The 115,343-nt window shown below is 71.7% G+C and carries 91 protein-coding genes and 2 pseudogenes (2 of these 93 running past the window's edge); 43 read left to right on the forward strand and 50 right to left on the reverse strand.

Translation table 11 applies throughout. The features are described 5' to 3' along the window. The 3 genes from AB5J54_RS05225 to AB5J54_RS05235 form a co-directional block, all read right to left on the reverse strand. Positions 1–740, reverse strand: partial view of a carbohydrate ABC transporter permease gene (locus tag AB5J54_RS05225; protein ID WP_369142707.1) — the 5' portion only. It extends 178 nt beyond the left edge of the window; 740 of the gene's 918 nt are visible here — the first part of the coding sequence; it begins with the start codon at positions 738–740; its stop codon lies beyond the left edge, outside the window. 30 nt (positions 741–770) lie between these two features. Beyond that, entirely contained in the window at positions 771–2,033 is a 1,263-nt protein-coding gene (locus tag AB5J54_RS05230; RefSeq protein ID WP_369142708.1) for an extracellular solute-binding protein, read from the reverse strand. 384 nt (positions 2,034–2,417) lie between these two features. After that, positions 2,418–3,218, reverse strand: coding sequence for a DeoR/GlpR family DNA-binding transcription regulator (locus AB5J54_RS05235; RefSeq protein WP_369142709.1), 801 nt, complete (start codon positions 3,216–3,218; stop codon positions 2,418–2,420). 344 nt (positions 3,219–3,562) lie between these two features. Between AB5J54_RS05235 and AB5J54_RS05240 the strand changes: the two genes are divergently transcribed. From AB5J54_RS05240 to AB5J54_RS05255, 4 genes are all read left to right on the forward strand, one after another. Then, entirely contained in the window at positions 3,563–4,498 is a 936-nt protein-coding gene (locus tag AB5J54_RS05240) for an ROK family protein (protein WP_369142710.1), read from the forward strand. Next, the gene (locus AB5J54_RS05245) at positions 4,495–5,427 is read left to right on the forward strand and encodes a 1-phosphofructokinase family hexose kinase (RefSeq protein ID WP_369142711.1); all 933 of its coding nucleotides are present in this window, start codon (positions 4,495–4,497) and stop codon (positions 5,425–5,427) included. The genes AB5J54_RS05240 and AB5J54_RS05245 overlap by 4 nt, the downstream gene beginning before the upstream one ends. A gap of 116 nt (positions 5,428–5,543) precedes the next feature. Then, positions 5,544–6,494 (forward strand): SIS domain-containing protein, encoded by a 951-nt coding sequence (locus AB5J54_RS05250; protein WP_369142712.1) that lies wholly within the window; start codon positions 5,544–5,546, stop codon positions 6,492–6,494. Positions 6,495–6,586: 92 nt separating this feature from the next. Then, positions 6,587–7,423, forward strand: a complete 837-nt coding sequence (locus AB5J54_RS05255; protein ID WP_369142713.1) for a ketose-bisphosphate aldolase — start codon at positions 6,587–6,589, stop codon at positions 7,421–7,423. Positions 7,424–7,499: 76 nt separating this feature from the next. Here the strand turns inward: AB5J54_RS05255 and AB5J54_RS05260 are convergent, their stop codons facing one another. The 3 genes from AB5J54_RS05260 to AB5J54_RS05270 all read right to left on the reverse strand — a co-directional run bounded on the left by AB5J54_RS05260 (position 7,500) and on the right by AB5J54_RS05270 (position 13,170). Next, positions 7,500–9,647: a family 20 glycosylhydrolase gene (locus tag AB5J54_RS05260; RefSeq protein WP_369142714.1), complete on the reverse strand. Its 2,148-nt coding sequence runs from the start codon at positions 9,645–9,647 to the stop codon at positions 7,500–7,502. 297 nt (positions 9,648–9,944) lie between these two features. Next, positions 9,945–11,456: an alkaline phosphatase family protein gene (locus AB5J54_RS05265; protein WP_369142715.1), complete on the reverse strand. Its 1,512-nt coding sequence runs from the start codon at positions 11,454–11,456 to the stop codon at positions 9,945–9,947. Positions 11,457–11,718: 262 nt separating this feature from the next. Beyond that, a complete protein-coding gene (locus AB5J54_RS05270) occupies positions 11,719–13,170 on the reverse strand; it encodes an RICIN domain-containing protein (protein WP_369142716.1) in 1,452 nt (483 codons plus the stop codon). Between the two features lie 604 nt (positions 13,171–13,774). Between AB5J54_RS05270 and AB5J54_RS05275 the strand changes: the two genes are divergently transcribed. Further along, entirely contained in the window at positions 13,775–14,776 is a 1,002-nt protein-coding gene (locus AB5J54_RS05275) for a LacI family DNA-binding transcriptional regulator (protein ID WP_369142717.1), read from the forward strand. A gap of 227 nt (positions 14,777–15,003) precedes the next feature. Continuing rightward, entirely contained in the window at positions 15,004–16,068 is a 1,065-nt protein-coding gene (locus AB5J54_RS05280) for a Gfo/Idh/MocA family protein (protein WP_369142718.1), read from the forward strand. Between the two features lie 51 nt (positions 16,069–16,119). Here AB5J54_RS05280 and AB5J54_RS05285 read toward each other — a convergent pair whose 3' ends face one another. The 5 genes from AB5J54_RS05285 to AB5J54_RS05305 all read right to left on the reverse strand — a co-directional run bounded on the left by AB5J54_RS05285 (position 16,120) and on the right by AB5J54_RS05305 (position 25,970). Then, positions 16,120–17,214 carry an ABC transporter substrate-binding protein gene (locus AB5J54_RS05285; RefSeq protein ID WP_369142719.1) on the reverse strand — a complete coding sequence of 365 codons (1,095 nt, stop codon included), beginning with the start codon at positions 17,212–17,214 and terminating at the stop codon, positions 16,120–16,122. A gap of 167 nt (positions 17,215–17,381) precedes the next feature. After that, entirely contained in the window at positions 17,382–20,126 is a 2,745-nt protein-coding gene (locus AB5J54_RS05290) for a SpoIIE family protein phosphatase (RefSeq protein WP_369142720.1), read from the reverse strand. 218 nt (positions 20,127–20,344) lie between these two features. After that, positions 20,345–22,765 (reverse strand): RICIN domain-containing protein, encoded by a 2,421-nt coding sequence (locus AB5J54_RS05295; RefSeq protein WP_369142721.1) that lies wholly within the window; start codon positions 22,763–22,765, stop codon positions 20,345–20,347. A gap of 135 nt (positions 22,766–22,900) precedes the next feature. Next, a complete protein-coding gene (locus AB5J54_RS05300; RefSeq protein WP_369142722.1) occupies positions 22,901–24,343 on the reverse strand; it encodes an RICIN domain-containing protein in 1,443 nt (480 codons plus the stop codon). 628 nt (positions 24,344–24,971) lie between these two features. Then, positions 24,972–25,970 (reverse strand): LacI family DNA-binding transcriptional regulator, encoded by a 999-nt coding sequence (locus AB5J54_RS05305; RefSeq protein WP_369149226.1) that lies wholly within the window; start codon positions 25,968–25,970, stop codon positions 24,972–24,974. A 276-nt stretch (positions 25,971–26,246) separates the two neighbouring features. Here AB5J54_RS05305 and AB5J54_RS05310 point away from each other — a divergent pair, with 276 nt between their 5' ends. The 4 genes from AB5J54_RS05310 (at position 26,247) to AB5J54_RS05325 (ending at position 31,463) form a co-directional block, all read left to right on the forward strand. After that, a complete protein-coding gene (locus AB5J54_RS05310; RefSeq protein ID WP_369142723.1) occupies positions 26,247–27,173 on the forward strand; it encodes a carbohydrate ABC transporter permease in 927 nt (308 codons plus the stop codon). Between the two features lie 4 nt (positions 27,174–27,177). Further along, positions 27,178–28,158: a carbohydrate ABC transporter permease gene (locus AB5J54_RS05315; protein ID WP_369142724.1), complete on the forward strand. Its 981-nt coding sequence runs from the start codon at positions 27,178–27,180 to the stop codon at positions 28,156–28,158. Between the two features lie 70 nt (positions 28,159–28,228). Continuing rightward, complete coding sequence (locus tag AB5J54_RS05320; protein WP_369142725.1) at positions 28,229–29,569, forward strand: sugar ABC transporter substrate-binding protein; 1,341 nt, start codon at positions 28,229–28,231, stop codon at positions 29,567–29,569. A gap of 142 nt (positions 29,570–29,711) precedes the next feature. Continuing rightward, the gene (locus AB5J54_RS05325) at positions 29,712–31,463 is read left to right on the forward strand and encodes a beta-galactosidase family protein (RefSeq protein WP_369142726.1); all 1,752 of its coding nucleotides are present in this window, start codon (positions 29,712–29,714) and stop codon (positions 31,461–31,463) included. 461 nt (positions 31,464–31,924) lie between these two features. Here AB5J54_RS05325 and AB5J54_RS05330 read toward each other — a convergent pair whose 3' ends face one another. From AB5J54_RS05330 to AB5J54_RS05340, 3 genes are all read right to left on the reverse strand, one after another. Next, a complete protein-coding gene (locus AB5J54_RS05330; RefSeq protein WP_369142727.1) occupies positions 31,925–32,953 on the reverse strand; it encodes an ABC transporter permease in 1,029 nt (342 codons plus the stop codon). Then, the gene (locus tag AB5J54_RS05335; protein WP_369142728.1) at positions 32,950–34,554 is read right to left on the reverse strand and encodes a sugar ABC transporter ATP-binding protein; all 1,605 of its coding nucleotides are present in this window, start codon (positions 34,552–34,554) and stop codon (positions 32,950–32,952) included. Before AB5J54_RS05335 ends, AB5J54_RS05330 begins: the two co-directional genes overlap by 4 nt. 137 nt (positions 34,555–34,691) lie before the next feature. Next, positions 34,692–35,744: a substrate-binding domain-containing protein gene (locus AB5J54_RS05340; RefSeq protein ID WP_369142729.1), complete on the reverse strand. Its 1,053-nt coding sequence runs from the start codon at positions 35,742–35,744 to the stop codon at positions 34,692–34,694. A 681-nt stretch (positions 35,745–36,425) separates the two neighbouring features. Here AB5J54_RS05340 and AB5J54_RS05345 point away from each other — a divergent pair. The 3 genes and pseudogenes from AB5J54_RS05345 to AB5J54_RS05355 all read left to right on the forward strand — a co-directional run bounded on the left by AB5J54_RS05345 (position 36,426) and on the right by AB5J54_RS05355 (position 39,223). Beyond that, a complete protein-coding gene (locus AB5J54_RS05345; protein WP_369142730.1) occupies positions 36,426–37,349 on the forward strand; it encodes an SMP-30/gluconolactonase/LRE family protein in 924 nt (307 codons plus the stop codon). Between the two features lie 417 nt (positions 37,350–37,766). Beyond that, the gene (locus tag AB5J54_RS05350; protein WP_369142731.1) at positions 37,767–38,132 is read left to right on the forward strand and encodes a S24 family peptidase; all 366 of its coding nucleotides are present in this window, start codon (positions 37,767–37,769) and stop codon (positions 38,130–38,132) included. Between the two features lie 40 nt (positions 38,133–38,172). After that, positions 38,173–39,223 (forward strand): annotated as a pseudogene (locus AB5J54_RS05355) (IS630 family transposase). Between the two features lie 201 nt (positions 39,224–39,424). Here the strand turns inward: AB5J54_RS05355 and AB5J54_RS05360 are convergent. Then, the gene (locus tag AB5J54_RS05360; RefSeq protein ID WP_369149227.1) at positions 39,425–40,003 is read right to left on the reverse strand and encodes a tyrosine-type recombinase/integrase; all 579 of its coding nucleotides are present in this window, start codon (positions 40,001–40,003) and stop codon (positions 39,425–39,427) included. A 42-nt stretch (positions 40,004–40,045) separates the two neighbouring features. On the opposite strand from AB5J54_RS05360, the pseudogene AB5J54_RS05365 reads away from it, so the two are divergent. The 3 genes and pseudogenes from AB5J54_RS05365 to AB5J54_RS05375 form a co-directional block, all read left to right on the forward strand. Then, positions 40,046–40,165 (forward strand): annotated as a pseudogene (locus AB5J54_RS05365) (thymidine kinase); the annotation flags it as partial. 192 nt (positions 40,166–40,357) lie between these two features. Further along, positions 40,358–40,558 carry a hypothetical protein gene (locus AB5J54_RS05370; protein ID WP_369142732.1) on the forward strand — a complete coding sequence of 67 codons (201 nt, stop codon included), beginning with the start codon at positions 40,358–40,360 and terminating at the stop codon, positions 40,556–40,558. A gap of 110 nt (positions 40,559–40,668) precedes the next feature. After that, the gene (locus tag AB5J54_RS05375; RefSeq protein ID WP_369142733.1) at positions 40,669–41,457 is read left to right on the forward strand and encodes a TrmB family transcriptional regulator; all 789 of its coding nucleotides are present in this window, start codon (positions 40,669–40,671) and stop codon (positions 41,455–41,457) included. Positions 41,458–41,496: 39 nt separating this feature from the next. Here AB5J54_RS05375 and AB5J54_RS05380 read toward each other — a convergent pair whose 3' ends face one another. Continuing rightward, positions 41,497–42,483, reverse strand: a complete 987-nt coding sequence (locus AB5J54_RS05380; protein WP_369142734.1) for a helix-turn-helix transcriptional regulator — start codon at positions 42,481–42,483, stop codon at positions 41,497–41,499. A 359-nt stretch (positions 42,484–42,842) separates the two neighbouring features. On the opposite strand from AB5J54_RS05380, the gene AB5J54_RS05385 reads away from it, so the two are divergent. Together AB5J54_RS05385 and AB5J54_RS05390 are read left to right on the forward strand one after the other, a co-directional pair. Beyond that, positions 42,843–43,628 (forward strand): BTAD domain-containing putative transcriptional regulator, encoded by a 786-nt coding sequence (locus AB5J54_RS05385; RefSeq protein ID WP_369142735.1) that lies wholly within the window; start codon positions 42,843–42,845, stop codon positions 43,626–43,628. 56 nt (positions 43,629–43,684) lie between these two features. After that, positions 43,685–44,170, forward strand: coding sequence for a hypothetical protein (locus AB5J54_RS05390; protein WP_369142736.1), 486 nt, complete (start codon positions 43,685–43,687; stop codon positions 44,168–44,170). A 28-nt stretch (positions 44,171–44,198) separates the two neighbouring features. On the opposite strand, the gene AB5J54_RS05395 is transcribed toward AB5J54_RS05390, so the two are convergent. From AB5J54_RS05395 to AB5J54_RS05435, 9 genes are all read right to left on the reverse strand, one after another. Next, positions 44,199–45,155 (reverse strand): LLM class flavin-dependent oxidoreductase, encoded by a 957-nt coding sequence (locus tag AB5J54_RS05395; RefSeq protein ID WP_369142737.1) that lies wholly within the window; start codon positions 45,153–45,155, stop codon positions 44,199–44,201. A 47-nt stretch (positions 45,156–45,202) separates the two neighbouring features. Continuing rightward, positions 45,203–48,040 (reverse strand): type 2 lanthipeptide synthetase LanM, encoded by a 2,838-nt coding sequence (gene lanM / locus AB5J54_RS05400; RefSeq protein ID WP_369142738.1) that lies wholly within the window; start codon positions 48,038–48,040, stop codon positions 45,203–45,205. Beyond that, on the reverse strand, positions 48,037–50,202 hold the full coding sequence (locus AB5J54_RS05405) for a peptidase domain-containing ABC transporter (RefSeq protein ID WP_369142739.1): 2,166 nt from the start codon (positions 50,200–50,202) through the stop codon (positions 48,037–48,039). The genes lanM and AB5J54_RS05405 overlap by 4 nt, the downstream gene beginning before the upstream one ends. 233 nt (positions 50,203–50,435) lie before the next feature. Next, positions 50,436–50,597 carry a class II lanthipeptide, LchA2/BrtA2 family gene (locus AB5J54_RS05410; protein ID WP_369142740.1) on the reverse strand — a complete coding sequence of 54 codons (162 nt, stop codon included), beginning with the start codon at positions 50,595–50,597 and terminating at the stop codon, positions 50,436–50,438. A 227-nt stretch (positions 50,598–50,824) separates the two neighbouring features. After that, positions 50,825–51,562, reverse strand: a complete 738-nt coding sequence (locus tag AB5J54_RS05415) for an ABC transporter permease subunit (protein WP_369142741.1) — start codon at positions 51,560–51,562, stop codon at positions 50,825–50,827. Then, positions 51,562–52,476 carry an ABC transporter ATP-binding protein gene (locus tag AB5J54_RS05420; RefSeq protein WP_369142742.1) on the reverse strand — a complete coding sequence of 305 codons (915 nt, stop codon included), beginning with the start codon at positions 52,474–52,476 and terminating at the stop codon, positions 51,562–51,564. Before AB5J54_RS05420 ends, AB5J54_RS05415 begins: the two co-directional genes overlap by 1 nt. 55 nt (positions 52,477–52,531) lie before the next feature. After that, positions 52,532–54,673 (reverse strand): peptidase domain-containing ABC transporter, encoded by a 2,142-nt coding sequence (locus AB5J54_RS05425; RefSeq protein WP_369142743.1) that lies wholly within the window; start codon positions 54,671–54,673, stop codon positions 52,532–52,534. Continuing rightward, positions 54,673–57,612 (reverse strand): type 2 lanthipeptide synthetase LanM family protein, encoded by a 2,940-nt coding sequence (locus tag AB5J54_RS05430; RefSeq protein WP_369142744.1) that lies wholly within the window; start codon positions 57,610–57,612, stop codon positions 54,673–54,675. The genes AB5J54_RS05425 and AB5J54_RS05430 overlap by 1 nt, the downstream gene beginning before the upstream one ends. A 102-nt stretch (positions 57,613–57,714) precedes the next feature. Then, on the reverse strand, positions 57,715–57,885 hold the full coding sequence (locus tag AB5J54_RS05435; protein WP_369142745.1) for a plantaricin C family lantibiotic: 171 nt from the start codon (positions 57,883–57,885) through the stop codon (positions 57,715–57,717). Positions 57,886–58,584: 699 nt separating this feature from the next. Between AB5J54_RS05435 and AB5J54_RS05440 the strand changes: the two genes are divergently transcribed. Both AB5J54_RS05440 and AB5J54_RS05445 read left to right on the forward strand, forming a co-directional pair. Further along, positions 58,585–59,007 (forward strand): transposase, encoded by a 423-nt coding sequence (locus AB5J54_RS05440; protein ID WP_369142746.1) that lies wholly within the window; start codon positions 58,585–58,587, stop codon positions 59,005–59,007. Positions 59,008–59,070: 63 nt separating this feature from the next. Continuing rightward, positions 59,071–60,441: an MFS transporter gene (locus tag AB5J54_RS05445; RefSeq protein WP_369142747.1), complete on the forward strand. Its 1,371-nt coding sequence runs from the start codon at positions 59,071–59,073 to the stop codon at positions 60,439–60,441. A gap of 66 nt (positions 60,442–60,507) precedes the next feature. On the opposite strand, the gene AB5J54_RS05450 is transcribed toward AB5J54_RS05445, so the two are convergent. The 7 genes from AB5J54_RS05450 to AB5J54_RS05480 form a co-directional block, all read right to left on the reverse strand. Further along, a complete protein-coding gene (locus tag AB5J54_RS05450) occupies positions 60,508–60,723 on the reverse strand; it encodes a hypothetical protein (RefSeq protein WP_369142748.1) in 216 nt (71 codons plus the stop codon). Positions 60,724–60,987: 264 nt separating this feature from the next. Beyond that, positions 60,988–62,880: a helix-turn-helix domain-containing protein gene (locus tag AB5J54_RS05455; protein ID WP_369142749.1), complete on the reverse strand. Its 1,893-nt coding sequence runs from the start codon at positions 62,878–62,880 to the stop codon at positions 60,988–60,990. Positions 62,881–62,948: 68 nt separating this feature from the next. Beyond that, positions 62,949–63,788 carry a 3-hydroxybutyrate dehydrogenase gene (locus AB5J54_RS05460; RefSeq protein WP_369142750.1) on the reverse strand — a complete coding sequence of 280 codons (840 nt, stop codon included), beginning with the start codon at positions 63,786–63,788 and terminating at the stop codon, positions 62,949–62,951. A gap of 55 nt (positions 63,789–63,843) precedes the next feature. Continuing rightward, positions 63,844–64,326 (reverse strand): NUDIX domain-containing protein, encoded by a 483-nt coding sequence (locus AB5J54_RS05465; RefSeq protein WP_369142751.1) that lies wholly within the window; start codon positions 64,324–64,326, stop codon positions 63,844–63,846. 58 nt (positions 64,327–64,384) lie between these two features. Next, a complete protein-coding gene (gene lnt / locus AB5J54_RS05470; protein WP_369142752.1) occupies positions 64,385–65,983 on the reverse strand; it encodes an apolipoprotein N-acyltransferase in 1,599 nt (532 codons plus the stop codon). A gap of 100 nt (positions 65,984–66,083) precedes the next feature. Then, a complete protein-coding gene (locus tag AB5J54_RS05475) occupies positions 66,084–66,656 on the reverse strand; it encodes a hypothetical protein (protein WP_369142753.1) in 573 nt (190 codons plus the stop codon). Positions 66,657–66,775: 119 nt separating this feature from the next. Beyond that, a complete protein-coding gene (locus AB5J54_RS05480) occupies positions 66,776–67,570 on the reverse strand; it encodes a glutamate racemase (RefSeq protein WP_369142754.1) in 795 nt (264 codons plus the stop codon). A 58-nt stretch (positions 67,571–67,628) separates the two neighbouring features. Between AB5J54_RS05480 and AB5J54_RS05485 the strand changes: the two genes are divergently transcribed. Continuing rightward, the gene (locus tag AB5J54_RS05485) at positions 67,629–68,807 is read left to right on the forward strand and encodes a glycosyltransferase (RefSeq protein WP_369142755.1); all 1,179 of its coding nucleotides are present in this window, start codon (positions 67,629–67,631) and stop codon (positions 68,805–68,807) included. 31 nt (positions 68,808–68,838) lie between these two features. Here the strand turns inward: AB5J54_RS05485 and AB5J54_RS05490 are convergent, their stop codons facing one another. Beyond that, a complete protein-coding gene (locus AB5J54_RS05490) occupies positions 68,839–70,278 on the reverse strand; it encodes an amino acid permease (RefSeq protein ID WP_369142756.1) in 1,440 nt (479 codons plus the stop codon). A gap of 159 nt (positions 70,279–70,437) precedes the next feature. Here AB5J54_RS05490 and AB5J54_RS05495 point away from each other — a divergent pair, with 159 nt between their 5' ends. Continuing rightward, positions 70,438–71,274, forward strand: a complete 837-nt coding sequence (locus AB5J54_RS05495) for an IclR family transcriptional regulator (protein WP_369142757.1) — start codon at positions 70,438–70,440, stop codon at positions 71,272–71,274. A gap of 24 nt (positions 71,275–71,298) precedes the next feature. Here AB5J54_RS05495 and hutC read toward each other — a convergent pair whose 3' ends face one another. Then, positions 71,299–72,075, reverse strand: a complete 777-nt coding sequence (gene hutC / locus AB5J54_RS05500; protein WP_369142758.1) for a histidine utilization repressor — start codon at positions 72,073–72,075, stop codon at positions 71,299–71,301. 185 nt (positions 72,076–72,260) lie between these two features. On the opposite strand from hutC, the gene hutU reads away from it, so the two are divergent. Next, entirely contained in the window at positions 72,261–73,946 is a 1,686-nt protein-coding gene (hutU, locus tag AB5J54_RS05505; RefSeq protein ID WP_369142759.1) for a urocanate hydratase, read from the forward strand. Further along, positions 73,943–74,923, forward strand: a complete 981-nt coding sequence (gene hutG, locus AB5J54_RS05510) for a formimidoylglutamase (protein WP_369142760.1) — start codon at positions 73,943–73,945, stop codon at positions 74,921–74,923. Before hutU ends, hutG begins: the two co-directional genes overlap by 4 nt. A gap of 97 nt (positions 74,924–75,020) precedes the next feature. On the opposite strand, the gene AB5J54_RS05515 is transcribed toward hutG, so the two are convergent. From AB5J54_RS05515 to hutH, 3 genes are all read right to left on the reverse strand, one after another. After that, the gene (locus tag AB5J54_RS05515) at positions 75,021–75,590 is read right to left on the reverse strand and encodes a HutD family protein (protein ID WP_369142761.1); all 570 of its coding nucleotides are present in this window, start codon (positions 75,588–75,590) and stop codon (positions 75,021–75,023) included. A gap of 108 nt (positions 75,591–75,698) precedes the next feature. Next, positions 75,699–78,410 (reverse strand): aminotransferase class I/II-fold pyridoxal phosphate-dependent enzyme, encoded by a 2,712-nt coding sequence (locus AB5J54_RS05520; protein WP_369142762.1) that lies wholly within the window; start codon positions 78,408–78,410, stop codon positions 75,699–75,701. Positions 78,411–78,548: 138 nt separating this feature from the next. After that, complete coding sequence (gene hutH / locus AB5J54_RS05525) at positions 78,549–80,084, reverse strand: histidine ammonia-lyase (protein WP_369142763.1); 1,536 nt, start codon at positions 80,082–80,084, stop codon at positions 78,549–78,551. A 128-nt stretch (positions 80,085–80,212) separates the two neighbouring features. Between hutH and AB5J54_RS05530 the strand changes: the two genes are divergently transcribed. From AB5J54_RS05530 to AB5J54_RS05550, 5 genes are all read left to right on the forward strand, one after another. Next, entirely contained in the window at positions 80,213–80,998 is a 786-nt protein-coding gene (locus tag AB5J54_RS05530; protein ID WP_369142764.1) for an IclR family transcriptional regulator, read from the forward strand. A gap of 338 nt (positions 80,999–81,336) precedes the next feature. Next, positions 81,337–82,320, forward strand: a complete 984-nt coding sequence (locus AB5J54_RS05535) for an ABC transporter permease (RefSeq protein ID WP_369142765.1) — start codon at positions 81,337–81,339, stop codon at positions 82,318–82,320. A gap of 1 nt (position 82,321) precedes the next feature. After that, positions 82,322–83,173, forward strand: a complete 852-nt coding sequence (locus AB5J54_RS05540; RefSeq protein ID WP_369142766.1) for an ABC transporter permease — start codon at positions 82,322–82,324, stop codon at positions 83,171–83,173. Continuing rightward, positions 83,170–85,269: a dipeptide ABC transporter ATP-binding protein gene (locus AB5J54_RS05545; protein WP_369142767.1), complete on the forward strand. Its 2,100-nt coding sequence runs from the start codon at positions 83,170–83,172 to the stop codon at positions 85,267–85,269. The genes AB5J54_RS05540 and AB5J54_RS05545 overlap by 4 nt, the downstream gene beginning before the upstream one ends. Positions 85,270–85,403: 134 nt before the next feature. Then, positions 85,404–87,101: an ABC transporter family substrate-binding protein gene (locus AB5J54_RS05550; RefSeq protein WP_369142768.1), complete on the forward strand. Its 1,698-nt coding sequence runs from the start codon at positions 85,404–85,406 to the stop codon at positions 87,099–87,101. 15 nt (positions 87,102–87,116) lie between these two features. Here the strand turns inward: AB5J54_RS05550 and AB5J54_RS05555 are convergent, their stop codons facing one another. Continuing rightward, positions 87,117–87,899: an ArsR/SmtB family transcription factor gene (locus AB5J54_RS05555; RefSeq protein WP_369142769.1), complete on the reverse strand. Its 783-nt coding sequence runs from the start codon at positions 87,897–87,899 to the stop codon at positions 87,117–87,119. Between the two features lie 65 nt (positions 87,900–87,964). On the opposite strand from AB5J54_RS05555, the gene AB5J54_RS05560 reads away from it, so the two are divergent. Then, on the forward strand, positions 87,965–89,416 hold the full coding sequence (locus AB5J54_RS05560; RefSeq protein WP_369142770.1) for an MFS transporter: 1,452 nt from the start codon (positions 87,965–87,967) through the stop codon (positions 89,414–89,416). A 68-nt stretch (positions 89,417–89,484) separates the two neighbouring features. Here the strand turns inward: AB5J54_RS05560 and AB5J54_RS05565 are convergent, their stop codons facing one another. Next, positions 89,485–91,149 carry a M4 family metallopeptidase gene (locus AB5J54_RS05565; RefSeq protein ID WP_369142771.1) on the reverse strand — a complete coding sequence of 555 codons (1,665 nt, stop codon included), beginning with the start codon at positions 91,147–91,149 and terminating at the stop codon, positions 89,485–89,487. 460 nt (positions 91,150–91,609) lie between these two features. Here AB5J54_RS05565 and AB5J54_RS05570 point away from each other — a divergent pair, with 460 nt between their 5' ends. From AB5J54_RS05570 to AB5J54_RS05585, 4 genes are all read left to right on the forward strand, one after another. Next, positions 91,610–92,104 (forward strand): DUF6643 family protein, encoded by a 495-nt coding sequence (locus AB5J54_RS05570; protein ID WP_369142772.1) that lies wholly within the window; start codon positions 91,610–91,612, stop codon positions 92,102–92,104. Positions 92,105–92,155: 51 nt separating this feature from the next. Then, positions 92,156–92,980 carry an MOSC domain-containing protein gene (locus AB5J54_RS05575; protein ID WP_369142773.1) on the forward strand — a complete coding sequence of 275 codons (825 nt, stop codon included), beginning with the start codon at positions 92,156–92,158 and terminating at the stop codon, positions 92,978–92,980. Between the two features lie 110 nt (positions 92,981–93,090). Further along, on the forward strand, positions 93,091–93,699 hold the full coding sequence (locus AB5J54_RS05580; RefSeq protein WP_369142774.1) for a hypothetical protein: 609 nt from the start codon (positions 93,091–93,093) through the stop codon (positions 93,697–93,699). Between the two features lie 215 nt (positions 93,700–93,914). Then, entirely contained in the window at positions 93,915–96,323 is a 2,409-nt protein-coding gene (locus tag AB5J54_RS05585; RefSeq protein WP_369142775.1) for a right-handed parallel beta-helix repeat-containing protein, read from the forward strand. On the opposite strand, the gene AB5J54_RS05590 is transcribed toward AB5J54_RS05585, so the two are convergent. Then, on the reverse strand, positions 96,293–98,722 hold the full coding sequence (locus AB5J54_RS05590) for a hypothetical protein (RefSeq protein ID WP_369142776.1): 2,430 nt from the start codon (positions 98,720–98,722) through the stop codon (positions 96,293–96,295). The two genes, AB5J54_RS05585 and AB5J54_RS05590, sit on opposite strands and share 31 nt — an antisense overlap. Before the next feature lie 134 nt (positions 98,723–98,856). On the opposite strand from AB5J54_RS05590, the gene AB5J54_RS05595 reads away from it, so the two are divergent. The 3 genes from AB5J54_RS05595 (at position 98,857) to AB5J54_RS05605 (ending at position 100,914) form a co-directional block, all read left to right on the forward strand. Further along, positions 98,857–99,684: a DeoR/GlpR family DNA-binding transcription regulator gene (locus tag AB5J54_RS05595; RefSeq protein WP_369142777.1), complete on the forward strand. Its 828-nt coding sequence runs from the start codon at positions 98,857–98,859 to the stop codon at positions 99,682–99,684. Then, positions 99,681–100,121, forward strand: coding sequence for an SRPBCC family protein (locus AB5J54_RS05600; protein WP_369142778.1), 441 nt, complete (start codon positions 99,681–99,683; stop codon positions 100,119–100,121). The genes AB5J54_RS05595 and AB5J54_RS05600 overlap by 4 nt, the downstream gene beginning before the upstream one ends. A gap of 292 nt (positions 100,122–100,413) precedes the next feature. Beyond that, the gene (locus tag AB5J54_RS05605; RefSeq protein ID WP_369142779.1) at positions 100,414–100,914 is read left to right on the forward strand and encodes an SRPBCC family protein; all 501 of its coding nucleotides are present in this window, start codon (positions 100,414–100,416) and stop codon (positions 100,912–100,914) included. Here the strand turns inward: AB5J54_RS05605 and AB5J54_RS05610 are convergent. Continuing rightward, positions 100,874–102,004: a PLP-dependent cysteine synthase family protein gene (locus AB5J54_RS05610; protein WP_369142780.1), complete on the reverse strand. Its 1,131-nt coding sequence runs from the start codon at positions 102,002–102,004 to the stop codon at positions 100,874–100,876. The two genes, AB5J54_RS05605 and AB5J54_RS05610, sit on opposite strands and share 41 nt — an antisense overlap. A 185-nt stretch (positions 102,005–102,189) precedes the next feature. Here AB5J54_RS05610 and AB5J54_RS05615 point away from each other — a divergent pair, with 185 nt between their 5' ends. Both AB5J54_RS05615 and AB5J54_RS05620 read left to right on the forward strand, forming a co-directional pair. Beyond that, the gene (locus AB5J54_RS05615) at positions 102,190–102,519 is read left to right on the forward strand and encodes a hypothetical protein (RefSeq protein WP_369142781.1); all 330 of its coding nucleotides are present in this window, start codon (positions 102,190–102,192) and stop codon (positions 102,517–102,519) included. Positions 102,520–102,690: 171 nt separating this feature from the next. Continuing rightward, positions 102,691–103,284 carry an ATP-binding protein gene (locus AB5J54_RS05620; RefSeq protein WP_369142782.1) on the forward strand — a complete coding sequence of 198 codons (594 nt, stop codon included), beginning with the start codon at positions 102,691–102,693 and terminating at the stop codon, positions 103,282–103,284. A 24-nt stretch (positions 103,285–103,308) separates the two neighbouring features. Here AB5J54_RS05620 and AB5J54_RS05625 read toward each other — a convergent pair whose 3' ends face one another. Genes AB5J54_RS05625 through AB5J54_RS05635 form a run of 3 tightly spaced genes read right to left on the reverse strand, consistent with a single transcriptional unit; the run spans position 103,309 to position 106,918 of the window. Continuing rightward, positions 103,309–105,858, reverse strand: coding sequence for an ABC transporter permease (locus AB5J54_RS05625; RefSeq protein WP_369142783.1), 2,550 nt, complete (start codon positions 105,856–105,858; stop codon positions 103,309–103,311). Beyond that, positions 105,855–106,643, reverse strand: coding sequence for an ABC transporter ATP-binding protein (locus AB5J54_RS05630; RefSeq protein ID WP_369142784.1), 789 nt, complete (start codon positions 106,641–106,643; stop codon positions 105,855–105,857). Before AB5J54_RS05630 ends, AB5J54_RS05625 begins: the two co-directional genes overlap by 4 nt. Then, positions 106,640–106,918, reverse strand: coding sequence for an SHOCT domain-containing protein (locus AB5J54_RS05635; RefSeq protein WP_369142785.1), 279 nt, complete (start codon positions 106,916–106,918; stop codon positions 106,640–106,642). The genes AB5J54_RS05630 and AB5J54_RS05635 overlap by 4 nt, the downstream gene beginning before the upstream one ends. 146 nt (positions 106,919–107,064) lie before the next feature. Between AB5J54_RS05635 and AB5J54_RS05640 the strand changes: the two genes are divergently transcribed. Beyond that, entirely contained in the window at positions 107,065–107,640 is a 576-nt protein-coding gene (locus AB5J54_RS05640) for a TetR/AcrR family transcriptional regulator (RefSeq protein ID WP_369142786.1), read from the forward strand. A 29-nt stretch (positions 107,641–107,669) separates the two neighbouring features. Continuing rightward, on the forward strand, positions 107,670–108,263 hold the full coding sequence (locus AB5J54_RS05645; protein ID WP_369142787.1) for a DUF4865 family protein: 594 nt from the start codon (positions 107,670–107,672) through the stop codon (positions 108,261–108,263). A 49-nt stretch (positions 108,264–108,312) separates the two neighbouring features. On the opposite strand, the gene AB5J54_RS05650 is transcribed toward AB5J54_RS05645, so the two are convergent. From AB5J54_RS05650 to AB5J54_RS05660, 3 genes are all read right to left on the reverse strand, one after another. After that, on the reverse strand, positions 108,313–109,089 hold the full coding sequence (locus AB5J54_RS05650) for a cyclopropane-fatty-acyl-phospholipid synthase family protein (protein ID WP_369142788.1): 777 nt from the start codon (positions 109,087–109,089) through the stop codon (positions 108,313–108,315). A gap of 131 nt (positions 109,090–109,220) precedes the next feature. Then, complete coding sequence (locus AB5J54_RS05655; protein ID WP_369142789.1) at positions 109,221–110,135, reverse strand: LLM class flavin-dependent oxidoreductase; 915 nt, start codon at positions 110,133–110,135, stop codon at positions 109,221–109,223. 110 nt (positions 110,136–110,245) lie between these two features. Next, the gene (locus tag AB5J54_RS05660; RefSeq protein WP_369142790.1) at positions 110,246–111,472 is read right to left on the reverse strand and encodes an ROK family protein; all 1,227 of its coding nucleotides are present in this window, start codon (positions 111,470–111,472) and stop codon (positions 110,246–110,248) included. 117 nt (positions 111,473–111,589) lie between these two features. On the opposite strand from AB5J54_RS05660, the gene AB5J54_RS05665 reads away from it, so the two are divergent. Then, complete coding sequence (locus tag AB5J54_RS05665; protein WP_369142791.1) at positions 111,590–112,807, forward strand: MFS transporter; 1,218 nt, start codon at positions 111,590–111,592, stop codon at positions 112,805–112,807. A gap of 32 nt (positions 112,808–112,839) precedes the next feature. On the opposite strand, the gene AB5J54_RS05670 is transcribed toward AB5J54_RS05665, so the two are convergent. Together AB5J54_RS05670 and AB5J54_RS05675 are read right to left on the reverse strand one after the other, a co-directional pair. Next, positions 112,840–113,235: a DUF3224 domain-containing protein gene (locus tag AB5J54_RS05670; RefSeq protein WP_369142792.1), complete on the reverse strand. Its 396-nt coding sequence runs from the start codon at positions 113,233–113,235 to the stop codon at positions 112,840–112,842. Positions 113,236–113,308: 73 nt separating this feature from the next. Next, positions 113,309–113,707, reverse strand: a complete 399-nt coding sequence (locus AB5J54_RS05675; RefSeq protein WP_369142793.1) for a MarR family winged helix-turn-helix transcriptional regulator — start codon at positions 113,705–113,707, stop codon at positions 113,309–113,311. Positions 113,708–113,794: 87 nt separating this feature from the next. On the opposite strand from AB5J54_RS05675, the gene AB5J54_RS05680 reads away from it, so the two are divergent. Continuing rightward, positions 113,795–115,270 carry an MFS transporter gene (locus AB5J54_RS05680; RefSeq protein WP_369142794.1) on the forward strand — a complete coding sequence of 492 codons (1,476 nt, stop codon included), beginning with the start codon at positions 113,795–113,797 and terminating at the stop codon, positions 115,268–115,270. A 4-nt stretch (positions 115,271–115,274) separates the two neighbouring features. Here the strand turns inward: AB5J54_RS05680 and AB5J54_RS05685 are convergent, their stop codons facing one another. After that, positions 115,275–115,343 carry the 3' end of a response regulator gene (locus tag AB5J54_RS05685; protein ID WP_369142795.1) on the reverse strand. Its footprint extends 597 nt past the window's final position, so 69 of the gene's 666 nt are visible here — the last part of the coding sequence; its start codon lies beyond the right edge, outside the window — the gene reads right to left on this strand; the stop codon is at positions 115,275–115,277.

A 115,343-nucleotide genomic window follows, 5' to 3' on the forward strand; every position in this document is an offset into this window, starting at 1 on the left:
CTCCAGATGATGGGGAACGAGTTGAAGACGTTGATCAGGTTGATCACCATGCCGACGAGCAGCGCCGGGCGCAGCAGCGGCAGAGTGATGCGCAGGTAGGTCTGCCAGGTGTTCGTCCCGTCGACCTTGGCGGCCTCGTAGACCTCGGTGGGGATGGTCTGGAGTCCGGCGAGCAGGGTGTACGTGGTGAACGGCAGCGAGACGAAGACGGCCACGAACATCATCCACGGCCAGGCGGTGGACGGGTCGCCCAGCCAGTCTTCGGGGCTGTCGATGAGGCCGAGATCCGTCATGACGGTGTTGAGGACGCCGGCGGTCTGGTTCAGCATCCACTTGAAGCCGATCGCGGTCATGACCAGGGAGGCGGCCCATGGTGCGATGAGCGCCCAGCGGGTGACGCGGCGGCCGGGGAACCTCTGGTTGAACAGCTGGGCCAGGGCCAGGGAGATCACCATCGTCGTGGTGACCACGATCAGGGTCCACATGACGGTGGAGACGATGACCGAGGGAAGCGCCGGGTCCTCGAACAGCTGCTTGTACTTGTCGGTTCCGGCGGAGCCGCGGACGAAGCCGCTGCTGCTGATCTTCAGGAACGACGTCCGGACCATCTCGTAGACGGGCCAGAGGACGACCAGGACGATGAGCAGGGCCGCGGGTCCGATCCAGGGCAGTGGCCCGAGGCGGGCCAGGCCGCCCGGGCCCTTGCGGGCGGGGCGGGTGGCGGATGAGGTGGGGGACACGAGGGTGCCTTCCGTGAGGGTGCGCGGGGCCTACTGGTCGGCGACCGCGGCCTCGGCCTTCTTCTGGAGCTCGCCCAGCACCTTCGCGGGGTCGTTCACGGCGGTCCCGCCGCTCTTCTTGATCTCGGCGGAGACGGCGTCCCAGGTGGTGTCGCCCAGCGGATAGAAGACGGCGTTCGGCAGCAGGGCGAAGAAGGGCTCGAGGTCCTTGTGCTTCCCGTTGGCGGTCATCTCCTGGAGCGTGTCCTTGGTGACCGGCATGAGGTTGTACGTCTCGTCGAACTTCAGCGTGTTCTCCTTGGAGTACGCGAAGTCGAGGAACTTGCGGACCTCTTCCTTGTGGCCGCCGTCCTTGAAGGCCATCATCCAGTCGGCGACGCCGAGTGTGGACGTCAGCGCTCCGGACTTGCCGGGGATGGGCGCGACTCCGTAGTCGACCTTTCCGTCCTTGGACATCTGGATCAGCGAGGGATGACCGTTGAGCATGGCGGTCTTGCCGGCCGCGAAGTCGGCGAACGCGGTCTTGCGGTCGGTGGTGGCGGGGTTGGCGTAGGTCAGGCCGGGCTCGACGAGGTTCGTCTTCAGCCAGGAGAACGCCCCGATGTTGGCCTGGGCGTCGAGCGTGTAGGCGCCCTTGGCGTCCGTGTAGCCGCCGCCGTTGCCGAGGTCCCAGATCAGGGATTCGCCCTGGGCCTCCTCGGGGCCGAGGGGAAGGGCGTACGGGGTGACACCGGGAACCTTGGTCTTGATCTTCTGTGCGGCGGCCTTCAGCTCGTCCCAGGTCTTGGGTGCCTCGGTGATGCCGGCCTTGGTGAACAGCGTCTTGTTGTAGAAGAAGGCGCGGGCCGAGGAGACGAAGGGTATGCCGTACTGCGTGCCGTCGACTTCTCCGGCCTTGGCGAAGCTGTCGATGAGGTTCTTCCGGGTGGACTCCGACAGCACCTCGTCGGTCTTGTACAGGAGGTCGTCGGCGACCTTGTCGGCGTAGCCGCCCGTCTGGAGGACGTCCGGCATGTTGCCGCTCTGGATCATCGTCTTCACCTGGGCGTCGATGTCGTTCCAGTTGATGACCTGGACGTCGACCTTGATCTTCGGGTTGGCGGCGGTGAAGCGCTGTGCCACGTCGTTCCAGTACGCCGTCGAGCTGTTCGACGCCTTGTCCCCGTAGTCCGCGGCGACGAGCTTCAGGGTCACCTCGCCGTTCTTCGAGCCGCCGCCGTCCTTGGCGCCACCGCAGGCCGTGAGGGTGAGCGCACCTACGGTGCAGGCCACCACGAGAATCCGCTTGTTCATCGTCAGTACCGCCTTTGTATCTGCCGACCGTCGGACGATGCGGCCGGTGGGGTGCAGGAACGACAGCAGCTCGGAGCGTGCATGAACCTGGGTATTCCTCCAGGCTTTCGCTCAGTAACGAGCATCTGCTGTGGGCAAAGTAAACACGATGACAGCGCTTCCCTACCAGAGGCCGTTACGCGAACGATGCCGAATCGCCCAGATGTCGGGCGTTCGACGCCCTGGCGAAGGAGGTGGCACTCATCAGACGACTCAACCCCCACAACCGCAAGGGGAGATGGAAGAAGAGTGAGTAAACGGTCGATGAAATCCGAAACCGGACAGAACTCTGCCCCCATGCATCCCGGGGCGCATGGGGGCAGAGTTCTTGCCGGGTGAGAGCTTTCAGACGGTGACCACGTCGATGCCGGCCTCGGTGAGCCTGGCCACCATGTCCGGTGCGATCTCGGAGTCGATGACGAGGGAGTCGACGCGGTCGAGCCCGCAGATCCTGGCGAAGGCGCGCTTGCCCATCTTGGAGGAGTCGGTCACCAGGACGACCCTGCGGGCGCGCTCCGCGAAGAGCCTGCTGATACCGGCCTCGTCCTCCTGGTGTGTCATGATCCCCAGCTTCGGGTCGACGCCGTCGACGCCCAGGACCGCGACGTCCAGCACCACTTCGTTCAGCACTCCCGCCGTCAGCGGCCCCACCAGCTCGTAGGTCTGCGGCCGCGCCACACCACCGGTCACCACGATCTTGAACTGGGGGCGGACCGCCAGCTCGCCGGCGATGTTCAGCGCGTTGGTGACCACGGTGTACATGGGGCCGGACTGCCCGTCTCCGGACTCGCCCGCGGGTCCGCCCGCGCGCAGGGCCAGCGCGCGGGCCACCTCGGTGGTCGTCGTCCCTCCGTTGAGACCGATGACATCCCCCACGGTCAACAGGTCCGCCACCGCCCTGGCGATGCGCTGCTTCTCGGAGGCCCTGCGGGAGGACTTGTAGCGCAACGGGAGCTCGTAGGACACACCGTGCGCGATCGCTCCGCCGCGGGTACGGACGAGGAGTCGCTGCTCGGCGAGCTCGTCGAGGTCACGGCGAAGGGTGGCGGGCGACACATCGACGGCGGCGGCGGCCTGCTCCACGTCCAGCTTGCCGTCGACCGCCAGCAACTCGAGCAACCTGCTCCACCGCTCCTGCTTGGACATGCGTCGCAACCCTTCCCTGCCCCCGAGACGTCCGAACCGCGCACCCGAGCCGGCGCTCCGACCCGCCCGGTACAGGGCCGTCAGACCGCTGCGGCCTGCGCGAAGTTGATCGTAGCGCGACAACATCGAGCATCACGGTGGACCGGTCGCCACCCCACGCCACGAGCACGTCCGCCGCACACCGACGCCTGAGCGGACCCGCGCAGCGCCTTCTCCGAGCATCTGGACTGATTGAATCTGTTCGTTTTATGCTCACAGAGCGCATAAGCAATCACTTTGAATGGTCTTCACCTATGGATGTCAGTACCTCAGGCGCCTCGCCCCCGGGTGACCCCTCCGCGTGTGTGCTCGCTCTCGACGTCGGCGGGACCGTGATGAAGGGCGCGGTGCTGGACCCCGTCATGCGTCCGGTCGCGTCACTGCGCCGCCCGACCCCGCGTTCCGAAGGACCGGACGCCGTGGTCGACGCCATCGCCGGAACCCTGCTCGACCTGGGGCGACTGGCCGCAGAGCGGGAACTGCGGGTCGAACACGCCGGTGTGGTGGTCCCGGGCATCGTCGACGAAGGCCTGCAGAGGGCGGTGTGGTCGGCCAACATCGGCTGGCGCGACCTCCCGCTCGCCGCAGCTCTCGCCACGCGCACGGGCCTCCCCGTGGCACTCGGGCACGACGTCCGGGCGGGCGGCGCGGCAGAGTGCGCCCTCGGCGCGGCACGAGGTGCTCGGAACGTTCTCTTCGTCGCCGTGGGAACGGGCATCGCCGCGGCACTGAGCGTCGACGGCCGGCCGGTCCGTGCGGGCGGATTCGCGGGAGAGATCGGGCATGTGAGGGTGCGCGGGGGTACGGCCTGCCCCTGTGGGGGCGTCGGCTGTCTGGAGACCGTGGCGTCGGCACGCGCCGTCGCGAGCGCCTACACGGCACGGAGCGGACGCCCGGCCGGCGGCGCCGCGGACGTCGCCGCGCGTCTTCGGGCCGGCGACCCCGTCGCCCGGGCCGTCTGGGACGAGGCCGTCGAGGGGCTGGCCGAGGCGCTGGCCGTGGTCACCTCTCTGGTCGCCCCCGAACTCGTCGTCCTCGGCGGTGGCCTCGCCGAAGCCGGTGGGCTCCTGCTCGATCCCGTACGGGACAGCCTGGACGCACAACTCACCTTCCAGCGCCGACCGGTTCTGGTCCGGGCCGGCCTCGGGGACCACGCGGGCTGCCTGGGCGCCGGCCTGACCGCCTGGCAGGCGGCCGGCCACCACGCGACCACCCCTTTCACAGGAGTACCCACAGCATGATCGTCACCGTCACGCTCAACGCCGCCCTCGACGTCACCTGGGAGGTCGCCGGTCTGCGGCCTCGCGCGTCGCATCGTGTCCTCGCGGCGCACGAACGGGCCGGAGGGAAGGGGATCAACGTCGCCCGGGTGCTCACCTTCCTCGGGCACGCGCCGGTCGTCACCGGCCTGGCGGGGGGACCGACCGGACGCATGATCCACGACGATCTACGGGAAGCCGGGCTGCATTCCTGCTTCGTCTCCGTGGCGGGCGAGTCCCGGCGTACGGTCACCGTCGTCTCGCGCAACGACGGTGACGCCACCGTGTTCAACGGGCTGGGTCCGGTGGTGACCGCCGGGGAATGGGCGGCCTTCGTCCGGCACTTCGCGAGCGTGGTTCGAGGCGCGAGGGTGGTCGTCCTCAGCGGAAGCACTCCCCCGGGGCTGCCGCCGGACGCCTATGCGGTGCTGATCCGGGCGGCGGCCGAAGCGGGGGCTCTGACCGTCCTGGACACCTCGGGACCCGCCCTGACCGCCGCTCTGGAGGCGGGGCCGGATGTGATCAAGCCCAATGCCGCCGAGCTCACGGAGGTGACCGGATGCGGTGATCCGGCGGCGGCCGTCGCGGAACTGCGGCGCCGCGGCGCGCGGACGGTGGTGGCATCGGCGGGCCCGGACGGTCTGCGGGCCGTCACGCCGAACAGGGTGTGGCAGGCCGCGCCTCCCCTGCTGCTCTCGGGCAATCCGACGGGCGCGGGAGACGCCTGCGTCGCCGCGATCGCGTCCGGCCTCGCCGCCCGCGCGGCCTGGCCGGACATCCTGCGCGAGGCGGTGGCCCTCTCGGCCGCGGCCGTACCCTGCGCGGTCGCGGGAGAGGTCGACGCCTCGGTCTACTCACAGTTCCGACAAGAGGTCCGCGTGGACGAACTCTCCCCGCCATCCAGCCGCTAGCGCCGTCGGATCACGTGCCCGGCATCGCGTGAAGCCGCCGTCCTCCGAGCATCCGTCGACGCCTCCGGCGTGCCCCCGAGCCTGAACACCCCGACCTACGACTCCCGAGGAATCGCATGACCACCTTCGAGACTTCCCGTACCTCCGTCGAGATCGACTCCCAGCCGGACACCTGGCGCCGTGCCGCCGAGGCGGTCGCCTCCTTCTCCGACGCCCTGCCGCGCCGGGGTGAGCGCGTCGCCGTCGTCGGCTGCGGCACCTCATGGTTCATGGCCCACGCCTACGCGGAGTTGCGCGAAGCGGGCGGCCACGGCGAGACCGACGCCTTCGCGGCCTCCGAGTTCCCGCACGGCCGGAGCTACGACCGCGTCCTCGCGATCACCCGCTCCGGCACCACCACCGAGGTCCTCGACCTGCTGGACCGGGTCAGGGGAACCGTGGCCACCGGGGCCATCACCGCCGACCCGGCGACCCCCGTCATGACGGCCGCCGACGCCGTCGCGGTCCTCGACTTCGCGGACGAGCAGTCCGTCGTCCAGACCAGGTTCGCCACCACGGTCCTCGCGCTCCTGCGGGCGCACCTCGAAGCCGAGGACGCCCTGCCGGCGGGTGTACGCCCGCTGGCCCAGGCAGCCCGGGACGCCGAACGAGCCATCGCGGAACCTCTCGACCCGGCCGTCTGCGGCGCCGAGCAGTTCACCTTCCTCGGCACCGGCTGGGCCTACGGGCTCGCCCTCGAAGCCGGACTCAAGATGCGCGAGGCCGCGGGGGCCTGGACCGAGGCGTACCCGGCCATGGAGTACCGCCACGGCCCCATCAGCATCACCGGCCCCGGCCGGGTCGTCTGGCTCTTCGGCGCCGCACCGCAGGGCCTCGCCGACGACATCGCCCGCGTCGGCGGTCTGTACTCCGCCGGGTCCGGCGACGGACCCGGCACCCTCGACCCGCTCGCCGACCTGATCCGGGCCCAGCGCCTGGCCGTCCGCCTCGCCGAGGCCCGCGGCTACGACCCGGACCGTCCTCGCAACCTGACCCGCTCGGTGATCCTCGACGGCCCCGGAGCCTGATTCCCGCCGTTGCCGCCCCCTCGCGGCGGGTGCGGTGGCCACCGCCGTCCACCGCACCCGCTGCCTCCGTCACCTCTTCATGGAGAACTCCCATGCCCCTGACCCCCACCGAGGCCGTCGTCGGCCCCGCCCGCGCCGCGAACACCGGTGTCGGCGCGTTCAACGTCGTCCAGATCGAACACGCCGAGGCGATCGTCGCCGGGGCCGAGCGGGCCGGCCTGCCGGTCATCCTGCAGATCAGCGAGAACACGGCCCGCTACCACGGCGCCCTCGCCCCCCTCGCCCTCGCCACGCTGGAGATCGCCCGTGCCGCCACCGTCCCGGTGGCGGTCCACCTGGACCACGCCGAGTCCGCCCAGCTCGTCCAGGAGGCCGTCGACCTCGGCTTCACCTCGGTCATGTTCGACGCCTCGAAACTGCCGTACCAGGCGAACCTCGCCGCCACCCGCATGATCACCGACCACTGCCACCGGGCCGACGTCTGGGTCGAGGCGGAGCTCGGCGAGGTCGGTGGCAAGGACGGCGCCCACGCCCCCCACGTCCGTACGGACCCGGCCGAGGCCCGCGCGTTCGCCGCGGCGACGGCGGTGGACGCGCTCGCCGTCGCCGTGGGCAGCTCGCACGCCATGATCATCCGGGACGCCGTGCTCGACCTCGATCTGATCGCCCGTCTGAAGGACTCCCTGGACATCCCGCTCGTCCTGCACGGCTCCTCCGGGGTCGACGACTCGGACCTCGCGAAGGCCGTCGCCGCCGGCATGACGAAGGTGAACATCTCCACCCACCTCAACCAGCTCTTCACCCGCACGATCAGGGAACGGCTCCAGGCCGCACCGGCGGTCGCCGACCCGCGGAAGTACCTGGGTCCGGCGCGTGAGGCGGTGGCCGAGGAGGTGTCACGACTGCTGCGCGTCCTCGCCGGCCACTGATCCGGAGGGGTACGACGCGAGGCGGGCCCGGACGTTGTCCGGGCCCGCCTCTGTCATGGCCGTCTGAACCGGCGTGTCAGCCGATGGTCCAGCGCTGCAGCGCCGATCCGCTGTCGGGCTGCTGGGCGACGAGTGCGCCGTTGGCCGTCGAGGCGGTGGTCAGCAGGAGACCGCTCTTGACCGATGCCACGGTGCTGGTCCCGCCGGAGACCGGCGTGACCCGCCACCGCTGGTTGGTGCCGCCGGTGCACGTCCACTGGACGACGGGGGCGCCTGCGGACAGAGAACCGCCGCTGACGTCGACGCAGAGTCCGGAGGCGACGTTGACCAGGGTGTAGGAGCCGTCCGACTGCTGGGTGAAGGTCCACTTCTGGTTGTTGCCGCCGTGCAGGGCCCAGGTGTCGAGCCGCGTGCCCGCAGTCGTGGAGCTGCCGGGCACGTCCAGGGCCTGTCCGCCGGAGGCGAGGGTGTGGACGCCGTTCAGGCTGCCGCCGGAAGAGCTGGTCCAGGGGACGTCGGGCGCGGCGTAGTAGCCGATTCCCGCCGCGGTCCAACGCGGTCCGTGGGTGCCCAGACGGCGGCTGAAGTCGGTCCAGTCGTGGGTGGACTGGGGCGACCAGCCGATCTCGGCGACGGCGGGCAGACGCGGGTACGTCATGTACTCGGCGTACACCTTCGGTTCGGGGAACTGGCTGGTGGACTGGGGCAGGCTGTCGCTGCCCGCGTAGGCGCGGTCGGCCCACAGGGCCGCTTCGACGCCGGCGATGCGGTCGGCCGGGACGAGCGAGCCGGTGCCGTTGGTCTTGGCCGTCGAGGTGGAGGGGTCCCAGTCGTAGGCCTTGCTCACCGGGACGTAGCCCTGCCAGGAGAGCCCGTACGGCGTCGACGCGTCGTACTTCATGTCGAGGTACGCGTGGTCCGAGGGCGACATGACGAACTTGGCGTTCTGCTGGACGGCGTTGCGGACGAACTGGATGTCCGCGGTCTCATTGCCGGTGCCGATGGTGGCCCGGTCGTCGGCGTCACCCCACCACTGCATGATGCTGTTGGCGGGGATCGTCGACTGTCCGAGCTGGTGCCACGCCATCACGGTCTTGCCGCGCGCGGTCGCGGCCGCGGTGGCCGCGGAGACGTAGGCGTTGTACTGGGACGAGGTGGCCTGCGGCGTCTCGTCGCCACCGAGGTGGACGTACGGTCCGGGCGTCATCGCCGCCACGGTGTCGATGACCGTGCTGAGGAAGCCGCTGACGTTGGATATGTGCTGGGCGTCGCTCAGACAGTAGAGGCTGATGCCCACTTCGAAGCCCGAGTACGGCTTGATCGCCTTGTTGTCGCAGTTGAGGTTGGCGACGGACGCCAGCGCGGCGCTGGTGTGGCCGGGGCCGTCGATCTCGGGGACGACGGTCATGAAGCGGGACTTGGCGTAGGCCACGATCTCCTGGTACTCCGCGGCGGAGTAGTACCAGGTGGTGCCGCCGGTGAAGCCGCTCTGCGTGCTCGCGCCGATCGTGGTGAGGCTCGGTATGGCCCCGATCGCGATGCGCCAGCCCTGGTCGTCCGTCAGGTGCAGGTGCAGGGTGTTGATCTTGTAGGCCGCAGCCTGGTCGATGTACCTCTTGAGCTGGGACATCGGGAAGTACCGTCGGGCCACGTCCAGCATGACGCCGCGGTAGGCGTACCGGGGGGTGTCCGAGATCTGCACGGGGGCGACGGTCCAGGGGCCCGGCTTGACCGTGGTGGACTCGATGGCCGCCGGCAGCAGCTGGCGCAGGGTCTGCACCCCGCGGAACAGGCCCTGCGCTCCGTGCGCGGTCACCGTCACGCCGGTGCTGGTCGACGACAGGGTGTAGCCCTCGTCGCCGAGGCTGGAGGGGCCGTTGGCGTCGAGGACGATGGACTGGCTCCCGGACGGGGCGGTCGAGGTCACCGGCAGGGTGTAGCCGGTCGCCGGGGCGAGCAGCGTGGCGAGGTACGAGCCCACGCCCGCGGCATCGGGGTCGCTGGACGGGACGACGTTCACCGGCGTCTGCGCGGTGAGGGCGAAGCCGCTGCCGGTCAGGTTGGTCTGTGAAACGGGCTGGGGTACGACGGCCGGGGCGGTGGACTCGGCGACCGCGGCCGATGCGGCCGTGGCCGTGCCCATCGTCGGCAGGGGCGCGGCGAGCGCCAGGGTGAGGGCGGCGAGAGTGGAGAGGTTCCTTCTCCGCCGGCGCGTTGAGCGCATGGAGGACTCCTTCGTCGGAAGGGGACGCACACCTATGGGCGTGGATGAGTGCACGCATCACGCCAGGAGTGCGGCGACGACACAAAGAAGACAGTCGAGAACAGCGATCGTGCGCAGTTATGCAAGATCTAGCCCACTGTCGAGCACTTTCGAACGAACCGTTGCAGTAGCGGGGCGCGGCGGTCAAGGCTTACCGGGGCGTAGCTTCCTTCCCGCGGTCGCGCCCGCCGGCGTCGGGGCAGGAAAGGAAGCCGGGAGTGCCGTGACACACTCCCGGCTTCCGTCCCGTCCGAGGTGTCAGGAGGTCAGGGCGACCTGGTCGACCGTCCAGAAGGCGCTGTTGGTGCCCGTGTAGCGGAAGGACAGCCGGGCGGTGGTGGCGCCTGCCGGGACGGCGACGGTGAGGTTCTCGAAGGCGTTGCGGTCCGCGCGGTAGGACTGCAGGAGCTGCCGGGGGCCGCCGTCGAAGGAGATGTAGACGTCTCCGGTCTGCGGGCCGTCCACCTTGTAGTTCGTCGCGTACGAGACGGTCGCCGACGCACCGCCGGTCACGGGGAAGGCCGGGCTGACGAGGGTGGAGTCGAACTGTCCGGCGCCGTGGGCCTTGTCGTCCCACTCGTCGGAATCGGCGACGGCGAAGACGTTGCGCGCCCGGACGTTGGTCTCACGGCCCTGGTCGAGGGCCGCGTTGGTCCAGAACTCGTCGGTCGCGAAGGACCAGCCGCGCCACTCGGTCACGCCGCCTGTGGGCATGGCGGAGTTGTCGATGGTCCAGCCGGTGGGCGCGGTGGTCGTCCAGCCCTTGAGGGTGGAGGGCAGGGCGAGTTCGTCGACCCGGGTGTTCAGGGAGGGACGAAGGGCGTCGAAGGCGTCGGGCGTGATGGCGCCGATCGCCTTGCCGTCGAGCTGCCACGCCGGGTTGGGGACGACCCCGAGGTGGGAGAGGACGGTCGGGGCGACGTCGGTGACCTTGACGTCGTAGCGGACCGAGCCCGGCGTGAAGCCGGCACCCTGCGCGATGACGAAGGTCTGGCGCTCGGCGGGGGTGTTTCCGCCGTGGCCTCCGGCGGGCTTGTGGCCGTGGTCGGCGGTGATGACGATCTGCCAGTCCTCGTCGGCGTACGTGGCCCGGGAGGTGACGGCGTCGAGTATCTGGCCGACCTCGGTGTCCGCGGTTTCGAGGGCGTTCAGGTAGGCCTGGGACTCGGTGCCGTAGGTGTGGCCGGCGTGGTCGACGTCGTCGAGGTGGACGAAGGTGGCGTCCGCGTCGGTGGTCTTGAGCCTGGAAACGGCGGTCGTGGTGGTGTTGGCGTCGCTGACACCCCCGAGGCGGGTGTCGACCGCGGGTCCGAAGACGGTGTTGGGGATCGCAGCCCAGGTGCCCACGACCAGGGTGTTGAGCGCGGGGTTGGCGCCCTCCAGCCGGGTGACGTAGTCGGGGTAGAGGTCGAAGCGGGCGCCGGTGAAGTTGTTGTCGAGGACCTTGTGCTTGTCGGGCCACGTGCCGGTGGCGATGGTCGACCAGCCCGGGCCCGACAGGGTGGGAGCCATCGGGTTCGCGTAGAGGTTGCTGGTGGCCGTCATGCCGGCCGCCATGAGGCCCTGGACCCTGGGCATCTTCGCCTGCGCGAACTTGGCGAAGGTCGCACCGTCGATGCCGATCACCAGCGACTTGGGGCGCTTGGTGACCGCGGCGGTGGACGAGCCCGCCGCCTTGGTGCCCGCGGCGTGGGCGGAGGCGGCGAGCGGCAGCATGGCCACCGCGACGGTGCCCACGAGGGCAGCGCGAACAGAGGGGGAAAGGTGCACGAGATCTCCTTGGAGAGGACCTGCGAGTCAGCGCCCGGGCCGTCATGGCCGGGCGCTGACGAGACTGAAACCAACCAAGGATCAACAGGTTTCCACAGAATCCCTCAGAGATGAACAGTAAGTAACTCCTGGATCAGACCCGTTACACTTCCGTGATCATGCAATGGCGCTTGTATACGACGCGCGCGCAGACGACCGGCGCGTAGACGACGGGCGCCCCTCCACCGTGAAGGTGGAGGGGCGCCCGGAAGGACTGCCGCCGTCAGGCGATGGTCCGCTCCCACTGCTGGTTCTGCCCGCCGCTGCAGGTCCACTGGTCGATCTTGGCGCCGTCGGCGTACGAGTAGTCGGCGACATCCAGGCACTTGCCGCTGAGCCGGGCGACCAGCCGGCTGTAGCCGGCGTCACCCGTCGGCTCGACCTTCCAGTGCTGCGACTTCGCGGAGCCGCAGGTCTTCTGGATGACCAGGGCGCCGTCCTCGGTGGACGCACCGCTCACTTCCAGGCACTTGCCGCTGTTGCGGGCCATGATCTGGACGTAGCCGCTGGTGCCCACGTTCCTGAACCAGTACTGCTGGTTGATGTCCCCACCACAGCCCCACTGGATGATCGGGGCGCCGTCGGCGGAGTCGAAGTTGGAGACGTCCGCACACTTGCCGCTGTGGCGGACCGACAGCGTCTCCCAGATCACGTTCATGCCGGTCACCTTTCCGGCCGCGGCATCGATCGTGACCTTGGGCGAGTAGTCCATGGTCATGGTGGTCTTGGTGGGGAACTTCAGCGGAAGCCAGACGTACTGGGAGTCCTGCACCATGCCGCCCATGGAATTGCCCCACCGGTCGCCCATGTAGAGGTACGACGTGCCCGACGTGCCCTGCACCGGGAGGACGTAGGCCGTCTGGCTGCGGTAGGTGGTGGAGTTGCCGACGTCCTTCAGGCCGCTCCAGGTGCCGCCGACGCTCGTGGCGGTGCCGTACTTCTGCTGGTTGGGCGCCCAGCCTGTCGCGCCTGAGGTGAGCAGGAAGTAGACGCCGCTGCGCTTGAACATCGCGGGGGCCTCCCGCGACTGCCCCGCCCACAGCTTCTGCACCTGGGCGTCGATGCCCGTGTAGTCCGCGGTCAGCCGGTAGACGTGCAGGTCCCTGTTCTCGTTGGCCGCGGAGATCATGTACCCCGTGCCGTCGGTGTCGACGAACGTGGTGATGTCACGCGACATGTGACCCAGCGGACGGAAGCTGCCGCGCCAGGAGTAGTCGCCGTCCACCGTCGAGGAGACCGCCACCGCCGCACGCGCCTCCGAGTAGTCCGAGGCGCTTCCCTCCTTGTGCATCCACATCACGAACTGCCCGGTCGAGGCGTTGAACATCACCTTCGGCCGCTCGATGTTCGCGCCCTGCAGCTCCGGATCCGTCGCCTGGCTCAGCACGTGGTTGCGGAACTCCCACGTCTTCAGATCGGTGGAGCGGTAGGCCGACACGTACTGGAAACTGTTGTCGGCATTGCGGTCCTCGCCGAACCAGTAGTAGTACTCGCCCACCTTCACGACCCCGCCGCCATGGGCATGGACGGGATTGCCCGTCGGGTCGGTGAACTGAGTGGCGTTGTCGATGCTCACCGACGCGGCACGAGCCGTGCCCACGGCACCGAAGAGGGACAGGAGGAGCGCGGACAGAACGGCGAAGACCGCCGATGCCCCGGTTCTTTTACGCGACATGATCACTTGCCTCTTGCTGTGGGGAACCCGACACGTCCGGGTCGGCCGCCCGTGGCGAACCCGATGTGTCTGCGAGGGGTGGGGTGACTGGATGCGTACGGAGGAGATGTACGCGAAGGCGATGCCCGACCGGAGGCCATGGATGCGGCAGTGACGGTCGGGGCGACGCAACCCGTGCGCGGAGGGAGGTGGCCGCCGTGTTACGGCGGCGTGTCACCTCTTGTTGTTTGCGTTAACGCGGGGTGTTGGGAAGAGTGTGAAAGCACGGCGAGGGACTGTCAAGAGACCTCATCGGAGGCACGCGGGGCCAGTGGGCAGCGGTACGTCGCCACTTCTTCACGCGGGAGCCGTTACCGTCGGTCCACTCGCCGATCGCCTTGCCGATCCATGGTCGAATCCCGTTCTCCACCCCTGGACCGACGACCCCGCCCTCGCGCCCGAGCGCCGTTGAGCCTGATTGCATGCCATGGGCACGGATCGCGCTTCCCGGCACTTGGCGCTGCCCGCCTCCGCGCTCGCCCCTGCCCGCGCCGTAGCCTGGGCGCCCGCCCGGTGACGCCTCCGGAGGGGCGGTCACGTTCGGGCACGGAAAGGGAGACGCCCGATGGAACAGCAGCCGGTGACGATGAGCGAGGTGGCTCGTGTCGCCGGTGTGTCGGTGACCACGGTCTCCTATGTCCTCAGCGGCAAGCGGCCGGTGGCACCCGCTACGAGAGAGGCCGTCCAGGCCGCAGTCGCGCAGCTCGGCTTCCGTCTGAACACGGTGGCCCAGAGCCTGCGCACCGGCCGCTCCAGCACGGCGGCGTTGATCATCCCTGACATCGCCAATCCGTTCTACGCCGAACTGGCCAGGGGACTGCAGGACACGTTGCACGAGGAGCGGCTCCATGTCGTCGTCTGCAACACGAACGCGGATCGCGCGGAGGAACTGTCCTACCTCGACGACCTGCTCAAGCGCCGCATCGACGGGGTCGTCATCACCCCGCAATGGCTGACACCGGACGACCTCGGCCCGCTCCGGGCCGCGGGGATCCCGGTCGTGATCAGCGCCGACAGCGGGCTGGACGATCCCGATCTCGATCTCGTGCGCGCCGATTCCCGCGAGGCGATCGACCAGGCGGTCGGGCATCTCGTACGGCAGGGGCACCGGCGACTCGGCATGGTCGTGGGGCCGTCGGGCACCCCGAACGGCGACCCCCGCCTCGCTCTCTTCCGTGCCGCCGCCCGTCGGCACGGCCTGGAGCTGCCGGCCGATCTGGTCGTCCGGGGGAAGCACACCCGCGAAACCGGCGCCGCCGGCCTTCGCCGACTGATGGCCCGCCCGCAGCCCCCGACCGCCATCGCCTGCGTCAACGACCGCTCCGCCATCGGCGTGCTGGAAGCAGCCGAGGAGATGGGAATCAAGATCCCGTCCGACCTGGCGTTGATCGGCCATGACGACATCGAGGTCGCCTCCCTGGTACGTCCCCGGCTCTCCACGATCCGCTATCCCGCCTACGAGGTGGGGGCGACGTGCGGGCGTCTGCTCCTGGAGCGCCTGGACGGTCGCGTCGACCCGGTCCAGGTCGCCCTGCGCACCAGGCTCGTCCTGCGCGAATCCGCCTGACCCTCGCCGCGTACGGGTTCCGTACCACCGGTCCGCCGGCTCACGGTCTCCCGCCGGTCGCCTCCGAGGGGCGGATCCATCATGCGAGACAACGGACTTGACAGCCTCCGGCGTCTTCGAACTACGGTTGCGCAACCGATTGCGCAATCGATTGCGCGACGCCCGGGTCCCCGACGGATCGGACCAGTCCGCCCGCTTCACAGCCACCCGAACCGATGGGAACCCTCATGTCGCACGAGCTGCCAGTCGACGACCACGACGCGCCCCGCATGGTGCTGCCGGCCCCGCGAACGCCTTCTCTCCGTGACGCACCCGTCCTCAAGTGGGGCGTGGTCGCACCGGGCTGGATCGCCAACTACTTCGTCGAGGCGCTGCAGAAGTACACCGACCAGAAGGTGGTGGCCGTCGGCTCACGAGACGCCGGGCGCGCCCGCGCGTTCGCCGACCGCTTCGGCATCCCCTCCGCCTACGGCAGTTACGCGGAACTGGTCGAGGACCGTGACGTGGACATCGTCTACATCGCGTCCCCGCACTCGGGCCACTTCGAGCAGGCGATGCAGGCGATCGACGCGGGCCGGCACGTGCTCGTGGAGAAGGCGTTCACGCGCAACGCCGGCGAGGCCGAGCAGTTGATCGAAGCGGCCCGCAAGCGGGGGGTGTTCCTCATGGAGGCCATGTGGACACGCTTCCTGCCGCACATCGACGTGGTCCGTCAGGTGGTCGCGTCGGGACTGCTCGGCGAGGTGCAGACCGTCATCGCCGACCATGGCCTCCGGGTCGATCCGGACCCGGGGCACCGCCACTACGCGCCCGAACTGGCCGGTGGGGCGCTCCTGGATCTCGGCATCTATCCGGTCTCCTTCGCCTGGATGGTGCTCGGACCGTTCGCCTCGGTCACCGCGGTGGGCACCAAGGCGTTCACCGGCGTCGACGGCCAGGCGTCGATCGTCGTGACCGGCGGTTCCGGGGCGCACGGCGTACTGAACACGACGGTCTTCGCCCGTACTCCGACCACGGCGTCGGTCTCGGGAACCCGTGCGCGTCTGGAGATCGACGGCCACTTCTACGGACCGGCCGAGGTCCGCCTCATCGGCCGGGACCACGAGCTCCTCGACACCTTCGTCCCCGACCTGCTCGACGGCGGTCTCTGCTACCAGGCCGCCGAAGCCGCGCGGTGCATCGGTGCCGGACGGCTGGAGTCCGACCTGATGCCGCTCTCCGAGACATTGAGCATCATGCGTGTCCTGGACGGCGTCCGCCGCGATCTGGACGTGTCGTTCCCCGGCGAGTGAGGGGCGGTGGCACCGTGCTTGCGCGCCGTGCCACCGGTCCCGTTCCGTCGTTCACCCGTTGATGGCCTTGTCCCAGTTCTTCCTCACCGTATACAGGGCCTTGGTCAGCTGCGGGTCGGTGGGAAAGGTCGGCGGGCCGCCCTCGACCGTCGGCAGCCGCGCCGCCTTGTCCTTGTCGAGAGTGCCGTCCTTCGCCATGACGTCCATGAGCACGGGGCGGGCGTAGCCCGTCAGTCGCAGGTTCTGTCCGTGTGTGCTCGCGAGGTACTCCTGCCACAGGCGCGCGGCCGCCGGATGCGGAGCGTACTTGTTGACCGCCTGGGCGTAGTACTGCGAGAAGCTTCCGTCGAAGGGGATGGACACCTTCCAGCGCACAGCGGTGCCCCGCAGCTCGTCGATGTGCCGGAGGTTCAGGAAGTCCCACTCGATGCTGATGGGGGTCTCGCCGCGGACGATCGCCGCGGGGTTGGGGTTGCCGCGGTTGTAGTTTCCGACGTCGTCGAGTTTCGCGAAGAAGTCGATGCCCGGCTGGATGTCGTCGAAGGAGCCTCCGTTGGCCAGGGCGGCCGCGTACACGCCGGCGAAGGCCGACCCGGCCGTCGTGGGGTTGCCGTTGAGCGCGACCATCCCCCGGTACTCGGGCTTGAGCAGATCGGCGAAGGAGACGGGGCAGACAGGGACCCGGTTGTTGTCACAACCGATGGACACATAGCCGCCGTAGCTGTTGAACCAGGCGCCGTTCGGGTCCTTCTGGTTCGCCGCGATGCTGTCCCAGTCGGTGACCCGGTAGGGCGCCAGCAGGCCCTGGCGCGCGCCTGCCTGGGCGAAGGCGTCTCCGAGGTCGAGCACGTCGGGGGCGCTAGCCTTGCCGCGGCTCTTCCTGATGTCGTCGAGCTCCTGCTGGCTCGACCCGAACGGGTTGCTGTTGACGATCTTGATGCCGTACTTCTGTGTGAAGCCGTCCATCAGGCCGCCGTAGTTCGCCCAGTGGCGCAGCAGGGTCGTCGTGTGGAGCGTGCCCTCCTTCTGTGCCGCCTTGACCAGCGCGTCCATGCCACCGGCTTCCTCGGCGGAGCCGGCCACGGCAGGGGGCACGACCCGTACCGGCTCGCTCTTCTCCCCGCACGCGCCGAGGCCCAGCACCATGACACAGAGGGAGGCCGTCAAGGCGGCGGCACGTGTTCGGGGAGGTACGACCACGGCGTCTCCGCAAGGACCAAAGGCGACAATCGGGCATTTCTTACCTTACTCGGGCGGTCTCGGGGTGTCCGGGTGGAGTGTGCCGGCCGCCACGCGATCTCCACCGGCGGCGCTCACAGCTCCACGTCGTCCCACTGGCTGAGGATGTCCTCCTCCCCCAGCGCGTCCAGGTCGGGTCCCGCGTCGATACCGATCGCCTGGGCGGCCCAGATGGTCTTCCCTCGCGGGGAGTAGCGGGTGCCCCACTTCTCGGCGTACTGGGCGACGAGGAAGAGGCCGCGGCCTCCTTCGTCGGTGTCGCTGGCACGCCGGATGTACGGGGCGGTGCTGCTTCCGTCGGAGACCTCGCAGACCAGGGAGCTGCTGTACAGCAGCCGCACCTTGATGGGTTCGAGGCCGTAGCGGACGGCGTTGGTGATCAGTTCGCTGAGGATGAGTTCGGTACCGAAGGCGATGTCGTCCAGGCCCCACTCCGCCAGTTTGCGGGCGCATGCGTTGCGGACCGGGCTCACGGCCGCCGGGTCGCGCGGCACGTCCCATTCGGCGACCCGGTGGGGGTCCAGGCGGCCGACGCGCGCCACGAGGAGTGCGACGTCGTCGCCCGATCCCGCGGGCAGCATCGTGTCGACGACGGCGGTGCAGGTCTCTTCCGGCGTGCGGTCGGGCCCGGTGAGGGCGGCACGGAGGGCGTCCAGGCTCTCGTCGGGGTCCCGGGTGCGGTCCTCCAGGAGGCCGTCGGTGTAGAGCACGAGCCGGGAGCCTTCCGGCAGGGTCGTCCGGGTGGTCTCGACGGGCATGCCGGCCCCGAGGCCGAGCGGCGGGGAGACCGGGGATTCCAGGAACTCCACGCCTCCGTCGGGGCGGACGACCGCCGGCGGCAGGTGCCCCGCCGTGGCCACGGTGACCTCACCGGAGACGGAGTCGTACACGACGCACAGGCACGTGGCTCCGGTGATCGTCTCTCCCCACTCCTCGGAGGACTCGTCCTGGGTGTCGAGGAGGGCCACGAGTTCGTCCAGGTGCCGGATCAGTTCGTCCGGGGACAGGTCGAGCGCCGAGAAGTTGTGTACGGCGATGCGCAGTCGGCCCATGGTGGCCGCGGCGTGCAGACCGTGACCGACGACGTCGCCCACGACCAGAGCCACCCGGGCGCCGGGCAGCGGGATCACGTCGAACCAGTCGCCCCCCACTCCGGACTCCGCGGGCAGATACCGGGAAGCCACCTCGAGCGCCTCGTCGTCGGGGAGGCTGCGCGGCATCAGGCTGCGCTGCAGGGTGACGGCCATGGCGTGCTCGCGGGTGTAGCGGCGGGCGTTGTCGATGGAGACCGCGGCCCTGTTCGCCAGTTCCTCGGCGAAGGACAGATCCTCGTCCGAGAACGGCGTGGAGGCGTCCGACCGCCAGAAGTTCGCCACCCCCAGGACCACTCCCCGCGCGCGCAGCGGTACGACCGCCAGGGAGTGGATGCCGTAGTGGAGGATCCGCCGGGCCCGTTCCTCGTCCTGGGCGCGCCATCCGGTCGAGGAGGCGAGATCGGGCACCACCACGGAGCGACCCTCCCTGACGCTGGTGTCCACCGGCGTTCCGGGGATGAAGTGGATGAGCTCTCCGGAGGGGTAGAGAGGGTGCCCCTCGGTGATGCCGGCCATGGCTGTCCGGCGCAGTTCGGTGCTCGCCCCGGCGGGTTCCTCGCCCTTCAGGACGGGGTCCAGGAGTTCGACGGTGGCGACGTCCGCGAACCCGGCGGAGGCCACCTCCGCCAGTTCCTCGGCGGTACGCACGACGTCCAGGGTCGTGCCGACGCGTACTCCGGCGTCGTAGAGCAGGGTCAGCCGCTCCCTCGCCACCTCGGCGCGCCCGGCCAGGGAGCGCAGCTCGGTGGTGTCCCGCAGGGTCACCACGCTTCCCTGCTGGCCGCTGAAGGGCACCGTGGTCCGTTTGTTGAGGGCGAGGAGACGGTCCGCGGCCAGATGCACCTCGTCGGTGGCGATCCGGTCCGACGCCAGGAGGCCCGTGAGGGAGGCGTCGAGGCCCAGGTCCGTGACGCGGCGCCCCTCCGCGTCCGCCGGGAGGTCGAGGAGCCGGCGCGCCTCGTCGTTGGCGAGCAGCAGCCGGCGGTCCCGGCCGGTGATGAGCACTCCCTCGCGAACGGCGTGCAGGACCGCGTCGTGGTGTTCGTACATCCGGGTCATCTCCGCCGGGCCCAGGCCGTGGGTCTGGCGGCGCAGCCGCTGGCTCACCAGGCCCGTGCCGAGGGCGACGAGGGCGAGTGCACCGGCCGCGCTGCCCAGGAAGACGGGCAGCTGCTGGTTCACCGAGTCCTTGACCTTCTCGACCGTCACCGCCGCGGACACGATGGCGACCACGTTGCCCTTGGCGTCCTTGACGGGGGCCGCCGAGACCACGGAGCGGCCGAGAGCGCCCTGGAAGGTGCGAGTGAAGGGCCGGCCGGCCGCTGCTTCGGCGTAGGGGCCGATGACGTGCTTGCCGAGCTGAGTGGGGTCGCTGTGGGTGAGGGTGATTCCGTCGAGCCCGTACACGATCAGGGCGTCGATGCCGGAGGCCTTGCGGGCCCCTTCGGCCAGGGGCTCGAGCTCGATCGTCGGAAAGTCGCTCTGCAGTGACCGCACGAGGCCCGGAGCGTGAGCGAAGGACTCGGCGGCGGCGATGGTCCGGTGCCGGGCGTCGGTCATGGTGTCGCGGCGCGCCTGCACGACGATCGCCACGACCGCGGCGGCGACGAGGAGGATCACGAGAGCCAGCTGGAGAAGGAAGACCTGGCGGGCGACACTGCGTGTGGTCAGCCACGACCTGAGGCGCCGCAGGCCCCTTACCGCACTTTCGAGGGGATCACTCATGTCGTGACCCTTTTCTCCACTCATGCTCCATATTTATCCCTTTTCGGCTCACGCCTGGCAAGCATGAGATGGCACGCCTCACTCGCTGTGATCTGCGACCACGGCGCGTTGCGCGCGTACCAGGATGTCCGCCCGCGGGAGCGGACCGCCCGGCCGGCGAGCGCCCCACCGGCGGTGCCGACCTCGTCGGGGGCACCGCCGGTGAGGAGCCGGGGCCGCTAGGAGGTGGCGAGCTGCTGGTTCGCCGCCGTGCTGCAGGTGTACTGGACGACCTCGGCGCCGTTCGCCGTCGAAACGCCGCTCACGTCCACGCACTTGCCGCTGTGGCGGGCCAGCAGGGTGAGGAACCCGTCGGACGATCGGTGCACCGACCACTGCTGGTTGGTCCCGCCGTTGCAGCCGTACTGGAAGACGATCGCGCCATCGGCGGTGGATTCGTTGGTGACGTCGAGGCACTTGCCGCTGTGCCGGGCGACGACGTTGACGTAGCCACCGCCCACGGGCCGCAGGGACCACTGCTGGTTGGTCGCGCCGCCGCAGGTGTACTGGACGACCTGGGCACCGTCCGCGGTGGAGGCGCCGCTGACGTCCAGACACTTGCCGCTGTGCCGCATGCGCAGGGGCGTCCAGGTGTCCGCGGCCACGGAGCGGAAGGTCCAGGACTGGTTGGACCCGGTCGTCGGACGGTACACGCCGACGGGAGCGCCGTCGCTCGTGGACTGGCCGCTGACGTCCAGGAGCTTGCCGCTGGCGCTGTTGACGAGGGTGTGGTGCCCGTCCCCGGTCGTGGACAGCATCCAGGCCTGCTCGGCGGAGGTGCCCGAGGGCACCAGGGCGAGCGTGTCACCCTGGGCCGCGAGCGCCTTGCCGCCGGCGACGCTCGTGATGCGGTAGGTGGCGGTGTTGCCCCAGTCGGCCGCGGCGAGCTTGGTGAACTTCCACTGCTGCGCCGTGGTGCCGGGGCTGGAGGTGCGCTGGACCAGCGTGCTCTGGCCGTTGCTCGTGGAGACGGCCAGGGCCTTGCCGCTGTTGTCGTTGAGCAGCTGCCGCGCCGCGCCGGTGGGAGCCGTGCTGTCGGAGACGTTCACGCCCGTCGCGCCGGGCAGGACGAAGGTGGTGACGGAGCCCGCACCCACGGTGGCGGTGAGCGTCTTGCCGACCGGGGTCAGGTCGCTCTCGCGCTGCAGGTTCTTGGTGCCGTCCGTGGTGTAGCGCTGGACGGCTCCCGTGCCCACGTTCTGGAATCCGCCGAGGTTCAGGGTGAGCCGCTGGGGCGCGCCGGTGGGGTTGGTGTGGACGACGACCGCGCCCTGACCCGCCGGTCGCAGGGCGGCGAAGGTGTCGGCGTTGTCGGTGTTGATGACGCGGGCACCCGGGCGGACGAACCGGGTGTAGTTCGCCATGGCCCAGTACTTCTTGTTCTTGCGCAGCGGCTCGGTGGCCGCGTCCGCGGGCGTGAAGTCGGTCTGAATGAGGCCCCAGTTGGAGTTCTCGTGCCCCGGGGTCATGTTCTCGTAGTCCTCGACGGCCTGCCACAGGACCCAGGCGCGGGGTTCCAGTTCGCGGAAGTCCTCGTTGACGTGCTGGGTGAGGTCGAGGGCGGGGCTCATGTCGGTGAAGCTCTGCCCGACGCTGCCGCCCAGGTCCACCTCGGACATCCACAGCGGGGTGGCGGTCCCCTTGGCGATGTCACGGACTCCGGTCCGGCCGTTGGTGCCGTACGTGTGGGTGTTGAGCCTGCCGATGGCGGACTTGACCGCCGGGTCGTAGGTGTCCCAGTCCGCACGGAAGACGTCGGGGTTGGTCTCGTCCATGGCGGCGAGGGGAGTGGTGAGGCCGTCGGCGTTCAGCCGGGCGCGCATGGTGGTGATCATGCGCGCCTGGGAAGCGGGGTCCCAGTGCGAGCCTTCCTGCCGCCCGCCGGCGTGCCAGTAGTCGGTGCCCGGTTCGTTGACGGGGGAGAGCGAGTCGAAGGTGACACCGGTGGCGTTCTGGGCGCGCTTCAGGGCGCCGGAGAGGTACGCGGCGAACCGGTCGTACTGGTCGGAGCGGAGGTTGTCCTGCCAGCCGTTGGTCGCCCCGGAGACCAGGCCGCTGTTGGTCATGAAGTACGGGGCGGAGTTGGAGAAGGCCTCGAAGGTGTCGGCACCGCGCGCCTTGGCGGCGGTGAGCCACCAGCGCTGGTTGGCGTCGGCGTTCGGGTTCCAGTGGGCCGGGTTGTTCGGGTCCCACCAGTCGGGCGACTCGGGCCCGGGCCGGTTCCAGTAGCCGGGGACGGCCGCGCCGGCCCTCAGGTAGGGGGCGGTCTCGGGACTGTCGCCGCCGCCGATGTTGTAGCGGGCGATGGTGAAGCCGAGGCCGTCGGCACCGTAGAGGGCGTCCGCGAGGGCGTTGCGCTGGGCGTCCGGCCAGCCGCCGGTCACGTTGGCGAACCAGGCGAGGGCGGTGCCCCACCCCTGGAACGGCTGCTGCTGATAGCTGGGGTCGGGGCGGACGGTCACGGCCTGCTCGGTGCCCTCGGCCGCGGCCACGGAGGTCAGGGGCGTGAGGCTGGTCGTGAGGAGGGCGGCAACGGCGGCGGCGCCCAGGAGCGCGCCGGTGCGCACTCGGGTCGGGGGGCGTTCACGGGTGGAGCGCAAGGTCGGTCTCCCTGAGTCGGTCGTCGATCGCCGAGAGCGCCGCGGGCGGTCCGGCTGATGGTGCGGGACGAGTGGTCATGGGTGGGGCAGGCCCCGACGGGAGCCGGGGCCTGCCCGGTGCGGTCCGGGCGGCGGTCAGACAGCCGTGCGGAGCCACTTCTGGTTGAGGCCGGTGTTGCAGGTCCACTGGATGAGCGGGGTGCCGTCGCTCGTGGAGGTGTTGGTGACGTCGAGGCACTTGCCGCTCTGCACGGCGGCCAGCTGCACGGTGCTGCCGGAGCCGATCAAGCTCCACTGCTGGGCGGCCGTTCCGTCACAGGCGTACTGGACGATCGCGGCGCCGTCCGCGGTCGAACCGTCCCGCGCGGCCAGGCACTTGCCGCTGTACCGGGCCACGATCTGCACGCGGCCGTTGCCGGCGGACTTCAGCCAGAACTCCTGGTTGACGCTGCGGTTGCCGCAGGTCCACTGGATGAGGGCGGCGCCGTCGGCGGTGGAGCGGTCGGCCACGTCGGCGCACTTGCCGCTGTGCGAGGCGGTCAGCGTCTCCCACGTCCCGAGGCCCTGCACGGTCCCGGTGGCCGTGTCCACGGTGATCTGCGGGTAGTAGTCCATGGTCATGGTGGTCTTGGTGGGGAACTTCAGCGGGAGCCAGACGTACTGGGAGTCCTGCACCATGCCGCCCATGGAGTTGCCCCACCGGTCACCCATGTAGAGGTACGACGTGCCGGACGTGCCCTGCACCGGAAGGACGTAGGCCGTCTGCGAGCCGTAGGTGCTCCAGTCACCGACGTTCTTCAGGCCGCTCCAGGTGCCCGTGACGCTGGTGGCGGTGCCGTACATCTGCTGGTTGGGCGCCCAGCCCTTGGCGCCCGAGGTGAGCAGGAAGTACACGCCGTTGCGCTTGAACATGGCGGGGGCCTCCCGCGACTGGCCCGCCCACAGCTTCTGCACCTGCGCGGCGATGCCCGTGTAGTCGGCGGTGAGCCGGTAGACGTGCAGGTCGGCGTTCTCGTTGGCGGCGGAGATCATGTATCCCGTGCCGTCGGTGTCGACGAACGTGGTGATGTCACGCGACATGTGGCCCAGCGGACGGAAGCTGCCGCGCCATGAGTAGTTCCCGTCCACCGTCGAGGAGACCGCCACCGCGGCACGCGCCTCCGAGTAGTCCGTCGCGCTCCCCTCCTTGTGCATCCACATCACGAACTGCCCGGTCGAGGCGTTGAACATCACCTTCGGCCGCTCGATGTTCGCGCCCTGCAGCTCCGGATCCGTCGCCTGGCTCAGCACGTGGTTGCGGAACTCCCACGTCTTCAGATCGCTGGAGCGATAGGCCGACACGTACCGGAAGCTGTTGTCGGCATTGCGGTCCTCGCCGAACCAGTAGTAATACGCACCCACCTTCACGACCCCGCCGCCATGGGCATGGACGGGATTGCCCGCCGGATCGGTGAACTGGGTGGCGTTGTCGATGCTCACCGACGCGGCACGAGCCGTGCCCACGGCACCGAAGAGGGACAGGAGAACAGCACACAGTGCGGTGAGCACGGTGGCCGTCCCCGAGGATGTGCGTCGCATGATCGCGTACCTCGCGGTCTGAGGGGGAGGGAAGTGTCCGGTGGGGCGGATGGGGTAGGCGTGAGCGCACCTCCGGTGCAGGCTGCCTGCGTATACGGGGTGCACCGGCGACATCGCGTGCCGGCCGGAAGGTGACCGCCGGGTGGGGTCCGGCGTCGCCGACGAAAAGTGACCACCTCGTTACGCCGAGGTGTCGCCTTGCCATGTTCGCGTTAACTTGAGCGCTTGGGACGAGAGTGTGGAGAGGGCCGTGGGGGCTGTCAAGGATTCGGACAAGACTGTGCCGACGTTGACCTCACGGGGATGTTTGCGCCAACATAGGGACGGCGCCCTCCTCCGTACGGGCCGCCTTCGGTGCCTTCCGGCGGCAGATGGCGCGAGGGTGTCGGCATGGGTGTCGGACGACAGAACGCGGTCGCCCGATCACGGCCGGCTCGCCACCGGCCGCCCCGACACGGCGGCCCGCCCGCCGGGCATCACGACCTGAAGCCTTCTCCCCCTCCCGACCCTTCCGACTCTGCCGCGTCGGGCCCGCGAGAGCCCCTTCCGGCCACGTTCCCTCGCGCCCGGTCGGCATGACTCCCGTACCGTCCGCCCTCCTCCCCGGCCACGCCTCAGTGCTTCCTTCTCAGCGCTTCCGTCCGCGCGTGCGGGGGGCCGCCGTACTGTTCCGCTCCACCAACGCCGTCGCCACGAGGCGTACCCCCGTCACCGTCTCTCCCGCCAGCTCCTGCAGGACGGCGTCGACACACAGCGCTCCGACCTGGGCGAAGTCCTGGCGGACCGTGGTCAGGGGCGGGATGAAGGAGGCCGCCTCGGGGATGTCGTCGAATCCGACGACGCTGACGTCCTCGGGAACGCGCACACCGCGCTCGTGGAAGGCACGCAGCACACCGAGGGCCATCTGGTCGTTGGCCACGAACACCGCCGTGCAGGACTTCTCGTCGGCGAGCCTCAGGCCCGCCTCGTACCCCGACTCGGGGGTCCAGTCCCCGCGCAGCACGGGGGGCACCGTGCGCCCTTCCTCGCGCAGTGCCGCCTCCCACGCCTCGGCACGACGGCCCGCGGCGAAGGACTCCTCGGGTCCTGCGACATGCCACACCGTGCCGTGGCCGAGGTCGAGCAGATGCCGCACGGCGGAGCGGGCGCCCTGCCGCTGATCCGTGTCCACCACCGGGAAGCGCCCGGTGGCGTCCGAGTCCACCACGACCACCTTGACGTGCGGCGGCAGGGTGAGGGCAGCGGTGTCGAGCAGATGCACCTCCATGATCAGCACGACGGCGTCGACCGCCAGCTCGTCGAGCCGGGTGAACGCCCCCTTGACGTTCTCCTGGGTGGGGGCGTCGAGTGGGATCAGGGTGACCGCGTAGCCCGCGCGGGAGGCCGAGCTGGTGACCGCGTCCAGGGTTTTGACATTGCCCGTGGTGGTGAGCCCCCTGATGATGACGCCTATGGCTCGAAAGTCACCGCGCTTGAGAGCTCGCGCCGCGCTGTTGGGGCGGTATCCCAGCTCCTTCATCGCGGCGAGGACCTTCTCGCGGGTCGCCTCGACGACGGCCGCGTCACCGTTGGAGACGCGCGACACCGTCTGCGAGGAGACGCCCGCCCGCTGGGCGACGTCCGCCATGGAGACACGGCGCGGCCTGGCACGCGCCCCCCGCCGGCCTTCGTTCACGGCCGTCGGCCGGCCGGTCGCGTTCTGCTCGGTCACCCGATTCCCTCTCATTCGCTGTCAGTTCGTGCTTGACGCCCCCCAGCGGGAATGTCACCATCACCTTACCGATGATTGCGTAAACATTACGTATCGGTTAGCTATTCGTGCAGAGGCGCCTTTCGGCCTTCGGCCCCACCACCTCGCTCCCCGCCTCCGGACCGCTCGGTCACCGACGCTAGGACCCAACCCATGACGCTCCTGTCGACGTCAGCACAGGCGGCTCCTCCGCCCCGCCGACAAGCCCGTTTCCGCCTCCGCAAGGAGGCCTTGGTGGGCTGGGGCTTCGCCGGCCCGTTCGTGGCGGTCTTCGGCCTCGTGTTCCTGGCACCGATCGGTTACGCCCTGTACCTGAGCCTGTTCCAGGACCGGCTCATCGGCGGCACCTCCTTCGTCGGCCTCGACAACTACGGCGAGGCGCTCACCGATCCCCGCTTCTGGGACGGACTGGTCCGCGTCGGGCTCTTCCTGCTGGTCCAGGTCCCCGTCATGCTCGGGATCGCCCTTCTCGCCGCGCTCGCGATCGACAGCGGCCGTCTGTACGGCAAGACCTTCTTCCGGGTCACGATCTTCCTGCCCTACGCCGTGCCCGCCGTCGTCGCAGGTCTGATCTGGGGCTTCATGTACGGCACGCAGTTCGGCCTGGTCGGCAACATCAACGACGCGCTGGGCGTGTCGCTGCCCGACCCGCTCTCGCCGTCCCTGGTCCTGGCCTCCATCGGCAACATCGTGACCTGGGAGTTCGTCGGCTACAACATGCTGATCTTCTACTCCGCGCTCAAGGTCGTACCGCGCTCGCTCTACGAGGCGGCCGCCATCGACGGCGCCGGCGAGTGGCGGGTGGTGCGCTCGGTCAAGCTCCCGGCCATCCGCAGCGCGCTGGTCATCGCCACGATCTTCTCGATCATCGGCAGCTTCCAGCTCTTCAACGAGCCCAGCATCCTGCAGAAGCTCGCGCCGAACGCGATCACCAGCGACTTCACCCCCAACCTCTACACCTACTCGCTGTCCTTCTCGGGCCAGCAGCACAACTACGCGGCGACCGTGGCGATCGTGATGGGCGTCCTGACCGCGATCATCGCCTACGCGGTCCAGCTGCGCGGCATGCGGAAGGGCTGAGCCGATGACCACCTCCATGACCACCGCGTCCACCGAGCCCACCCCGTCCCCCACCGGGCCGCGGGCCGCCGGCACCACCACCCCGCCCCGCGCCCGGACCGCCGCACCGACGCGCCGCAAGCGGCGTCCGCACACTCCGCTCAACCCGCGCCCCAGCATCCCGCTGACACTCGTCACCGGCCTGGTCCTCCTCTACACCCTCCTGCCGCTGGCCTGGCTGCTGATCAACGCCACCAAGGACCAGAAGGGACTGCTCGACTCCTTCGGTCTGTGGTTCGCCGACGACACCCACTTCTGGGACAACATCTCCCGCACCCTCACCTACGACGACGGCGTCTTCGTCCGCTGGCTCCTCAACACCCTGCTGTACGTCGCCGCCGGCGCGGGCGGCGCCACGGTCCTCGCCGTCCTGGGCGGCTACGCCCTGGCCAAGTACGACTTCCCCGGCCGCAAGGCGGTCTTCGCGGTGGTCATCGGCGCCGTGGCCGTCCCCGGCACCGCCCTGGCCGTCCCCACCTTCCTGATGTTCAGCAACATGGGACTGACCAACACCCCCTGGGCCGTCATCATCCCCTCCCTGGTCTCCCCCTTCGGCCTCTACCTCATGTGGGTCTTCGCCGCCGAGGCCGTCCCCACCGAACTCCTGGAGGCCGCGCGCATCGACGGCTCCGGGGAGGTGCGCACCTTCTTCACCATCGCACTGCCGCTCCTGGTGCCGGGCACCGTCACCGTCCTGCTGTTCTCCATGGTCGCGACCTGGAACAACTACTTCCTGCCGCTGATCATGATCAAGGACCCCGACTGGTACCCGCTGACCCTCGGGCTCAACGCCTGGAACGCCCAGGCCCAGACCGCCGGCGGCGAGGCCGTCTTCGACCTCATCATCACCGGTTCCCTGCTCACGATCGTCCCGATCGTGGCCGTCTTCCTGCTGCTCCAGCGGTACTGGCAGTCCGGCCTGGCCGCCGGCAGCGTCAAGGAATGACCAAGCCTCCCCGATCCGCCCCCTCCCGGAAGTTTCCTCACACCCGCACCCTCGACCAGGAGCACCTCCCATGCGTACGCACACCACCCGCAGACTGCTCGGCGCACTCTCCGTCCTCGCCACCCTCACGCTGACCGCCACGGCCTGTGGCTCCGACGCCTCGGACACGGGGGCCGGCGACAGCGGTCCGAAGGACATCAACGCCGCGCTGGAGAAGGGCGGAAAGGTCACGGTGTGGGCCTGGGAGCCCACGCTGAAGAAGGCGGCGGAGGACTTCGAGAAGAAGTACCCCAAGGTCGACATCGAGCTGGTCAACGCGGGCACCGGCGACAAGCAGTACACCGCCCTGCAGAACGCCATAGCGGCCGGCTCCGGCGCCCCCGACGTGGCCCAGGTCGAGTACTACGCGCTCGGCCAGTTCACCATCGCCAAGTCCGTCGAGGACCTCTCCCCCTACGGCGCCCAGAGGTACGGCACGAGCTTCACCAGCGGCCCGTGGAACGCGGTCACCGAGGACAAGGCGATCTACGCGCTGCCCATGGACTCCGGCCCGATGGCGTTCTTCTACAACAAGAAGGTCTTCGACAAGCACCACATCAAGGTGCCGACCACCTGGGACGAGTACGTGGAGGCCGCCCGCACCCTGCACAAGGCCGACCCCAAGATCTTCATCACCAACGACACCGGCGACGCCGGCGCCACCACCAGCTTCATCTGGCAGGCCGGCGGGCGTCCTTACCAGACCGACGGCACGAACGTCACCATCAACTTCGGCGACGAGGGCACCCAGAAGTACGCCGCCACCTGGCAGAAGCTCCTCGACGAGAAGCTCGTCGCGCCCGTCAGCTCCTGGAGCGACGCCTGGTACAAGGGCCTGGCCGACGGCTCCATCGCCACCCTCTCCATCGGCGCCTGGATGCCCGCCAACCTCACCTCCGGTGTCGCCTCCGCCTCCGGCGACTGGCGGGTCGCCCCGCTCCCGCAGTGGACGAAGGGCGACAAGGTCAGCGCCGAGAACGGCGGCAGCTCCCTCGCCGTCCCGAAGGCCGCGAAGAACAAGGAACTCGCGTACGCCTTCACCGAGTTCGCCACCACCGGCGCCGGAGCCAGCGCCCGCGTCGCCCAGGGCTCGTTCCCCGCGACCCGCGCCGACCTGGAGTCCAAGGCGTTCCTCGACACCAAGTTCCCCTACTTCGGCGGTCAGCAGGCCAACCAGATCTTCGCCGAATCCGCCCGCAACGTCGGCGCCGACTGGTCCTACCTGCCCTTCCAGGTGTACGCGAACTCCATCTTCAACGACACCGTCGGCAAGGCCTACGTCTCCTCGACCAAGCTCACCGACGGCCTGAAGGCCTGGCAGGACGCCAGCGTCAAGTACGGCAAGGACCAGGGCTTCACCGTCAACAAGTGACCCGGGCGAGACGGGGGCGCAGCCGCATCGCGACTTCGCCCCCGTTCGCCTGTGGAAAGGGCTTGCCACGCCTCTCGTGTTTGCGTAAACATGGAGGCGTCCCGGCCCCGCACGACCCCTCACCTACAGGAGCACACAGCGCATGCCCGATCTCCAGACAGACAAGGCCGGATTCCTGCTCGACGGCCAGCCCTTCCGTTTCCTGTCCGGCGGGCTGCACTACTTCCGGGTCCACCCCGAGCAGTGGCAGGACCGGCTCCGCAAGGCCCGGCTCATGGGCCTCAACACCGTCGAGACCTACGTCCCCTGGAACCTGCACCAGCCGCGCCCCGACCGCTTCCTGATGGACGGCGGGCTCGACCTCCCCCGCTTCCTCGACCTCGCCGCCGCCGAGGGGCTGCACGTCCTGCTGCGGCCCGGCCCGTACATCTGCGCGGAGTGGGAGGGAGGTGGTCTGCCCTCGTGGCTGCTCACCGAGCCCGACATCCAGCTGCGCACCCGCGACCCCCGGTTCCTGGCGGCGGTGGACGACTTCTTCGACCGCCTGCTCACCCCGCTCCGGCCGTACCTCGCCTCACAGGGCGGTCCGATCCTGGCCGTGCAGGTGGAGAACGAGTACGGGGCCTACGGCGACGACACCGCCTATCTGGAGCACATCGCCGGCTCGCTGCGCGCCTGCGGGGTCGACGTTCCCCTCTTCACCTGCGACCAGCCGGTGGATCTGGAGCGGGGCGCTCTGCCCGGCGTCCTCGCCACCGCCAACTTCGGCAGCCGCTCGGCCGACCATCTGACCGCGCTGCGCGCGCAGCGCCCCGAGGGGCCGCTGATGACGACGGAGTTCTGGATCGGCTGGTTCGACCGCTGGGGCGCCCGCCATGTGGTCCGCGACGCCGAGGACGCCGCCCGCGAGCTCGACGAAGTCCTCGCCACCGGCGCCTCGGTCAACTTCTACATGTTCCACGGCGGTACGAACTTCGGTTTCACCAACGGCGCCAACGACAAGCACACCTACCGCCCCACCGTCACCTCGTACGACTACGACGCACCGCTCGACGAGGCCGGCGACCCGACGGAGAAGTACCACGCCTTCCGCGACATCATCGCCAAGTACGCGCCGGTGCCGAGCGACCCCGCCCCTGCCCCGGGGGCCAAACTGGCGGTCTCCGCGGTCGCGCTGACGGAGAGCGCCGGGCTGCTGCCGAGCGCGGCCGCGCTGGCACCGCGGATCGACTCCCGGCGTCCGCTGACCATGGAGGAGCTGGAGCAGGACTTCGGCTTCGTCCTCTACGAGACCACGCTGCCGCTGCGCGGCCCCGCTCTGCTGGAGATCGAACACGTCCGTGACCGTGCTCAGGTCTTCGTCGACGGCCAGCCGGTCGGCGTCCTGGAGCGGGAGAACCACGAGCACGCCCTCGCCTTCACGGTTCCCCGGGCCGGCGGGGTGCTCTCGATCCTGGTGGAGAACCAGGGCCGGGTGAACTACGGCCAGGGCATCCACGACCGCAAGGGCCTGCTCGGAAAGGTCCTCCTGGACGGCGCCGAGCCGACGGCCTGGACGAACCGGCCGCTCCCGCTCACCGCACTGGAGGACGTGCCCTTCACGACCACCACGACGACTCCCGTGGGCCCGGCCTTCCACCGGGGCACCTTCGAGGTCACCGAGGCGGCCGACACCTTCCTGCACCTCGACGGCTGGACCAAGGGGAACGCCTGGGTCAACGGCTTCCCGCTCGGCCGTTACTGGTCCCGCGGCCCTCAGAAGTCGCTGTACGTCCCGGCTCCGGTCCTGCGCGCCGGTACGAACGAGATCATCGTCCTGGAACTCCACGCGGGCCCCCGGGGCCGTACCGTCGACTTCCGCGACACCCCCGACCTCGGCCCCACCGAGGAGTAGGAACACCCGGCGACGGGCCGGGCTCGGGAGCGTCCCCCACGCATCCGAGCCCGGCCCGTCGCCCCGCGCTTTCGCGCCGCACCCGCGCCCCGGCTCCCCTCTCCTCTCCTCTCCTCTCCGCCCCGCCCCGCCCTCCCACCCCGGGAGGGCTTTTGTCGTCTCCGCGACTTCGTGCGGACAGGTACGCCGGGCCCGGCGGGCCGTGAAGGCCGTGCCGGCCGGACGGCGTCGTTCCCATGTCCCGCGGCAGCGTCGTCCGGCGGGAAGCAGGCCTGGGCGGCGTGGACGGCAGGCGCCGCCGGTGCCCCGGCGCGGTCGGCCGGAGGGCGGCACCCCGGGGCCGTGCAGTCCACCACGCGGGGCCGGGAGGCGCCGCGAAGACCCCACCGTCCGCCGACCGGGTCGCCGGTACGCCGAGAGGCCCGCTCCCCTCGGGGGGCGGGCCTCGTCCGTGTGTCCGGTCAGTGCGGAAGTCCGACCGCGCGTTCACCGTTGCGGCGCTGCTGGATCACGACGGCGGCCACGAGCAGGGCGCCCTGGGCGACGTTCTGCCAGAAGGTGTTGATGCCCTGGACCGTGAGGCCGTTCTCCAGAGCGCCCAGCAGGGCGACGGCGAGGAGCGTGCCGCCGACGCCTCCCTTGCCGCCCTTGAGGGCGCAGCCGCCGAGGGCGGCGGCGGTGATGGCCTTGAGTTCAAGACCCTCACTGCCGGAGACGGGCTGGCCGGAGCCGGTACGGGCGGTGAGCAGGATGCCGGCGACGGCGGCGACGACGCCGATGAGGGCGTAGACGGCGACGAGGTACTTGTTGATGTTGATGCCGGCGAGGCGGGCGGCGGTGTCGTTGCCGCCGATCGCGTAGAGGTTGCGGCCGATGTCCGTGTACTTGAGCATCACGTGCACGGCGATCGCGACGACGATGAGGATCCAGATCATCACCGGCAGGCCGGCGATCTTTCCGCGGCCGAGGAACACGAAGACCGGGTCGTTGAGGACGTATCCCTGCGCGCGGCCGTCGGAGACCAGCTGGGCGACGCCCTTGTACGCGGCGAGCCCGGCGAGGGTGGCGATGGTCGGGTTGACCCGTCCGTAGACGATCGCCACACCGTTCACGATGCCGACGAGCACGCCGACGACGAGTGCGGCACCCATGCCGAGGAAGGGGTTGGAGCCGGCCGAGGTGAAGGCCATCGCGCTGACCACGGAGGCCAGGCCCGCCTGCGAGCCGACCGAGATGTCGAGGCCGCCGCAGATGATGACGACGGTCTGGACGATGGCGAGGAGGCCGGTGATCGTCACGGCTTCGCCGACGACCTGGATGTTGGACCAGCTCAGGTAGTTCTCGTTGAGGGCGCCGAACAGCCCGAGGACCACGACGAGCGCACCGATGAGGCTGAGGTTCTGCCCGCCGAGGGCGGCCAGCGGCGATCGCTTGCGGGCCGTTGCCGGTGCCTTCTCGGACTCGGCCGGGGAGGTGGTCGCGGTGGTCATCGGGGGCCTCCAGGGGCGGAGTCGGTACGGGGCCGGGGAACGGCCGGGGTGGGAGCGGCGTCCGGGGAAGCGAGGTCGTCGGCCATGGCGAGGTTGAGGATGGACTCCTCGGTCGCCTCGGCCCGGCCGAGTTCGCCGGTGATGCGGCCGTTCTGCATCACCACGACGCGGTCGGCGAGTCCGAGCACCTCGGGGAGTTCGGAGGAGATCACGAGCAGGGCGACGCCGTCCCGTGCCAGGTCGGCGATGATCCGGTAGATCTCCGCCTTGGCACCGATGTCGATGCCGCGGGTGGGCTCGTCGAGGATCAGGACCTTCGGCCGTCGCAGCAGCCACCGGGCGAGGACGACCTTCTGCTGGTTGCCTCCGGACAGCTTGCGCACCTCGTGCTCGATGGACGGGGTGCGCACCCTGAGCCGGTCGGAGAACTCCTGGGCGACGGCCTTCTCCTGGCCGCTGCGGACGAAACGCATCCGGCGCAGCCGGTCCAGGCTGACCAGGGAGGTGTTGTCACGGATGGACCGCTGCAGGAAGAGGGCCTGGGCCTTGCGCTCCTCCGGGGCCAGGCCGATGCCTGCCCGGATGGCGTCCTTGGGGCTGCGCAGCCGCAGGGGCCGGCCGTGCAGGGTGATCCGTCCGGAGCGCAGGGGGCGGTCGCCGGCGAGCGCGAGGCCCAGTTCCGAACGCCCGGCGCCCATGAGTCCGGCGAGGGCGACGACCTCTCCGGCCCTGATCCGGAGGCTGATGTCGGTGACGTCGTCGGTGGTGACGCCGTCCAGTTCCAGGACGACTTCGTCCCGGGCGACGTCCTGGCGTACGAACAGCGAGGAGAGGTCGCGGCCGACCATCATCCGTACGACTTCGCTCTCGGTGGTGTGCGCGGCGTCGAGGACGCCGGCGGAGGCGCCGTCGCGGAGTACCGCGATCCGGTCCGCGAGGCGGAAGATCTCCTTCATGCGGTGGGAGACGTAGATGATCGCGATGCCCTGGGCGCGCAGCCGGTCGATCAGGGCGAACAGGGCCTCGGCTTCGTTCTCCGCGAGCGAGGAGGTCGGCTCGTCGAAGGCGATGACCTTGGCCTCGCCGGTGAGGGCGCGCAGGATCTCCACCAACTGGCGCTGGGCCGGGGTCAGTTCGGAACCGAGTTGATCGGGGTCGATGACCTTCTCGAAGCCGAGCCGTGCCAGGTCGGCGGTGATCCTGTGGCGCAGTTCGGCGCGGTCGAGGCGCCGGCCGGCCTTGCGGGGCAGGGATCCGGCGTAGACGTTCTCCGCCACGGAGACGTGCGGGATGATCTCCGGCTCCTGCGGGATGATGCGGATCCCGGCCTTGCGCGCGTCCTGCGGCGAGCCGAACGAGACCGGTGCGCCGTCGAGGAGGATGCGGCCTTCGGTGGGCTGGTGGTCGCCGGTGAGGATCTTCAGCAGCGTGGACTTGCCCGCACCGTTCTCGCCCATGAGGGCGGTGACCTGCCCCGGGAGGAAGGTCAGGGTGACGCCGCCCAGGGCCTGGACGGCGCCGAAGCGCTTGGTGATGTTCTCGACGGCGACACCGGCGCCTGGGGCCGCCGGCGTGGGGGGTCGGGTGCCTGGTGTGGTCATGCTGGCCTCACGGGCTGGAGGGACGGGGAGGGAGCGCCGGGTGCTGGGGGCCGGTGCGGCGAGCGGGCGTGCCGTCGCACCGGCGCTGGGGCTGTCCGGAAGGTAGCGCCGTCTGCCCGGAGGGCAGGGGCCTCGGCTCAGCCGCAGGTGACTCCGGCGGACTTCCAAGTGGAGGCGTCGACCATCGTGGTCGGGGCGAAGGCTTCCTTGGGGAAGGCCTTGCCGTTCTTGAGCTTGTCGTACATCGTCTGCACGGCCAGGGCGCCGACGTCCTTGCCGTTGATGAACAGCGCGGCCTTCATGCCGGAAGGCTTGCCGGAGCTCCAGTTCTTGCAGGCCAGGTAGGCCCCGAGGCCCACGCCGATGACGTCGTCGGCCTTGAAGCCGGCGTTCTCCAGTGCGGTGACCCCGCCCTGGACGTTCTCGTCGTTGCAGCCCCAGACCACCCAGTGCTTGACGCTCGGGTTCGCGGTGATCGTGGCCGCGATCTTGTCCTGGGCGCCGGTGGGGCTGTTGTCCGTGGGGACGTCGATGTTCTGCACCGTGGCGCCGGAGCCGGCGGCGAAGGCCTCCTTGGACGCCTTGACGCGGTCGGTGCAGACGGTCACGTCCTGCTTCCAGGCGGAGATGGTGCGGGTCTCCGCGGGGTTCCAGCCGGCCTTCTTGAACTCCGCGGCGGCGCGCTTGCCGACCTCACCGCCCATCTGGGCACCGCTGAAGCCGATCCGGGGCACCAGGGCGTCGGCGGCGCAGGAGGACGGGTCCGGTCCGGTCGTACAGATCTGGTCGTCGGAGGTGAGCAGGGCGACCTTGGCGTCCTTGGCGATCTGGGCGACCTGGGGCCCGACGGCGGGGTCGGGGACGACGACGATCAGGCCGTTGCTCTTCTGCGAGATCGCCGACTGGGCCTCGCTGACGGTCTTGTTGGCGTCGGTGCCGAGGTTGACGACCTTCAGGTCGATGCCGAGCTCGTCCGCCTTGGCCTTGGCGCCGGCCGCCTCACCGACGAAGTACTCCTGGTCGCCCTGCTTCTGGAGGTAGGTCAGGCTTATCTTGCCGTCGACCTTGGCGACGTCCGCGCCCCCCGAGCCGACGGCCTGCTGGCCGCTGGAGCAGGAGGTCAGTGCGAGGACGGAGGCCAGGCCCAGTACGGCTGCTGCCATCGGCCGGCGGTGGTGCTCAGTGAACATGTCATTCCCCTTGCTCGGACGGGCCGCGCACGGCCGACCGGTGAGGTGCAGAAACAGATGGGCTCGCGGAGGGTCGCGGGAGGGAGGGGGGAACGAAGGGTTCCGGTCCCGTCCGACGACGGTGCGAGAGGGGCGACCAGGCACTTCTGTGGGGTGTCGAAGTCACCACAATCAGTCGTCAATCAGCTCGACGCCCCACAGAAAATCGCTGTTTCGATCAAAAGTCAACAGTGCATCCGTGGGGTTTCGGATCCATGCGCCGCCGTTACCGGGACTCAACCTGGAGGGCTGACATGGCAATCGCTTACTGCGCGGACGATCGGCTCAGCCGTCCATCAGGATGTTGAATTTTGTTGGACTGACGAAAGGCGCTGGCACTCAGGTACATGGCTACCTCTGAGGTGCAGAGGGGCTGGGGACGGTCGGTGTGCCGGCGCTCGCTCGGCGACCACGACCACATGAGGCGGTCCTCGGAAGTGACGGAGGACGATCACCTCGCGGTGTTTGCGCAAAAAGTACCTTGCCCCCGCCGAGCCCGACAGTCCCGAATGCATCACGTCACACAGCCGGGATGGCCGCCCCACCGCAGCACCGGCAGGTCCGCGTCTCGAAGATCTTGAGGGGGACTATTTACAGGGGTTAGCCGAATGGTTACGTTAACACCGAGCAAGGAGACTTCATATGCGCCACCTGAGGGCCCGTCCCTGCAGCCCGGATCCCGGCAGGCTCTGCGAGGGCCCCCTATGGGATCCCGCCGTGCAGGAGCTGCTGTGGGTCGACATCACCGCCGGCCTCGTCCACCGGGGCAGCCTGGTTCCGTTCGCCGACGGCAGCGGTCTGCCCGACTTACTGCCCCGCGTCACGCTCGCCCCCGGCGGCCCGGTCGGCGCCGTCCTGCCGAGCCGCAGCGGCGCGCTGATCGCCACGGTGTCCACGTCCGTCGTGAGGATCGACGACAGCGGCCGGTGCGAGGAGTTCGCCTCCCTGCCCCTCTTCCCTGACGGCGTGCGGCGACGGTTCCACGGCGCCGCGTGTGACCCGCACGGACGTCTCCTCGCGGCCGCCATGCCGTCCGACACGACCGAGGGAGCCGGCTCGCTGTACCAACTCGGCCCGGACGGCCTGCGGGTGCTGCTCGACTCCGTGACCCTTTCCCACGGTCTCGGCTGGAGCCCCGACGGCTCCCTGATGTACTACGCCGACGGCGCGACCGGCCGAGTCGACGTGTTCGACTACGACGTCGCGACCGGAACTCCCGGCGGCCGACGGCCGTTCGCCTCGATCGACGGCGGTGCGCCGGACGGTCTGACCGTCGACCGGGACGGCAGTGTCTGGGTCGCGGTCCGGGGTGCGGGGCAGGTTCGCGCCTTCGCACCCGACGGCACCTGTCACACCGTCGTGCACGTCGGCACCTCGCACGTGTCCGGTGTCGTCTTCGCCGGCCCCGCCCTCGACACCCTCGTGATCACGACGGCGACCGAAGGACTGACCCGGCAGCAGCTGGACGAAGAGCGCCACGCCGGACGGCTGTTCGTCTGCCGTCCGGGCACCGCCGGGCTTCCGGCCGTGCCGTTCGACGATCTCGTCCCCCAGGAGACGGCATGACCGCCCTCTCGGCCGCACGCGCCGCCGCGCCCGTGGTGGCGAGGCGCTGATTCGGCCGCTCCGCGGGACTCCCCTAGGCCACTAAGACGAGCCACGGTGTGGCGACACCGAAACGTCCCCGCACGAACGCCTGGAAGTGGTGCACATGGCCGCCGCAACAACCGCTCCCACACCCCCCGGTTCCCTCAAGCGCATCGTCGCCGCGAGTCTCATCGGCACGACCATCGAGTGATACGACAACTCATCGGGCCAGAGCTACGACCTGCGCTTTCTCCCCCATGGCCCCCCTGAAGTCAGCACCGAACCAGCACGGGAAAGTCTCGTGCTAGTGCCGCATCAGGCAACGTTCGCCTCGCTGGTGGAGCACGGAGGAGTAAATCGGTGGGGTGATACAGGGGAATCTGCCACGATCGCCAGATGGGTGCATTGGATGCAGTGGCAGGCAGGGTTGCCGGCGGGGCCACCGTGGCGTTCCGGCCCAGCGGCTCCTCGATGGTCCCGCTGATACGCAGTCGGCAGCAGGTGGTCGTTGCTCCGGTCGACCCGTCGAAGTTGGAGGTCGGGGACATCGTCCTCGCCCGTGTCGCCGGGACGGTGTACTTGCACTTGGTGTCGTCCGTGGACCCCGCCAGGAAGCGGGTGCAGATCAGTAACAACCGTGGCCTCGTCAACGGCTGGACCAGCCACGATCGTGTCTTTGGTATCTGTGTGGCAGTCGGCGGCGTCGCCAGGTCAAAGGTCGCGGGCAAGACGCTCGCGACCGACTCCAACGGCTCCTCCTGAACCTGACGCTCCAGCGGCATCGGGCCGCCAAGCTATGCGGGTGGCAGAACGAGTGCGCGTTCGCGAGATCGATGACGACGAGGGCCGGCGGTTACTGCGGATAGTCCGCAGAGGCACGGGCTCGGTGGTGACCTGGCGGCGCGCGCAGATGGTACTGCTGTCCGCTCAGGGCATGCCGGTGGCGAAGATCGCCGAGGTGTCGTTCACCAGTGACGACCGGGTCCGCGACGTGATCCACAACTTCAACGCCGACGGCTTCGACTCGCTCTACCCCAAGTACTCCGGCGGCCGGCCGAAGACATTCACGCTGCCCGAGCGCCGCGAGATCAAGAAGATCGCCAAGTCCAAGCCGACCGAGCACGATCTGCCGTTCTCAACCTGGAGCCTGACCAAACTGGCCGACTTCCTGGTCGCCGAGGAGGTGGTCGACGACATCAGCCACGAGGGCCTGCGCCTTCTGCTCCGCGAGGAGGGCGTCTCCTTTCAACGCCTGAAGGTTGGAAGACCTCCCGTGATCCGGACTACGCGGTCAAGAAGGCCCGCGTGGAGCATCTCTACGCGATCGCCGACGGTGAGGTCACAGCCGAGGACGGCGGGCCCGACGTCGTCTTCTGCATGGACGAGTTCGGGCCGCTCAACCTGATGCCGCACCCCGGGCGGCAGTGGGCCGAGCGCGGCGGCAGGCACAAGGACCCCGATCGTGAGCCCCGCCGCCGGCGCCGGGCGACCTACAACCGCTACGGCGGGGTGCGGCACTTGTTTGCCGCCCTGGACCTGGCCAAGGACAAGCTCTACGGCCACGTCAAACCGCTCAAGCGACGCACGCAGTTCCTGGAGTTCTGCCGCTACCTGCGCACCCTCTACCCTCCGACGGTGCGGATCGCGATCGTCTGCGACAACTTCTCGCCGCACCTGGCCACGAAGAAGTGTCAGCGGGTCGGTACCTGGGCGGCAGCGAACAACGTTGAGATCGCCTACACGCCGACCACAAGGAACAGGGCAGCATGATCCGCCGCTACATCATCTGGCGAAACCGCCACGCCGACGACCGGCACCTCCGCGCCGTCGTCGACAGGGCAAACGTTGCCTGATGCGGCACTAGCCAGGGCACAGGGAGAAGCTCGCCCGCGCAGAGCACGGGCCGATCAACGGGCCGGAGGGCGATCACTGACAGTAGTGCACACGACCGCCCCGGATCGCCCGTCGCTGAGCTCGCCAGGCAGCCAAACGGAACGCGTGATGCCCCCCAGCCGGAGAACCTGGCTGAGGGCATCACGCGTTCACAGGCCGGATCAGGCCGCCTCGACCACCGCCTCGAACTCAAGAGGCAGGTTGAGCTCCGTCTTCATCGTGAAGACGGCATCCATCAGCGACCGCAATCGGTCGGGAGCGTCGGGCATCACGTGCGCGTAAGTCTGATGGGTGATCTTCGGGTCACGGTGCCCCAGCCACTCGGCCATGTCCGTCACCGGCACCCCCTTCGACAGGCCGGCGGAGGCGAAGAAGTGGCGCAGCCAGTGCGGTGTGATCCTTCGCGTGATGCCGGCGGCCTTCTTGGCGTTGCGCCAGAGCCGGTCGACGAGGGAGTACATGAGGATGTCGGTGCCCCCGATCTTGGAGAAGAGGTAGTCCCCCTCCAGCCGGTTCAGCCCCTCCTCCACCCGGAAGGTGCCGTGAAGCCGGATGTGCTCCTCCACCTTCGCCAGGATCGTGGGCGGCACGGGTATCGCCCTGCCCTCATCAAGATCGCGCCATTTGAGATGGCGGATGCAGTGGGCACGCCCCCGCCCCTTGGTGATGGCTTTCTGGACCGCGGTCTTCGGTTCCCCGTTCTCGCCGTCCTGCGTCACCTGCCGGTCGACATGGAGCATGGAGCTCTCGAAGTCGAACTGTTGCAGGGTCACCGCACACGCCGCCCGGCCGAGGAGATCGGGTGCGAGGTCCTCTGCCGCCACCACCGCAAGCGGATGACGTCGGCCTCCTCACAGGTCGGCGCTCTTTCCCCGGACGTCCTCCCGGCCAACCACACCTGACGGCTCCAAGACGCTTTGTCCACGAGCCCGGCCCGTCGGCGGTGGCAGGATCGTGCACGGTGCGGAGGCAAGAGCATGCCAACGGGGAGTCCTGTGGAGGAGGGGGTTCGCTGCGATGCTTCTGGTGTGGTCGGGGATCTCGTCCCGGGCACCTCTGAGGAAACGGCGCCGGGCGCCGGGAGGGGAAGAACCATGATGCGTACCGCCACCAGCAAGGCTGCCCGAGGGATCGCGGCGGCGATGCTGACCGCGCTGGCGACGACAGGGGCGTTCACCGCCCTCGCGGGGAGCGTCACACCGGCGGGCGGTGACGCCGTCGTAGTGGCGGACGGCTGTCTCGACCCCCTGAGCGCGTGTTGGGTCAACGGCTGGCAGGAGAAGCCGGGCACCTGATCCTGTGCGGCGTGCCCGCCACGGGGGTGGGTCCAGCGGTCCGGGTGCCGAGCACGACGCGGGACCCACCGCCTTTCCAGTACCTCGTCACCGACCGTGGAGCACCGCCGATGCACCGCATGCAGATCCTGGGAATCACCCCGGCCGAGGAGCACACGTACCGCCACCTGTTGAGGCATCCCGGCAGCGGCGTCGCCGAGACCGTTGCCGCGCCTTGGCACCCGCCCGGGGCCGGTGCGGCTGCTGTGGGGCGACTGAAGGCCCTGGGCGTCGTGGTCGAGAGCGACGGAGCGCTGTGGCCGGAGGAGCCGCAGGTGGTGGTGGGCCTGCTGGCCGAGCGGCTGCTGGCCGAGCTGCACGCCATCACCCGCAGCCTCGCCCAGGTCTACACGGTGGTGCGCTCCCTGGAGGACGAGGCGGCCGCCGCCGGCCGGCCCGAGGAGCCTCCTCAGGACAGCCGGCTGGTGGAGCGGATCACCGGTCCCTCCGCGTTGCGGGCGAGGGTGGAGGCCCTCGCCCTGAGTACCCGCTCCGAGGTGCTGGCGGGTGGGCTCTGCGAGGAGGTCGACCCCCGCGTCCTACGGCTGACCCTGCCGCTGGGCCTGCGGATGCTGGCGCGCGGCGTCACCGTGCGGCTCCTGGTGCGGCAGTCCATGCTCGCCGACCCGGTGGCCGTCGCCCACCTGCGCCGACTGGCCGACGCGGGCGCCCGGGTGCGGGTGCTGTCCTCCTCGGACAGCCCGATGGCGGTGTGCGACGGCGGGACCGCGCTGGTGCCGGTCGAGCCCTCGGACCTCACCAAGGGCGCGTTCGTCACGGCTGAACCCGGCATGGTGAGCACGGTCGTCAACCACTTCGAGCGGCTGTGGGCGGACGCCCGGGAATTCGGGGACGACTGACGGTCGGGTCACGCCCCGGCCGTCAGACCCACCCGACGGTCAGACCCACCCTCGTTCTCGGGCGAGCAACGCCGCATGGGCGCGGTTCTCCGCACCGAGGAGCCGCATCAGCTCCGATATGTGGCGGCGGTAGGTACGCAGTGCGGTGCCCACCTGGCGGGCGCCGGTCTCGTCCTTGCCGACCGTGCACATCGCCCGCAGCACCTGTACCTGCAGTTCGGTCAGTTCGGGATCGCCCGACGAGTCGTCCCCCTGACCGACCAGGTCGGTGAACTCCTCGGCCCCCGCCCACAGACGCTCGAAATTGTTGACGACGGTGGTGACGATCCCCTCCTCGCTCGAGCAGAGGGCGCCCTTGGAGGTGTTCTTCGGGTCCACCGGCACCAGCGTGGTGTGGTGGTCGTACACGATCATCAGCTCGCTCAGGTCCTCGACCACCCGGATCCGGGCCCCGGCGGCGGTCAGTTCCTGGAGGTAGGCCCGCGTGGTGTCGTCCGCCACCGCGGAGGCGCGGACCAGGTTGCGCAGAACGACGCCACGGCGCAGGCAGCGCAGGTCGAGCGGGCGGGAGTGCTTGATGTTCTCCGGGGTGAGCGCGTCGTAGGGCTCGGAGGCCAGAACCTCCGCACGGGCGAAGAACGCCAGTTCGTCCAGACGTTCGCGGATGGCCGATAACCCCATCAGCCGTTCCACCGGGGCGTGTTCGGAGTTCGGGCCATGGTCGCGCGCGTCACGCGCCAGGGAGTCCACGATGGGTTTCAGGTCGGACAGCGTACGGATGGTGCTGTAGAACTCCTCCAGGCGCTGCTGGGCCAGCCGGTTGACCACCAGGTCCGGCTTGTGCGGCCACGCCCTGCCGTCGTCCTCGCGGATGACGTGCAGTTCCCGCAGCCGACGCACCGCCGCTTCCAGGCAGAGGGGTTCCTGCCTCAGCAGGACGTGCACTTCGTCGAGTTCGACTCCGGGGTTGCGCAGCAGGTGCCGGTAGAGCTCCTCTTCCGCCGCAGTGAGACCAAGGACCGCCATGTGGTGCACGAGCAAGAGGCACTCCCGTGGGAGGGGACGTCGGGAAGGATCCGGCCGGCGTGTGTTGCAGGAATTGTAGGAGGGAGGTGCCCGAAGGGTAAAGGTTTCCCCAGGAGCCCCTGGTGACTCAGCAGTAGGATCTCCGGTCCAGAAGCGCTCAGGCCGGATCCTGCATCGGGTTGGCCGTATCTGGCCAAGAGGCCTTGTTCCTCGCCGCCTTGAGCGCTGCCATATTCGGTCGCGAGGGAGGTGTGGTGCTGACCACACGACGCGAGGGGGACACGATGCCGCCGCGGCGGCCCCCGCGGCCCGGGGCCGGTACCTGCCTCAGCACTTCACACGAGAGGTGGCAGAGCCAGATGCTTTTCCGACTGCTGGGACCTGTGAGGATCGCGGGCGGTGCCGAGACGCAGTCGGCGGCCCGCCGCGCGCTGCTCACCGCGCTGCTCCTGCGCCGGGGACAGTTCGTCGGTATGGGCGAGCTGACCGAGCTGTTGTGGGACGACCCGCCGAGCTCGGCGGTGGCCAACATCAGGAGCCACCTCACCGGGCTCCGCCGCGGCCTGGACTCCGCGCTGCCGGGACTGAGCAAGCGGCTGACCACCAGCCGCGGCGCGGAGACCGGGTACGCCCTCAGCGTCGAAGCGGACGAACTCGATCTGTCCTGCTTCCTGAAGCTCGCCCGGAAGGGCAAGGAACTGCTCGCCGCGGGCGACCACCGAGCCGCGGTCAGCCACCTGGACGAGGCCCTCACCCTCTGGCGCGGCCCGTTCGGCCAACGGCTCCCGGCCACCCGGTGGTTCCACGCCCATACCGTGGGCCTCAGCAACACCCGCTTCGAGGCCTGCCAGGACTTCTTCACCGCCTGTCTGCTGACCCATCGGACCGAGATGCTCTCGTACCGCATCGAGACCGTGCTGGCCGAGGCCCCCTACCGGCAGCGGCTGTGGCAGTTGCTCGCCGCCACCTACTGCGCGCAGGGCGACGTGGCCGGCGCGCTGGGCGTGATCGAGCGATGTCGGACCGTCTTCGCCGACGAACTGGGCCTGGACGTCCCTCCCGGCATCGAGGCCATCCGGGCCGCCGCGCTGACCTGGGACACGGAGCGGGCGCACCGCCTGGTGGCCGAGATGGCGCGCCAGTGACGGCGGGCACCCGGTCGGCCGGGGCTCGGGTCCGACGGCGACTTCGGTCGCTCGCGGTGGGGGAACTGGTCAACGTCCCGTTGCAGACGGCCATCTGGTTCGGCATGGTCGGCGTGCCGGCGACGGCCGCCAACCTCCTCGGGTTCGCGCTGGTCACGCTGCTCCTGCTGGAGGGCGCCGCGTACTGGACGGTCAAGCTCCGTGCCCTGTCCGCCGGCAGTGGCGCGCCGCTGCCCGGGGCGGCGGTGTTCGCCGCCGCTCGGGTGGTCAACCTCGTGCTGCTCGGGCTCGGCGTGCCGCTCACCGTTCTCGCGGTGGCCGACTCCCCCGGGACCGGGAGCATCCCGGGCCTGCTCTTCGCGCTCTTCGCCGTCCTGGAGCACGTCAACTACTTCCACACCCAGCTGATGTACGACACCGCCGAGGACCGGCGCAGCCGCCGCAGGAACGGGCGGCGGCGGGCACATCTGGCCCGTGACCTGGAGCGGGCCCGGAAGCTCGGGACCGGGCAACCGTCCGCCGGCGAGGTCGGTCGCTCCTGATGTCCCGGCCGCACCGTGACCGGCCCGGTCACGGTGCGGCCTTCAGGATCTCGTAGAGGTCGGACGCGGCGGCCCGGGGTCCGTGCACCGCGCCGACCCCGGTGACATTGAGGACCACCTCGTCCACGCCGAGCGCCCGGTAGGCGTCCAGCCGCTGGTGGATCTCCTCGGCCGTCCCGTAGAGGAAGATCCCGCCGTCCACCAGGGCGCGGACGTCGTCGGGCCCGCCGTCGCCGGTGATCCGGATCCCGGCCCGCCGCAGGACGGCCTGGTAGTGGGGGAACTGGATGTGCCCCCCGCAGGTCGCCCGCAGCAGTTTCGCCATGTCCCGGTCGGGGCCGGCCAGTGCCACCGGAACATAGGCGGTGACCTTGACCGGCTCCTCCGGACGCCGCTCCTTCGCGCTCCGCAGGGCCGGGATCAGGAACTCCTCCAGGTACGCCGCCGAGGCCATCCAGGTGATGGCCACATCGGCGAGTTCTCCCGCGAGTTCGGCCATCCGCTCCCGCAGGACGCCGAGGCCCAGCGACACCTCCGGCTTGTGGAACGGCATGAGCTGCGCCTTGGCGGAGAAGATCTCCCCCTCCCGGTCGCTGATCCCGCCGTCCAGCAGGTCCCGGACGATGGTGATGTACTCCCGGCAGGCGGTGAGCTGACTGGGGTAGGGCCGTCCCATGGCGCAGGTCTGCGCGGCGAGCGAGCCCGGACCGTAGCCGGCCACCACCTCGTGCCCGGTGGCCAGCGCCACGGACCGGGCCTCGATCGCCGCGTTGTACGGCGAGCGGTAGGGCATCAGCGACACCCCGAACCCGGCGGGCACCCTGATTCCGGAGCCGGCCAACCAGCTCACGTTGTGATGGCTGTCCAGAACGAGACCCTGGCCCTGCCACAGTCGGGCCGCGCCACCCCATTTGACGAGATTGGCGAAGGGGATCACCTGCTCGGGGCGGGTGGCGTTGACGGGGAGGAGGATCGAGTGCCGCATCCCGGCAGCCCTTTCGACGAGTGGTGGAGCGGATGACAGGCGGGCGGTCAGCCCCGGGAAGGCGCCGACAGTTCCAGCGGGAGGCGCAGACCGGCCGGGTCCGCGCCGCTGAGCAGGGCGTCGACCATCAGGTCGGTGTCGCCCACGCCGGCCCAGCCGAGCATGTAGCCGATCAGTGAGGTCCGGCCGGCCGCGCCGGTGAAGTAACCGTCCTCGCGGATCCGGCCGAGGACCTCGGTCTGATGGGCGGCGGCCCGCTCGAACAGGTCCGCGCGCCCCAGGGTGCGGCCCGCGCCGATCAGGCACTGGACGACGCCGCTGCTGCCGTGGCAGACGGAGAGGTCCACCGCGCGGCCGGGCGCCAGGGCGGTCGCCCGTCCGACCAGATCGGCCAGCCGGGACTCGGTCAGCCAATCCTCCCGGCCCGCCGCGGCGAGGATCTCCGAGCCGGCGAGCAGGAGGCCGGCAGCACCCTTGCACCAGCCGTGCTCCACCGGGACGCCGTCCCGCTCCCAGCGGCCGATCAGCCAGTCCGCCGCCTCCTTGGCGGTGCGCTCCACTCCCAGTACGGATCCGGTCCGGGCGGCCGCCCAGCGCAGTCCCAGTTCGCCGTGGGCCAGGTCCGACCAGTGGGCGTCCCGCTCCCTGCCCAGGTGGGACAGGGTCAGGTCGGTGAGCCGCTCGACCGTCGCGGCGTCGGCGGGGAAGGAGGAGCCGTCGCGGCGGAGACGGTCGAGCAGGACCATCAGCAGCCCGGCCGGGCCGTTGGAGAGGTCGGTCTCCAGCTCGTCTTCCGCCGCGCGGTCCTGGAGGGCCTGGAGCAGGCCGGTCATCCGGGCGGACGCGGTCTCCGGGTCCTCGGGGCGGACCAGCAGAAGCGAGGCGGCCCCGGTGAACACCGACTCGGGGCGCTGGAGCAGCGCCTCGCCGTACTCGGCGAGCAGGGTGGTGAGCCCCCGGTCGGCGCTGCCGGCCGGACCGGCCAGGCTCTCGTCGCGGGCGGCGGCGCGGTTGAGGAAGGTGACCACGCCGGCCGAGTCGTGGAAGGAGACGAAGTTGCCCGGGGTGATGGTGGACCCGTCGCGGTCCGGGCCGATGCCGCCGACCCAGCCGCACTCCTCCTGTCCGCCGGGGCCGGTGACCGGCACCCGCACCTCGGCGATCCGGCCGGCGATCGCCCGCCACCAGTCGCCGGGACGGGCCCGGTCCAGCAGGTGCCCCCCGAAGACCCCGGAGGCCGAGAGCCCGCCGGGCGTGTCCTCGCCGCACAGCTCGGCGAAGCACTCCTCGAGCAGGAAGTGGTGGTAGGCGTCGGTGCGGGCCGCGTTGTGGGCGACGCCGCGCCGGGCGAAGTCCAGCGCGGTCGCCGAATACACCCCGGGCGTCGACCCGTTGACCGTGCCGAGCGCGTCGGAGTCGCCCCGGGTGACGAAGTACGGCACGTTGCCGTGGCGTAGCGAGGCGCGTTCCGCATCCGCCGCGAAGCGCTCCGCCTCCGGGGACAGGTAGTCCTGGTGCATCTTCAGGAGTCCGAACAGCCGCTCGGCCTCCTTGGGGTCCACCAGGTACTTCGGGTGGGTGGAGGCGTCGATGAAGCGACCGTAGATCATGGTGGAGCGCAACAGCAGCCGCGCCGGCACCTCGGGATGGGCCTCCAGGACGCCGGTGACGGCGCCGTCCCGCAGGGCCGTCAGGGCCGCACGACAGCCGGCCAGGATGGCGTCGAACCACTCGGTGGCGACCAGGTGCTCCTCGCCCAGCCGGGCCACGTTGGCACCCTGCCGGTAGCTGAAGGGCTCCCGCGACACCGCGATGGCGTCCGTTCCCGGGTCGCGGATCACGGCGCTGGTCATGGACGACGGCTGGTCGCCCGCCACCCCGACGCCCGCCATGATGAAGTCGACCGGCGAGGTCGGGTTCACCATCGGCACCAGCATGGTGGAGGCGACGGACAGCTTGGTGTGGTTCATCAGCACGTCGGGGAGCGAGTCGTCGCCCACCCCGGCGTCCGGCCGGAGCATGGTCTCGGTGTCGATGACGCACGGGTGCTCGCCGCAGGCCAGCAGGTTCTCGTCGTGCAGGTCGGTGGCGCCGATGGCGCCGAACAGCACCGCCAGCGCGCCGATCCGGTAGAAGTAGCGGTCGGGCTGGTCCGCCTGCTCCATGGCGGTCGGCACGGTGAACTCCTGCCAGCCGTGCGTGCCCACGGTGAACGACCGGGGAACGCAGCGGGACAGCGAGTGCTCCAGGTACGGGCCGACCGCCCGGTAGAGGTCGCGGACGAAGTCGTCCGCGGTGAGCGGCCGCGGCTTGAACACCAGCCGGGTTCCGTTGGCCAGATGGAGAATGTGTACCTGACGGTTGTCGTTGTGCAGGTCGGAGCCGCTGGGCGAGATCGCGGACAGCAGCCGGCCGTCGCCGCCCGGCTCACCGAGCAGTCCGGCCTCCGCGAGCAGCGGGTGGTCGTCGGCGAAGGCGGTGAGGAACTCGCGGTAGGCGTCCAGGGAGTGCGACAGCATCGCGGTCAGCCGCACCCGCAGCACCGGGTACTTCTCCAGCAGGGCGTCCGGGACGCCGGGCTCCTCCAGACGGGCCGTGAAGCGGCGCAGGGCGGTGTCGCCACCGGACTCCATCGGCAGGCCCAGCTGCTCGCGGAAGGCATGGAACTCGCCGATGAGCATCCGGTAGGCCTGCGTCTCCACCGTTTTCAGCAGGGCCTCGTGGGCCTGGTCCAGCACGCTGTCGCGACGGTCCGGGGCGGCGGCTCGCAGCAGCGGCTCCCGCAGCTCCTTCTCGACCGATGACCGGGGAACCACATGGGAGTAGAAGGGGAGGAAGGCCCCGATGGCCACCATGCTCTCGTTGCTCTCGCTGTTCTCGTTCATGCCCCGGCACCCCCCACCAGCAGTTCGGCCGTCGGGCCGGCCTCCTCGGCTGTCGCCGCGTACAGATCCCGGTACACGCTGCCTCCGTCCATGAGTTCTGAATGTGTTCCTTGCTCGACGATCCGTCCCTGGTCGAACACATAGATGAGGTCGGCGGACTCGATCGTCGACAGACGGTGCGCGATGACGATCTGGGTGGCGCCGATTCCCTCGATCAGCCGGGTCACCCGGCGTTCGTTGACCGTGTCCAGGGAGGCGGTGGCCTCGTCCATGACGAGGATGGACGGCCGCTGCAGCAGGGTGCGCACGATCGCCAGCCGCTGCCGCTGCCCCCCGGAGAAGTTGGAGCCCATCTCGGCGACCAGGGTCTGCAGGCCCATCGGCAGGTCGTCGAGGAAGTCCAGGATGCCGGCCTCGCGGCAGAACTCCCGGACGGTCTCCTCGGGGATGTCCTGGCCCAGGGTGAGGTTCTCCAGGATCGACCGGTTGTGCAGGTGGACCTCCTGCGGGATGTAGCCGATCACCCGGCGCAGGGAGTCACGGTCGTACTCGGCGGCGTCCCGGCCGCCGAAGCGGACCGAGCCGGAGGTGGGTTCGTGCAGGCCGCAGACGATCCGGGCCAGGGTGCTCTTGCCCGAGCCGGAGACGCCCACCAGGGCGACGCGGGCGCCGGCCGGGATGTCCATGGTGACGTCGCGGACCACGGGTTCGCTGTGCCGGGTGTAGCGGAAGGACACCTGGTCCAGCTGGACCGAGGCGGACTCCAGTTCCTTGCGGTCGCCGCCCGGGCCCTCGGGTTCGGTGCGGGTGATGTCGCTCAGACGGGACATGTAGCGGCTGGTCTCGGTGAACTCCGCGTACGCCTGGAACACCGAGGTGGAGATCGCGAAGTAGGTGGCGGCGACGGTCTGCACCGCGATCGCCCCGCCGATGGTGATCGTTCCCTGGCCGACGAAGTAGAGGCTGGCGAGCAGCAGCAGCAGCGGCCCGAACATCTGGATGGTGGCCGCCACACCGGACACCCGGCCCTGCTGCAGCCGCATCCGCGCCTTCATCGCCTCCAGCGAGGCGGCGTAGGTCTCGCGCCAGGTGTCCAGGTACTCGTCGGCGTAGCCGCCCATCTTGATGGTCGGGATGGAGACGATGGCGTCCAGCTGCAGCGACTGGCTCCTGCCCAGGTGGGTGATCTCCATGTCGACCGCCTCCAGCACCCGCAGTCGGGTGGCGGCCAGATAGCCGGCGTTGGCCAGCACCAGGGCGAGCGCCATCAGCCCGAGCCGCCATTCCGCGTACATCAGGTAGCCGGTGACGCAGGCCAAGGTGCCGACGTCCAGCACGCCCTGGGCGACCCGGGAGGAGAGCATGTCTCGGACGGCGTTGACGCTGCCGAGCCGGAAGAGCAGCTCGCCTGGCTGACGGGTGGTGAAGAACCGGTACGGCAGCGACAGCAGCCGGCTGAACGCGTGGTCCATCAGATGCCGTCCGAGCACCGACACCAGCGAGGACAGCAGCAGGATCCTCAGGAGATGCAGCAGGTAGTAGCCGACCGCGGCACCGGCCACCATGCCGATGACCCACAGATGGTCGCCGAGCTCCGTCCAGCCGGAGAACCGGTCCACGGACCACTCGGTGAGCAGCGGGATCCCCAGCACCGCGGCGTAGGCGGCCAGCGACAGCACGCCGACACCGGCCATCCGGCGCCCCGCGCCCTCGGGCAGCAGGGGCATCGTCCGCCAGTCGGCGAAGGGCCGGCGGCGCAGCCGGCGGAACGCGGGCCCGGGCTCGGCGGTGACGACCACACCGCTGAAGTGCTGGGCGAGTTCGTCCGAGGTCACCCGGCGGCGGCCGACGGACGGGTCCATGACGACTGCCTGATCGCCGTCGAAGCTCTCCAGGACCACGAAGTGGTGATCGTCCCAGAAAAGGATCACGGGCGAGTCGAACCGGGTGAGCGCGGCGACGCTCTTGGCGCTCAGCAGTCGGCTCCGCATGCCGCGGGACTCCAGGAACCGCGCGAGCTGCCGGGCGCTCAGGCCGTCCCGTCCCGCGTCCATGTCCTCGCGGACCTCGGAGATGCCTTCGTCCCGCCCGTGGTAGCGGAGCACGGCCACGCAGCAGCACAGACCGCACTCGGTCTGGGCGACCTGGGTGACGGCCGGCACGCGTCGCGCGGTCCGACGTGATTCCGGGCGAGCGCCCATGGCTACCGCACCTCCGGGTTGTGGGACTTCGGGCAGGAAGAGGGGTTTGCGTCGACGGGACGTCGGACGGGGCGGGAGACCGGGAAGCCCGGTGGGCCGTCGGACCTCGGTCCGGCCCTCCCCCCACCCCGTCCGTCGTGACCGATGCGGCGGTCCGGTTCAGCGGGCCGCGCGTATCAGAGCCGTCAAGGGCTTCAGCACTGGCTGGTGCACTTGGTGGTCGGGCAGGCGACGGCCGACACCAGGGTGACGATGGCGCAGCTCCAGGTGGTACCGCCGTACACGTCCGCCTCGCCCATCTCGACGAGCTCGAACTCGTCGTAGCCGCCGAGGACGTCAGCCTGCGTCTTCTCCATGGTCTTCTCCTTTTCGTATTTCTCCGGAAACGCGCCCGGAACTCGCCTGGCGAATACCGAACGCACACCCTCCGCGTTCGGAGGACGCCTCCCAGTCTGTCCGCCCATAATTCGCCGAACGCATAGACCCGACGCCCCCGTACGCACACACTGAAATACACCGGAAAACGCATGGACCCCCACGCATTCGCGTGGGGGCCCATCCGTGGGAACTGTGCGCAAACCCGTCAGACATCCCGCCGCACAGTCACCCAATGCCCAAGTCCCACCGACCCGACCGCCCACACGGCGAGCACACCCAACCCGGACCACGCCCCCAGCACCTCATCGCCCCCTGAGCCGCGCAGCACCATCCCCCCCGCCACATCCGGCAGGAACCGTGCCACCTCCCCGACCCCCGGTACGTTGCTCAAGATCGTGGAGAGCATGAAGAACAGCGGAAGCAGAAGGGACAGTGCCGCCGCCCCCGACCGCAGCAGCGTCGCCACCCCCATGGAGAACGCCACCAGCAGCACCGTGTAGAGCACCGCCCCCGCCACATGGCCCGCCGTGGCGAGTCCCGCCGGCGCCCGGTGCTCCCCGATACCGCCCTGCACGATCAGGAAGGCCGGCACGACGCCCACCACGGCCAGCACCCCGCTGACCAGGCTGACAAGACCCACCTTGGCGTAGTAGAACCGGGCCCGGTCGGGGACGGCCAGCAGACTGCTCCTGATCGACCCCGACGCGTACTCGCCCGTCACCGCGAGAATCCCCATGATCACCAGGACGATCATCCCCAGCGGTACGGCCGACAGGCCGAGCCCGATCGGGTCGAACCCCGGCGCCGTCAGCTGCTTCTCGCCGGGAACCATCCCGTAGACGAAGGCCAGTCCGATCATCAGGACGAGATAAACCGCCGGCGACCATTTCGGAGACCGCAGCGTCGTCAATTTGACCCATTCGGCGGCCACGGCGTGCTTCATCAGAACCCTCCGATCGAGGCCCGGTATTCAGCGTGTTCCTGGGTCAGCTTCATAAACGCCTCCTCCAGCGAACCGGCGGAAGCGGTCAGCCCGAAAACGGCAATGTTCTCCGAGCTCGCGACAAGCCCGACCTTCTCCACGGACGCCCCGCTCACGGCCAGCGTCGCGTCGTCCTGCCGTACGGACTCGATGCCCTGCTCCCGCAGCGCCCGCCGCATCCGCTCCGGATCGGCCACCCGGGCCAGCACGGTCCTGTCCGAGTTCGCGGCGATGAACGCATCCACGGGGGTGTCCGCGAGCAGCCGTCCCCGGGCGACGACCACCAGATGGTCGGCGGTCACCGCCATCTCGTTCATCAGGTGGGAGGAGACCAGCACCGTCCGCCCCTCCGCCGCCAGCCCCCGCATCAGCTCCCGGATCCACCGGACACCCTCGGGGTCGAGCCCGTTGACCGGCTCGTCGAACAGCAGCACCTCGGGGTCGCCGAGCAGCGCCGCCGCGACACCGAGCCGCTGCCCCATGCCGAGGGAGTAGCCGCGCACCCTCTGCCGGGCCACCGCGAGCAGGCCGACCCGGTCCAGGACCTCGTCGGCCCGGGTGGCGGGCAGGCCGTGGGAGGCGGCCAGCACCCGCAGGTGGTCCCGGGCGCTGCGGCCCGGGTGCACGGCCCTGGTGTCGAGCAGCGCTCCCACCCGGGTCAGCGGGCGCGCCAGGCTCCGGTAGGGGACGCCGAGGACGGTGGCCCGGCCGGCGGTGGGCTCGTCCAGACCGAGGATCATGCGCAGGGTGGTGGACTTGCCGGCGCCGTTGGGGCCGAGGAATCCGGTGACCTTCCCCGGGGTCACGGAGAACGACAGACCGTCGACGGCGACCTTCGCGCCGTACCGTTTGGTGAGGTTCTCGACCTCGATCATCACAGCACCTCTCGTCCATGAACAGTCGTGACCGGACGGCCATGCCCACCGGCCCTCATACGGCCCCGGCCATCGGCTCCGCGTACAGCCCCGCGTACACCCCGCCCAGGGCCAGCAACTCCTCGTGCGTCCCCCGCTCCACGATCCGGCCGCGGTCCAGTACGTGGATCAGGTCCGCGTCCTGGATCGTCGCCAGCCGGTGCGCGATGACGATCTGCGTGGCGCCGGTCTCCGCGATGATCCGGGAGACCCGCCGCTCGTTGGCGGTGTCCAGCGAGGCGGTCGCCTCGTCCAGGACGATGACCCGCGGCCGCTGCAGCAGCGTCCGCACGATGGCCAGCCGCTGCCGCTGCCCGCCGGAGAAGTTGGACCCCATCTCGGACACCAGGGTCCGCAGCCCCATCGGCAGTTCCTCGACGAAGTCGAGGATCCCCACGGCCGCGCAGTACTCCCGGACGGTGGCCTCGTCGATGTCCTGGCCCAGGGTCAGGTTCTCGAGGATGGTCCGGTTGTGCAGGTGCACCTCCTGCGGGACGTACCCGATCTGCCCGCGCAGGAAGTCGGTCCGGTAGGCGCTCATGGGGTGGCCGCAGAACTCCACCGCCCCTCCGGTCGGCTGGTGGAGCCCGCAGACGACGCGCCCGACGGTGGACTTGCCCGAACCCGACGCGCCGACGAACGCCACCTTCGCGCCGGCCGGGATCTCCAGCGACACGTCCTCCAGCACCGGCCTGCTGTGCCGGGTGTAGCGGAACGACACCTCCCTCAGCCGTATCGAGGTGTCGTGGAGTTCCGTGAGGGGCCCGCCCTCCGGCTCGCTCTCGTGCGCCGTGATGTCGCTCAGCCGGCTCACGTAGCGGGAGGTCTCCGTGATCTCCGTCAGCATCTGGAAGACGGACGTGCTCAGGGCGAAGAAGGTGCCCGCCACGGCCTGCACGGCGATGGCCGAGCCGATGGTCACCGTCCCCCGCGACACGAAGTGCAGGCCGGCGAGCAGCAGCGCCAGCGGGCCGAACATCTGCGTGGTGGCGGCGATTCCGGAGATCCAGCCCTGCTGGATCCGCATCCGGGTGCGCATCGCGTCCAGCGAGGCGCCGTAGGTCGCCTCCCATTCGTCGGCGAACCGGCCGGCGTAGCCGCCCATCTTGATGGTGGGGACGGACACGATGGCGTCGAGCTGCGTGGACTGGGAGCGGGAGAGCAGCGCGAGCTCGGTGTCCGTCACCTCTTTCACCCGGTGCCGGCTCAGCCACAGGAATCCGGCGTTCAGCAGGAACAGCGCGAGCGCCAGCAGGCCGATGCGCCACTCGGTGACGAACAGGTAGACGCCGATGCAGGCCAGGGTCCCCACGTCCAGGACGCCCTGGGCGATCCGCGAGGAGAGCAGGTCCCGGACGCTGTTGACGGTGTTCAGGCGGAACAGCAGCTCGCCGGGCTGCCGGGTGGCGAAGAACTTGTACGGCAGGGAGAGCAGTCTCCTGAAGACATGGCTCATCAGGTGATGGCCCGTCACGGCGATCAGCCCCGCCAGCGCGGCGGTGCGCAGCATCCACAGCAGCAGGTAGCCGATCGCGGCCGCCGCCACCGCCCCTGCGATCAGCCCCGTCTGGGACAGGTCGCTCCAGGCGTCGTCCCGGTCGACGGCCCATTTGGTCAGCGCCGGTATGCCCAGCACCGCCGCGTAGGAGCCCAGCGACAGCAGGGCGACCAGGGTGATCCGGCGGCCCGCCCGGGCCGGGACCAGCGGCAGCGACCGCCAGTGCCGGAAGGCGGGGAGGGACTGCCGGGTGAAGTCCGGGCCGGGGGAGGCCGCGATCACCACCTGGGAGAAGCCGGCCTCCAGCTCGTCGCGGGTGAGGCGCTTGCGGCCCACGGCCGGGTCCATCACCCAGGCCGTCGTGCCGTCGAAGCGCTCCAGGACCAGGAAGTGGTAGTCCTCCCAGAAGAGGATCACCGGCTCGGTGAAGCCCCGCAGGGCCTCCACGCTCCGGGCCCGGAACGCCTTGACCTCCATGCCCCTGGAGCGCAGGAAGTCCACGAGCTGCTTCGCTCCGAGACCGTCCCGGCCGGCCTCCAGGTCCTCCCGCACGGTCCGGAAGTCCTCGGTGCGGCCGTGGTACCCCAGCACCGCGACGCAGCAGCACAGCCCGCACTCCGTCTGGGTGACCTGGGTGACGGAGGGAACCCGGAGGCCCATCAGAGGGCTCCGTGCCAGATCGGCGACACCCGGGGCCGCGCGTCGTCGAGGCGGCCGAGCAGGTGCAGCAGCACACCCGAGGAGCCCACCATGGCGCTGTCGGTGTGCGCGTAGCGGGAGCCGGTGTCGGCGAGCTTCTCCGCGACCACGTCGGGTCCCAGCCGGCGCGCCTCGACGGCGGCGGCCCGCTCCGACAGCTCCTGGTCGTCGCCGGCGATCCGGCGGACCACGTCGATGTTGCCGAGGTCGCCGTGGCACCAGGTGAGGTTGCGTCCGAAGCCCTGCCGGAAGGTGTTGTCGAGGGCCGCCTCCAGGCGCTCGGCGGCCCGTTCGTCCGCTGTCCGGGCGGTCACGGCGGACAGCGCCATGGCGATGCCGGCGGCGCCGTGGCACCAGCCGGTCGAGAACCGGCCCGGGAAGGCGGAGTTGGTGGACCAGTTCCGCTCCTGGGGCACGTAGAAGGACTCCAGGCGGTCCGTCAGGACGCCGATGGCGGCGTCGACGCGGTGTCCGGGGTGGTCGGGCAGCGCGGCGAGGGCGTACAGGACTCCCGCGACGCCGTGCGCGAAGCCCGACTGCTCCCACCAGGATCCCGACGGTTCCTCCACATGGCCCAGCAGCCGGCCGGTGAGCCCGTCCAGGGCGTCGAGGCTGTGGTCACCGCCGATCGAGGCGATCATCGTGGCGATGCCGGAGATCCCGGAGATCACCTCCGGGGTGTTCTCGGGGCCGATCTGCTCCACGACCAGCGGCACGGCGTCCTGTGCCGCCTTGACCCAGCCCGGCTCCCGCAGGATTCGCCCGGCCTCGCACAGGGCGAACAGGAGGCCGGTGGTTCCGGTGTAGGCGCCGGCACCGCTCTGCCGGATGCTGCGCAGTTCGTAGACGCCGTCGGTGAGGATGCCGGCGCTGCGCTCGAAGACCTGGCGTGCCACCCGCTCGTAGCGTTCGTCGCCGAAGTGGGCCGCGGCCGCGGCCAGGGCCAGCGCGGGGCCGGTGCGTCCGGTGTACAGGTCGTACCCCAGCACGCCGGAGGGCCAGGGCCGGGCGGCCTGCGCGGAGGCCAGCGGGCCGATCCAGGTGGCGGGGAGATGACCGTACTGGTCGGGGAGGCAGCCCGCGGTCAGGGCGTCGGCCAGCGACCGGGCGAGCCGCTCCAGGCCGGTGCGCTCTCCGGTGGAGGTCCGGCCGTTCCAGGCGGTCCCGCCGGAGAGGTGGTTGTCGGGGAAGCGGGAGCAGAAGGCCGAGTGGAGCAGCCGCAGCTGCCGTCTGACCGCCTGCTCGTCGAGCGCCGCGGCCTTGGCCAGCGCCCGGGAGAGCGGGGTGCGGTCGAGCCGGACGCCGGTGTCCTCGCCGTCGCAGTCGTGGACGGTGGTGCCGGTGGCGGGCACGGTGAAGTAGGGGACGTCGCGTTCGGCCATCTGCCGCAGTTCCGAGCCGACCAGCCTGCGGTCGGAGAACCGGGAGGGGATGGCGATCCTGTGGAGCAGGGCCTGGGCGAGGGCCGGGTCGGCCATCGCGGCGGCGGAGGCTGCCATCCGCAGGATCTGCGCGTACTGCGACGTCGGGTTGTGGATGTAGCGGAGGCGCATGGCCGGAGCGAGCTCCTCCAGCAGGGTGGTCCACCAGGAGGGCCGGCGCATCACCGCCTCGCAGACCTGCCGGAACCCGTCGGCCATCTGTCCGGCGAGCCCGTGGATCTCCTGTTCGGTGCTCTCCCGGACCACGGTGGAGCGCTGCTCGGACGGGCGGGCCTGGAGGTGCACCCGGATCCGGTCGGTGAAGGGGTGCTCGAAGACCATGGTCTTGAAGGGGGACACGCCCTGGTTGTCGCCGCCGAGGAAACCGAGGTCGACGTAGCCGGAGTCCTCGTTCTTGCCGGCCAGGACCAACGGGAGGATCCCGATGCCGTAGACGCTGCGGCCGATCTCGTCGTACGCGTTGCCCTCGGCCTCCGGGGTGGGGCCGGTGTGCACCCGGGAGGGGTGCAGCAGCGTCTCGAGGTCGATGGCCACCGGGCCCCGGCGGGTGGGCAGGATGTTCTCGAAGTGCATGTCCCGCGCGTCCAGCAGGTAGAACACGGCGGCCAACTGGCCGCAGGCCCGCATGAACGGCACGCTGAATCCGCCGATGTCCTGCTGTTCGACGTACTCGACGTACCCGTACCCGTCGCACACCAGGGTGCGGGCGGCGGGCAGTGCGCAGTCGGCCTCCGCGTTGACGCGCTCGACGACGGTCTCGAAGGCCGCCTCGCAGGAGACGTCCCGGGGCTTGTAGACCAGGCGGGCCCCCGAGGCGAACGTCAGGATGCTCACCGCCCTGCCGTGGGCGTGCGAGTCGCCGTCGGCCCCGCCGATGGACAGCAGCGGGTCGCCGGGGGCGATGCCGGAGAACCGGAAGACCTCCTCCCGGTCGGCGTGGAGGCGCCGGACCAGTTCCCGCGCGGCCTCGCGGGCGTTGCGCACCACATGGCCGGCCGCGGAGCGGAGCACCGGGAAGGGCTCCAGGGCGTCTCTCCATGCCCGGGTGACGAAGTCCTGGTAGCGCTCGTGCGGGGTCGCCCCCCGCAGCAGCCCGTCGGTGGAGGCCTTGTTGACCGCGGCGACCAGGGTACGGGTCGCCACGTCGCGGAGCCGGGCCTCGGCCCGGCCGAGCACCTGGAGCGTGAAGGCGTCCAGGTCGGCGACGGCTTCCGTGAGGTCCTCGGGGAGGAGCCTGTCGGCAGCCGGCAGTGCCAGTCGCCGGATCACGCGCTGGAACGGATACTCCTCCGGCTCCAGCGACCAGGCGAGCGCGGCCGGCGAGGGGGCCTCTGGAGCGACGTCGGACGGAGCCGAGAGCTTGACGTGGACGGCGGGCGCGAAAACGCCGAGGGGTTCGATGGTTTCGCGGATTTCGACGCTGTCGAGTTCTGGGTAAAGATTCGCGGGCGAGATCAATGCTCCGGCTCCCTGCGCGGAAGGTGATAGATTGCCACGTTGCGCCGGGGGCGGGGAGCATGAGCCGCTCCCCGCCCCCGGTCAGTACCAAGCCCTTCGGGCTCAGCTGCAGTTGGGCTGGCACTCCTTGGTCAGCGTGCACCAGCCGCCGTGGTTGCCGAGGAAGTCGGACAGCGAGAACGTGTTGGTCGAGCACGCGCCGTAGGCGACGCCGTCGAAGTCCTGCTCCGCGATCTCCTCGATGAGCGAGATGTCACCGTCGAAGTTGTTCATGTGAATTCACATCCAATCCGACCGCATATATCCAATGGGCCATTCTGCGGAAATCTTCGGCCCATGGCTCGTCGCCCGGCTGAGCGACGAGGGAAAGCTATGCGCGTCGATAGCCAGTCCACAACCCATCGGTCGCCCGGCGGGTCCCAGAAATACGTTTCCGGTGATGCCGCGCGAGCCCCCGATGACGCTGTTGACCTGCGGCTTCGATGCCACGTGGCCAAATCCTGCCAGGGTGCTGGCAACTTGGTGCAGCTCATTTTCCGGCGGATTCGTGCGCGGCCGTATGCGCAACCGGATGCACTGGATATGCGCGGCGAATAGGGGGCCGAATGCGATCGGCCAATTTCCGCTCGCGATACTTTCGCGGCCGTAGATCATCTCCGTGACACGGCCGGCCGGTACTCGCTCCCCGCGCATCACCAGGGACGCGGGCCCCACCGCCGTGCCGGCCGCCGGCAAGGCACCGGGCAACGCGATGGAGTGCGGCCCCAGCGTGGCTCCCCAGGGAGATCGCTGCCGCGCTGCGGGTCGGCGAGCGGTCCGTGGAGCGGTGGCGCGAGCGCGGCGAAGCGGGAGCCCTGTCGAAGGGTTCGCCTGGGCGGCCGAAGCTCAGCGACACGCAGATCGCCCGGCTGGAACGCGGGCCGCTGGCCCACGGCTGGGCCGACCTGCTACAAGCCGGGAAAGCGGTCCCGGATGTTCTACTCGGTCCGCGAGTACCGGGGTCGCAAGGGCGAGCCGAAGGGTATCGGCCGGCGCCACCTGCGCGACCTGCTGGTCAGGGCACACATCCAGCTCGGCGGCCCGATCGTGCTCGTGTGGGACAACCCGCGCATGCACCTGGTCGAACCGATGCGCCGGTTCATCGACGACCATGCGCACTGGCTCACCGTATTCCAACTTCCAAGTCACTCACCGGACTTGAACCCTCGGGAGGGCATCTGGTCGCTGGTCGAACGCGACATCGGAAACCTTGCCGCGGCCGACCTCGGTCAGATCACCCGGACAGCCATTCATCAGGCCCCTCGAAGGCCTGCGGCAGGGTCACCACAGCAGGCCATGGAGGCTGGGCGCACACGGCCCACCCGAACTATGGTGTCCCACCACATACGCCCCTGACCTGCGCCTTCCTACGGTGTGGCGACACCGAAACGTCCCCGCACATGCCTGGAAGTGGTGCACATGGCCGCCGCAACAACCGCTCCCACACCCCCCGGTTCCCTCAAGCGCATCGTCGCCGCCAGCCTCATCGGCACGACCATCGAGTGGTACGACTTCTTCCTGTACGGGTCCGCCGCCGCGCTGGTCTTCAACAAGCTGTTCTTCCCCGAGTCCGACCCGCTGGTCGGGACGCTGCTGTCGTTCCTGACCTACGCCGTCGGGTTCGCCGCGCGGCCGCTCGGCGCACTCGTCTTCGGACACTACGGGGACCGGCTCGGGCGGAAGAAGCTGCTTGTCCTGAGCCTGCTGCTGATGGGCGGGGCGACGTTCGCGATCGGGCTGCTGCCGACGCACGCCACCGTCGGCTCCGCCGCTCCGGTGCTGCTCACGGCGCTGCGTCTCGTCCAGGGCTTCGCGCTCGGCGGTGAGTGGGGCGGCGCCGTCCTGCTGGTGTCCGAGCACGGCGACGCGAAGCGGCGCGGGTTCTGGGCCTCCTGGCCGCAGACCGGGGCGCCGGCCGGCCAACTGCTCGCGACCGGTGTGCTGTCGGCGCTGACCGCGCTGCTCTCCGATGCCGCCTTCGCCTCCTGGGGCTGGCGCGTTCCCTTCCTGCTCTCCGGCGTCCTGGTGGTCGTCGGCCTGTGGATCCGGCTCTCCGTCGACGAGTCGCCCGTCTTCAAGGCGGCGCTCGCCGCCGCCGAGGAGCGCAGGGCGGCCGCCGGGCAGGTCGAGAAGATGCCGCTGGTCGCCGTGCTGAAGCACCACTGGCGGGACGTGCTCATCGCGATGGGCGCCCGCATGGCGGAGAACATCTCGTACTACGTGATCACCGCGTTCATCCTCGTGTACGCGACGACCCAGGTGGGCCTGACCAAGCAGACCGCCCTCAACGCCGTCCTCATCGCCTCCGCCGTCCACTTCGCCGTCATCCCCGCCTGGGGCGCGCTGTCCGACCGGATCGGCCGCCGCCCGGTCTACCTGATCGGCGCGGTCGGCGTCGGGGCCTGGATGTTCCCGTTCTTCCGGCTCATCGACCACGGCAGCTTCGGCTCCCTGCTCCTCGCCGTCACCGTCGGCCTGGTCCTGCACGGGGCGATGTACGCGCCGCAGGCGGCCTTCTTCTCCGAGATGTTCGCGACCCGGATGCGCTACTCCGGCGCCTCCATCGGCGCCCAGTTCTCCTCCGTGGCCGCCGGGGCCCCCGCGCCGCTCATCGCGACCGCGCTCCTCCAGGACCACGGCGCCTCGACGCCGATCGCCCTGTACGTGATCGCCGCAGCCCTGCTCACCGTCGTCGCCCTCGCCTGCGCCCGCGAGACCCGCGAACGCGACCTGTCCGAGGTCGCCGAGGACGCCCCGCGGGCCGCCGCCCCGGTCCGCGCCGACGCCTGACCGGAGCCCGGCACCGAGCGGCCCCCTCCACCGGTGGGTGGAGGGGGCCGCTCGGGCCGGCGGCGTCTAGCTGGGCTTGAGGTGCTGCAGGACACCCATGCCCACGGTGAAGCTCGCGGCCAGGCTGGTGCCGCCCGCTCCTAGGATGGCCAGGGGGCCGCCGTTCACCGCCATGACGAGGACAACGGCGACGAGGGCCACGACGACGGCGGACAGGGCGACGATCGCCACGTCACGTCCGGGATGCCTGCAGACGTTCGACCGGGTGGCATGAGCCGACACGAGGGTGCCTCCATTGACTTGTTGTTCGCTCGGACAGGGGCACACCTCACCGAGGTACGTGCTCCATGGTGTGGACCGGTCAGCGCGTCCGGCGTAAGCCGGCGGGCCGGGGCCACGCTCCGAGCGAGGCAGCCAATGAGACCTCCGAACAGACGTGTCGCTCTCTGCGGCCAGGCTAACCGCTCGTCAATTCGACTGCCATGGAGTGAAGTTAAGCCGCCAACTCATTGGCTGAATTCCACCGACGCGGCGCGTCCCCGCCGTTCAGCGGGCGACGGCCGCCGACATCGCGTGCAGCCGGAGGGCCAGCTGGATCTCCAGGGCGCGGGCCGGGGACTGCCAGTCGGGGCCGAGGAGCCGGCCGACGCGCTCCAGGCGCTGGGCCACCGTGTTCACGTGGACGTGGAGTTCGTCCTTGGTACGGGCCGGGCTCATGCCGCTGGCGAAGTAGGCGTCCAGGGTGCGGACCAGCTCGGTGCCGCGCCGCCGGTCGTAGGCGACGACCTGACCGATCGTCCGGCCCACGAAGCCGTCGATGTCCCGGCCGTCGGCGAGGAGGAGACCGAGGAAGCCGAGGTCCTCGGCGGCCGCGCCCTGGCCCGTGCGGTGCAGCAGGACGAGCGCGTCCAGGCAGCGGCGGGCCTCCTCGTACGCGACGGCCACCTGGTCCGGGCGGTCGAGGACCCGCCGTACGGGAGCGGAGGCGCCGACGGTGACCGGCTCGCGCAGGCTGCCGCCCAGGCTCCTCGCGGTCTGGCGGGCGAGCTCGGCGGCGCTCTCCCCCGGCCCGAGCGGCAGCAGCAGGACCGTACCGCCGTCACGGGCCGAGGCGAGTCCGTGGCGGGTGGCGGCCAGGTGCGAGGCGGCCGACCACAGGCGCCGCCGGTCGGCGCTCTCCCGGCGCCCGGCCTCGGAGTCGGCGGCGTCCTCGGTGGCCCGGTCGACGCGGGCGGCGAGCACGACGTGCGGGGCCTCGCTGTCGGTACGGAGGCGGGCGGCGCGCTCGCGCAGCAGGCGGCGGTCCCGGTCGGGGGCGTCGAGGAGGTCGTCCAGGAGCTCGCCCCGCACCCGCTGCTCGGCCTCGCCCGCCGAGCGCCGGGCGAGCAGCAGCAGGGAGGTCACGAGGGCGGCGCGCTCCAGGGTGCGCTGGTCGACGGGGTCGAGCTCGGGCTGCCCGTGGAGCACGAGCGCGCCCAGCGTCTCGCCGCCGGCGGACACGGCGGCCACCCAGTCGTCGCCCTCGCGGACCGCGTGGCCCCCGGCGCGGCGGGCGGAGCCGGCGCCCGTCTCGGTGAACTCGACGGTGCCGCCGAGGACCTCGGAGACGGCGTGGGCCACGTCGTGGACGCCGCCGCCGTGCAGGACCAGCTCGGAGAGCCGGTCGTGGACCTCGGAGGCCCGCTCGATGACGGCGCTGTGTTCGCGGATGATGTCGTTGGCCCGCTCCAGCTCGGCGAGGGCCGAGCGGGTCTCGGCGAGCAGGTTGGCGGTGTCGATGGCGACGGCGGCGTGCGCGGCGAAGGAGCCGAGGAGCGCGACCTGCTCGCGCTCGAAGACCCTGGCCCTGCGGTCGGCGGCGAACAGCACGCCGATGACCTGGCTGCCGAGGCTGAGCGGCACGCCGAGGATGGCGACGAGGCCCTCGTCCCGTACGGCCGCGTCGATGGCGCGCGTGTGCTGGAAGCGCGGGTCCTGGAAGTAGTCGTCGGTGACGTACGGGCGGGCGGTCTGGGCGACGAGGCCGCCGAGCCCCTCGCCCATGCCGAGGCGCACCTGCTGGAACCGGGCGGAGACCGAGCCCTCGGTGACCCGCATGTACGTGTCCCCGGCCGAGGGGTCGTTGAGGCTGAGGTAGGCGACCTCGGTGCCGAGCAGCGAGCGGGCGCGCTGCACGATGGCGCGCAGCACCGCGTCGAGGTCGCGGAGTCCCGCGAGGTCGTGGGCGGTGGCGAAGAGGGCGGAGAGCTCCGCCTCGCGGCGCCGCCGCCCCTCCAGCTCGGCCCGGACCCGCAGCGCGAGTTGCTTGGCCTCTTCGAGTCCGGCCAGCGCCTCGGGGCCCGCGCCGCTCGCGCGGGCGAGCAGCACGGGCCGGTCGTAGGCCTCCGTCGCCGCGCCGCGGGCGAGGAGTTCCAGGTACGAGAGGTGTTCGTGGGACATGGACACAGGGATACCTGCCGTACGTGTGGTCGCACCACCCCTGTGGACAAGCTGTGCGGGGGTCTGACTCAGTGGGCGGTCCAGCCGCCGTCGAGGGTGAGGGAGCTGCCGGTGATGAACGAGGCCTGGGGGGTGCAGAGGTAGAGGACGGCCTCGGCGACCTCCTCCGGTTCGATGAGCCGCTTGAGCGCCGAGTCCTTGAGGAGGACCTCGGCGAGGACGCGCTGCGGCGGGATGCCGTGGGCGGCGGCCTGGTCGGCGATCTGCCGTTCGACGAGCGGGGTGCGGACATAGCCGGGGTTGACGCAGTTGGAGGTGACCCCGTGCGGGGCGCCTTCGAGGGCTGCGGTCTTGGAGAGGCCCTCCAGACCGTGTTTGGCGGCCACATAGGCGGACTTGAAGGCGGAGGCGCGCAGTCCGTGGACGGAGGAGAGGTTCACGATCCGCCCCCAGCCCTGGCCGTACATATGGGGCAGGGCGCCCCGGATGAGCCGGAAGGGTGCTTCCAGCATCACGGTGAGGACGGTGTGGAAGACGTCCGGGGGGAACTCCTCGATGGGGCGGACCAGCTGCATCCCGGCGTTGTTGACGAGGATGTCGGTGCCGGCGGCCTCGGCCTCCGCCGCGTCCAGGTCGGTGAGGTCGAGGAGGCGGGGTTCGAGGGTGCCGGGGAGCGCGCCGGCCTCCTCGGCCAGGGTTTCCAGCCCCTCGGCGGCCCGGTCGACGGCTCTGACCCGGGCCCCGGCGGCGGCGAGCCGCAGGGCGCAGGCGCGCCCGATGCCGCCGGCCGCGCCGGTGACGAGCGCGGTGCGGCCGGTGAGGTCGAGGGCGAGGCCCGCGACGCGGGGCAGGGGCGAGACGACGTCCGCACCGGTTTCGGTGTCGGGGACGGTGTGGGGTGCGCTCATGCTCCGCACCCTATGAAGGGGCCCCTCCCCCACCGATGTGCGCCGGGCCCACAGTTCAGCTGGTTGCTGTGGTGCGGAACCATGTGGGTTCTTCGGCGAGCGCCTTCTCGATCCGCAGGTACGAGAACCGCTTCATCTCCGGCAGCCGGTCCACCTCGAACCAGCCGACCTCGGTCGACTCGTCGTCGTTGACCCGTGCCTCGCCCCCGACGGCCCGGCAGCGGAACGCGACGTCCATGTACTGGCAGGTGTCGCCGTTGGGGTAGACGACGGGCTTGCGCAGGGTCTCCACGAGCAGGATCCGCTCGGGCACGCAGCGCACGGCGGTCTCCTCGTACACCTCGCGCACCACGGCGTCGGCGGGCTGCTCCCCCGGGTCGACGATGCCGCCGACGACCGCCCAGAGGCCGTTGTCGGCGCGCTTGCCGAGCAGGACCCGGCCCCGGTCGTCGAAGACGACGGCGCTGACGCCCGGCAGGAAGAGCAGCTGGTGGCCGGCCGTCTTGCGCAGTTCGAGGATGAAGTCAGGAGTACCCATGCCCCGACCCTAGATCATCTACGGATCGGGGCCGGGGGCGCGGCGTGCTGTCGGGTCCTCAGGCCGCCGGGGTGCGCCGGGCGCGGACCGCGCGGGCGGCGGCCCAGCCGAGTCCGGCCGCCGCGAGCACCGCGAGCAGGGCCTCGGGCAGGGTGCCCAGGCGGGTCGCGGGGGTCTGCGAGGATCGCAGCGGCACCTTCTCGACGAGGACGTCGGGGGTGAACATCTTCGTCTGCGCGACGATCTCGCCGTCGGGGCGGATGATCGCGCTGACGCCGCTGGTGACGGGCACGACGACCGACCGGCTGTGCTCGACGGCGCGCACCCGGCTCATCGCGAGCTGCTGGTAGGTCATCTCGCTGCGCCCGAAGGTGGCGTTGTTGCTGGGGACGGTGATCAGCTGGGCGCCGTGGGTGACGGTGTCGCGCACGGCCCAGTCGAAGGCCGCCTCGTAGCAGGTCGCGAGGCCGACCTTCGTACCGGCGAGGTCGAAGACGCCGACCTTCGTACCGGCGCCGAAGTCGCGGCTCACCCGGTCGACGTTGCTGTTGAAGATCCGTACGAAGGGGCGCATCGGGATGTACTCGCCGAAGGGCTGGACGTGCCGCTTGTCGTAGGTGGCGACGGGGCCGCGCTCGGGGTCCCACTCGATGAGGGTGTTGCGGAGCTTGCCGGTCTCGGGGGTGATCACGGCGCCGATCACGGTCGGCACGCCGATCTCCTTGACGGCGGCGTCGATGACGTCGGCCGCGTCGGCGTTCGCGTACGGGTCGATGTCGGAGGAGTTCTCCGGCCACAGGACGAAGTCGGGCTGCGGCTCGCGGCCCTCCTTGACGGCCTGGGCGAGCTCGCGGGTGCGGGCCACGTGGTTGTCGAGGACGGCGCGGCGCTGGGCGTTGAAGTCGAGGCCGAGGCGCGGCACGTTGCCCTGGACGGCGGCGACGGTGGCGGTGCCGTCCTCGGCGGAGTCGTCGACGAGGGGCAGCGCGGCGAGGGCGCCGGTGACCGGGACGAGGACGGAGAGCGCCGCGGCGGCGAGCGGGCCGCGCGGGACGGCGCCGGTGGCCCGGCGGGCGCGGAACTGCCGGTACGCCTCGTACAGGCCGAATCCGCAGAGGGCGACGGCGAAGCCGAGCACGGGGGTGCCGCCGACGGCGGCGAGCGGCAGGAAGAGGCCGTCGGCCTGCCCGAAGGCGACCTTGCCCCAGGGGAAGCCGCCGAAGGGCACGCGCGCGCGTGCCCCCTCGGCGAGGATCCACACCCCGGCGGCGAAGAAGGGCCACCAGGGCAGCCGGGAGACGGCGGCGATGCCGAGGCCCGCCGCGGCCACGAACAGCGCCTCGACGGCGGCGAGCGCGAGCCACGGTCCGGCGCCGACCTCCTCGCCGGTCCACACGAGGAGCGGCAGCAGGAAGCCGAGTCCGGCGAGGTAGCCCAGGCCGAACCCGGCGCGGAGACGGCGGCCCCGCAGGGTCCAGCCGAGCAGGGCGAAGGCGGGCAGCGCGAGCCACCACAGGGGGCGCGGCGGGAAGCTCAGGTAGAGCAGGAACCCGGACAGCAGAGCCGCCCCGGGCCGCACGAACCGCCGGAGCCGGGAGGCCGGCGTGGGTGCGGTGTCGGGTCCGGAGGCGTCGACGGGGGTGATGGTGGCGCTCACCTTGCGGAGTCTACGTGTCCTCTGCAGCCGCGAGGAGGGCGGTACGGACCGGCCGCGGAGCGTTCTCCGGGAGGTGTACGGGGGTGTCTCGTCGGCCCGGTCAGACACCGGTGGCGGCGGGCGGGGCCGGCGGCGCCGGGTGGCGGAGGCGGGCGCGGATGACACGGACCGCGGATTCGGCGTCGTCGACGGTCACCGTGAAGGTGAGGCCGTCGCCGAGGCGCAGGACCAGGCCCTCGCCGCGCCGGACGACCACGGCCGTGCCCTTCTCGGGCCGCCAGCGGTAGCCCCAGCCGCCCCACTGGCGCGGGGTGACGCTGGGCGCGAAGTCGGCGCCGACGACCTGGTTGAGCGGGATGCGGCGGCGCGGCAGGCCGATGTGGCCGCAGCGGACCTCCATGGCGCGGTCGTCGACCTTCACGGCGACGTGCACGAAGGCGAGGGTGCCGAAGAGGACGAGCAGCCCGGCCGCGACGCAGCCGATGACGGCCATCAGGAGGGCGGCGATGCCGGAGGTCCACGGGGACTCGACCGCGAGGGTGATGCCCAGGGCCATGCAGGCGGCGCCTGCGACGGCCGCGACCCACTGGAAGCGGTTGGTGGCGCGGCCGGTCCAGACGGCGGGTGCCGGCTCGTCGGCGCGCGGGTTCGAGTTCCGGGAGTGCTCCCTCATAAGGGGAGAGTACCCAGGATCGACAGAAGCAGCGCGCCGGAGCGCGGTCGCCCGGTGACACTCGGTGAGGGCCGCCGGTGTACGGCGCCCGGATGCTCGGTGAGCGGTACGGGGCGTGCTCAGCGCACGGCGGCCGTGGCGGCGAGGGCGCGGCCCTCGGCGTAGGTCAGGGCGGTGGCGGGGAGGTCGCCGGGCCGTCCGCTGAGCAGGACGGAGAGGGTGCCGGTGGGGTCCGCGTCGGGCGCCGGCTCGGCGCCGATCCGGCGCAGGGCCTGGGCGGCGACGGCTTCGGCGGAGCCGTGGAAGACGATCGGCGGGAGTCCGCCCTGGCGGCGGTCCGCCAGGGCGGCGAGGATCCGCTCCTCGACGAGCTCGTAGTGGGTGCAGCCGAGGACGACGGCGCGGACGTCGGTCGGGGTGAGCGCGGCCGCCGCGGCGACGGCGGCGTCGACGGCGTCCCGGTCGGCGTGCTCCACGGCGTCGGCGAGACCCGGGCAGGGCACCTCGGTGACCTCGGCGCCGTCGGCGAAGTCGCGGATGAGTCCGCGCTGGTAGGCGCTGCCGGTGGTGGCGGGGGTGGCCCAGATGGCGACCTTGCCGCCGGCCGCGGCGGCCGGCTTGATCGCGGGCACCGTGCCGATGACGGGGATCTCCGGTTCGAGGGCGGCGCGGAGGGCCGGCAGGGCGTGCACGGTGGCGGTGTTGCAGGCCACGATGAGCGCCTGGGGCCGGTGCTCGGCGGCGGCGAGGGCGACGTCGAGGGCGCGCCCCGTGAGGTCCTCGGGGGTGCGCGGGCCCCACGGCATGCCGTCGGGGTCGTTGGAGAGGAGGAGATCCGCGTCCGGCCGGAGCCGCCGCACCGCGGCGGCCGCGGGGAGGAGGCCGATTCCGGAGTCCATGAGCGCGATCTTCACCCGGTCACCCTAGCCGATGAGCCTTGCGTCCCCCGCGATCTGGGGCAGACTGCGGCGAATGAGCACCTTCGCCTGGTTCTCGATCGTCGCCCTGGCCGCCTGGGTCTGGCTGCTGCTCGGCCAGGGCTTCTTCTGGCGCACGGATCAGCGGCTGCCGCCCCCGCGCGGGCCCCGGACCGGCGGGTGGCCTCGGGTGGCGGTCGTCGTGCCGGCGCGGGACGAGGCCGAGGTGCTGCCGATGAGCCTGCCCTCGCTCCTCGTACAGGACTATCCGGGGGCCGCGGAGGTCTTCCTCGTCGACGACGGGAGCACGGACGGTACGGGGAAGCTCGCCGTGGAGCTGTCCGAGCGGTACGGCGGGCTGCCGCTGACGGTCGTGTCGCCGGGAGAGCCGGAGCCGGGCTGGACGGGGAAGCTGTGGGCGCTGCGGCACGGCATGGCACGGGCACGCGCGCGTGGGCCGGAGTACCTCCTCCTGACGGACGCGGACATCGCGCACGAGCCGGACAGTCTGCGGCGGCTCGTCGCGGCGGCCGTGGACCACGATCTGGATCTGGTGTCGCAGATGGCGCGGCTCCGGGTCGCGAGCTTCTGGGAGCGCCTGGTGGTGCCGGCGTTCGTCTACTTCTTCGCCCAGCTCTACCCCTTCCGCTGGATCAACCGGCCGCGGCCGCTGGCGACGGCCGCCGCGGGCGGTTGCGTGCTGCTGCGGACGGAGACGGCGGTGGCGGCGAACGTGCCGGAGGTGATCCGGCAGGCCGTGATCGACGACGTGTCGCTCGCGCGTGCGGTGCGGCGGTCCGGGGGCCGGATCTGGCTGGGCCTCGCGGAGCGGGTCGACAGCGTCCGCCCGTATCCGGGCCTGGGCGAGCTGTGGCGGATGATCGCGCGGAGCGCGTACGCGCAGCTGCGGCACAACCCGCTGCTGCTCGCGGGGACGGTGGCGGGTCTGGCCCTCGTCTATCTGGTGCCGCCGGTGGCCCTGGTGGCGGGGGTGTGGAGCGGGGACGCGGTGACGGCCTGGGCGGGCGGGGTGGCGTGGGCGGTGATGGCGGGGACGTACGTGCCGATGCTCCGCTACTACCGGCAGCCGCTGTGGCTCGCCCCGCTGCTGCCGTTCACCGCGTTCCTCTATCTCCTGATGACGGTGGACTCGGCGGTCCGTCACCACCGGGGCCGGGGCGCGGCCTGGAAGGGCCGGACGTACGCCCGTCCGGAGGCGGCGCCGGACCGGTGACCGGCCCGGGCCGCCCGGCGCAGGCCTCGGTTCAGCCGGAGATCCCGGCCGGCTCCTCCGCCGCCGTGGTGGCCGCGGGGGCGTCCGACGGGGCGGCACCGGCTGGGGTCCGGTCCCGTCGGCGGCGGACCGTGAGGAGGTAGACCACCGTGAGCAGCGCCAGCCAGACCACGCCCACCTGGAGCGCCACGCGGGTGCTCTCGTGGACGCCGAGCAGGACCAGCACCGCCGCCATGAAGACGAGGGCGACGATCTGGGCGTAGGGCCAGAACGGGGCCGGGAACTTCAGGGCCGCGGACTCCTCGGCGGACATCGCGCGGCGGGCCCTGATGTGGGTGAGCAGGATCATCACCCAGACGAAGACCGTGGCGAACGTGGCGATGGAGGAGATGATCAGGAAGATCTCGCCGGGGACGACCGCGTTCATCACGACGCCGAGGAGCAGGGCGCCGATCATGACGAGGGTGGTCACCCAGGGCACGCCGTTGGGCGTCGTGCGACGCATGACGGAGGGGCCGTGGCCGCGCTCGGCGAGGCCGTACATGGTGCGGCCCGCGGCGAAGATGTCGCTGTTGATGGCGGACAGGGCGGCGGTGAGGACCACGACGTTGAGGACCGCGGCCGCGGACTTGAGTCCGACACCGGCGAAGATCTGCACGAAGGGGCTGCCGGAGTCGCTGATCTGCTGCCACGGGGTGATCGACATGATCACGGCGAGGGTCAGCACGTAGAAGAGGATGATGCGCAGCGGGATGGAGTTCACCGCGCCCGGGATGGTCTTCTCCGGGGACTCCGCCTCGCCCGCCGTGACGCCGATGATCTCGGTGCCGCCGAAGGCGAACATGACGATGGCGAACGAGATCACGAGGCCGTCGATGCCTCCGGCGAAGAATCCTCCATTGGCCCAGAGGTTGTCGATGCCGACGTGGACGTGGCCGCTGCCGAGGCCGAAGGCGATCACCACGATTCCGACGACGATCATCGCGACGATGGCGACGATCTTCACGAGGGACAGCCAGAACTCCAGCTCGCCGAAGACCTTGACGCTGACGAGGTTGAGCGCGCCGACGACGAGGACGGCGGCCAGGACCCAGATCCAGCGCGGGACTTCGGGGAACCAGAAGCCCATGTAGACACCGATGGCGGTGACGTCGGCGACGGCGACGATGACCATCTCGAAGGCGTACGTCCAGCCGGTGACGAAGCCGGCGAGCGGCCCGAGGTGCCGGTTCGCGTACTCGCCGAAGGAACCGGCGCAGGGGGACGCCACGGCCATCTCGCCGAGGGACCTCAGGACGAGGAAGACGGCGGCGCCGCCGATCAGGTAGGCGAGCAGGACCGCGGGGCCGCCCGCCTCGATGGACGCGGAGGAGCCGTAGAAGAGCCCGGTGCCGATCGCGGAGCCGAGGGCGATGAAGCGGATGTGCCGTGAGGTGAGCCCGCGGCTCAGACCGGCGTTTTCGGTACGCAAACGAGTGTCTCCCTCTTGGGGGGGGCGGGGTGCCGCGGGACGTGCCGGAGGACCTGGCGGAGCGATGTGCCTCGCGGCACCGGCCTGTCGTCCGAGCTTTCGACGGCGAACGCCAGCCTGTATATTCCTGTCTATACAGGCGCGTCAAGAGGTGATCCGATGAGTGAACGCAGCCAGACGCCCGGTCCGGCCTCCAGCGCGTCCCCGGCCGTCGCGCGCGCCCTGGACATGCTCGTGTACCTCGCCGGCCGGCCCGGTCTCGTACAGGCCGCCACGCTCGCCCGCGACCTGGGCATTCCGCGCTCGTCCGCGTACCACATCCTCACCGTGCTGACCGACCGCGGCTTCGTCACGTACGTCCCGTCGGAGCAGGCGTACGGGCTCGGCGTGACCTCCTTCGAGGTGGGCTCGGCCTATCTGCGCCACGAGCCCCTCGAACGGCTCGCCCGGCCGATCCTGCGCGCGGCCGCGAGCCGCCTGGGCCAGACCGTGCACCTGGGCATCCTGCACGGCGCGGAGACGGTCTACCTGCTCAAGGAACGGCCCCCGGCCCGTGCGGGGGACATCGACATCGCACTCGTGACGGACGTCGGCGTGCGCCTGCCGGCCCATCTGACGGCCAACGGCCGCGCCATCCTCGCCCACACCTCGGAGGCGCAGCTGCGGGCCCTGTTCTCCCGGCCCGGCGATCTGACCACCCGCACCGGCCGCGGTCCGCGCTCCGTGCCGGAACTGGCCGGCGAGCTGGCCCGGGAGCGGGAGCGCGGCTGGTCGCAGGAGGTGGAGCTGGTATCGCAGGGCTTCTGCTCGATGGGCGTGGCCGCGTTCGACCACAACGAGCGGCCGGTCGCCGCGATCAGCACCACCTGGCGCCGCCACCACGGGCGCCACGACACCGAGGAGGTCCGCGAGGCCCTGGCGCAGGGTGCGGCGCGGCTGACCGCGGCGGTCTCGGGTCACGCGCCGACGGGCGCGGGGGCACAGGCCGCCGCCTGACCCGAGGACGGGCGCCAGGGCCTGTCAGTGCGTGGCGAACGCGCCTTCCAGGCGGTACCGGGAGCCCGGGTGGAGCAGGCGCGCGATGCTCACGAGCGCGTCCCGCGACCACGTGCGGCGCTCGATCAGCAGGCACGGCTCGGACGGCCCGATGTCGAGGACCGCGCACTCCTCGGGCGACGCCAGGACCGCCTCCACGATGTGCTCGCCCCGGCCGAGCGGCGCGACCTTCGACAGGAACGTGTACGGCGTCTGCAGCGTGAAGTCCTGGTCCAGATAGCCGGGGGCGAAGGCCGGGTTGACGTAGCGGTCCTCCAGCTGGAGCGGCACCCCGTCCTCGTAGTGCACCACCCGCGAACGGAAGACCGGCTGCCCGGTGCCGAGACCGAGGTGCGCGCCGGTCCTGTCGTCGGCCTTCTCCTCGCCCAGGGACAGCACGCGGGCGGCGTAGCGGTGACCGCGGTGCTCCACCTCGGCGGCGATGTTGTGCACCTCCAGGAGCGCGGAGCTGGCCTTGCGCTGGGAGACGAAGCTGCCCACGCCCATGACGCGCCGGATGACGCCCTCGGCGGCGAGCTCGCGCAGGGCGCGGTTGACGGTCATGCGGGACAGGCCGAGGGCGTCGACGAACTGGCTCTCCGAGGGCAGGGCGTCGTCCTCCTGCCAGTGGCCGTTGCTGATCTGCCGCCGGACGAGCTCCTTGACGCGCTGGTACGCGGGGACGGAACCGCCCGCGCCCTGCGCGTACCACCGGGCCAGCTCCGCCGGGTCCACGACCACGCCGCCCACCGTCCTCGCCATCCGCTCCCCCTGCCTCCTGCCTGGGACGAATCCTAGGGGAGCGGTGCCGGCGACGACCCGGCCGCCGGTCCCCTCCCGGGGGAAGTGTCTCGGATCCGAGAGATGCGGGCGCCGCCGCTGGTCCCGGCTCCGCCGCTCGCGTGTCATGAGGGTGCACAACGGCTCGATCCCCCTGAGGAGCACACATGACCAGCCCTTCCCACGAAGCGCCGGGCGTCGTCCGGGCCCCCCGCGGCACCGAACTGAACTGCCTCGGATGGCAGCAGGAAGGCGCCCTGCGGATGCTCATGAACAACCTCGACCCCGAGGTCGCCGAGCACCCCGAGGACCTCGTCGTCTACGGCGGTACGGGGAAGGCAGCCCGCAACCACGAGGCGTACGACGCCATCGTCCGCACGCTCAAGACGCTCAAGGACGACGAGACCCTCCTGGTGCAGTCCGGCAAGCCGGTCGGCGTGATGCGCACGAACGAGTGGGCGCCGCGCGTGCTCCTCGCCAACTCCAACCTGGTGGGCGACTGGGCCAACTGGGAGGAGTTCCGCAAGCTGGAGGCCGAGGGCCTGACCATGTACGGGCAGATGACGGCCGGTTCGTGGATCTACATCGGCAGCCAGGGCATCCTGCAGGGCACCTACGAGACCTTCGGCGCCGTCGCCCGCAAGAAGTTCGGCGGCACGCTGGCCGGCACGATCACGCTGACCGCCGGCATGGGCGGCATGGGCGGCGCCCAGCCGCTGGCCGTGACGATGAACGACGGTGTCGCGATCTGTGTCGACGTCGACGAGACGCGCATCGACCGCCGCATCGGCACCCGCTACCTGGACGTGAAGGCCGACAACCTCGACCACGCCCTCGAACTGGCCGTCCGGGCCCGCGACGAGCGCCGCGGCCTGTCCATCGGTGTCGTCGGCAACGCCGCCGAGATCTTCCCGGAGCTGTTGCGCCGCGACGCCCCGATCGACATCGTCACCGACCAGACCTCCGCCCACGACCCGCTGGCCTACCTGCCCGTCGGCATCCCGGTCGAGGACTGGCACAAGGAGCGCGAGGCGGACCCGGCCGGCTTCACCGAGCGGTCCCGCACGTCCATGGCCCTGCACGTCGAGGCCATGGTCGGCTTCCTGGACAAGGGCGCCGAGGTCTTCGACTACGGCAACTCGATCCGCGACGAGGCCCGCAAGGCCGGTTACGACCGTGCCTTCGACTTCCCCGGCTTCGTGCCGGCGCACATCCGCCCGCTGTTCGAGGAGGGCCTCGGCCCGTTCCGCTGGGCCGCGCTGTCCGGCGACCCGAAGGACATCGAGGCCACCGACAAGGCGATCAAGGAGCTGTTCCCCGAGAACGAGCACCTGCACCGCTGGCTCGACATGGCCGGTGAGCGCGTCTCGTTCGAGGGCCTGCCCGCGCGCATCTGCTGGCTCGGCTACGGCGAACGCCACCTGGCCGGCCTCAGGTTCAACGAGATGGTCGCGAACGGCGAGCTGTCCGCGCCGGTCGCCATCGGCCGCGACCACCTCGACTCGGGTTCGGTGGCCTCCCCGTACCGCGAGACCGAGGCGATGCTCGACGGCTCCGACGCCATCGCCGACTGGCCGCTGCTCAACGCCCTGGTGAACACCTCCTCGGGTGCCTCCTGGGTCTCCATCCACCACGGCGGCGGTGTCGGCATGGGCCGCTCCCTCCACGCCGGCCAGGTCTGCATCGCCGACGGCACCGAGCTCGCGGCCCGCAAGCTGGAGCGCGTCCTGACGAACGACCCCGGCATGGGTGTCATCCGGCACGTCGACGCCGGTTACGCGTACGCCTCCTCGGTCGCCCAGGAGCGCGGCGTGCGCATCCCGATGACCGAGTCCGGGGACGGCGCGGCGTGAGCACGTTCCAGGAGACCGCTCCCCCCGTCACGGACGTCCCGGCCCGCCCCTGGTCGGGCCGGGACGACGGGCCCGGCGCGGAGCACCTGCGCTGGCACCACGCCGTCGGGCTCGATCCGCAGCTGACGGAGCCGGGCGACGTGGCGTTCGTCGGATTCGCCAGTGACGAGGGCGTGCGCCGCAACAAGGGGCGGCAGGGAGCCGCGCAGGGGCCCGACGCCCTGCGGCGGGCCCTCGCCTCGATGGCGCTGCCGAAGCCGCTGCGGGCCTTCGACGCCGGTGACGTGGAGGTCGCCGGCGACGCCGACGACGCCCTGGAGGCCGGTCAGGAGCGGCTGGGCCGCGCGGTCGCGCACCTCGTCGACGCGGGCCACCCGGTGGTGGTCCTCGGCGGCGGCCACGAGGTCGCGTTCGGTACGTACAGCGGTCTGGAGCGGACGCGGGCGCTGACGGCCGGCGGACGCCTCGGCGTGCTGAACCTCGACGCGCACTTCGACCTCCGCGACGACGTGCGGCCCAGCTCGGGCACGCCGTTCCTGCAGATGGCGCGGAACGAGCGGCGGCACGGCCGTGAGCTCGACTACTGGGCACTGGGCATCAGCCAGGCCGCGAACACCGAGACCCTGTTCCGCACCGCGGAGTCGCTCGGGGTGCGGTATCTGGCGGACACCGAGTGCGGGCTGCTCGACATCGCGCGGGTCGAGTCGTTCGTCGACGAGTTCCTGGCGAGCTGCGAGCTCGTGCATCTGACGATCGACCTGGACGTGCTGCCGGCGGCCGTCGCCCCCGGGGTCAGCGCGCCCGCCGCGTACGGCGTGCCGATGGAGGTCGTCGAGCGGGTCTGCACCCGGGTCGCGCGCAGCGGCAAGCTCGTGGTCGTCGAGGTCGCCGAGCTCAATCCGGAGTTCGACGTCGACCAGCGCACGGCGCGGGCCGGCGCCCGTCTGGTGCACCGGACGGTCACCACCTGGGCGTGACGCCCTCCCCCCGAACAGGCCGCCAGGTCGCCCGGCAGGTGAGAGCCGCGGCCTGGCGGCCGCAGCTCTTCATGCCGGGCGGCCCACCCGGATCCGCTCAGCGGACGTCCGTGAGGGCGACGATCGCGAGGACCCCGTCGACGGTGATGTCGGCGGGGTCCTCGTCGTCGTGGAGCAGGACCGCGTCGAGCCGGCCGAGGCGGACGGGCTCCCGGTCCAGGGTCGCGCTGCCGTCGAGGACGATCGCGAGGACGCGGGTCCCGGGGGCGGGGCGCAGGACCGTGGAGCGGCGCTCGACGGTGACATCGGCCTTCGTCCCGCCGCGCCGGACCATCACGTTGAAGTCGACGATCGGGCCGTCGAGGAGCCGGCAGTCGGTGGTGGCGTCGCCGGAGAAGGCGAAGGGCGCGTAGCGGGTGTCCACGACGTGCTCGGTGCCGTCGACGGTGAGGGCCATGCCCGGCCCCTCCACGACCGTGATGATCCGGTCGACGCCCTCGAACGCGGAGAACGGGCCGCTGCTCGCGACGTCGGCGACGCTGATCCGCCACGCGAAGTCGTCGGTGCCGGCGCCCCGGGGATGGGCCATGACCTCGGTGGTGATGCCGCCGCCGTTCTTCCACGGGGCGGGGGTCCGGTCGTGTGCGCGCAGGATCTGAGGTGCCATGAGGGGTGTACTTCCTTCTGGACGGGTCGGTCGTCGGGCCGGGAAACACGACATCCTCCCCCGCCGCCCGGGCCGCGGGAGAGGGGGAGGTGTCGTGGGTCGGAAGGGCTAGCGATCGGCGGTGTGACGTGTCTCCAGGGCGCTCTCGGTGAAGACCCGGTACCCGACCGCGGGGTCGTATCCGTGGATCTCGCGGGTGTCGAGAGCGGCCATGTAGGTCAGGACGTCCTTGCTGACGACCTGGCCCGGGACGAGTACGGGGAAGCCGGGCGGGTACGGGGTGACGAACGTGGCCGAGACGACCGTGCGGCCCTGCGCCATGGCGTCGGTGAGGGCGTCCATCGAGAGGTGCTCGCACTCGGTGTCGTCGTAGGCGAGGAAGAACGCGGAGCGCATGTCGCCCTCCGGAGTGCGCGGGCTCGGCCGGAACGCCGGGTGGAACGCGCTGAAGTCGGGCAGGGCGGCGGAGCCCGCGCCGAGTCCTGTGGCGGCGCTGTCGTGGACGGCCCGGTCGTGCGGGCTCATCTCTCCGATGCGTTCCTCCAGGTCCTCGGCGATGCGGACGAGTACCTCGATCAGGTAGGCGACGGAGCTCCGGGTGGTGCCGATGTTCGTCATGAACAGCAGCGTGTTGCGGGTCGTCTTGTTGACCTGGATGCCGTGCCGGTCCATCAGGAGGTCGTGCTTGAACGTGTCTCCGTCGATCCCGGTGAGACCGATGTGCAGCGTGGCGCGGGTCGGGTCGAGGACGAACTCGTCCTCCTCCCAGGCCCGTTCCATCCGGGCGAGACCCGTCCGCAGGGGCTGTTCGATGCCGGAGGGGCGGAAGCGGGGCGGGACGAGATCCGGCGTGGTGAGGATGCGCAGGTAGCGGTTGAGCAGCGGGTGCTGGGCGACCGCGTCGCGGAGCACACCCGCCTGTTCGAGCTGCTTCTGCACGAGGGCGAAGCCTTCGAAGACGGCCTGCCGGCGGCCGAGGTCCATCGAGGCGAGGATCTGGTAGTTGGGCGAGGTCGAGGTGTGCGTCATGTACGCCTCGTGGAACACCTCGGCGACCTTGTGGCGGAAGTCCTGGTCGAAGACGTGGACCATGGAGCCCTGGCGCATCGAGGTGAGCGTCTTGTGCGTGGACTGCGTGGCGTAGACGCGGACGCGGACCTTCTCCGGATCGGGCATCAGCCGGGTGGTGGCGAGGGTCTCGTCGTCGGGGTCGTCGCCGAGGCTCGCGCGGTGGGCCGCGTACGTGTCGGCGTACCCGGGGTCGCGGTAGCGCTCGGTGAGGGTGCCGGCCGCGGCCATGGCGGTGCGCCGGCGGTAGACGGGGTGGAAGCGGGCGAAGGCGAACCAGGCCTCGTCCCACAGGAACGCCAGGTCCGGCTTGAGGGCCAGGCACTCCTCCATCACGCGCGACGGGTTGTAGACGATCCCGTCGAAGGTGCAGTTGGTGAGCATGAGGAGCTTGACGCGGTGCAGGACGCCCTCGTGCTTGAGCATCAGCAGTTTCCGCTTGATCTCCTCCACCGGCACGGCGCCGTACATGCCGTACTCGTCGAGGGGATAGGCGTCGAGGTAGACGACATGGGCACCGGCGAGGACGAGGCCGTAGTGGTGCGACTTGTGGCAGTTGCGGTCCACGAGCACGATGTCGCCGGGGCGTACGAGCGCCTGCACGACGATCTTGTTGGCGGTGGACGTGCCGTTGGTGACGAAGTACGTCCGGCGGGCGCCGAAGGCCTCGGCGGCCAGGTCCTGGGCCTCGCGCAGCGGGCCGGTGGGGGCGAGCAGGGAGTCCAGGCCGCCGGAGGTGGCGGAGGTCTCGGCGAGGAAGATGTTCAGACCGTAGAAGTCGGCGATCTCCGGGATCCAGGGCGAGTTGAGCACCGAGGCGCCGCGGGAGACGGGCAGGGCGTGGAAGACGCCGGTGGGCTTCCGGCTGTGGGCGCGCAGCGCGCTGAAGAACGGGGCGCGGTGGCGTTCGGCGATGCCGTTCAGGATCGACAGATGGAGTTCGAGGAGGCCTTCGCGGGCGTGGAAGACGCGCCGGAAGCGGCGGCCGATGCGGCCCGCCGTGGACTCGACGGCCCGTTCGGACACGAGGTAGAGGTCGAGTTCGGGGCGCAGGTCGAGGAGCCGGTCGCCGAGGGCGCGGATCCGTTCGCCGCTGTCCCCGGGTGTGCCGGAGTCGTCGGCGGTCTCGTCGAAGAAGCGCCGGACGACGCTGAGGTCGTGGCGGGAGCGGTCGGTGAACCGGTCACGGATGACGACGGCCTGGAGGCCGGAGTTGACGAGGGACGTGATGACCGCGTCCTCGAAGCTGGGGGCGACGACGATCTCGTAGGCGAACTCGTCGTCGGGGCGGCGCAGTCGGCGCAGTTCTCCGCGCAGCGCCTGTTCCTCGGCGGCGTCCAGGTCGCCGACGACGAGGACCTCGAAGTACGGGGTGGAGGGCGCGGGCGGGGTGTGCGCGCCGGCCGTCGTCTCGTCGGGAGCGGCGGCGGTGTGCGGGGCGGTGCCGTGGTGCCGGTGTCCTGCCAGGTCGCGGTAGAACTCTTCGGTGCGCTGGGCGAGTCGCCGATGGTCCCGCTGCTCGTACAGCCCGCGGAGCTCCGTCAGTCCGGCCGTGCCGGGGAAGGCCCAGCAGCGCTCGACGGGCGCCAGGAGGCGGAGGAGTTCCTGGACGCGCGCGGTGGTGACCGGGCCCGAGCGGCCGTCCGCGCCCTGTGCGGCGAGACGGTGGGTGAGGTCCGTCAGTGAGCTCCAGGCGTCGGCGCGCAGTTGCCCGACGCTGTTGTGCACCGTGGCGGTCGGCAGGTCATTCACCGGGGGAACGGCTCCTTCTGAGGGCTGCCCGGCCCGCCGCGGACGGGGAGGGCGGGGGTGGCTGGTCGAGCGCGGCAGCGGCCTGCCGCACCTTCCGGGTCCCGCGGGACCCGGAAGGTGTCGGGGACTGCGTCCCGGTCAGACCAGGGCGCCGGTCACGGACTCGGCGGCGGCCAGGGCGCGGCCGGAGGCCACGTACTGGACGGCCTCCTCGATCTCGGGGGCGAGCCAGCGGTCGGTGCCGGGGCCTTCGACGGTCGCGCGCAGGCCGTCGCGCACCGCGGCCGTGGCCGGGGCGGGGGTCAGCGGGGCGCGCAGGTCGAGGGCGCGGGCGGCGGTGTAGAGCTCGACGGCGAGGACGCGGCCGAGGCCGTCGATGGCGCGGCGCAGCTTGCGGGCGGCCGCCCAGCCCATGGACACGTGGTCCTCCTGCATGGCGCTGGAGGGGATCGAGTCGACGGAGGCCGGGGTGGCGAGCCGCTTGAGCTCGGAGACGATCGCGGCCTGCGTGTACTGGGCGATCATGTGGCCGGAGTCGACGCCCGGGTCGTCGGCGAGGAAGGCGTTCAGGCCGCGGTTGCGGGCCGGGTCGAGGAACCGGTCGGTGCGGCGCTCGGAGATCGAGGCGACGTCGGCGACGGTGATGGCGAGGAAGTCGAGCACGGCGGCGACGGGGGCGCCGTGGAAGTTGCCGTTGCTCTCGACGCGGCCGTCGAGGGTGACGACGGGGTTGTCGACGGCGCTGGCGAGCTCGCGGGAGGCGACGAGTTCGGCGTGGCCGAGGGTGTCGCGGGCGGTGCCGTGGACCTGCGGGGTGCAGCGCAGCGAGTAGGCGTCCTGGACGTAGGTGCAGTCCGGACCCGCGTGGCTGGCGATGATCGCCGAGTCGGCGAGCAGGGAGCGCAGGTTGCCCGCGCTGTCGCCCTGGCCGGGGTGCGGGCGCATGGCCTGCAGGTCGGCGGCGAACACCGCGTCGGTGCCGAGCTGGCCCTCGACGCTCATGGCGGCGGCGATGTCGGCGGTGCGCAGCAGGCGGCGCAGGTCGTGGGCGGCGAGGACGAGCATGCCCAGCATGCCGTCGGTGCCGTTGATGAGGGCGAGGCCCTCCTTCTCCTCCAGGACCACCGGGGTGATGCCGGCCTCGGCGAGGGCCTCGGCGGCGCGCTTGCGCTCGCCGTCGGCGGTGCGGACGACGCCCTCGCCCATGACGGCGAGCGCGCAGTGCGCGAGGGGGGCCAGGTCGCCGGAGCAGCCGAGCGAGCCGTACTCGTGGACGACCGGGGTGATGCCCGCGTTCAGGAGGGCGGCGTACGCCTCGGCGGTCTCGGTGCGGACGCCGGTGCGCCCGGTGGCGAGGGTGGACAGGCGCAGCAGCATCAGGGCCCGGACGACCTCGCGCTCGACCTCGGGGCCCGAGCCCGCGGCGTGCGAGCGCACGAGGCTGCGCTGGAGCTGGGTGCGCAGCTCGGTGGGGATGTGGCGGGTGGCCAGGGCGCCGAAGCCGGTGGAGACGCCGTAGTGGGGCTTGGCGTCGTCGGCGAGGGCCTTGACGACCTCGCGACTGCGGGCGATCTCCTGGAGCGCCTCGGGCGCGAGGGACACCTGGGCGCCGTGGCGGGCAACGGACACGACTTCGTCGGCGGAGAGGGCACCGACACCAACAACAACGTTCATGCCCCTATGAAGCCGCAGGCGGGGAGGGGTCCGCGAGCCATGTGGCGCAGGTGTTGTCTGGGATCCAAGACGTCTAGTCTGGGATCCCAGACAGATGGTGGGGGACCCTTCTGGTCTACTCTCGGCCCATGAGCATCGTCCCTGCCGCCGCGCAGGTGCTGGCCGTCCTGCGCTATCTGTCCCGTCAGGCCGCGCCCGTGCCCGCGGCCGCCATCAGCCGTGACGTGGGGCTGCCGCGCTCGACGACGTACCACCTGCTCGACACCCTGGCGGCGGACGGTTTCGTGGTGCATCTGCCGGAGGAGCGGCGGTACGGGCTCGGCGTCAGCGCCTTCGAGCTGGCCTCCGGGTACGAGCGCCAGGCGCCGTTCCAGCGGCTCGCGCGGGCCCCGCTCGCCTCGCTCGTGGACCGCACCGGGCACAACGCCAACCTCGCCGTGCTGCACGGCCGTGAGGTCATCTACGTCATCGAGGAACGCGCCCCGGGCCGCCCGCCCCTGGTCAGCGAGGTCGGAGTCCGGCTGCCGGCCCATCTGACCGCGAGCGGCCGGGCCGTGCTCGCCCTGCTGCCGCCCGCGCAGGTGCGGGCGATCTTCCCCGACCGGTCCGCGTTCGTGCAGCGGCACGGCGCAGGTCCCGCGACGCTGACGGCGCTGCGCGCGCTGCTGACCCAGGCGCGGCGCCGCGGGTACGCGACGGAGGAGGGCGAGGTGACGCCGGGCCTCTCCTCGATCGCCGCGCCCGTCCTCGACCATCACGCCCATCCGATCGCAGGGGTCTCGGTCACCTTCTCCGACGAGGCGGTCGACGAGGCGGAGCGGCAGCGGATCGCGGGGCACGTGGCGCAGACGGCACGGGACCTGACCCGCCGGGTGGGCGGCGCGACGCCCGCCCCGGGCGCCCCTTCCGCGTAACGGCTCCGGGGAGCCGGCCTGGGTCCTCCTCCCACGCCCATCGGGCGTTTGTGAAGCGCGCCTTGCAATCACATGTCAGCCACCTGCGCATGCTTCCAGTGGTGCGGATCATGACCACAGAATGACTCGTCGCCAGGTCCCATCGCCTCTGATTCGGAGGCGTCGGGCCCGGCACCGCATCGCGAGCACGGCATTGCCCGACCGGCTGCGCGTTTCCGCCCCGCAGAAAGCACGTCCCGCATGTCCATAACCGGCACACCCCCGCCGGCCCTCCGTACGGCCCACCCCGCCGCACCTCGTTCCGCGTCCCTCGCTGCGGCGCACGGGAAGGCGGGGTCGTGCTCCACCACGTGATGCGCAAGACGGCCGGCTGGCTCGCCATGATCGTGGTCGCCACCAACGTCACGTACGTACTGGCCGCCTGGTTCCTCGACCCGAGGTCCACCTACAAGGACACCCGCCCGGTCCGCACCGAGGCGCAGATCGACCAGGCCCTGGCGCCCTACAATCTCGACCCACGGGTGCCGCTGGTGGAGCGGTGGTGGCACTGGTTCGGCGACGTGGTGCTCCACTTCGACTGGGGGAGGTCCCCGGTCGGGGCCTCGGTGAACGGCGAGATCGGCTTCCGGGTGCTGGTCAGTGCCCAGCTGGTCACCGCCGCCACGCTCCTGTCGGTGCTCCTCGGCGTCGCGCTGAGCGTGTCCACGGCGTCCCGGCAGTACGGCTGGTGGGACCGGATCACCCAGCTGGTGTCGGTCTTCCTCTTCAACATCCCCACCGCCGTCGCCGCGCTGGCCGTGGTCCTCGTCGGGATCTGGCTCAACCAGAGCCTGGGACTGCGCTTCCTGTACGTCGCCGGGGAGAAGTCCCCGACCGTCGAGGGCCTCCTGCCGACGGTGGTCGACCGGGTGCAGCACCTCGTCCTGCCGACGCTGAGCCTGACCCTCCTGGGCTACGTGGGCTATCACCTGACCCAGCGCACCCTGCTGCTCGACGCCATCGGCTCGGACTACGTGCGCACCGCGCGCGCCACCGGACTGACCCGCGCCCAGGCGATCCGCCGCCACGCGCTGCGCGCCTCGCTGATCCCGACCGCCACCTCCGTGGCCTTCGGCATCCCCGCCGTCTTCACGGGCGCGGTCATCACCGAGACCGTCTTCGGCTGGAACGGCATGGGCCAGTACTTCATCCAGACCATCGGCAAGAACGACGTGCACGGCACCGTCGCGGTCGCGGCGTTCGGCGCCGCCATGACCGCGATCGGCGCGATCCTCGCCGACATCGCCGTCGTCCTCCTCGACCCACGGGTGCGGGTGAGCTGACATGACGCTGTACCTGCGGCGCTTCGGCCGCAATCGCGGGGCCCTGCTCGGCGTGGCGCTCTTCGTGCTCCTGGTGCTGTTCGGCGTCCTCGGCGGGCTGCTCTCGCCCTTCGCGTACACCGACGCGGACTTCACCGCACTCACCCGGCCGCCGAGCGCGGCCCACTGGTTCGGCACCAATCAGGGCGGGAACGACGTGTACGCCGAGGCCGTGCACGGCCTGCGGCGTTCGCTGGTCATCGCGGTCAGCGTGTCGGTCCTGACGATCGTGCTCGCCGCGGTGATCGGCGCGGGCGCCGCGTACCTCGGCGGCAGGGTGGAGAAGCTGACCCTGGCGGTCATCCACTTCCTGCTCGTGATCCCGTCGTTCCTGATCCTCGCCCTGGTCTCGCACCGTCTCGCCGGCGACTGGCAGGCGCTGATCCTCGTGCTCACCGTCTTCGGCTGGATGACCACCGCCCGCGTCGTCTGGTCACTGTCCACCTCGCTGCGCGAACGCGACTACGTCCTCGCCGCCGAGTTCATGGGCGTACGGCCGTGGCGGATCGTGCTGCGGCACATCATCCCCAACCTGGGCTCCCTGCTCGTGGTCAACCTGACCCTCGGGATCGTCGCCACCGTGCTCAGCGAGACGGCCCTGTCGTTCCTCGGTTTCGGTGTCCAGACCCCCGACGTGTCGCTGGGCACCATGCTCGCCGACGGCTCCGGCACCATCACCAGCGCCCCGTGGCTGTTCGCGTTCCCGGCCGGCCTCGTCGTCCTGCTCACCGTGTCGATGACGCTCGTCGGCGACGGGCTGCGCGACGCCCTCGACCCCACCTCGGTATCGGCGGCCTCGGGAGGCGCACGATGACGTTCACCCTCCTGCCCGCCCCCGAGTCGCCCTCGCGCGGCGCCGGGCCTGACCCCGTCCTGTCCGTGCGGGACCTGCGGATCTCCTTCCCGTCCGAGGCGGGACCCGTCGAGGCGGTGCGCGGGATCGACTTCGACCTGCTGCCGGGCCGGACCCTGGGCATCGTCGGCGAGTCCGGGTCGGGCAAGTCCGCGACCGCGATGGGCGTCATGGGGCTGCTGCCGCCCACCGCACGCGTGTCGGGGCAGGTGCTGCTCGGCGGCCGCGACCTGGTCGGCCTGGACGACAGGCGACTGTCCCGGATACGGGGCAACGACATCGGCATGGTCTTCCAGGACCCGCTGTCCGCGCTGACCCCGATCCACTCGGTCGGCCGGCTGCTCTCCGACGCGCTGCGCGTGCACCAGGACCTCACGAAGCAGACGGCGTGGAACCGCGCGGTCGAACTCCTCGACCTGGTCGGCATCCCCGAACCGCGGCGCAGGGCACGGTCGTTCCCGCACGAGTTCTCCGGTGGCATGCGTCAGCGCGTCGTCATCGCCCTGGCCATGGCGAACTCCCCGTCGGTCATCGTGGCCGACGAGCCCACCACGGCCCTCGACGTGACCGTCCAGGCCCAGATCCTGGACGTGCTGCGGACCGCGCAGACCGAGACCGGCGCGGCGGTCGTGCTGATCACGCACGACCTCGGGGTCGTCGCCGGGTACGCCGACGACGTCGCCGTCATGTACGCCGGGCGGATCGTCGAACGGGCGGGCGCCGAGGCGCTGTTCCGGCGGCCCACCATGCCGTACACGATCGGCCTGCTCGGCGCGGTGCCCCGCCCCGACGCCCCGAAGGACCGCCCCCTGGTGCCGATCGGGGGCGAACCCCCGTCCCTGGTGGCGCTGCCCGCCGGATGCCCCTTCGCGGACCGGTGCCCCGCCGTGCTCGACCGCTGCCGTACGGAGGAGCCCGAGGCGGTCCCCGTCGCCGGGCACGGGGAGGTCGCCTGCCTGCGCGCCGACGAGATCGCCGACGGCCGGCTCGCGGTGGATGCGCTCTTCCCGGCGCCGCGGGGGCCTCGGGCCCCGGAGGGCACCGGCCCGGGCGAGGTGGTGCTGCGGGTGTCGGGCCTGAGCAAGACCTTCCCCGTCACGAAGGGCGCGTTCCTCAGGCGCCGCCTCGGCACCCTCCACGCGGTCAGTGACGTCGGATTCGACCTGCGGGCCGGCGAGACCCTGGGCCTGGTGGGCGAGTCCGGCAGCGGCAAGACCACCACGCTCCTGGAGATCCTGCGGCTCAGGCCGCCGGAGAGCGGCCGGATCGAGGTCGCCGGCACGGACGTCGCCGGCCTCGGCTCCGGCGCCGCCGAGCGGCTGCGGGAGCTCCGCGGGGCGGTGCAGATCGTCATGCAGGACCCGATGGGCTCCCTCGACCCGCGGCTCCCCGTGTCCCGGCTGCTCGCCGAACCGCTGCAGGCGGTCGGTGCCGACCGGTCCGCGACCCGGGCCCGGGTGGCGGAACTCCTCGGCATGGTCGGCCTCGACGCCTCGGTGGCGGACCGTTTCCCCGGTGCCCTCTCCGGAGGGCAGCGCCAGCGCGTCGGCATCGCCCGCGCCCTGGCGACCCAGCCCCGGATCGTGGTCCTGGACGAGCCGGTCTCGGCCCTCGACGTGTCCGTGCAGGCGGGCGTCGTCAATCTGCTCGCCCGGCTCCAGCGCGAACTCGGCCTCGCGTACCTGGTCGTCGCGCACGACCTGGCCGTGATGCGGCACTTCGCCGACCGCATCGCGGTCATGTACCTCGGTCACCTCGTCGAGACCGGCAGCACCGAGGCGATCTTCGAGAACCCCCGGCACCCGTACACCGAGGCCCTCCTCTCGGCGATCCCGGTACCCGACCCCCGGCGCGAGCGCTCCCGCGAGCGGATCGTGCTGGAAGGCGAACAGCCGAGCGCGACGGACCTCCCGCGCGGCTGCGTCTTCGTCGACCGCTGCCCGCTGTACCGGTCGCTCGACGACGAGGGACTGCGGGAGCGATGCCGTACGCAGCGGCCCGCCCTGGGCCCGGCGGCACCCGGCACCGGCCACCGCCACGCCTGTCACGCCCGCTGACCCCGACCCCGCGCCCGGGCATCGGCCCCGGACCCCGGCCACGGGCCCCCACCCGCGGACGTCGGGCCCCCACACGCCGGCACCGCACCCCCTGGTGCCGCCGACCCCATGAAGGAATGAGGATCCACTCCGCCATGCGATCGAGAATCGCCGTCCCCGCAGCCGCCCTCACCGCGGCCCTCGCCCTCGCCGTCTCGGCCTGCGGCACCTCCGACTCCGGCACGCCGGGCACAGGAAAGGGCTCCGGGAAGGGCGCGACCCCCGCCGCGGCCTCGGCCCAGGTCGACTACAACCCCCAGCCCTACGACGGCGTCAAGGACGGCGGCACCTACACCACCGCCGGCACCATCGACGACCAGGGCAACCCCTTCAACGCCAACGCCACGCTCACCGCCAAGCGCGTCTGGTTCTGGTACAACCCGGACGTCATCACGTACTCCCCCACCGGTGAGGTGCAGTACAACCCGGACTACCTCAGCGACGTGAAGGTCAGCGCCGACGGCGGCAACCAGCGGGTGGTCCTCACCCTCAACCCCGAGGCCACCTACAACGACGGCACCCCCATCGACTGGACGGCCGTCAAGGCGACCTGGCAGGCCAACAACGGCGCGGACAAGAAGTACAACGCCACCGACACCGAGGGCTACAGCCACATCACCTCGGTCACCCGCGGCAAGGACGACAAGCAGGCGGTCATCGACTTCAAGGGCGCCGCCCCCTGGTGGTCGAGCCTGTTCACCACGCTCCTGCACCCCAAGGCGGCCACCCTGGCCGGCTTCAACGACGCCTACGTCAAGAAGGTCCACCCCGAGTGGGGCGCCGGCCCGTACACCGTCGGGAAGTTCGACCCCGAGGGCGGCGACCTCACCTTCGTCCGCAACCCCAAGTGGTGGGGCAAGAAGGGCAGGCTGGACCGGCGCGTCTACGTCAACCTGGAGTCGGACGCCGCGGCCAACGCCTTCAAGAACGGCCAGATCGACTACTCCTCCGCCGGCGACGCCGAGGGCCTGAAGCGCCTCTCCGGTGTCCAGGGCACCGAGATCCGCCAGGGCGGCAGCCCGTTCGCGTACTCCTTCTACGTCAACGCCAAGTCGCCCCACCTGCAGGACGTCCAGGTGCGCAAGGCGCTCCTGGAGAGCATCGACCGGAGCCAGATCGCCAAGATCCAGTTCCAGGGCCTGGGCGACTACAGCGAGCCCCTGCCCGGCTCCCTGCTGCTCTTCAGCTTCCAGAAGGGCTACTCCGACAACGTCGGCGCCGTGATCAAGCACGACCCGGAGAGCGCCAGGAAGACCCTGGACGCCGCGGGCTGGAAGCCCGGCGCCGACGGCGTCCGCGAGAAGGACGGCAAGAAGCTCACCGTCACCTACACCCTGCGCGGCGACGATCCGCTGGAGAAGGCCACCGCGGGCGCCCTCGTGCAGATGCTCAAGCCGGTCGGCATCCAGGTCGGGCTCAAGAACTCCACCGAGGCCGACTTCGCCAAGATCCTCACCGACCGCAGCTTCGACATCTTCCTCGTCGGCAACCGCGCTCCCGACCCGTTCGGCACCCGCTACCTGTGCGAGTTCTACTGCACCGACAGCGCCTCCAACATCGTGAGCATCGGAAGTCCCGCGCTCGACAAGGAGATCCACGCCGTCTCGGAGATCGCCGACCCCGCCCGGCAGACGGCCGAGGCCAACGCCGTCGAGCGCAAGGCCCTGGCGCAGTACGGCTACCTGCCCCTGTTCAGCGGCCCGTCGATCTACGGCGTCAGGAACGGTCTGGCCAACGTCGGCGCCACCATCTTCGGCACGCCCCTGCCGGAGACCGTGGGCTGGCAGAAGTAGCCCCGTGACCCCGGGTCAGTCCACCGGCCGCAGACCGAAGGTGCCGGCCAGCCCCTCGGTGCCGGCCTCGGTCACATGGACGACCCGGGGGCTGGAGCCGTGACGCAGCCAGCGCAGCGCGAAGAGCCGCGCGGTGAGCGCCGCACCCACCGCGCCCGCGAGGTGGTGCCGCTGCTCGCTCCAGTCCACGCAGTAGCGGATGAGGGGCCGGCGGGCCGGCAGCCGGTCCAGGTCCACCCCGAAACGGGCCAGTGCGTCCCGGCCCGTGCCGGTGAGGCGGTAGTCGACGTCGTGTCCGTATCCGGACGCGCCGTCGCGCACGGACTCCTCGGGGCGGTGGATGCCGTCGTGTCCGGCGAGCAGGCCGCCCTTCACCAGGGACTCCAGGAGGTCCACGCCGAGCCGGCCGGCGAGATGGTCGTAACACGTGCGGGAGCGGCGCAGGGCGCCGGCGGTACTGCTCTCGCGCAGTGAGGTGACCGGGAGGGGCGGCGCGATGACGGCCAGCGCCTCCAGGGCGAGGCTCACGTCGGGGTGGGCCAGACGGTAGTACCGGCACCGGCCCGAGCTCTCCATGGTGAGCAGTCGCGCCTCGACGAGCTTGCTCAGATGGACGCTCGCGGTCGCGGCGCTCACCCCGGCCTCGGCGGCGAGCAGCCCGGCGGCCAGGGCGCGGCCGTCACCGAGCGCCTTCAGCATCCGGGCGCGGGAGGGATCGGCGATGAGCTGCGCCGCCCGGGCGATGTCGGGCTGGTGGTGCACCTGGTCCGGGCGCCGGGCGGTCGTCTTCCTTGCCATGCGGCGAGCTTAGGCCGGGGACACTTTGACGGGCGGCGAAATATCGCGCCGTGAGACTGGGTCGCATGACCTCCACCGGCCCCTCGCTCTCCCCCGCCGCCCTCGCCGGCCCGCCGCCGGGCCGTGCCTCCCTGTCGCTGCCGCCGCTCGTCGCGTTGAGCCTCGGATACTTCCTCGTGATGCTCGACGTCACGGTCGTGAACGTGGCCGTGCCCGCCGTCCGGGGCTCGCTCGACGCCGGCCCGTCGGACCTGCAGTGGATCGTCGACGGTTACAGCGCCTTCTTCGCGGGGCTGCTGCTGGTCGGCGGCGGACTCGGTGACCGCTTCGGACACCGGGCGGTGTTCCTCACCGGGCTCGGCGTCTTCGCGGCCGCTTCGGCGGGTTGCGCCCTCGCGCCCACGGCGGGGGTCCTGATCGCGGCCCGGCTGGTCCAGGGCGCCGGGGCCGCGCTGCTGGTTCCCGCCTCCCTCGCCCTGCTGCGGGCGGCCTACCCCGACCGGGACCGGCGTGCCCGGGCGGTCGGGCACTGGGGGCTCGTCTCGGCCGTCGCCTTCGGTGCCGGGCCCGCGGTCGGCGGGCTGCTGGTCGCGGCGTTCGACTGGCGTGCGGTGTTCTGGGTGAACCTGCCCGTGGCCGCGGTGGCGGTCCTGCTGACCCTGCGCCACGTCCCGGCCCCGGGTCCGCGGGCCCGGCCGGGCCGGATGGATCCGGCCGGTCTGCTGCTCGGCGTGCTCGGGCTGCTCGGCGTGGCCGGTGCGCTCAACGAGGCGGGGTCCGCGGGCTGGTCGTCCCCGGAGGTACTGCTGCTGTCCGCGGGCGGCGTGGGGTGCCTGGCCGCCTTCGTCGCCGTCGAACTGCGTCTGGAGAAGCGGGCGGCGGTACGACCGGAGGGCGGGCGGCCGCTGCTGCCGCCGTCGCTCTTCCGCGAGGCCGGACTCACGGCGACGAACCTCATCGGTCTGCTGCTGAGCTTCGGCTACTACGGGCTGCTCTTCGTCGTCACGCTGTACTTCCAGGAGGAACGTCATCTCGGCGCGCTGAGCACCGGGTTCGCCCTGCTGCCGTCGGTCTGCATGGGCTTCCTCGCGGCGCCGCTGTCGAGCCGTCTGACCGCCCGGAGCGGTCCGTACGTGCCCATGGCCGGGGCTCTGCTCCTCGGGAGTGCCGGTTTCCTGGGCTGGCTGGCGGCCGGCCCCGACACCCCCTACCCCGTGCTGCTCTTCGCGCTCATGGCGACGGGTCTCGCGACCCCGGTCACCGTGGTGGCCGCCACCGTGGCCGTCATGGAGGCGAGCCCCGCGGACAAGGCCGGTACCGCGTCGGCGGTGTTCAACGTGTCGCGCCAGGTGGGCAGCGCGATGGGCGTGGCGCTCTTCGGCACGCTCACCGGCGCGACGGGCGGCCTGGTCGGCGGGCTGCGCGTGTCGGCGGTCATCGCGGCGGTGGCCTTCCTGCTCGCGTCGGCGCTCGCGGTGCTCGCCGGGCGCCGTAGCGGCGTCGCCGGTGCCCGGTGAGCACGCGGGGGCGGTGCCCGGCACCCCGGACACCGCCCCTTGCGCACCCTCGTTCACCGCCGTACGGGTCAGGCCTTGACGTTCACCGCCGCCCAGGCGGCGTCCACGGCCCGCACCTCGGCGCTGCCCGCGCCGTAGAGGTCGGTGGCCGCCTTCAGGGTGCCCTCGCGGGCGCCGTGGTAGTCGGTGGTCGAGGTGAAGTACGCGGTCAGCGCCTTGTACCAGACCTGTACCGCCTTGTCGCGGCCGATGCCGGTGACCGTGGAGCCGTCGACGGTCGGGCTGTCGTAGTGCACGCCGTTGATGTCCTTCGCGCCGCTGCCCTCGGACAGCAGGTAGAAGAAGTGGTTGGCGACGCCCGAGGAGTAGTGCACGTTGAGGCTGCCGACGCCGGCGCTCCAGTAGTCGGCCGAACCGCGGCCGTCCTTGCTGGGCTGGTCCTGGTAGCGCAGCGGCTTGCCGTTGCCGAAGATGTCGATCTTCTCGCCGAGCAGGTAGTCGCCCGGGTCCTGGGCGTTGTTCGCGTTCCACTCGACGGCGGTGCCGAAGATGTCCGAGGTGGCCTCGTTGAGGCCGCCCGACTCGCCGGAGTACTGCAGGTTCGCGGTGGCGGAGGTGACGCCGTGGCTGAACTCGTGGCCGGCCACGTCGAGCTGGGTCAGCGGGTGCTGGTTGTTCGCGCCGTCGCCGTAGGTGATGGTGAAGGAGCGGTCGTCCCAGAAGGCGTTCTGGTAGGCGTTGCCGTAGTGGACCCGGGAGACCGGGGCGCGGCCGTCGTTCTTGATGCCGTTGCGGTGCAGGACGTCCTTGTAGAAGTCCCAGGTCTTGGCGGCGCCGTAGGCGGCGTCCACGGCGGCCGTCTGGTTGTGGGCGGGGGTGCCGTCGCCCCACGCGTTGTCGGCGTCGGTGAAGAGGACGCCCTTGCCGCCCGTGCGGTGCTGGAGGTCGACGGTGCTGGATCCGCCGCGCTCGCCGTCGACGAGGTCGAAGCCCTTCGACGACGTGGTGGTGTTGAGGCCGACGGTGCCGCTGTACTGGCTGACGCCGGTGCCGGTCGCGCCGGCCTGGGGGCTGCCGGGCTTGGCGGCCGCGGAGCCGCCCTGGGCGGTGATGCCGCCGGCTATGTCGTCGATCAGCTGCTGCTCGTACAGCTTCCTGCCGGTGTCGGCGTCGGTGACGACGCGCAGCAGGCTCGGGGTGACGCCGTCGTCCCGGGTGCCGCTGACGAGGGTCTCGTAGGCGAGGACGGGCTTGCCGTCGGCGGCCCAGATCACCTTGCGGGGGGCGTCGCCGGTGGCGGCCGTGGTCCGCGCGGCCTTGGCGGCCTTGACAGCCGCGGACCTGGCGGAGGTCGGGGTCTGCTTCGGGGTGAGCGAGGCGACCTGGATGGCCGCCTCGACGGCCTTGGTGACGTCCTTGACGGCGCCGTCGGCGGCGCGGTGGACGACGAGGTCGCCGCCGAGGACGGGCAGACCGGCGTAGGTGCGCTCGTAGCGGGTGTGGACCGTGCCGTCGGCGTCCTTGACGACGTCCTTGACGACCAGCTCCTCCTTGACGCCGAGGCCGAGCGAGGAGGCGGTGGCCGCGACGGAGGTGGCGTCGGTGTGCTCCGGTGCGGCGCCCGCCGAAGCGGTGGTGGCCCCGGCGGCGATCAGGGTGCCGGTGAGGACGGCGGCGCCGGACGTGAGGGCGAGACGGCGTGCGCGGCCGCCGAGGGGGGAGAGCGAGGACATGTGGTTTCTCCAGAGATTCATGGGGAGTTGGACGGGATCGCCGCCCACCCGTTCAAGGAGGACTGCCTTGATGGGCACGGACGCTCTCAGCCCGTCGCGCACATGTCACGTGACACAAAAGCGGGTTCGCCCCCTGATGCCGGATTTGCCGCCCGCGGTTTCACAAGAAGGACAAGGTCTCGATACGCGCCGACATGACGACCACAGGAATCCGCAACACACCGGGCCGCAGTTACGGTCGGTAATAGCTCGATAATCCTGAGTTTCAGACGCTCAAGATCGAAAGTCCGCCACCTGCGTCGGCGTTGACGGATGTCCCTCGACCGAAGGAAAAAGCCCCCTCCGTTAACGCAGCCTTTAACAATGTTTTGGCAGGTCAGGACGTGAAAAACAGCGTAAAACGGATGACCCGAAGATGGGGGCTCCCCAACCGGCACATCGTGGGCTTAACTTATGTGCCATGACCTCCCCCCGCTCCACCTATGGTGGCGGTTTCCACACCGCGCCGTCCTTCCCGGACACCCCGATCTACGACTCCCTGGTCGCGGAGCGGGGCACGCCTCAGATCGCCCCGATCCGAGTGCCCGCCGCCTACGACACCGGCAGCAGCTTCCCGGCGAGCGGCTCCTACCTGCCGGCGCTCCCCGCGGCACTGCCCGCCCTCCCGGCGGCGCCCAGCCCGCAGCCCGCACCCGCCTACGGCGGCGGGTACGGCTACCCGCAGCCCGCACCGCAGATGGCCCCCGTCCCGCTGCAGGCCGCCCCGGCCCCGTACATCCCGCAGCAGCCGGTGGCCCCCCGCGGCTACCCGGGTGGCCAGTACCCGCAGCAGCCCCGCCCGGCCGCCGCCGGCTACGAGGCGATGCGCCCGGCGGCCCCGAGGCCCGCGCCGGTCCCTGCCCCCGCGCCGTACGACGACCCGTACAACCGCCCCTACCAGGGCGGGGGTTACTGACCGGCTCGCCCCGGCCCCCATCGGGCACGGGGCGGCTGGCAGGATGAGGACATGTCGACTCCTGTGCTCCGCTCCGTCCACGTCCACCCGGTGAAGGCCATGCGCGCGCTGGCCCGCACGGAGGCCGAGGTGCAGCCCTGGGGGCTCGCCGGGGACCGCCGCTGGACCGTCGTCGACGCCGCGAACGAGGTCGTGACCCAACGCCGTCACCCCCGGATGGCGTTGGCCACGGCGGAGCCGCTGCCGGGTGGCGGGATCTCGCTGTCCGCCCCGGGCCATCCGACGCTGGAGGTCGAGGTCCCGCACCCCTCGGCCACCATCCCGGTCGAGATCTTCGGCCAGTTCGTGGAGGCGGTCCCGGCCGGCGCCGCCGCGGCCGCCTGGCTCTCGGCGTACCTGGAGAGCGACGTCCGGCTCGTGCACATGGACGCGCCCGAGCACCGGCGCCCGGTCGACCCCGACTACGCGCTGCCCGGCGAGACGGTGAGCTTCGCGGACGGCTATCCCCTGCTCGTCACCACGGTCTCCTCGCTCGACGCCCTCAACTCCCTGATCGCCCAGGGCGACCACGCCGACGAGGGCCCCCTGCCCATGAACCGGTTCCGGCCGAACCTGGTCATCGAGGGCACCGCCCCCTGGGCGGAGGACGGCTGGACGCGGCTCGCCGTCGGAGAGGTCACCTTCCGGGTCGCCCGGCCCTGCGGCCGCTGCGTCGTCACCACGACGAACCAGCTCACCGCCGAGCGCGGCAAGGAGCCCCTGCGCACCCTCGCCCGGCACCGCAGGAGCGACGGCCGCGCCATCTTCGGCCAGAACCTCGTCCCCGAGCACACCGGCACCGTCCGGGTCGGCGACGCCGTGAAGATCCTGGACTGAGGACGGCGGGGCCGGGGACTTCGCCTCACACTTCGCGCGCCCGACGGGCGGGGAACCAGGCACCGGGGCACACTCGTTGGAGGAGCGGTGAACAACGAGGGGGTCCACACGTGCGCGCAGCCACCGGACTCTGGCGCTGGCGGCACAATCCCCTGCGCCGGACCACTGATCTCGTCGAGGCGTGGGTCGCCTTCGCCGCGGCCGTACTGCTCTGTCTCGCGGTGCCGCTGACCGGCTGGGCGGCCGGCACCTCCGCGTACGGCTCGCTGTCGCGCGCGGTCCGCACCCAGCAGGAGCAGCGGCTGCCGACGACGGCCCGGGTGGTGCGGCTCGCCGACGGTCCCGTCAGCGGCCCCCGGTCCGTCGAGACCCCCGGGGAGGAGCGGCTGCGGCGCTCCGTCGTGGCCCGCTGGACGGCGCCGGACGGCTCGGTCCGTACGGGGACGGTGTCGACGGCCCGGCAGCACTCCGCGCCCGGCGCCGCCTTCCGGCTCTGGACGGACCGGGAAGGGCGCCCGGTGCCGCCGCCGATGCAGGCGGGGACGGCGCGTGCGCACGCGATCATCGCCGGTCTGACGGCCGCCCTCCTCACCGGTCTCCTGGTGGAGCTCGTCCGCCGCCTCGCGGTCCGCAGACTGGAGCTGCGGCGGTACGTGCGCCTCGACCGCGCGTGGGCGGCGGCGGGCCCCGACTGGGGGCGTACGGGCACGGGAAGCTGAACCCCGCACGGGCCCCGCACGGGCCCCGCACGGGTTCGGGTTCGATCACTCGGCGACCGAACCCGACCGCCCCGGACCGGCGGTGACACGGGCCCGGTGGCCGTCGGGCGTCTGCGGGGGCGCGGGTCGGCGACCCGTCAACCCGGCGGCGCCGCGCGCGCTACGGTGGGGCATCGGATCAGCGGCGAGGCATGAGGCGGGGGCAGGACACACCCATGGCACAGGGCACGGTCCAGGTGACGCACACCGGCACATCGCGGTGGCGGCGCCGCACGGGTGAGTACCCCTCTCTCGCCGCCGCCCTCGAGGCCGCCGGCGACGGGGACGTGCTCACCGTCGCGCCCGGCACCTATCGGGAGAACCTCGTGGTCCGGCGGGCCGTCACCCTGCGCGGCCCCGAGGGCGGGATCGGCTCGGTGCGGATCGCGCCCCCGGACGGGGTGCCGCTGACCCTCCGCGCCTCCGTCACCGTGCAGGACCTGCACATCGAGGGGCAGGACGTCGCCGCGCCCGCGCTGCTCGTCGAGGACGGCACGCCCGAACTGCTCGACCTGCGGATCATGACCCGCTCGGCCGCCGGGATCGAGGTGCGGGGCGCCGCCCGGCCCACGGTCCGCCGCTGCACGGTCGACAATCCCGCCGGGGTCGGCATCGCCGTGCTCGACGGCGCGGGCGGCGTGTTCGAGGAGTGCGAGGTGGTCTCCGCCGGACAGGCGGGCGTCTCGGTGCGCGGCGGGGCCCATCCGCGTCTGGAGCGCTGCCGGGTGCACCACGCCTCGGGCGCCGGGATCGCCGTGACCGGCGAGGGCAGCGGCCTGGAGGGCGTCGGCTGCGAGGTGTACGAGATCAAGGGCGCCGGTCTGCAGATCGCGTCCCGCGCCGCCGCCCACCTCACCGACTCCTCGGTGCACCGGACCTCGGCCGACGGCATCACCCTCGACACGGACGCGGTGCTCACGCTCTCCGACTGCGACATCCACGACGTCCCGGAGAACGCGGTCGACCTGCGCTCGCGCTCGGTCCTGACCCTGACCCGGTCCACCGTCCGCCGCTTCGGGCGCAACGGCCTGTCGGTGTGGGACCCGGGGACGCGGGTGGACGCCAACCAGTGCGAGATCCACGACAGTACGGGCGACTACCCGGCCGTGTGGGTCAGCGACGGGGCGACCGCCGTGCTCGACGCCTGCCGGGTGCACGACGTGCCGGACGCGCTGTTCGTCCTCGACCGGGGCTCGCGCGTCGACGTCGTCGACAGCGATCTGACGCAGGTGCGGAACACGGCGGTGTCGGTGAGCGACGGGGCCACGGCCCAGCTCGACGACTGCCGGATCCGGGAGGCCTCCACGGGCGCCTGGTTCCGGGACCACGGCAGCGGCGGCACCCTCGGCGGCTGCACGATCGACTCCGTGCAGACCGGGGTCATCGTCACCAAGGGCGCCGACCCCACGATCGACCGGTGCACGGTCACCTCGCCCGCCGAGGCCGGTTTCTACGTGTCGGCGGAGGGCCGCGGCTCCTTCCACGGCTGCCGGGTGACGGGCAGCGGCGGATACGGCTTCCACGTCACGGACGGCTGCCGCACGACCCTGCGCAAGTGCCGCACGGAGCGGTGCGCGCGCGGCGGTTACGAGTTCCCGGAGGAGGGCGCGAGCGCGGAGGACTGCACCAGCGACGAGAGCGCCGTCCGCTCCTCCGTACCCGACGGCGGGACGGTCCTGACGGCCACCCAGTCGGCGGGCCTGCTCGGTACGGTGCCCGCGCCCCGCGTCCCGGCGCCGGCCGCGCCCGCCGTGCCCGAGCCCGCGCCGGAGACCCGTTCCTCGCAGGACGTCCTGGGGGAGCTGGACGCCCTGGTGGGTCTGGAGAGCGTCAAGCTGGAGGTGCGGACCCTCACCAACATGATCGAGGTGGGGCGCAGGCGTCAGGAGGCCGGACTCAAGGCGGCCTCGGTCCGCCGCCATCTCGTCTTCACCGGGAACCCCGGCACGGGCAAGACGACGGTCGCCCGGCTGTACGGCGAGATCCTCGCCTCGCTGGGGGTCCTGGAGCGCGGGCACCTGGTGGAGGTCTCCCGCGTGGACCTGGTCGGCGAGCACATCGGCTCGACGGCGATCCGTACGCAGGAGGCCTTCGACCGGGCGCGCGGCGGAGTCCTCTTCGTCGACGAGGCGTACGCGTTGTCCCCGGAGGACTCCGGGCGGGACTTCGGCCGTGAGGCGATCGACACGCTGGTGAAGCTGATGGAGGACCACCGGGACGCGGTGGTGGTCATCGTCGCCGGGTACACGGCGGAGATGGAGCGCTTCCTCACCGTCAACCCGGGCGTCGCCTCGCGCTTCTCACGGACCATCACCTTCGGCGACTACGAGCCCGAGGAGCTGCTGCGGATCGTCGGGCAGCAGGCGGACGAGCACGAGTACCGGCTCTCCCCGGGCACGGACGAGGCACTGCTCACGTACTTCGAGAAGCTCCCGAAGGGCCCGGCGTTCGGCAACGGCCGTACGGCCCGGCAGACCTTCGAGTCGATGGTGGAGCGGCACGCGGGCCGGGTCGCCGCGCTCGCCGAGGCGAGCACGGACGACCTGACCCTGCTCTACCCGGAGGACCTGCCCGAACTGCCCTGATCCGTCGCCTCGTTCGGCACGCGCTGGTGAGGCAGGGCGGGCGGGAGCCGGTCGAGGAGTTCCGAGCGGTGGCGGGCGAACGCCGGGTCGGCCTGGTAGTCGGAGTGGCCCAGGATCGGTTCGGGCAGCGGATGCGCACGGGTGCGGCCGTACGCGACGGGGTCGAGCAGCACCTCGCCGTCGACGGCCGGCCGCCCGTCCTCGGCGGGCACCCGGACGGGGCCGCCGATCGGGTCGGTGGCGCGGTAGAGGTTGCTCCAGCAGTGCACCGTACGGTTCAGGGCGCGCAGTGCCTCGGGGCCGAAGTACGCCGGGAACCAGCGGCCGTAGAGCCGCTCCAGGGGTGAGCCGTAGGTGAGCAGGGCGACCCGGCCGCGGGTGGCGGGCTGGAGCTGCCAGACGGCGGCCGCGGCGAGGACGCTGCCCTGCGAGTGCCCGGAGATGACGAGCCGGCCGCCGGTGCCGCCGGTCCAGGAGCTCATCCGCCAGGTCAGGTCGGGGACCGCGCGCTCGGCGTAGCAGGGCGGGGCGAAGGGGTGGGCGGCGCGCGGCCAGAAGGTGCCGACGTCCCAGAGGATGCCGATGGTGCGGCGGGCGGAGGCGTCCCGGTAGGCGCGGCGGCCCCAGGTGACGAAGAGCAGGAAGCCGAGGCCGATCATCCAGGAGCCTAGGGCCTGGGTGGCGGAGGCGAGGGAGGCGATCGCGGGGTGGGCCCCGTCGAAGGCGCGTCCCGGGACGTTGCCGCTGGCCCAGGCGCCGGCGACGGACCCGGCCCCGAGGAGCAGGGTCGCGCCGGAGACGACGCCGACGAGGACGGGCGCGGAGTCGGTGAGCGAGGCACGGGCCCGGCCGGCCGCGATCTGTCCCGTACGGACCGGGTCGCGTTCGTCGGCGGCGGCGAAGTCGGCCTCGACGGAGGGGCGCAGGCGCCGGGCGTCGAGGAGCGTCCGTACGCCGAGCAGGGCGGCGGGGGCGAGGAGCAGCAGGAGCAGGACGGGGATGACCGAGGCCTGCCAGCTGAGGAGGACGGGCGGGCCGATGCGTACGTCGCCGTGGCCCGCCGGGCCGTCGAGCCAGTCGGCGACGCGCTGCGCCACTCCCCCGGACATCACCCCGGCGAGGGCGCAGGCGAGCATCGCGACGGCGGGCCCGCCGAGTCCGCGCAGGGCGGTCCGTGGGTCCCTGCGGGGCCGTTGGAGGAGCAGGGCGACGACGCCGAGGGCGACGACGAGGCCGCCCTGGACGAGGGTGAGGGCGCCGAAGACGGCGTCGCCGGGGAGGGTGCCGGAGGAGGGCCGGAGGGGGCGGGCCCAGCCGGCGTGCACGGCCGTGAGCACGAGGAGCACGAGGGAGGCGGCGGGAAGCCAGGAGACGAGGGCGCGTTCGAGCCGGAGATCGAGCCGCCGTTCGCTGCGGCCGCGCCGGCAGACGACCCAGACCACGACCACGGCGAGGACGACGACGGCCGCCCGGAGGACCCAGCCGAGGACGGAACGCGGGCCGGGCGCGCCGGCGTCCGCGCGGGCGGTGGCCGTGACGAGGGCGGCGGCGACGGTGAGGAAGCCGGCGGCGGTGTGGGCGGCCCGGAGCCGGGCGACGAGCCGGCGGCCGTACCAGAAGCCGGGACGGCCGAGCGCGGGGCGGAGCTCGACGGGACCGGCCGGGTCGGCGGCGTCCGCGGCCTCCGTGTCGGCCGTGCCGGTCGTGTCGGCCGTGCTCGTCGTGTCCGTCCCGTCCGGCCGCGGCTCCGTGGCGGGCGCGTCGTACCCGGTGGGCGGGCGCTGCGCCTCGTACGCGCTCCACGTCCGGTTGGAGAGGTACCAGAGCAGACCGACGAGCGCGGTCGGCACGAGCGCGGCGAGGGCGAGACGGCGGCCCGGCAGCGACCACCAGCCGCCGCGGCCCTCGGAGAGGAAACCCAGCCAGGAGTACGCGTCGGTGCAGGCGGGGGTGGCGGCGCACTGCCAGGCCGTCAGGTCGAGCGCGACCTCGCAGGCGGCGGCGGTGAGGAGCACGGTCAGGGTGAGGGCGACGAGCCGGACCAGGACCCCGTAGAGCCGCACCAGGCCCGGCCTGCCCTCGGCGGGCGGCCGCATCCAGTGCGCCAGGTTGGCCACCATGAACGGCAGGAGCAGCAGCCACAGCGCGCGGGCGCCGTCGCCGGAGGTCAGATTGGACCAGCAGTAGGCCTCCGGGACGGGACGCGCCGCGTACCGCTCGGGATGGTCCTCGGCGTCGAGGTCCTCGCCCCGCCGGAACACGGCGGCGGTCCGGTCGCCGGTGACCCGGACGGTCCTGGGGTCGTCGAGCATCGACTCGGGGGTGGCTCCGCCGACTCCGTGGACGAGGAGTTCGAGCGCCGCGCCCCCGCTCTCCGGGGCGGGTGTGGCAGGGGACACTGAGGGGACTTCCTCTCAGAGTGGGAAGATGCGACGTCGGCAACAGGATCGCGGAAGGCCGTGCGACCGCGCACGGACTCTCACCGAATCCGACACTCATCCCCTTGTCTCCTGCGGAAGGACCGGCCCCGGCGGTGACTGACAACCAGAACCTCCTCGCGGAGCAGCGGCGTGCCCTGATCCTCGACGAGGTACGGCGACGTGGCGGCGTACGGGTCAACGAACTGACCCGGCGCCTGAACGTCTCGGACATGACGATCCGCCGCGACCTGGACGCGCTGGCCCGGCAGGGCATGGTCGCGAAGGTGCACGGCGGAGCCGTTCCGGTGGTCGAGGCGAGCACCCACGAGCCGGGCTTCGAGGCCAAGTCGGTGCTCGAACCGAGCGCCAAGGACGAGATCGCCCGCACGGCGGCCGCCCTCGTCGCGCCCGGCACGGCGATCGCCCTGTCCGGCGGGACGACGACCTACGCGCTCGCCCGGCACCTGCTCGACGTACCCGACCTGACGGTGGTCACCAACTCGGTGCGGGTCGCCGACGTCTTCCACGAGGCGCAGCAGACCGGCGGCGGGGGCGAGGCGCGGCGCGGCGCGGCGACCGTCGTCCTGACCGGCGGGGTGCGCACACCGTCGGACGCGCTCGTCGGCCCCGTGGCGGACCGGGCGATCCGCTCGCTCCACTTCGACCTGCTGTTCCTGGGCGTGCACGGCATCTCCGTGGAGGCGGGCCTGTCGACGCCGAACCTGGCGGAGGCCGAGACGAACAGCTGCCTGATGCGCTCGGCGCGGCGGGTCGTCGTGGTCGCGGACCACACCAAGTGGGGGACGGTGGGCCTGAGTTCCTTCGCCTCCCTGGACGAGGTCGACACCTGGGTGACGGACCGGGGCCTGCCGGAGGGCGTACGCGCGGAGGTGGCGGAGCACCTGCCGGGTCTCGTGGTGCCGGGCGAGGAGCAGGCGTGACCCTGTTCCGGGTCGAGCGGACGGTTCCGCTGCCTCCGGAGGAGGTGTGGCGCCGGCTCACGGACTGGCCGGCGCACGGGCGCCAGGTGCCGCTGACCCGGACGATCGTCCTGACGCCGGGGCCGAACGGGACGGGCACCCGGTTCACCGCCCGCACGGGCCTCGGCCGCCTCGCCTTCGACGACCCGATGGAGATCGTCCACTGGGAGCCCCCGACGGGCGACCGCCCCGGCGTCTTCCACCTGGAGAAGTCGGGCCGGGTGGTACAGGGCTGGGCGCGGGTGGAGGTGACGGCGACGGGCGCCGGTGGCAGCCGGGTCCTCTGGACGGAGGACCTCTCGGTGCGGGGCGTCCCGGCGGCCTTCGACGGGCTGCTGGCGAGCGCGGGCCGCCTGATCTTCGGCCGAGCCCTGAACGGCCTGCTCCGAGACCGCTGACCGTTGTGGGCAATCGTTCCGCTGGGGCGGAACGGGTGGGCACAACGGACGGCGCCCTTGCCGGCGCCGGAGGCTTACGCGCCTGAACCCGCACCCCTGGTGACGGCACGCCGGTGGTGCGGGCCAAGGCGCGGAACGCGGAGGCGCCGCTGAGGGCGCCGTCCCGTGTGCCCACCCGTCCCGCCCTGCGGGACGATTGCCCACACGGCCGCGGGGCGGGGGCACGCGCCCTGGGAAGTTGACAGGGCGTCAGCTAAGGTGCTGCATCCGTTCGCGTCCCCCAGGAGGGCCCATGCCGCGCCGACTCCAGCCGGTGGAGCTCGACTTCACCGCGTCCGCGCCCGTCCGCCTCGTCTTCACCGCCACCCTCGCCGCACCCCCACCCGCCGTCTACCGTTCCGTGGCCGTGGAGGTGGGGAGCCTGCCGTCCTGGTTCACGGCCGTCACCTCCGCCGTCCCGACGGCCGACGGCGCCGGCCGGACCATACGGCTGCGGGGCGGGATCGCGTTCGAGGAGACGATCCTGGCCTCCGAGCCCGACCTCCGCTACGCCTACCGGGTCGACGCGACGAACGCCCCGGGCGTGACCGCGATGGCGGAGGAGTGGTCCCTCTCCCCCGCCGGGACGGGCACCCGGCTGCGCTGGACGATGGCCGCCGACGGCGCCGCCCCGTTCCGGCTCACCCTGCGCCTCGCGGCGCCGGGCGTGGGGTTCTCGTTCCGGGACGCGGCGCGCAGGCTGGACCGGCGGCTCACTCCGGCCAGGCCCCCGTCGCGAGGAAACGCTCGATAGCGGCGGAGTACGGGGCGATGTCGAGGCCCTGGGCGGCCAGCCAGTCGTCGGAGTAGTACTTGTCGAGGTAGCGTTCGCCGCCGTCGCAGATCAGGGTGACGACGCTGCCGGTGCGGCCGTCGGCGACCATCTCGGCCACGATCTTGAAGGCGCTCCACAGGCCGGTCCCGGTGGAGCCGCCGGCCTTGCGGCCGATCGCGGTCTCCAGGGCGCGGACGGCGGCGACGCTCGCCGCGTCGGGGACCTTCATCATGCGGTCGACGGCGCCGGGCACGAAGCTCGGCTCCATGCGGGGCCGGCCGATGCCCTCGATGCGCGAGCCGCAGTCGGCGGTGGCGTGCGGGTCGTGGTGCGTCCAGCCGTCGAAGAAGCAGGAGTTCTCGGGGTCGGCGACACAGATCCGGGTGTCGTGCTGCATGTAGTGGACGTAGCGGGCGATCGTCGCCGACGTGCCGCCGGTGCCGGCGGTGGCGACGATCCAGGCGGGCTCCGGGTACCGCTCCAGCCTCAGCTGCTGGTACATCGACTCGGCGATGTTGTTGTTGCCGCGCCAGTCCGTGGCCCGCTCCGCGTAGGTGAACTGGTCCATGTAGTGGCCGCCGGTGCGCTCGGCGAGGGCCGCGGCCTCCTCGTACATCGTGCGCGAGTCGTCGACGAAGTGGCACTGCCCGCCGTGGAACTCGATGAGCCGGCACTTCTCGGGGCTGGTCGTGCGGGGCATGACGGCGATGAAGGGGACGCCGATGAGCTTCGCGAAGTACGCCTCGGAGACGGCGGTCGAGCCGCTGGACGCCTCGATGACGGGCTTTCCGGGACGGACCCAGCCGTTGCAGAGCCCGTACAGGAACAGGGAGCGGGCGAGGCGGTGCTTGAGGCTGCCGGTGGGGTGCGTCGACTCGTCCTTGAGGTAGAGGTCGATGCCCCACTTCTCGGGGAGGGGGAAGCGCAGCAGGTGGGTGTCGGCGGAGCGGTTGGCGTCGGCCTGGACCTTGCGCACGGCCTCCTTCAGCCAGGACCGGTACGTCGCGTCGCTGCGGTCGACGTCGACGGTGGCCACCGCCGCGGCCGCAGTCTCGTGGGTGGTGCTCATCCGTCGCTCTCCTCGTGTCGCCTCGCGGGTCCCCCACTGCCGACAATACCGCTCTCACCTGGGCAAACGTTCCCTTTGACGATCCATAGGCCTGCCTTGTGGACGCCCTTCGGGAGGGCTACTGGTGCGGGCGGCGAGGGCCCGGCACACTGGGTACGGCAACCGGGTGAAAGGGGCGGATCGGCATGGCGGAGCCCGAGTTCAGCGCGAGGGGCGTACGGATCGCACGCTGGCCGCGCTCGCTGACGCGCGCGGGAGAGGTGCGGATCGAGGACGGCCGCCTCGCGCTCCTCACGAGTTACGGCAGCGAGATCGACAGTGCGCCGGTCTCGGCGGTACGGGCGGGGCGGCCGTGGTTCGCGAAGGCGGACGAGACGGTGGCGACCGTGAACGGCACGCGGTACCGGCTGACGCTGCACTCCGACGGCGAGCGCGACCGCGGCCGTGTCAGCGGGGACGCGGCGGCGTCGGGGCGGTTCCTCGCCGCGCTGAAGCGGGCCGCGGGACGGTCCTGAGCTGCGACGGCTCGCGGCGAGTTGCGGGGCGGTCACGGCTGGTCCAGGCTGGAACCCACCTCACTGAGGGTTCAGCGGTGGTGACGCTGCGATCGTGTCACCGCCCCTTCTGTACCGCATGACAGATCCGAATCTTCGTCTTCTTCCGGACCACTTCGGGGAGTCGCAGCCGTGATCAGCGAGCCGAGCAGGTACTACGCGGTGGAGCTTCAGGCCCTGCCGTCGCGGATCGGACAGATCCGCCGCATCATCTCCGCCCATCTCCGACATTGGCAGCTGGACGCCTTGATCGACCAGGCCGTCCTCGGCGTGACGGAACTTCTGACGAACGTGCACCGCCACGCCCAGCCGGACAAGCACTGCACGGTCGAGCTCGAGCTGCTGCTCGACCGCCTCACCGTCTCCGTCCGGGACCACGATCCCCGGCTCCCCGAGGTCTGCCACGCGGACGTCTTCGACACGGTCGACGACCTCGACGCGCTCGCCACCTCCGGCCGCGGGCTCGCCATCGTCGGCGCGGTCAGCGAGAGCTGGGGCATCCGGCCCTGCGGCGCCGCCGGCAAGGTCGTGTGGTTCACCCTCACGGCGCCGCCCGTCGGCGACCCCGTGGAGGAGTGCGCGCGTGCCGGGTACGGCGTCAGGATCGAGGCCCCGTTCGCGGGCGTCGGCTACAGCCGGCTCCCCGGCGTGCCGCTCAGCTCCCCGGCCGAGCCGGTACCGGCGCCGTCGGTCGCCCGCCCGGTCCTGGCGGGCCGAGCGGGCTGAGGCGGTCCGCGGGGTTCCGGGCCGTCACTCCGTCGCGATCGCCCTGAGGACCTCCAGACGGGCGGCCCGCCGCGCCGGCCTCCAGGCCGCCGCCGCGCCCGCCACCAGACCGACCAGGGCCACGACCGCGAGCCGCGCCGCGGGCACGGCGAACGCGAAGGCGCTGTCGCCCGAGGCGCGGACGAGGACCCAGCCGAGGAAGCCTCCGAGGATGAGCCCGCCGACCGTCCCGAACGCGGCGACCAGGACGGACTCCCAGCGGACCATGGCCCGCAGCTGGGCCCGGGTCTGCCCGACGGCCCTCAACAGGCCCAGTTCCCGGGTCCGTTCGTGGACGGAGAGCGTCAGCGTGTTCGCGATGCCGAGCAGCGCGATCAGGACCGCGAGCGCGAGGAGCGCGTAGACGAGGGTGAGCATCATGTCGATGCCGCCCGCCGAGGCCTCCGCGTACTCCTGCCGGGTCTGCACCTCCGGATGGCCGTACCGGTCGGCGACCTTCGTCACGGCCGCCTTGCCCTCCTCGGCGCCGACACCGTCCGCGAAGGACACGGCGACCAGCCGGTCGGCGTCCTGGGTGCGGTGCGGGGCCCAGGCCTCCCGGGTGACGAGGTAGTCGCCCGCGAGGTCGGCGCGTTCGTACACGGCACGGACCGTGAAGGTGTGCCGGCTGCCGTCGGTGAACGTCAGGACGGCGGTCCGCCCGGGCGCCAGACCGGAGTCGGCGGCCTCGTCGGCGGCGACGGCGAGCCCGTCCGTACCGAGTCCGCTCAGGGAGCCCCGTACCTCCCCCAGGTCCAGAGTGCGGGCGAGCGCGGCCGGGTCGGTGACCGTGAGCGCCCGGCCCCGGCCGTCCACCTCGGCGACGCCGCTTCCCAGGCCCACGGCCGTGTCGACCTCGGGCAGGGCGGCGACCGCCGGGGCGAGGCGCGGACTGAGCCCGCTGCCGCCCGCGCCGAACGAGGGCGCGCCGATGGCCACGTCCCCGGCGAAGGAGCGGTCGACGGTACGGTCCATGGTCGCCTTGAGGGAGGCGCCGAAGACGGTGAAGAGGGTGACGACGGCGACCCCGATCATCAGGGCCGTGGCGGTCGCCGCCGTACGCGCCGGGCTGCGCAGGGCGTTGCGGCGGGCGAGGCCCCGGTTGACCCCGCGCAGCGGGCGGCCGAGCACCCGGACGGCGAGCGAGGCGGCGGGCGGGCCGAGGACCACGAACGCGGCGACCGCCAGCGCCGCCCCGGTCGCGGCGAGCCACAGCGACGGGGTGCCGAGGACACCGGCGAGGACCGTGCCGACGGCGGTGGCGAGCAGGGCGCCGCCGGTCAGGGCGCGGCGCCGTGAGGTGCCCGAGGCGTCCACGTCCGTCTCGCGGAGCGCGGCGAGCGGGGCCGTGCGCCCGGCCCGAACCGCGGGCAGGAGCGCCGAGCCGGCGCAGACCGCGAGCCCGATGCCGAGCGGCAGCAGGAGGGAGGTGCCGGAGACGACGAGGTCGCCCTCGGGGAACGGGAATCCGATCGCGGGGAACAGCGCCTGGAGTCCGGCGGCCACGCCGATCCCGGCGAGGACCCCGGCGAGGGAGGCGAGCAGTCCGACGGAGAGGGCCTCGGCGAGGGTGCCGGTGACGACCTGCCGGCGGGCGGCGCCGATCGCGCGGAGCAGGGCGTTCTCGCGGGTCCGCTGGGCGACGAGGACGGCGAAGGTGTTGTGGATGGTGAAGACCGAGACGAGGACGGCGACCCCGCTGAACACGAGGAGGAAGGTGGTGAAGAGGTCGAGGAAGCGGCCGGAGACCACCTCGGTGTTCTCCTCGGCGGCCTGCTGTCCGGTGATCGCCTCGACTCCCTCGGGCAGGGCGGGCTTCAGGGCGGCGACCAGCTCCTGCTGGGAGACGCCGGGCCCGGCGCGTACGGCGATGCTCGTCGCCTCACCCGGGCGCGCCGTCAGGTACTTCTCGGCGTCGGCGCGGGTGAGACCGGTCCAGGTGACCTGTCCCATGCCGTCCGCGCCGCCGAAGGTGGCCAGGCCGACGACGGTGATCCTCACCGGGTCGGGGGTGCGCAGGACGGTGGTGTCGCCGAGGGCGAGACCGGCCGTCTTCGCCGCGCCCCGGTTGACGACGGCCTCGCCGGGGGCGACGGGCTCGCGGCCCTCCGCGAGGCGGTACGGGTTGAGGGCCGGGTCCGCGATCCAGTTGCCCGCGAGGGTCGGCGGGCCCTTGCCGCCGACGGGGCTGCCGTCGGCGGAGAGGAGCTGGCCCGCGCCCTCGATCCGGGGCGCGGCGGCGGCGACCCCGGGCACCCGGGCGAGGCGCTCGGCGAGGGCCGCGTCGACGGGGCCGCGGGTCCCCTGGGCCTCTCCGGCGGCGGTCACGGTGACGGAGCTGCGGACGATGGCGTCCGTGCCCCGGGTCGCGCTCGTGAACATCGAGTCGAAGCTCGCGCGGAGGGTGTCGCCCATGACGAGGGTGCCGGTGAGGAAGGCGACGCCGAGGAGGACGGCGGCGAAGGTGCCGAGGAAGCGGCGCCGGTGCGCGCGGAGGGAGGAGCGGGCGAGGCGGAGGGTGGCGGGGGTGTTCATGGCGCGCCTCCGTGGGACAGGGCGGGTGCCGTCGCGTGTCCGGCCCCGGTCTCGAAGGCCTTCATCCGGTCGAGGACCCGGTCCGCCGTGGGGCCGGTCATGCGGTCGACCAGCCGGCCGTCCGCGAGGAAGATCACCTCGTCGGCGTGGGCGGCGGCGACCGGATCGTGCGTGACCATGACGACCGTGCGACCGGTGTCGCGGACCGTACGGCCGAGCAGGCGGAGGACCTCCTCGCCGGAGCGGGAGTCGAGGTTGCCGGTGGGTTCGTCGGCGAACACGACGTCGGGGTCGCCGGCGAAGGCCCGGGCGACGGCGACGCGTTGCTGCTGTCCGCCGGAGAGTTCGCTCGGCCGGTGGTGGAGCCGGTCGCGCAGACCCACGGTGTCGACGAGCCGGTCGAACCGCTCCCGGTCGACGGTGTGTCCCGCGAGGTCGAGCGGGAGGGTGATGTTCTCGGCGACCGTGAGGGTCGGCAGCAGGTTGAAGGCCTGGAAGACGAAGCCGATCCGGTCGCGGCGCAGCAGGGTCAGGCGCCGGTCGTCGAGCGTGGACAGGTCGGTGTCGCCGACGAGGGCGGCGCCGGAGGTGAGGGTGTCGAGTCCGGCGGCGCAGTGCATCAGGGTGGACTTGCCGGAGCCCGACGGGCCCATGACGGCGGTGAAGCGGCCGGCGGGGAAGTCGACGCTCACCCCGTCCAGGGCCAGGACCTCGGTGTCGCCGCGCCCGTAGACCTTCACGGCGTCGACGACGCGGGCGGCGGGGAGCGGGGCGTGGGTGGTCATGTCCGGCGCCCCTTGGGGTTCGTGGCACGGCCGAACTGCTCCTCCAGGACGCTCAGGCGCCGCCAGTACTCGTCCTCGTCGATCTCCCCGGCCGCGAAGCGGTGGCCGAGCAGGGCGATGGGCGAGTTCTCGTCGGGCCCGGGGGCGCTCCAGGGCCGGCCCCGTCGCCGGCCGACCCGGCGGGCGGCGGTGACGATCCCGATGACGACCGCTGCCCAGACGAGGGGGAAGAAGAGGATCCACGGGCCGGGGCCCGCGTAGGCGAGTGTGTTCATGAGGGTTCAGCTCCTCGGTGCGTTGTCCGTGATTCGAGACTCCCTCCGGGAGGGGGTCCGGGTCGTCGTACGGGCAGCGGCTTCCGGCGTACGACGGTGGGAGTACGTCTCCGGCCGGGCACTCCTTCCTTTCTGTACCTACTGGTATGTACAGTGCCGTCATGAGCACGAACACGTCCGAGCGGCTGATCGAGGCGACCCGCGAGCTGCTGTGGGAGCGCGGCTACGTCGGGACCAGCCCCAAGGCCGTCCAGCAGGCGGCGGGGGCCGGCCAGGGCAGCATGTACCACCACTTCACGGGCAAGCAGGACCTGGCGCTGGCCGCGATCCGGCGCTCGGCCCAGGAGCTGGGCGCGGCGGCCGAGGCGGTCCTGGGCGGTACGGGTTCGGCGTACGCCCGCATCGAGGCGTATCTGCTGCGCGAGCGCGACGTCCTGCGCGGCTGCCCGGTGGGGCGGCTGACCATGGACCCGGAGGTGATCGCGGACCCGGAGCTGCGCGCGCCCGTCGAGGAGGTGCTCGGCCGGGTGCGCGGCCGTCTCGCCGAGGTCGTCCGGGAGGGCCTGGACAGAGGCGAGTTGAGCGGCCCCCTCGATCCGGAGGAGATCGCCGCCGCCGTCCTCGCGACCGTGCAGGGCGGCTATGTGCTGGCCCGCGCGACCGGTTCGCCGGCACCCTTCGACACCGCCGTACGCGGGCTGCTGGCCCTGCTCGCCCCCTGACCCCGCCTCGAAGAATCGGAGTTCTTCCCGTGCACGCGATGCAGTACGAGATCACCCTGCCCGCCGACTACGACATGGAGATCATCCACAAGCGGGTGGCGACCAAGGGCCATCTGCTCGACGCTTTTCCCGGGCTCGGCCTGAAGGCCTATCTGGTGCGGGAGCGGGAGGCCGGGTCTCCCGTGAACCAGTACGCGCCGTTCTATCTGTGGGCCACCCCCGAGGGCATGAACTCCTTCCTCTGGGGCCCCGGTTTCCAGGGCATCGTCGACGACTTCGGCCGGCCCGTGGTGCAGCACTGGACGGGTCTGTCGTACGAGGAGGGGCCGGCGGCCGCGTCGGCACCGGGTGCCGCGACGCGCCGCAGGACCCCGATCGGCGAGGCGGTCCCGCCGGGCGAGGCCGTGGCCGAGGCGGTGGCCCGGCACGCGCGCGAGGCGCGCCGAGACGGGGTGGTGGCCTCCGCCCTCGCGGTGGACCCGCGCCACTGGGAACTGCTCACCTTCACCCTGTGGGCGGGCCCGGACGCGCCCGCCGACGAGGGCGAGCGCTTCCGGGTGCTGCATCTGTCGGCGCCGGGGCGGGACCGGCTGGGGGGCGGCTTGTCGATCAGCCCGGCCTGATCGACAAGACGCCCCCCAGGTGCCGGGCGGCTGTGGTGAGCCGCCCGTCCTACGCCACGGCGACGAGGGTGAGGTACGCGATGCCGAGCACGCCCCGGTAGCCCTTCAGCCAGCTGGAGCGCTGCCGGTCGACGCGCTCGCGCGTCTCGGCGGCGAGCGGGTGGTCGGGGTTCGCGGCGAGCCAGACCTCGGTGTCGTACCGGTAGCCGGACTCGAACTCCTCCCACTCCTCCGCGCTCGCCGTCTCGATCCACGCCGGCCGGAATCCCGCCTCGATGGCGAGGTCGACGAGCGCCCCGAGGGAGTAGTGGTCGCCGGTGCTCGCGCCGGGCCACATCCCGGCGAGCTCCGTCTCCGTGGGCGTGCGCTCCCAGAAGCCCTCGCCGAGCACGACCCGCCCGCCGGGCCGGACGAGCCGGCGCAGTTCGCCCAGGACGGCGACGGGGTCGTACGGCAGCTCGGGGTCGCAGAGCGCCTGGCTCGACCCGAGGCAGAGGATCGCGTCCACCGGTCCCCGGTCCGTGCCGAGCGCCGACTCCTCGACGAAGGCCACGCGGTCCGTGAGCCCGCGCTCCTCGGCGAGCGCCCGGCCGCGGGCCAGGTCTTCGGCGTTGATGTCGATCCCGGCGCCCTTCGCGGCCGGGGCCGCCTCCAGGAGGCGCAGGAGCAACTCGCCCCAGCCGCAGCCGATGTCGAGCACATCGGCGGGCGCGGTGGCCGCGAGCCGCTCGATCATGCGGGTGGCGCGGGCCTCGGAGAGGGGGCCGTGGAAGGTGAGGCTGCCGAGGCGCGGGGGGAGTTCTGCTGCGGAATCGGAAGTGATCATGAAGGGGAACAGTACGGTGTCCCGTCACCCCTGCGCACCCAGTTTCCGACGGCGTGCGCACCGGTGCGCGGCCGACCCAAGAGGCGTGCACGGGAGCTGGGCCTGCGCCTGCGCTTGCTCCAGGCCCCTTGTCAGGCGCGCTCCTTCGCGATCGCCTCGCGCACCGCCGGGACGATCTCACCGCCCCAGCGGGCCAGCGCGTCGACGTCCTGGGCGCCGCCGCCCGGCGAGAACAGGATGAACCCCGACGCGTCGTGGTCCAGCACCGCTCCGGTCAGCTCCTCCACCCACTGCCCGGCCGAACCCCCGATCCAGCGTCCTTCCGCGTCGCGCGTGGCCGCCAGGGGCCGGTCCGTGATGCGCCCCGGGAGGTTGTAGACCGTCCGGATCTCCCGCGGGTCGCGCCCCACCGACTCCGCCGCCTCGTCGATGACCGGCCGCGACGTCCGGTACCGCTCGCTCAGCCAGTCCGCCGCGTGGCCGGGGATCCAGCCGTCCGCCACCCTGCCCGTGGCGGCCAGGGACTTGCGGCCGTTCGAGCCGGTCCACACCGGCGGGGCCGCGACGGGCGTGGTCTCCAGGTCGCGCACCCGGTGGTGCCGGCCCTCGTACGTGACCGGCGGGCCCCCGCCCGACAGCTTCTTGATCAGGACGATGGCCTCCTCGAAGGCCTCCACGGCCTCGCCCGGCGAGAGCTTCGGCACGCCCATGTCGGCGATCCGGTCCCACAGTCCGCCCGCGCCCATGCCCAGCACGACCCTGCCCTCGCTGAGCGCCGACAGTGTCGTGACCGTCCGCGCGAGCACCGGGGCCGGGCGGGTCGGCAGGTTGGTGACGTTGGCGAAGCCCGCGATCCGTGTCGTACGGCCCAGGAGAAAGCCCAGCGAGGCGTAGGCGTCCAGGCGTCCGCCGAGGTACGGATGGTCCGACAGCGAGAAGAGGTCCAGCCCGTCGCCGTCCGCCTGCCGTACGCGGCGCAGCAGTTCGGGGGCGTCCTCGAAGCCGCTGTGTGCGCCGAACCCGAAGACCACCTGTCGTTCGGTCATGGTGTCGTCCTTCCCCCAGGGCATGCCGAAGTTCGTACCACGAACGATATTAGTTCGTGGTACGAACCGCAACCGGTTGCCCGGGTGCGGGGCGTCTGCGGGGTCCTTTGTCAGGCCGCCTCGCGGCCCAGGGCCGCCAGCGGGTCGTCCAGTACCGGCTGCCAGGCCAGTTCGGCCGCGCCCACCAGGCTGTTGTGGTCCAGGGTGCACGGGAGGATCGGCACCCCGCCGCTGCGGCCCCACAGGCTGCGGTCCGCGACCACCGCGCGGAGCCGCTCGGGGTCCGCGTCCAGGAGCTCGCGGTGGAGCCCGCCGAGGATGATCCGGTCCGGGTTGAGGATGTTCACCAGGCCCGCGAGGCCCAGGCCCAGGCGGTCGATCAACTCGCCCACCGCCACCCGGACACCCGGGTCGCCCGGGCTGGTGCGCAGCAGGTCACGGGACTGCTGGAGCAGGGAGACCTCCGGTCCCGGAACCCGGCCCGCCGCCGTGAGGAACGCCAGCGGGTCCGTCTCGACGTCCAGGCAGCCGCGGCTGCCGCAGTGGCAGGGGCGGCCCTCGGGGTTCACCGTGAGGTGGCCGACCTCCAGGGCCAGGCCCGAACTTCCGGTGTGGAGGCGGCCGTCGAGGACCAGCGCCCCGCCGACGCCCCGGTGGCCGGTCGCCACACAGAGCAGGTCCCTGGCGCCGCGCCCCGCGCCGTGACGGTGCTCGGCGAGCGCGGCGAGGTTCACGTCGTTGCCGGTGAACGCGGGGCCTTCGATGCCCGCGGCCCGCACCCGCTCGGCGAAGATCTCCCGCACCGGCGCCCCGGCCGGCCAGGCGAGGTGCAGCGGATTGAGGGCCGTCCCCTCGGGTTCGGCGACGGCGGAGGGCGCGGCGAGTCCCGCCCCCACGCAGCGGCGGCCGCTCTCCGCCAGGAGCGCGGCGCCCGCGTCGACCACCGCGCCGAGGACCTGGGCGGGGTCGGCCGAGACCGTGACGCAGCCGGGCGCCGTGGCCACGATGGTGCCGCCGAGTCCGACGAGCGCGGCGCGGAAGCCGTCCGCGTGGACCTGCGCCGCGAGCGCGACGGGACCCTTCTCGTCGACGGCCAGGCGATGCGAGGGGCGGCCCTGGGAGCCCGCGGCGGCACCGGGGTTGGAGTCGACGCGGATCAGGCCGAGGGCCTCCAGCTCGGCCGCGACGGCGCCGGCCGTGGCTCGGGTGACGCCGAGTTCCGCCGTGAGGACGGCCCGGGTCGGCGCCCTGCCGGTGTGCACCAGTTCCAGCGCGGGGCCGAGCGCGTTACGCCCCCTGTCCAGCCGTGTCCGGGTCGTCGTCGCCTTGCCGTTCATGGGGGTGAGTCTCCCATGATCGGGCCCGTGGGGTGGCCCCGGGCGGGGGTGGGCCGCGGGGGCGCGGTGGGGGACGCCCGCTTGATTGCCGCTGCCGGTGGGCCCTATCCTGAGTTTGTGCCGCTACTAAACAAAGTACGGACGGCCGTATCGGGGGGCCCCGGCGGAGACACCGCCACCCACTCCCTGTCCCGCCTCCGCTCCGCCCTGACCCTCTTCTTCGCCCTCGACGGCTTCCTGTTCGCCGGCTGGGTCGTCCGGATCCCCGCCATCAAGCAGCAGACCGGCGCTTCGGCCGGCGACCTCGGCCTCGCCCTCCTCGGGGTGTCCGCGGGCGCCGTGATCACGATGACGCTGACCGGGCGGCTCTGCCGTCGGTACGGCTCCCACGCCGTGACGGTCGCCACCGGCGTCCTGCTGTCCTTGTCGGTCGCCCTTCCCGCGCTCACCCGGTCCCCGCTCGCGCTCGGTCTCGTCCTGCTCGTCTTCGGCGCCGCGTACGGGGGGATCAACGTCGCCATGAACAGCGCCGCCGTGGATCTCGTGGCCGCGTTGCGGCGGCCGGTGATGCCGAGTTTCCACGCCGCGTTCAGCCTGGGAGGCATGCTCGGGGCGGGCCTGGGCGGGCTGCTCGCCGGGAGCCTGTCCCCCACCGGTCACCTCCTCGGCCTCACCGTGGTCGGTCTCGCCCTGACCGCTGCCGCCGGGCCCGTACTCCTGCGACACCCCTCCCCCGTGCTTCCCGAGACCCTTCCGGCACCGTCCGGCTCCACGGCCTCCGGCGGGCGCCGTACGGTGCTCGTCTTCGGTGTCATCGCGCTCTGCACGGCGTACGGAGAGGGCGCGCTGGCGGATTGGGGGGCCCTCCATCTCACCCAGGACCTGCAGGCCCACCCCGGGGTGGCCGCCGCGGGGTACTCCGTCTTCGCGCTGGCCATGACCGCCGGGCGCCTCTCCGGCACCGCACTGCTCGAACGCCTCGGCCAGACCCGCACCCTGGTCGCCGGCGGCACCGTCGCCGCCCTGGGGATGCTGCTCGGCTCGCTCGCGCCGAGCGTCTGGGCCACGCTCCTCGGCTTCGCCGTCACCGGCCTCGGCCTCGCCAACATCTTCCCCGTCGCCGTGGCCCGCGCCGGTGCGATCGCGGGCCCCGGCGGCGTGGCGACGGCCTCCACCCTCGGGTACGGCGGCATGCTCCTCGGCCCGCCCTCGATCGGCTTCCTCGCCGACTGGTTCTCCCTGCCGGTGGCCCTCACGACCGTCGCCGTGCTCGCGGGCGGTGCGGCGGCCATGGGGTACGCGGCGCGCAACGCGGGTGCGGGCCGGGAGAGTTGACCCGGGGAACCGGCGGCCTCGACGGCGGCGCGTCAGCCCAGCGTGTACTCCAGGACGTAGGAGTGGCCGCCGCCCTCGGACCGGATGATCTCCAGGTCACCGGCGATCCCCGCGAGGTCTCCGGAGCCCGTTCCCCGGACCACGGAGATCGCGAGCTTCTCGCCCTGGCTGCCGGGCGCGCTGTGCTGGAGGACGAAGGAGCCCTTGCGGCCGTCCAGTTCGCCCGTGAAGCGCTCCACGGCGACATACGCGACGGGGCTGCCCTCGACGTCGGCCACCGACAGCATGTTCACGGTGCTGGTGCCGGTCAGGGCGCCCTGGAAGGTCTTGGTGATCCGCACGCGGCCGAGCGCGGCGCCCGGGCCTTCGTCGAGAACCTCCGGTTCGAAGGAGGTGAGATCGAACGTTCCGCCGGCCTTTGTGCTCATGCCGCACCCCTTGAGTCCTGATCGTCGATGTCGCACAGCAGGCTCGCACGCGGCACTGACAATCCCCGGATCCTCAGGGGGTGCCGTCGAGCATGCGCGTCAGCACTTCGCGCTGGATCGGCTGCGTCTCGGCATGGCGGGCGAGGCCCTTCTCCGTGAGTTTCACCTGGACGCCGCGCCGGTCCTCGGTGCACATCCCCCGCAGGACCAGGCCGTCCCTCTCCAGGCGGGCGACGAGCCGGGACAGGGCGCTCTGGCTGAGGTGGACGCGGCCGGCGAGTTCCTGGACGCGCCAGGCCGCGGGGCCTTCCCCGGTCGCGCCCTCGGCCAGCACGTCGAGGACCTCGAAGTCGCTGGCGCCGATCCCGTACGAGTGGAGCGCCCGGTCGAGCTCACAGGTCGTGCGGGCGTGCAGGGCGAGGACGTCACGCCACTCGTCCACGAGCGCGCGTTCGGACTTGTTCGCTGCCATGACCGCACGGTAGCAGAGGCCCGGAGTTTTGTTGCAGAGGAATTAAATGCACTTGCATTCAATGCATGTGCATGTACCGTCCTGTGCATGACCTCTCCGCTCCCCGCCGAACGCTGGAGTCCGCGCCTCTGGGGCACCCTCCTCGTGCTCTGCGCCGCGATGTTCCTCGACGCCCTCGACGTCTCCATGGTCGGCGTCGCCCTGCCCTCGATCGCCACCGACCTCGGCCTCTCCACCGCCACGCTCCAGTGGATCGTGAGCGGCTACATCCTCGGCTACGGCGGCCTGCTGCTCCTCGGCGGCCGCGCGGCCGACCTCCTCGGCCGGCGCCGCGTCTTCCTCGTCGCCCTCGCGGTCTTCGCGCTCGCCTCCCTGCTCGGCGGGCTCGTCGACTCCGGGCCCCTCCTCATCGCGAGCCGGTTCATCAAGGGGCTCAGCGCCGCCTTCACCGCCCCCGCCGGCCTGTCGATCATCACCACGACCTTCAAGGAGGGCCCGCAGCGCAACCGGGCCCTGTCCATCTACACCACCTGCGCCGCCACCGGCTTCTCCATGGGCCTCGTCCTGTCCGGACTGCTCACGGAGCTCAGCTGGCGCTGGACCATGCTGCTCCCGGCGCCCGTCGCCCTGATCGCCCTCGTCTTCGCGCTGCGCCTCATCCCGCACAGCGCCCGCGAGAACTCCTCCGGCGGCTACGACCTGCCCGGCGCCGTCACCGGCACGGCCGCGATGCTGCTGCTCGTCTTCACCGTCGTCCAGGCCCCCGAGAAGGGCTGGGCCTCCGCCCGTACCCTCCTGTCCTTCCTGGTGGTCGCCGCCCTGCTCGCCGCCTTCGTCCTGATCGAGCGGCGCAGCACAAGTCCCCTCGTCCGGCTCGGGGTGCTGCGCTCCGGCTCGCAGGTCCGGGCCCAGCTGGGCGCGGCGGCGTTCTTCGGCTCGTACGTCGCCTTCCAGTTCATCGTCACGCAGTACATGCAGTCGCTGCTCGGCTGGTCGGCGCTCCAGACCGCGCTCGCCTTCCTGCCGGCCGGTGTGCTCGTCGCGCTCTCGTCGACGAGGATCGGCGCGATCGTGGACCGGTTCGGCACGCCCCGGGTGATCGCGGTCGGCTTCACCCTCCTCGTCGTCGGCTACGCACTCTTCCTGCGGATCTCGCTCACCCCGCAGTACGCGGCCGTGATCCTGCCGTCGATGCTGCTGCTCGGTGCGGCCTGCGCCCTGGTCTTCCCCTCGCTCAACATCCAGGCCACCAACGGAGTGGAGGACGCGGAACAAGGGATGGTGTCGGGGCTGCTCAACACCTCCATCCAGGTCGGCGGCGCGCTCTTCCTCGCCGTGACCACCGCCGTCATCACCGCGGACGGCCACGATGCCACCGCTTCCCCGCAGGCCGTCCTGGACAGCTTCCGGCCCGGCCTTGCCGTGGTCACGGTCATCGCCCTGGCAGGACTTCTGATCACACTGCCGGGGCTGCGGAAGGCGCGGCGGCCCGTCGAGTCGGTCGTGGTCGCGCGGTCCGCCGTCGCCGAGGACGCGGCGGACAGGGTCGCGGTCCGCGACTGAGTCCTCAGCCCAGCCAGCCGGGGCGGACCAGGCCCGACTCGTAGGCCAGGACGACGAGTTGGGCCCGGTCCCG

The sequence above is a fragment of the Streptomyces sp. R44 genome (assembly GCF_041053105.1).
GTDB lineage: Bacteria > Actinomycetota > Actinomycetes > Streptomycetales > Streptomycetaceae > Streptomyces.

Coding starts and splice junctions, on each gene's coding strand:
- lanM (WP_369142738.1), bottom strand. CDS start 48,040: ATGAACGAGAACAGCGAGAGCAACGAGAGCATGGTGGCCATCGGGGCC.
- hutC (WP_369142758.1), bottom strand. CDS start 72,075: ATGGCGAGGACGGTGGGCGGCGTGGTCGTGGACCCGGCGGAGCTGGCC.
- AB5J54_RS05570 (WP_369142772.1), top strand. CDS start 91,610: ATGACCTCCCCCCGCTCCACCTATGGTGGCGGTTTCCACACCGCGCCG.
- AB5J54_RS05440 (WP_369142746.1), top strand. CDS start 58,585: ATGTTCTACTCGGTCCGCGAGTACCGGGGTCGCAAGGGCGAGCCGAAG.
- AB5J54_RS05315 (WP_369142724.1), top strand. CDS start 27,178: ATGACCACCTCCATGACCACCGCGTCCACCGAGCCCACCCCGTCCCCC.
- AB5J54_RS05345 (WP_369142730.1), top strand. CDS start 36,426: ATGCGCCACCTGAGGGCCCGTCCCTGCAGCCCGGATCCCGGCAGGCTC.
- AB5J54_RS05565 (WP_369142771.1), bottom strand. CDS start 91,149: ATGTCCTCGCTCTCCCCCCTCGGCGGCCGCGCACGCCGTCTCGCCCTC.
- AB5J54_RS05575 (WP_369142773.1), top strand. CDS start 92,156: ATGTCGACTCCTGTGCTCCGCTCCGTCCACGTCCACCCGGTGAAGGCC.
- AB5J54_RS05340 (WP_369142729.1), bottom strand. CDS start 35,744: ATGTTCACTGAGCACCACCGCCGGCCGATGGCAGCAGCCGTACTGGGC.
- AB5J54_RS05640 (WP_369142786.1), top strand. CDS start 107,065: ATGTACAGTGCCGTCATGAGCACGAACACGTCCGAGCGGCTGATCGAG.
- hutU (WP_369142759.1), top strand. CDS start 72,261: ATGACCAGCCCTTCCCACGAAGCGCCGGGCGTCGTCCGGGCCCCCCGC.
- AB5J54_RS05420 (WP_369142742.1), bottom strand. CDS start 52,476: ATGATCGAGGTCGAGAACCTCACCAAACGGTACGGCGCGAAGGTCGCC.
- AB5J54_RS05650 (WP_369142788.1), bottom strand. CDS start 109,089: ATGATCACTTCCGATTCCGCAGCAGAACTCCCCCCGCGCCTCGGCAGC.
- AB5J54_RS05605 (WP_369142779.1), top strand. CDS start 100,414: ATGCCGCGCCGACTCCAGCCGGTGGAGCTCGACTTCACCGCGTCCGCG.
- AB5J54_RS05330 (WP_369142727.1), bottom strand. CDS start 32,953: ATGACCACCGCGACCACCTCCCCGGCCGAGTCCGAGAAGGCACCGGCA.
- AB5J54_RS05385 (WP_369142735.1), top strand. CDS start 42,843: ATGCTTTTCCGACTGCTGGGACCTGTGAGGATCGCGGGCGGTGCCGAG.
- AB5J54_RS05625 (WP_369142783.1), bottom strand. CDS start 105,858: ATGAACACCCCCGCCACCCTCCGCCTCGCCCGCTCCTCCCTCCGCGCG.
- AB5J54_RS05425 (WP_369142743.1), bottom strand. CDS start 54,673: ATGGGCCTCCGGGTTCCCTCCGTCACCCAGGTCACCCAGACGGAGTGC.
- AB5J54_RS05290 (WP_369142720.1), bottom strand. CDS start 20,126: ATGAGTGATCCCCTCGAAAGTGCGGTAAGGGGCCTGCGGCGCCTCAGG.
- AB5J54_RS05555 (WP_369142769.1), bottom strand. CDS start 87,899: ATGGCAAGGAAGACGACCGCCCGGCGCCCGGACCAGGTGCACCACCAG.
- AB5J54_RS05495 (WP_369142757.1), top strand. CDS start 70,438: ATGAGTGAACGCAGCCAGACGCCCGGTCCGGCCTCCAGCGCGTCCCCG.
- AB5J54_RS05300 (WP_369142722.1), bottom strand. CDS start 24,343: ATGCGACGCACATCCTCGGGGACGGCCACCGTGCTCACCGCACTGTGT.
- AB5J54_RS05680 (WP_369142794.1), top strand. CDS start 113,795: ATGACCTCTCCGCTCCCCGCCGAACGCTGGAGTCCGCGCCTCTGGGGC.
- AB5J54_RS05285 (WP_369142719.1), bottom strand. CDS start 17,214: ATGGTGCTGGGCCTCGGCGCGTGCGGGGAGAAGAGCGAGCCGGTACGG.
- AB5J54_RS05655 (WP_369142789.1), bottom strand. CDS start 110,135: ATGACCGAACGACAGGTGGTCTTCGGGTTCGGCGCACACAGCGGCTTC.
- AB5J54_RS05230 (WP_369142708.1), bottom strand. CDS start 2,033: ATGAACAAGCGGATTCTCGTGGTGGCCTGCACCGTAGGTGCGCTCACC.
- AB5J54_RS05675 (WP_369142793.1), bottom strand. CDS start 113,707: ATGGCAGCGAACAAGTCCGAACGCGCGCTCGTGGACGAGTGGCGTGAC.
- AB5J54_RS05350 (WP_369142731.1), top strand. CDS start 37,767: ATGGGTGCATTGGATGCAGTGGCAGGCAGGGTTGCCGGCGGGGCCACC.
- AB5J54_RS05415 (WP_369142741.1), bottom strand. CDS start 51,562: ATGAAGCACGCCGTGGCCGCCGAATGGGTCAAATTGACGACGCTGCGG.
- AB5J54_RS05280 (WP_369142718.1), top strand. CDS start 15,004: ATGTCGCACGAGCTGCCAGTCGACGACCACGACGCGCCCCGCATGGTG.
- hutH (WP_369142763.1), bottom strand. CDS start 80,084: ATGAACGTTGTTGTTGGTGTCGGTGCCCTCTCCGCCGACGAAGTCGTG.
- AB5J54_RS05270 (WP_369142716.1), bottom strand. CDS start 13,170: ATGTCGCGTAAAAGAACCGGGGCATCGGCGGTCTTCGCCGTTCTGTCC.
- AB5J54_RS05615 (WP_369142781.1), top strand. CDS start 102,190: ATGGCGGAGCCCGAGTTCAGCGCGAGGGGCGTACGGATCGCACGCTGG.
- AB5J54_RS05630 (WP_369142784.1), bottom strand. CDS start 106,643: ATGACCACCCACGCCCCGCTCCCCGCCGCCCGCGTCGTCGACGCCGTG.
- AB5J54_RS05275 (WP_369142717.1), top strand. CDS start 13,775: ATGGAACAGCAGCCGGTGACGATGAGCGAGGTGGCTCGTGTCGCCGGT.
- AB5J54_RS05305 (WP_369149226.1), bottom strand. CDS start 25,970: ATGGCGGACGTCGCCCAGCGGGCGGGCGTCTCCTCGCAGACGGTGTCG.
- AB5J54_RS05260 (WP_369142714.1), bottom strand. CDS start 9,647: ATGCGCTCAACGCGCCGGCGGAGAAGGAACCTCTCCACTCTCGCCGCC.
- AB5J54_RS05310 (WP_369142723.1), top strand. CDS start 26,247: ATGACGCTCCTGTCGACGTCAGCACAGGCGGCTCCTCCGCCCCGCCGA.
- AB5J54_RS05585 (WP_369142775.1), top strand. CDS start 93,915: ATGGCACAGGGCACGGTCCAGGTGACGCACACCGGCACATCGCGGTGG.
- AB5J54_RS05460 (WP_369142750.1), bottom strand. CDS start 63,788: ATGAGCGCACCCCACACCGTCCCCGACACCGAAACCGGTGCGGACGTC.
- AB5J54_RS05325 (WP_369142726.1), top strand. CDS start 29,712: ATGCCCGATCTCCAGACAGACAAGGCCGGATTCCTGCTCGACGGCCAG.
- AB5J54_RS05475 (WP_369142753.1), bottom strand. CDS start 66,656: ATGAGGGAGCACTCCCGGAACTCGAACCCGCGCGCCGACGAGCCGGCA.
- AB5J54_RS05660 (WP_369142790.1), bottom strand. CDS start 111,472: ATGAACGGCAAGGCGACGACGACCCGGACACGGCTGGACAGGGGGCGT.
- AB5J54_RS05445 (WP_369142747.1), top strand. CDS start 59,071: ATGGCCGCCGCAACAACCGCTCCCACACCCCCCGGTTCCCTCAAGCGC.
- AB5J54_RS05245 (WP_369142711.1), top strand. CDS start 4,495: ATGATCGTCACCGTCACGCTCAACGCCGCCCTCGACGTCACCTGGGAG.
- AB5J54_RS05320 (WP_369142725.1), top strand. CDS start 28,229: ATGCGTACGCACACCACCCGCAGACTGCTCGGCGCACTCTCCGTCCTC.
- AB5J54_RS05670 (WP_369142792.1), bottom strand. CDS start 113,235: ATGAGCACAAAGGCCGGCGGAACGTTCGATCTCACCTCCTTCGAACCG.
- AB5J54_RS05255 (WP_369142713.1), top strand. CDS start 6,587: ATGCCCCTGACCCCCACCGAGGCCGTCGTCGGCCCCGCCCGCGCCGCG.
- AB5J54_RS05635 (WP_369142785.1), bottom strand. CDS start 106,918: ATGAACACACTCGCCTACGCGGGCCCCGGCCCGTGGATCCTCTTCTTC.
- AB5J54_RS05235 (WP_369142709.1), bottom strand. CDS start 3,218: ATGTCCAAGCAGGAGCGGTGGAGCAGGTTGCTCGAGTTGCTGGCGGTC.
- AB5J54_RS05515 (WP_369142761.1), bottom strand. CDS start 75,590: ATGGCACCTCAGATCCTGCGCGCACACGACCGGACCCCCGCCCCGTGG.
- AB5J54_RS05335 (WP_369142728.1), bottom strand. CDS start 34,554: ATGACCACACCAGGCACCCGACCCCCCACGCCGGCGGCCCCAGGCGCC.
- AB5J54_RS05435 (WP_369142745.1), bottom strand. CDS start 57,885: ATGAACAACTTCGACGGTGACATCTCGCTCATCGAGGAGATCGCGGAG.
- AB5J54_RS05410 (WP_369142740.1), bottom strand. CDS start 50,597: ATGGAGAAGACGCAGGCTGACGTCCTCGGCGGCTACGACGAGTTCGAG.
- AB5J54_RS05455 (WP_369142749.1), bottom strand. CDS start 62,880: ATGTCCCACGAACACCTCTCGTACCTGGAACTCCTCGCCCGCGGCGCG.
- AB5J54_RS05560 (WP_369142770.1), top strand. CDS start 87,965: ATGACCTCCACCGGCCCCTCGCTCTCCCCCGCCGCCCTCGCCGGCCCG.
- AB5J54_RS05250 (WP_369142712.1), top strand. CDS start 5,544: ATGACCACCTTCGAGACTTCCCGTACCTCCGTCGAGATCGACTCCCAG.
- AB5J54_RS05530 (WP_369142764.1), top strand. CDS start 80,213: ATGAGCATCGTCCCTGCCGCCGCGCAGGTGCTGGCCGTCCTGCGCTAT.
- AB5J54_RS05375 (WP_369142733.1), top strand. CDS start 40,669: ATGCACCGCATGCAGATCCTGGGAATCACCCCGGCCGAGGAGCACACG.
- AB5J54_RS05550 (WP_369142768.1), top strand. CDS start 85,404: ATGCGATCGAGAATCGCCGTCCCCGCAGCCGCCCTCACCGCGGCCCTC.
- AB5J54_RS05370 (WP_369142732.1), top strand. CDS start 40,358: ATGATGCGTACCGCCACCAGCAAGGCTGCCCGAGGGATCGCGGCGGCG.
- AB5J54_RS05360 (WP_369149227.1), bottom strand. CDS start 40,003: ATGCTCCATGTCGACCGGCAGGTGACGCAGGACGGCGAGAACGGGGAA.
- AB5J54_RS05465 (WP_369142751.1), bottom strand. CDS start 64,326: ATGGGTACTCCTGACTTCATCCTCGAACTGCGCAAGACGGCCGGCCAC.
- AB5J54_RS05545 (WP_369142767.1), top strand. CDS start 83,170: ATGACGTTCACCCTCCTGCCCGCCCCCGAGTCGCCCTCGCGCGGCGCC.
- AB5J54_RS05485 (WP_369142755.1), top strand. CDS start 67,629: ATGAGCACCTTCGCCTGGTTCTCGATCGTCGCCCTGGCCGCCTGGGTC.
- AB5J54_RS05380 (WP_369142734.1), bottom strand. CDS start 42,483: ATGGCGGTCCTTGGTCTCACTGCGGCGGAAGAGGAGCTCTACCGGCAC.
- AB5J54_RS05540 (WP_369142766.1), top strand. CDS start 82,322: ATGACGCTGTACCTGCGGCGCTTCGGCCGCAATCGCGGGGCCCTGCTC.
- AB5J54_RS05610 (WP_369142780.1), bottom strand. CDS start 102,004: ATGAGCACCACCCACGAGACTGCGGCCGCGGCGGTGGCCACCGTCGAC.
- AB5J54_RS05395 (WP_369142737.1), bottom strand. CDS start 45,155: ATGCGGCACTCGATCCTCCTCCCCGTCAACGCCACCCGCCCCGAGCAG.